The organism is Nonomuraea sp. NPDC049625 (assembly GCF_040675285.1).
Lineage (GTDB): Bacteria > Actinomycetota > Actinomycetes > Streptosporangiales > Streptosporangiaceae > Nonomuraea > Nonomuraea angiospora_A.
On record NZ_JBFAOQ010000003.1, the window covers coordinates 682,010 to 794,175 of the forward strand.

Consider the following 112,166-nt stretch of genomic DNA (forward strand, 5'->3'; position numbering starts at 1 on the left):
GGCGTGTCGTGCGGCGAGTTCAAGTGCGACGACCCCGACGCATCCACGTGGCGGATTCTCGCGCTCGTGGACGGGCTCGCGATCCAGACGCACGCGCATCCCAAGGTGCTGACCAGGCGCAAGGTGAACACGCTGATCCGTACGGCCGCCGCGGCCGAGCTCGGGCTCTCTGCGGAAACCCTGTGACCCTCCCCTCTTCCGACGCTATTGGATGCTCCGTACAATTAGCGGCGAGGAGAGGAGCACGTGATGGCATCCGCACCGAGCTCTGCCGCCGCCCGCGAACGCGACGAGCAGGTCGCCAGCAGGAGCGCCTACCGAGCGGTCATCGAACGGCTCTCGAAGGCGTCGGTCGACAAGCGCTGGGAGCCGTACCGGGACATCCCGTGGGATGACCTGGAGTTCGCCGTGGATCCGGCAGACCCCCGCTGGGAGCTGCCGGAGGTCGACAAACTGGGCGGACACCCGTGGTACCGCAGCCGCCCGCCCGAGGTGCGGGCGGCGATCGGGCTGTGGCGGGTGGCCACCGCGATGAAGGTCGGGCTGCAGTTCGAGAACCTGCTCAAGCGCGGGCTGCTCAACTACGCCTACCGGCTGCCGAACGGGTCACCGGAGTTCCGGTACGTCTACCACGAGACCATCGAAGAGGGACATCACGGGATGATGTTCCAGGAGTTCGTGAACCGCACCGGCTTACCGATCCGCGGGATGCCCGGGCCGCTGTCGCTGATCGCTCAGGTGGCGCCGTGGATCCCGCTGATCTCGACGGAGCTGTTCTTCGTGTTCGTGCTCGGCGGCGAGGACCCGATCGACCACGTGCAGCGCAAGGTGCTGAAGGACGAGCGGGCGCATCATCCGCTGGAAGAGACGATCATGCGGATCCACATCGCGGAGGAGGCCAGGCACATCTCCTTCGCCCGGCACTACCTGCGCAACCGGGTGCCCCGGATGCCCGCGTACCGGCGGCTCCTGCTGGGGGTCATCTCCCCCGTCATCCTGGGCGTGATGGCCCGGATCATGCTGGCGCCCCCGGGGCCGATGATCCGGCGCTTCCGCATCCCGGCCCACGTGGTCGCCGACATCTACCTGCGCAATCCCGCCGCCAAGCAGGAGATCCGCGACTCGGTGGGCAGGACGCGGGAGCTGTGCACGGAGATCGGCCTGATCAACCCGGTCACCCGGCGGATCTGGCGGGCGATGGGCATCTAGCCGGTCGGCCGCCGGGCGATCAGCACCTCGGTGACCTCGGTGTGCTCCCATGTCCCCGAGGGGTCGAGGTCGAGCAGCGCCTTCCTGGCCGCCTCCTTGAACGGCTCCAGCCGGTCGCCGAGGCGGGCCGGGGAGCTGTAGGAGTAGGACAGCTGCAGGCCGATCACGGCGTCCACGTCGTACGTCAGGCGGTGCTCGTACGTGGCGGACTCCAGGTCGCTGAACGGCGTGGTGACCAGCACGTCGTGGGGGTGCTCGCCGCTGACCTGGAAGGAGCCGGTGGCCGTGAACGTGTTCGCGTCGAACTCCTCGCGCACCCGGCGCATCGTCGCCTCCCAGGGCTCCTCCTGGGGCTCGCGGCCCGGGCCGAGGAGGGCCACGACCCCGCCGGGCGGCAGCAGCTCGTCCAGGTCGGCCAGCACCGCGCGGCGGTCCATCCAGTGGAACGACCTGCCCATGACGATGTGGTCGAACGCCGGGAGCTCGCGCAGCCTCGTCGAGTCGCCGCGCAGCCACCGGATGTTCCGCACCTCCGCCGCCAGCCCTCTGCCCGTCTCCAGCATCTCCTCGTCGGGATCGACGGCCAGGATCTCGCGCACGGCGGGCGCCAGCGGGATCGCCACCGTGCCGGGACCGCAGCCGAGGTCGAGCACGGTGCCGTCCGGGCCGAACGTCCTCGCCAGGTGCTCGATCGCCTGATCCCCGTGGTCGGGCCGGTACTTCGCGTAGTAGGGGGCCGTGCCGGCAAACAGGTCTGTCATGGATGGGACCATATACGGGTTCGTTTCGTCGTTGCTGGAAGGTTTTGATCTTTGAGGCGGCTACTCACGGTCCTGCTGCTCGCCTTCGCCGCCGCCGGGATCGCCCCTCCCGCGGCACAGGCGCACAACGTGCTTCTCAGCAGCGACCCCAAGGACGGTGCCACGTTGCCGGCCGCGCCCGCGCGGGTGACGCTGGTGTTCGACCAGGCGGTGCGGCAGGGCTACGCGCAGGTGGGCGTGACGGGCCCGGACGGGTCCTCGTGGGCGGACGGGTCCGCGGAGGTCGCCGCGGAGCGGGTGTCGGTACGCGTCAAGCCGCTGCCGTCCGGGGGCGCGTACACGGTGGGCTACCGGATCCTGTCGGCCGACGGCCACCCGGTCACCGGAAAGATCACCTTCACGCTCGCGGCCGGGACCGGGACCGGTGGCCCGGCCCAGAACGCGAGCCAGGGCGCCACCGGGCAGGCGCCGCAGGACGCGAGTGCGCAGGCCGCCGAGGCGGCCGCCAACGGCGGCGCGGGCATGGCCGTGGTGTGGATCGTGGGCGCGCTGCTGCTGCTCGCCGCCGGCACGGCGGTGGCGCTGCGCCGCCCCCGCCCGGCCGCGCCCGCCCCGGGCTCCGCCGGAGAGGCCCAGCCGGATGCCGGGCACGATGCCGCCGGCGAAGAGGCCCGGGCATGACCGTCACCGCGCCTCCCCTCCCCCGGCAGCGGGTCGGCGGCCGGCTGGTGGCCGGGGCGTTCGGCGTCTGCGCGGTCGTCGCCGCGGTGGCGGCGAGCACGTTCACCGCCCAGGAGGCCGTCCCCGGCATCCCCATGCCCGGCCCGCTGGTGTCCTTCGGGCTGCCCGTCGTGCGGGTGCTGCTCGACCTGGCCGCCGTGGCCGTGGTCGGGCTGAGCCTGCTGCCCAAGCTGCTCGGGTTCGATGCCCCCGAGCGGACCGAGCCCGTCATGCTCAGGGTGCGGCCGCTGGCCGTGCTGGCCGCCTGGGCGTGGGCGATCTGCGCGCTGCTCACCATCGTGTTCCAGACGGCCGAGCTCAATCCCGGCAGCGTGCCCACGTTCGGGATGATCGCCGGCTACGTCGAGACCGTCGGCACCGGTCAGGGGCTGCTGTTCAGCGCGGCGTGCGCGCTGGCGGCGGCCGGCATCGGGCTCATGGCGGTGCGGTTCGGCGAGAAGGTGCCGGCCGAGCTGCGGGTGATCGTGGCGCTGTTCGGGCTGCTGCCCATCCCCGTCACCGGGCACGCCGTCAACTCGGTCTGGCACGACCCCATCATGGTCTCGATGGAGATCCACGTGATGGGCGCTGCGGCGTGGGCGGGCGGGCTGGCGGCCACGGCCGTGTTCGTGGCGCCGCACCGGGAACTGCTGGCCGTGGTGCTGCCCAGGTTCTCCAGGATCGCCACGGTGTGCCTGCTCCTGGTCGGGCTGTCAGGGCTGGTCAACGGGCTCGGCACGATGGCCCTCACCCCCGGCGTGACGCTGCCCGGCGCCCTGCTGACCAGCCACTACGGCGTGCTGGTGGTGATCAAGACGGTCCTGGTGGCGGCGCTGGTGCCGCTGGCCGCCCACATCCGCTTCCGCCTGATGCCTGCCATCCGCGCAGGCCGGGCCACCGCCCTGGTGGGCTGGGCGGCGGCCGAGGTGGGCGTGATGGGGCTGGCCTACGGCGTGGCGGTGGCGATCACCCGGGCCTCGATCGGCTGAGACCCGCGCCGCCTGGCGGCCAGCCACTCGACCGCCAGCCAGACGACCAGCAGGCCGAGCCCCGCCCAGACGGCCGACGACGTGGCCAGTGGAGGCGCTCCGAGCAGCCCCTTCTGGCCCTTGATCGCGCTGTACGCGCCGCCCATGATCGCGCTCTGCGCCACCAGCGCGCCGTAGGCCGCGGCCGTGACGCCGACGCTCCCGAGCACGGCCCGTACGTACGGCATGCGCACCAGGAACGCGAGGTCCACCACCAGCCCCGCCACGACCAGGAAGAACGGCACCGCCGACGGCGGGAACCCGGTGAACGTCAGCAGCGGCCAGAGCAGCGTGCGGACCCCCACGTAGGCGCCCGCCACCAGCGTCGCGGCCCCGAACCTGCCGATCAGCAGCCTGGCCACGACCAGCACCGACAGGCCGACGACCACCGCGTAGACCGGATAGAGGAAGTCGGGGACGGGCAGCGAGAACGCGACCATCATCGGCCGGTCCACCGGCCGCCCCATCTGGTCGGCCGCGAACTGGAGCAGGATCTGCTCGGCGTAGGTCGCGTGGTTGTCCCAGGCGCCGATCGACAGGATGCCGTACTCCTGGTGCTGCTCGGGGAAGTGCACGTTCTCCAGGAAGAACGCGAAGAACGCGCCCAGCACGACGGTCCGCTCCCGCCCCGGCGGCCGAGCTCCGGCGCCCATGAACCAGCCGCGGAGCACGCCCGCGATCATGAAAAACGTTCCAAGATAGAGCATGATGTGCGACGGGCTCCACGAGGTGATGTCGAGCCCGTTGACCCGGTGGTTGATCAGGTCGAGCGGGACCGCGACCAGGAAGATCCCGGTGCCCCACTGGATCAGCCGCAGCGCCGCCTTGTCCACGCCGTAGCCGGTGTAACCATGGATGATGGTCAGCGCGACGGCGATGGCCGTGCCGGCGGAGTTGAGCAGGTGGGGCGGGGCGAGGTCGTCCCGCAGCCACTTGAAGTGCCATGAAACGTCCCACGCCGAGCCGAGCAGCTTGAGCGTGAACGCCACCAGCCAGCCGAAATAGAGCACCCTGAACAGATCCTGCGGCGTCTCACGCCCCGCCTGGCCCCTGGTCCAGTACGGCAGGGCCCACTCGGCGGCCCTCTTGAGAGATGCTGGAGACTTCACGGGAGTGAATCTTACGGTTCCCTGCGTTGAGCTGTTGCTGGGGTAATGCCAGGCAATGTCTTGGCAGGTCAGACTACCGCCGAGGCCCGCAGGGAGTACAGGAGCGGGATCCTGGGGGCACCCTCCGGGAGCCGGAAGCCCTCCTGGCAGTCGACCAGCGTGCCGAAGCGGCGGAAGTACGTGCGGTCGTGCTCGCGCAGGAACTCGACCCGCAGGCCCGCCGCCGCGATCGCGCTGACGACCTCGCCGAGGCCGTGCTGGAACTGCACGGAGGTCTGGTGCTCCAGGATTTCGCTGCCGGTGTAGGTGTGCGGGTACTCCCAGACGTGGGGGCCTCGGTCGAAGTAGTCGGTGGTGACGGTGGTGCCCGTCTCGTCGTCCATGGTGTTGGCGAACGGATGGAATTCGGCGAGATAGAGGAATCCGCCCGGCTCGAGCAGCGCGGCGACCGTCCGCGCCCAGTTCTCGAGGTCGGCCAGCCACACCAGCGCGCCGAGGCCGGTGTAGACGATGTCGTACGTGGCCCCGCCGAGCGCCTCGACCGCGTCGTAGACGTCGGCGGTGACGAACTCCGCCGGGATGCCGCATTCGGCGGCGATGGCCCGGGCCTGCTCGATGGCGGCCGCGGAGAAATCGAGGCCGGTCACCTCGGCGCCGAGCCTGGCCCAGGACAGGGTGTCCAGGCCGAAGTGGCACTGCAGGTGCAGCAGGCGGCGGCCGGTCACGTCGCCGACCTCGTCCCGTTCGAACGACCGCAGCGGGCTCCGGCCCGCCTTGAAGCCCTCGACGTCGTAGAAGTCGCTGGCGACGTGGATGGGGACCCGTCCGTCCCAGTTGGCCCTGTTGACGTCCACATAGTCCATGGGGGCAGCGTAGGCGAGCCCTTGATCGCGGCGCCGCTGGTTTTCGGTGGGCCGGGGCCGGTCAGGGGCGCCTTCTCGTCAGCCGTACCGGGAGGTGCTTGAGGCCGTTCTGGAAGTTGGACGTCAGCCGTCGCGGGCTGCCCGCCGGCTCGACGTCCCACTCGCGCAGCAGCTCCGTGAACACCGAGCGGAACTGCGCGCGGGCCAGGTGGGCGCCGAGGCAGACGTGGGGTCCGAACCCGAAGCTGACGTGGTCGTTCGGGGTGCGGGCGATGTCGAAGCGGTCGGGGTCGGCGCGGCGCTCCGGCGGGCATCATGAGCGCGTGACTCCAGCAGACGCAGAGGCGATCCTCCAGGAATACTTCGCCCCCTGGATCCAGCGGCTCGGGTTGCGCGTGGAGGAGGTGGGCGAGCGCCACGCCGTCGTACGGCTCCCGTGGTCCGACGACCTGGCCCGGGAGGGCGGCGGGCTGTGCGGCCAGGCGATGATGGCGGCAGCCGACACCGCCACCGTCATCGCCATCGCCTCGGCGCGCGGCGGGTTCGTGCCGATGACCACGGTGCAGCAGTCGACGACGTTCCAGCGGCCGGTGATGGGCAAGGACGTCCTGATCGACGTCCGCATCACGAAACTGGGCCGCACCCTGGCCTTCTCCGACGTCACCCTCATGGCCGCGGGCAGCGCCGAGACCGCCGCCCACGCGACGACCGTCTACGCCATCCTGGCCTGATCCCGCAGCTCAGGCCTTGATCTCAGGGATCTCTCAGGTGCGGAAAGTAGGCTCACCGTCATGAAGCGTGTGGCCGCGCTGGTAGCGGCGCTCGCCCTCATCGGGGTGACGACGTGGCTCGTGTGGCCGTCGGCTCCTGGGGTGCGGGGCCAGGACCAGACAATCAGCGTCGTCGACGGACCCGGCGACGACCAACGGGTGGAGCTCGATACGACCTTCTTCCCGCCGCCCGACGGCGGGAAGGCTCCAGCCGTACTGATCGGGCACGGCTTCGGCGGCAGCAAGCAGAGCGTGCGGGACCAGGCCGTCCGGATCGCCCAGCAGGGCTACGCCGTGCTGACCTGGTCGGCGCGCGGGTTCGGGCGCTCGACCGGCGAGATCGCGCTCAACTCGCCCGACTACGAGGTCAAGGACGTCAAGCAGCTGATCGACTGGCTGGCCAAGCGGCCGGAGGTCCAGCTCGACGCGGCGAACGACCCGCGCGTGGGCATCGCGGGCGGCTCGTACGGCGGCGCCATCTCCCTGATGACGGCCGCCTACGACCACCGTGTGGACGCCATCGTCCCCCAGATCACCTGGGCCGACCTGGCCGACGCGCTCTTCCCCAACGCCGCCGCGCAGGGCGCCGGTCCCGCCGCCATCGGCCAGGACGCCGCGCACGGGGTCTTCAAGCGCATGTGGGCCGGCATCTTCTTCGGCCAGGGCGTCTCGCTGGACAGCTTCGCGGGGCGGGGCGAGCGGCAGGCAGCGGCCGGCCCGCTGACGCCCGAGCAGGCGCGGTGCGGCAGGTTCCTGCCCGCGATCTGCGACGTCTACCAGCAGGTCGCCAAGGACGGCAAGGCCACGCCGGAGGCCGTCGCCCTGCTGCGCAAGTCGAGCCCGATCACCGTGGCCGGCCAGATCAAGGCGCCGACCCTGCTCATCCAGGGCCAGCGCGATTCGCTCTTCCCGCTCGGCCACGCCGACGCCAACGCCAAGGCGATCGCCGCCGCCGGCACGCCGGTGAGCCTGGCCTGGTTCGACGGCGGGCACGACGGCGGCAACGGCGAGGCGGACTGGGTGTTCGAGCAGTCCACGGCCTGGTTCGCCCGCTACCTGAAGGGTGACGAGTCCGCCCCGGCGGTGAGCGCGTTCACGGTGACGCGCGACGGCGGACGCGACCCCGGCACCCGCCAGCGCATCCGCCTGCACCCGGAGGCCGCCTCCTACCCCGGCCTGACCGGCACCGACACCACCACGGTCCAGCTGAACGGCCCCGCCCAGAACATCGTCAACCCGCCCGGCGGCGCGCCCGCCTCCATCTCGACGGTGCCCGGCATCGGCGGCCTGCTGGGCGGCAGCCAGGCCGGCACCGGCGTGTCCATCGACATGCCGGGCCAGAGCGCCGCGTTCGAGTCCCGTCCGCTCACCGCCCCGCTCCAGCTCACCGGCAGTTCCACGGTCAGGGTCAAGGTGTCGGGCAAGGGCGAGGCGACGCTGTTCGCCAAGCTGTACGACGTGGCCGACGGCACCCAGCCGCCCGCCCTGCCCGCCGGGCTGGTGGCGCCGGTCCGGGTGACGATCCCGGAGGGCGCGGGCAGCGCGGAGGTCACCGTCACCCTGCCCGCCGTGGATTACCGCTTCGCCGCGGGCCACCGGCTCCGGCTGGTCCTGACCACGACGGACATGGGCTTCGCCACCGCCGCCGAGCCCGCCTCGTACCAGGTGTCCCTGGCCTCCCCCGCGCTCGCCGTGCCGACGGTGCGCACGCTCGCCGCTCCGCCGACCGGGGTGGCGTGGTGGGTGTGGGCGATGCCGCTGGCCGCCGTGGTCGTCGCCGCCGTGCTGCTGGCGACGGGGCGCGTCCCGTCCCGCCGCCGGACCGCACCCGGCGCCCCGGACAGCGGTGAGCGGCAGGACGGGGCCGGCGACAAGGACGTGCCGCTGGAGATCAGCGGGCTGACCAAGGCGTACCGGAACGGCGAGCTGGCCGTGGACGGGCTGTCGTTCCGCGTCGAGCGGGGCCAGGTCCTGGGCCTGCTCGGGCCGAACGGCGCGGGCAAGACGACCACGATGCGCATGATGATGGGCCTCATCCAGCCGGACGGCGGCGAGATCCGGATCTTCGGTGACCGCGTCACGCCCGGGGCTCCCGTGCTGTCCAGGCTCGGGTCGTTCGTCGAGGGGCCGGGGTTCCTGCCGCACCTGTCCGGGCGGGACAACATCGAGCTGTACTGGGCCGCCACCGGGCGGCCCGCCGCCGACGCGCACTTCGACGAGGCGCTGGAGATCGCCGGCCTGGGCAAGGCCCTGGACCGGGCCGTCCGCACCTACTCGCAGGGCATGCGCCAGCGGCTCGCCATCGCCCAGGCCATGCTCGGGCTTCCTGACCTGCTGGTGCTCGACGAGCCCACGAACGGTCTCGACCCGCCCCAGATCCGGGAGATGCGCGAGGTGCTCAAGCGCTACGCGCAGGACGGCCGTACCGTGATCGTCTCCAGCCACATGCTGGCCGAGGTCGAGCAGACCTGCAGCCACGTCGTGGTCATGCACCGGGGCCGCCTGGTCTCGGCCGGGCCGGTGTCGCTGCTGCTCACCTCGGCCACCGTCCCCTCCAACGGGCACGGGCCGCGCCTGGAAGACGTGTTCCTCGACCTCATCGGAGACAAGTCATGACCGTCGCCGCGCCGGGCTACGCGCCCCGTCGCACGCTGCCGCTGCGCGTGGAGATCGTCAGGCAGTTCAAGCGGCGGCGCACGCTGGTCATGTTCGGGCTGCTGCTGGCGCTGCCGTGGATCCTGGTGATCGCGTTCCAGTTCGGGCCGCAGCCGAGCGGGCAGGGGCAGTCGTCGCTGCGCATCTCGGACCTGGCGACGGCGAGCGGCCTGAACTTCGCCGCCTTCGCCCTGTCGGTGTCGGCCAGCTTCCTGCTGGTGGTGGCGGTCGCGCTGTTCTGCGGCGACACTGTCGCCAGCGAGGCCAACTGGTCGTCGCTGCGCTACTTGCTGGCCGCGCCGGTCCCCCGCGACCGGCTGCTGCGCCAGAAGCTGATCGTGGCGCTGGGCTACTCGGCGGCGGCGGTGATCTGCCTGCCGCTGATGGCGCTGCTCGCGGGCACGCTGGCGTTCGGCTGGAACGACATCCAGGTGCCCGGCACGGGCGAGACGATCCCGGCCCTGGACGTGCTGCCGCGCTTCGGCATCGTGATCGGGTACGCGCTGGTCAGCCAGCTGGTGGTGGCCGCGCTCGCGTTCCTCGTCTCCACCATGACCGACTCCCCGCTCGGCGCGGTCGGCGGGGCGGTCGGGCTCTGGATCGTCTGCAACATCCTGCAGGCGGTGGAGGCGCTGGGCTCGCTGCGCGAGTTCCTGCCCACGTTCTGGAACAACGCCTGGCTCGACGCGCTGATGCCGGAGCTGGACTGGAGCGGCATGGCCAAGGGGGCGTCGGTGTCGGTCACGTACGCGGCCCTCCTGATCGCGCTCGCGTTCCGGCGCTTCCGGCGCAAGGACGTCGTGAGCTAGACCCAGTCGAACGACCTGGTCACGGCCTTCTTCCAGCCCGCGTACGCCTCCTCCCGCCGCTCCTCGCTCCACCGGGGCTCCCAGCGGCGGTCCTCCGCCCAGTGCGCCCGCAGCTCCGAGATGTCCTTCCAGTATCCGGAGGCGAGCCCGGCGGCGTACGCGGCCCCGAGCGCGGTGGTCTCCGACACGACCGGGCGGCTGACCGGGACGCCGAGGATGTCGGACTGGAGCTGCATGCACAGGTCGTTCATGGTGATGCCGCCGTCCACCTTGAGCACGTCCAGGACCACCCCGGAGTCCTGCTGCATCGCCTCCACGACGTCGCGGCTCTGGTAGCAGATCGCCTCCAGAGCGGCCCTGGCGAGGTGGGCGTCGGTGTTGAAGCGCGACAGGCCGACGATCACGCCGCGGGCGTCGGCGCGCCAGTAGGGGGCGAACAGCCCGGAGAACGCCGGCACGAAGTACATCCCCCCGGAGTCCTCCACCTGCCGGGCCAGGGCCTCGCTCTGCTCCGCGGAGGTGATGACGTGGAGCTGGTCGCGCAGCCACTGCACCGCCGAGCCGGTCACCGCGATGGACCCCTCCAGCGCGAACACGGCCGGCTGGTCCCCGAACTTGTAGGCCGGCGTGGTGAGCAGCCCGCTGCGCGAGCGCACGCGGTCGGTGCCGGTGTTGAGCAGCAGGAAGTTGCCGGTGCCGTAGGTGTTCTTGGCCTCGCCGGGCGCGAAGCAGACCTGGCCGACGGTGGCCGCCTGCTGGTCCCCCAGGATCGCGCTGATCGGCACCTCCCCGCCGAGCGGCCCGTACGGGAGCGTGGTCCCGTACATCGCGGGGTCGGCCGACGGCCGGATCTCGGGCAGCATCCGGCGCGGAATCCCGAAGAACGACAGCAGCTCGTCGTCCCAGTCGAGCGTCTCCAGGTCCATCAGCATCGTCCGGCTGGCGTTGGTCACGTCGGTGATGTGCACGCCGCCCTTGACGCCGCCGGTGAGGTTCCACAGGGTCCAGGTGTCGGTGTTGCCGAAGACGGCCTCGCCCCGCTCCGCGTCCGCGCGGACGCCCTCCACGTTCTCCAGGATCCACTGGATCTTGCCGCCGGAGAAGTACGCCTCCGGCCGCAGGCCCGTCCTGTCGCGGATGACCTCCCCGCGCCCGTCCCGCTCCAGCGCGGCGGCGATCCGGTCGGTACGGGTGTCCTGCCACACGATCGCGTTGTAGTACGGGCGGCCGGTCCGCCGGTTCCAGACGACCGTGGTCTCGCGCTGGTTCGTGACGCCCAAGGCCGCCAGATCCTTGGCGTGCAGCCCGGCACGCTGGATCGTCGTCTGGATCACGGCCGCCGTCACGGTCCAGATCTCTATCGGGTTGTGCTCGACCCAGCCCGCCTTCGGCAGGATCTGCTCGTGTTCGAGCTGGTATTTGGCGACCTCGGCGCCGTCATGATCGAAGAGCATGAATCGGGTGCTGGTGGTGCCCTGGTCGACGGCTCCCACGAACTCGGGCATGTCTTTCTCCTCTGCAAGATTCCGTCAGATCTCCACCGGCTGCACGATCCCGCGCTCCTCGCTCGGCGGCAGGAACCGGGCGATGCCCGCCTGGTAGAGGCCGGCGCCGATGAGACCGCCGATCAGCGGGGCGACGATCGGCACCCAGAAGTACAGATCGCCGTACTGATCTCGCCAGGCGGTGGCGTAGCCGGTGAGGTAGCTCGCCAGGCGCGGCCCGAAGTCGCGCGCGGGGTTGATCGCGTAGCCGGCGTCGGTGCCGAAGGACATGCCGATCCCCACGATGAGCAGGCCGACGACGACGGGCCCGAGGTTCGCGCTGGGGGCCATGTTGGCGACGTCGGACACGGCGAAGATGACGAAGAGCAGGATGGCGGTGCCGATGATCTGGTCGCGGAACCCGCCCCACATGTCCACCGGCAGCACCCCGTTGCCGGGCAGGGTCGAGAAGACGCCCTGGGTCTTGATCGTGTGCCCGGGGTCCACCATGGCCAGCACCTCGGTGTAGTTCCAGCGCACGATGAGCGCCGCGATGAAGGCCCCGGCCGTCTGCGCCAGCGCGTACGGCAGGACCTTGCCCCAGGCGAAGCCGCGGAAGACCGCGAACGCCAGCGTGACCGCCGGGTTGAGGTGCGCGCCCGTGGTCCGGCCTGCGACGTAGACGCCCAGCGTGACACCGATGCCCCACGCCCAGGCGATGCTGTCGTGGTCGCCGAGCTTGCCCGCGACCACCTGGGCGACCACGCCGACGCCGAACAGAATGAGCACCATCGTGCCGGCGAACTCGGCGATCAGCTCACCGGTCAGCCCTATCCGGTCGCGACGTCCGGCCACCGCTCCTCCTTGCGCATGAGATCGTCGTGTGCCATTCCCGATTTCGGGACATGCATACGGTACGCACGCTATGCGTCACGCAAAGTGACATCGGAGGCTGTTCGCGGTCACCGGTCCCGTGGAGCGCCTACTGATCAGAGATGCTTCGCCTGAAGGTCACCAGGGCGGTTCCCGGGCCGTTGTAGCCGGGGACGGGCTCGCTGACCTCGAACCCCATGCGCCGGTGGAACGCCATGGACGTCTGGTTGACGGGCGAGGTGATGGCCTTCACGACGCGGCGGTCGTGGCGGCGGGCCAGGTCGAAGAAGCGTTCGTACATGGCGCGGGCCACGCCGCCCGTCCTGGCCTCCGGGGAGACGCCGACGAAGTGGATGTACGCCTCGTCGGGCTCGGACGGGGAGATGAAGCCGATCAGGAACCCCGCCATGCCCGCGGGGCCCTCCGCGATCAGGCTCGTGCGGTGGAAGTGGTCGAGGAAGAGCCTGGGCAGGGAGGGCAGGACCGGCCGGCCCCACCACTCGTCGACGACGGCGGCTATGGGGTCGTAGTCGGCGGGGGTGGCGGGGCGCAGCTCGTACGCGGGGGACGTCATGGGCTCCGTCACCCGACCCGCGCGGCGATGGTCCGCGCGCACTCCAGGGATTCGGTACGCGTGGTGTCCACCTCCAGGTCATAGGTCACACCCTGGTGGACCACCTCCGCCTGCAACTCCGCCATCCCCCGGACCCGGTCCCCCCGGGCGATCTCCCGGCCCGCGGCGACCGCGCTCTCGCACTTGACGCCGACCCACAGCACGTCCAGCCCGGCAAGAGCCTTCTGCCACCGCTCCTGGGAGGCGGCTCCGCCGAGGAAGACGTCGTCGATGATGACCCGGGCGCCCGCACGGACCATCGCGGCGACCCCTTCCGCCCACGCCCGGTCGAGCATCATGAACTGCGGCCCGACACTGACCCCGCCGTCCGGAGCGAACTCGATGCCCGCGTCCGATCCCTGCATGGACGCCGGCATCGCCTCGACCAGCGTGTCGACCCCGAGGGCGAGCCACGGATCCGGCAGGACCGCCTGCAGACACCGGACGATCCCGGACTTGCCCGAGCTGGAGCCGCCGTTCAACACGATCACCTGAGTAGTCACCGGCCCACGATAGGGGTGCTCCCCACCAGGCCCAAAGGCATTTTCGGGCGGAGGGCCGTCCAGACCCGGGCCCCGATGCCTACCTGCTCATGCGGTCGCGGAGCTGGGCCAGGGAATCGACGTACTTGAGCATCAGCCGGGCGAACTCGAGCCGGTCGCCCTCGTTCCACTCGGCGGTGATGTACTCGAACGCCTCGCGCTGGTGGCGGCGGAAGCGCTCCATGAGCTCCACCCCCGCCGGACTCAGCTCCAGCACGGTGCGCCGGCCGTCCTGCTGGGAAGCGGTGCGGATCAGGTAGCCCGCCTTGATGTTGTCGCTCACCATGCGGCTGGCGACCGAGGGGTCCACCGCCAGCAGCTCCGCTATCGCGCCGACGGTCACCTCCTTGTCCTGACCGGTGGTGTGCTCCAGGACCAGGTTCAGCACGAGCGTCCTGCTCAGATCCTTGGCCGAGATGGCGTTCTCGACCTCCAGCAGCGAGGTGCGGCGCAACTTGGAGAAGGCCGGTCCCACGGCGTTGAGCAGGTCCTCGGCTGTCGCTGTCTCATCCATGCCCTCATCGTATCTCTGTGCAACCAGCAAGACATGTGTTGACACGAATTTATGTGCATGTCAGCATGCATGTGTCTTCACGCACCAACTATCTCCGGAGTCACCATGACCATCCTCATCACCGGCGCCCGCGGCAAGGTCGGCCAGGCCGTCATCCACCGCCTGGTCACCGCGGGCCTGCCCACCCGCGCCGGCAGCGCCGATCCCACCGGCCTGACCGCCCCGACCGGCGTCGAGATCGCCGAGCTCAAGCTCGACCAGCCCGGCACCTTCCCCGCCGCACTGGACGGCGTCCGCCAGGTCTTCCTCTACCCCGAGCCCGCCGGTGTCGACGCCTTCGTCAAGACCGCCCAGGCCGCCGGCGTCGAGCACGTCGTACTGCTGTCGTCCTCCTCCGTCACGGCCCCCGGCGCCGAGACCGACCCGCTGGCCTCCCACAGCCTCCAGGTCGAACGCGCCCTGACCGCCTCCGGCCTGACCTGCACCTTCCTGCGGCCGGACGCCTTCGCCAGCAACGCGCTCGGCTGGTCCTACCTCATCGGCCAGAACCAGCCGATCCAGCTCGCCTACCCCGACGCGCACATAGCGCCCATCCACTCCGACGACCTCGCCGACCTCGCCGTGGCCGCCCTGACCGGCGACGCGCTCACCGGCCGTCAGTTCACCCTCACCGGGTCGCAGTCGCTCACCTTCCGCGAGCAACTGGTCATCCTGTCCGGCGCGATCGGCCGCGACATCCCCCTCCTGCAGATCACCCGCGCCGAGGCCGAGCAGCAGATGACCCGCTGGATGTCCGCCCCCTACGCCGGCTCGCTGCTGGACCTGTGGGCCGCCGCCACCGCCGGTCCCGCCCCGATCGCCGAGACCACCCAGACGCTCCTCGGCACTCCCGCCCGCACCTTCGCCCAGTGGGCCGCGGAGAACGTCGCCGCCTTCGACGCCCGATGAGCGTCATCCACCCACGCCCCGCCCTGCTCGGGCCGGGGTTCATCCCCCTTCACCCTCATAGGAAGTCCTCATGCGCACCCCTGTGGCCCCCGCGCCTGCATCCACCTCCGCGCGCCGGCGCTGGGCCGTCCTCGCCGTCGTGCTGTTCGCCGCCATCCTCGACCTGCTGGATTCGACCATCACCAACATCGCCGCCCCCGCCATCGCCGCCGACCTGAACGGCGGACAGGCTCTCATCCAGTGGCTCGGCGCCGCCTACGCCCTGGCCATGGGAGTGCTGCTGGTGGTCGGCGGACGGCTCGGCGACAAGTACGGCCGGCGCCGCCTGTTCCTGATCGGCATCACCGGCTTCACCCTGGCCTCCATCGCCTGCGGCCTGGCCTTCGACCCGACCTCCATGGTGGCGTTCCGGCTGCTCCAAGGAGCGTTCGGAGCCCTGCTCATCCCGCAGGGCTTCGGCATCCTCGGCGCCGTCTTCCCTCGCGACCAGATCGGCACGGCCTTCAGCGTCTTCGCCCCCGCCCTGGGCCTGTCCGCCATCGGCGGCCCCATCCTCGCCGGCTTCCTCATAGACGCCGACCTGCTCGGCCTCGGCTGGCGTGCCATGTTCCTCATCAACATCGCCCTCGGCGGCCTGGCGATCGGCTGTGCCGTACGGCTGCTGCCCCCGGATCCCGGCGACCGTGCCGTCACCGTCGACGGACCCGGCTCAGCCCTGCTCGCCGTCACCATGCTCACCCTGCTGTACGGCCTGATCGACGGGTCCAGTCACGGCTGGGGCCTGCCACCGGTCATCTGCCTGGGCGCCGGGCTGGTGTCCTTCGCCCTGTTCTGCCGCCGCCAGCGCACCGCACCTCAGCCGCTCGTCAAACCCTCGCTGCTGACCAACCGCGGCTTCACCTCCGGGCTGATCCTCGGCCTGGCCTTCAACGCCGCCGTCGCCGGCCTGCTGCTGGTGCTCTCCCTTCACCTGCAGAACGACCTCGGCCGCACCCCCACCGGAGCCTCCCTCGGGCTGGCGCCCGTCGCCGCCGGCATCGTGGTCGCCTCGATCACCGCGCACCGGTTCATCGCCCGGCTGGGCCGCAGGCTCATCCTCATCGGCCTGCTGCTCACCCTGACCGGCGTCCTGATACTCCTCACCGGCATCGCGCTCATCCTGCCGGTGTTCGTGATCGGCCTGGGTCTGGGCACCTGCTTCGGCACCGTCTACCAGATCACTCTCGGCGACGTCGACGCGGCCGAGTCCGGCAGCGCCAGCGGCTCGCTGTCGGCCACCCAGCAACTGGCCAACAGCCTCGGCGCCGCCGCCCTCACCACCGTCTACTTCCACGCCGGACCGACGGTCAGCCTCGGCGTGGTGGCGGCCCTTCTGCTGGCCTCCTGCGTCCTGGTACGGCTGCTGCCACACCACGCCCAACCCCACCACTAGCTCTGCCGAGGACGGTGTGACCCGGTATGGGGCACACCGTCCTACCCATAGGTCATGCGCCGCGATGGCCCCTGCTCGTCCGCGCCCGAAGGGTTGCCCGTTGCCCCTGCGGCCCGGCTGTGGATCTCGTGTCGGTGCCACGGAAACCCTCGAGCCGTCGGCACCCGCACCTTCGCCCTGACCAGCGACACCTCACGCCGCCACTGCGGCGCGGCGTGCGCGGCCCGCGCCAAGAACACCGCTCATCGCAGTCGCGGCCACACCCGATCAAGCCTTGCAGTACCGGCGCAGACCGGTCGCCGGACCTGGCCGGTGAGCGCGAATTCGACCAGGTGCGGCCCTGCACGTCCGCTTCGTCGATCCGGTCGAACCGGCAGACGCCCGCCGAGGACGTGGGCGGCGGGACGGATGATCACCCGTTCCCGCCCATGGTGCAGAGCTGGGCGCGGAGGGTCTCGCCGACCCACTGTTCCCAGCGCTCGCGCGTCCAGCCGCGCTCGTGCACGAACAGCAGGTACAGCTCGGGGCTGAGCAGGCCGTACAGCAGGTCGGCGGCCTCCTCCACCGACACCTCGGCCCGCGCCCCGGGTTTGCCGGCAAGCGCCCTGGCCGCGCCCTGCTGGACGACGTGCCGGGGATCGACGTCGTGCGGCCACAGCGCGGCAACCTCGGGGTCGCTCGCGACCGCCGCCTCCAGGACCCGGCCGATCGGCGCGACGCGTTCCAGGACCGAGGTCGTGCCGGCGACGTAGGCGCGCAGCATGTCCTGGGCCGTGCCGGCGGCCAGCGCCGCCACGTACCACGGCCGGTCCATCGTGGCCACCGGCTCGTCATCGCCCGCGATCGTGACGTCGACCAGCTCCTTGAGCAGCGCCCGCTTGTTGCCGAAGACGAAGTAGATCGTCTGCACCGCGACCCCGGCCTTCTCGGCGACGTCCTGCAGGTTTGTCGCGCCATATCCGTCCTGCACGAACAACTCCGATGCTGCCGCGAGGATGCGCCGGCGCGTCTCCTTCGCCTTCTCAGCCCGCTTGTTCGTCCGCTTGACATCGCTCATGGCTAGAGTCTATCTCTAGATTCAGCAACTAGAAGTCAACTCTAGAGAGCAGGTACAGTCATGGCTGTCATCAGCGTCACCCGCTTCCAGGCCGATCCCGCGGACGCCGAGCAGGTTCAGGCCCGGCACGCCGCCCTGGTCACCGCCATCAGAGCCACTCAGCCCGGCCTCACCGAAGCGCGCCTCGGCCGGCTGAACGACGAGACGTGGGTCGGCGTCTGGCGCTGGGATTCGGCCGCCAGCCTGCAGGCCGCCCGGCAGGCCGCGCCCGGCACCCCCGCTGCCGTCGCGGCGTTCGCAGTCGCCCGCGACGTCATGGCGGAGGACATCGAGGTTCTGGCCGAGCTCTGACCACCTGCCCCGGCCCTCCGGCCCAGCAGCCCGGGGGGCCGGGGTTCCCCGAACCAAGGAGATGACATGATCGAAATCGACGCGTTGACCAAGGTCTACGGCTCGGCGCAGGTCAGGGCGGTCGACGAGGTGTCCCTGCGCATCCCCGCCGGGTCGGTCTTCGGCTTCCTGGGCCCCAACGGCGCCGGCAAGACCACCACCATCAAGATGCTGGCCGGCCTGCTGACCCCCACCTCCGGCCAGGTCCGGCTGGGCGGCTTCGACGTGACCCGGCAGCGCTCGGCCGCGATGGCACAGTTCGGCGCCGTGCTGGAAGGCTCGCGCAACGTCTACTGGAGCCTGTCGGCCTGGCAGAACCTCATGTACTTCGGCCGGCTCAAAGGCCTGCGCAAGGCCCAGGTCGCCGAGCGCGCCCGTGATCTGCTGACCGACCTGGAGCTGTGGGAGCGCCGCGACGACAAGGTCGGCGGCTTCTCGCGCGGCATGCAGCAGAAGGTCGCGATCGCCGCCGCTCTCATCGCCGACCCGCCGATCGTGCTGCTCGACGAGCCGACCCTCGGCCTCGACGTCGAGGCCACCCGCACCGTCAAGAGCTGGATCACCGAGCAGGCCCGCGAGCTCGGCACCACCATCCTGATCACCACGCACCAGCTCGACGTGGCCCAGGAGCTGTGCGACCGGGTGGCCGTCATGCGCAAAGGACGGCTCATCGCCGACCTGCCCACGTACCAGCTGCTGGCGAGCTTCCGCGAACGGGACAGGTACGAGATCCGCGTCGAGGGCGCGGCGCCACCCGGGTTCGACGCCGTCACCCGAGACGGCGTCACCACGATCAGCGTGCGGGTGAGCCACCCGCACGAGGTGTACGACGTGGTCGAGCGCCTGCGCGCCCAGGGTGCCGTCCTGGAGTCGCTGACCCAGGTCCAGCCCGACCTGGAGGATGTGTTCCTCGCCCTGGTGAACGAGGCGTCCCATGCTGCTTGACGTCCTGCGCGCGGAGATCGGCAAGGGCCTGCGCATACAGCTGGCCCACCCGATCGGCCACGTCATCACCCTGCTGATCAGCACCACCATGTACCTCGGCCTGCAGTTCGTGCTCGGCCAGGGCGAGCTGCGCCAAGAGCTCCTGCCACGGACCCTGGTCGCGATCGGCGCCTACTGGTTCCTGCAGTACGCCGCATTGGTGATGGTGGCCGACCTCATCGAGGAGAAACGCGCCGGCACCTTCGCCCAGGCGCAGATGACCCCGGCGCCGCCCTGGCTGCCGATGCTCGGCCGGCTGCTCACCGCCTCGGTGTTCGGCCTGGCCGTGGCCGCGGTCGCCGCGCTCGTCCCCATACTGGTGGCCGGCATCGCGATCCCGATGCGCTGGGCGGCGCTGGTGCCGGCCCTGCTGCTCGGAGCGAACGTGCTGGCCTTCACGTTCCTGCTGGCGGCCCTCGCACTGGTCTCCCCGATGATCGGGGCGCTGCAGTCGCTGTTCACCGCACTGGTGCTGCTTCTCAACGGGTCGTTCCTGCCGCTGGCCTTCTATCCGGACTGGCTGGCGGCCCTGGCCAGGGTCCTGCCCACCACGCTGGGCATCGAGGCGCTCACCCAGACGCTGTTCCAGGACCGGACCCTGGCCGAAGCGTGGAACGGAGGCGCCCTGCCCTGGCTGCTCGCCCATACGGTCGCGCTCACCGCCGCCGGCGGGCTGCTGTTCGTCCGCAACCACCGCCGTGCCCTCCAGGAGACGGCATGATCTTCGCTCGCGGATTCGCCGCGGAAGTACGCAAGGGCCTGCTCAACCTCGTCGCCGGATGGCGCGAAGTCCTCATCCAGATGGCCACGTTCCCGCTGTTCTACCTGCTCATCGTGCTGTTCATGGGACGTGGGCAACTGCGCGCGGATCTCCTGCTCCCGGTCCTGCTCGGCATGGTGGCGCTGACCTTCATCCACGAGCAGGTCAACCGCGTGTTCTGGAGCTATCTGGGCGACATCCAGTCCGGCGTGCTGGAACAGACCTACCTGACCCCGCTGCCCTCGGCCGCGCTCATCCTCGGCCGCCAGGTCGCCGCCGTGATCTCCGCCCTGCCCACCGCTCTGGCCGTCCTGGCCACCGGCGCGGTCACCATCACCCTCCAGGGCGGGCGACTGCCCTTCGACGCGCAGGTGATCGTGCCGCTGGCCGCCATCACGCTGGGCACCTGCGGCCTGGCCCTCATCCTGTGCGGGCTGACCCTGGTGCTCAAACGTATCGAGATCATCACCCAGCTGTCCGTGGCCGTCTACGCCATCGCCGGCGGCACCCTGGTCCCCCTGGCCGCCATGCCCGACCCGGTCGCCTTCCTCAGCCGGCTCGCGGTCCCCATCGCGCCCGGCATCGAGGCGATGCGGGACATCCTGCTCGGCGGGCATTCCCTGGCCGCCCTCCCGACCGGCTGGGGTCTTGGCTGGCTGCTGGTCCAGCCGCTGCTCATCACCGTCGCCGGGGTGATCCTGTTCAACCGGCTCGAGCACCTCGCCCGACGCCGCGGCACCCTCGGCCGCTACTAGGCCAAGAACCTGCGAAAGGAGCAACTGACGTGAACGTGTTCTTGTGGGTACCGCAGGCCGTCCTGGCCGCTGTCTTCGGACTGGCGGGGGTCATGCATTCCACCCTGCCCAAGGAGAGACTGCGCCCCATGCTGCCCTGGGTGGAGGACTTCACTCCCACCCGGATCCGCCTGATCGGCGTGGCCGAACTTCTCGGCGCCCTCGGCCTGATCCTGCCCGCCGCCACCGGCATCGCCCCGATCCTCACCCCGCTGGCTGCCGCCGGCCTGGCGATCACCATGCTCGGCGCCGCCGCCACCCACGTTCGCCGCAAAGAGCCTGCGGCCGTCGCCGTCAACGTCGTACTGCTCGCGCTGACCGCCTTGATCGCCTGGGGCCGCTTCTGACCGTCCATCCCACTCGAGGTCGTGAACGTCTTTCGCCGGGGCTGTTCGCCCACGATGGTCAAGATCGGCGAATGTGGTCAACCGGCTTCGCAGCGTCGCTCCGCTCCGTTCGCGACGGCCCCGCTGTCCAGGTCGGCAGTGCGATGGTGGTGAGTGCGTCAGGTCTCTTCGAGGACGTGCACCTGGGGGAGATCGCGGTGGCGGTGGTGGGCTTGGGCGATCGCGGCGAGGTTGTCGCGTCCCAGAGCGCGGTAGGCCATGGTGAGCAGCTCGTTCGCATGGTGTTCGAGTTCGGGGTCTCCCGCGCTGATCCAGTGCAGGTCACGGCCGAGGGTGAGAGCGTCGGCGGGGTGTCCGGCGGCGCAGCGGTGCCGTGCCTCGGTGAGGCGGGCTTCCCGGACGGCCGGGTCGTCGGTCAGCTCCTTCTGCAGGGTTGTGCAGAAGTCGTAGTCGTCCCATGGTCTCTGTCGGCCGCGCCTGATCGCGGTGTCACCGTCGACGAGCGCGCCGCCGCCGTCCAGGGTTTCGATCCGATCCGGGTCTCCGTGCTCGAGCAGTTCTGGGGAGTGTCCATAGGCGTTGTGGTAGTCCTCGCCCTGCTCGTCGCGGTCGCCGGTCTCGAAGGTCATCAGGATCTCGCGCAGGAGCCGTAGCCGGTGCCGTCGTGCGACCACCTCGGGGTCCATGGGATCGGCCGGCTCATCATCCTGGTCTCCGAGGTGGCGCCATCCCCATTCGAGCGTGTACCTGACCGCCTCGAGAGGGGTACGCGACGGGATGCCCACGCCGCCACCGTCGTTGTTGTAGTAGGAGGCGACTCCGGTGCAGGTGCGGCCGTCGTCGTACCAGAGCCCGAAATGCAGCCCGTCGGTGCCGCCGTGCATGAACGTGAGGAACTCGGGCGGGTCACGGTAGTAGCGGCCGTGTACTCGCACATCGATGCCGGGCCGGGAACCGCGTTCGGGATCATCGAACAGGTCCATGATCCCGTACGGGCACAGTTCCAGGTCGTCGAGGGCCTGCTTTTCGGCCGGGCCCAGGGACAGCAGGAATGCCCGAAACCGGAAGATCGAGTCGGGCAGCTGGAATCCCCAGTCGCGAGCAAGGCGCTCCTCGATCGCGGCGCGTTCCTGCTCCACCTGGGCCGCAGCAGCCGACCTCACCTGCTCCTGCGGTCGGTTCGCCGCCTTCCACACCGCGTAGTCCCGCAGTCCGGCGGCGGAACGCGATGCGGCCCGCCGACGGTCGGCCCGTTCCCACAGCGTCAGCGGCGGATCGGGCTCCCCGAATATCGCCGCCCGCAACCGTTCTTCGGTATGGGAGCGGTCGATGCCCGGGTATCGCGACCGGCGCTCCTCCCGGGCGGCCGCAGCCGGCAGCCAGCGGCTGGGGTCGGCCGCCACTCGCCTTCTCGCCTCACCGGCCGGCAGCGGAGCGATCTCCTGATCGAACGCGCGCAACGCCACCGCCTTGCGCCGTTGCACATCGGCGTCAAGCTCGGTGCACAACGCGGTGTAAGCGTCCCACTCCTGGGCCAGATCCTCCTCGGGAAGGTCGGCACGCTCGAGGAAGAACTCGAACCTTCTCCCATACCCGAGGTCGTCGTATTGCGCCGCTATCTGCTCCCGCAGCCCCGCGAGGACCTGCCCGTCGTCCTCCTCCTCGCCGTACCACAGCACGGGTATGTCCTCGGGGTGCTCTATCTGGTCCCGATGGAGTTCCACCGCTGTTTCCCGACCGAAGATCGTCACACGCGCGGTCAACCTTTGACCGTCCACAGAGACGATCTCCGCATCAAGGCCGGCGAACGGGCCGTCGACAATCCTCGCGAAGTGACGCTCCATGGTGGGACCCCAATCGGCACGGATGATCTCTGGGGCAGCATGATAAAGATCGCCACTGACATGCCGTCCCAACAAGGGCTTGCGCTCCCACCGCGCCTGCCAGAGGTGGGCCATCACTGAGCGCGGCATGACGATGAGCGCTTGTGCCGGCAGGTGGCTGGATGCCTGCTGATCGCTACCCCTCGGGCCTGACCGACGCGCAGTAGGAGCTGATCGAGCCGTTACTGGCGAACACCGCGCCATGCGCGATCGGCCGACCCGATCCGGAAGGCACCCGGTCCGGGGCGGGCATCAGATGGCCCACCGCTTCCCCGGTCAGCGGGTGGGCTCGATGGCGCCGCAACGGGCCGGACGGCTCACGAAGCTCATCGGGGGGCTGCCCTGCTGTGTCGGCCTGTGCGAGTCACGGCTGGTTGTCGAGTGCGACGTGGTGCAGTTGTCGGCGAATGTGGTCAACCGGCTCTGGAGAGCGGCTGGAGTTGGACGCTGAGCCGCAGTTCGAGTGCTTCGGCCAGGCGTTCCAGCATGGGGATGGTGGGCATGGTGCCGCCCGCCTCGAAGCGATCCACCGCCGGTTGCTCGAGTCCTGCTCGCTCAGCGAGTTCGGCCTGGGTGAGCCCAAGTTCCTCGCGGCGGCGCCGTACGGTCTCGCCGAGTTCGAATCGAATACGGGCGGCCTCGTAGGCGGCTCCGGCGCCAGGGCGGCTCATGATCTCAGCGCTCTTGTCGGACCAGGCCTTGCGCTCAGCCATGCCGCTCACCCCTCATCTGGTACGCAACCGGCCGCCAAGTGCACCACGCACGATCGGCCAACGAGGCCCGGAAGGCACCCGGTCCGGGCGGGCTCCAGCAGGCCAACCCGGTAACCGGGCAACGGGCGGGCGCTGGCGAGCGCAGCGAGCAGGGGTTGAGGGGATCGAAAGGGGGCGGAGCCCCCTTGGGAGGCGCAGCCTGGAACTCCGAGCGCGAAGCGCCCCGTTGTGGAAGGCCTTGCTTCTAGGCCCAGTGTGGAGGCTTGTTGTCCAGGTAGAAGGCGTCCGGGTCGGTCTCGGGCCAGTCGCCCCAGCCCTCGTCCGTGTCGTCCGCTGTCTGCTCCGGTAGAAAATCGTTCACGCCGGACATGCTACTCGGGCATACAAAGCACCCGACGTGTCCGCAGGTCCAGGGACAGGCGGGGGCGGCGGCGGTACGATGCGAGAGCAGGTGTCGCCTATCCCCCCGTGAGGCTGCTCATGGCAACCCCGACAGGCTGGCAGCGAGACGGCAATCTACCGGCGGAGCTCACCAGCTTCATCGGCAGGACACGGCTCCTCGCCAACCTCAAACGGCACCTCGGCGAGTCCCGCCTGGTGACCGTGACGGGCATCGGGGGCGTGGGCAAGTCCCGTACGGTGCTGAGGCTCGCGCATCTCGTCCGGTCGCAGTATCCGGACGGCGTGTGGTTCGCGGATCTAGGCCGGCTGCAGGACGCGGGCATGGTCAAGCACACCATCGCCTCCGCGCTGGGCATCGCCGACCAGTCCTCGCGGGCCGAGTCCGAGTCGCTGTCGGAGTGGGTGGGCGAGCGCGACATGCTGCTCATCATCGACACCTGCGAACACCTGGTGCACGGGTGCGCCGATCTGGTGCACGAGTTGCTGGAGGCGGCGCCCAATCTGAAGGTGCTGGCCACCAGCCGCCAGTCGCTGAACCTGCCGTACGAGCACGTGGTCCCCGTGCCGCCGCTGCAGGTGCCGTTCGAGGATCCGGGCGAGAGCCTGTTCACGAACGAGTCCGTGCAGCTCTTCGCCGAACGCGCCGGGGCGAGCGTGCCCGACTTCGTGCTCGACGAGGACAACATCGGCGCCGTGGCCGAGCTGTGCCGCAGGCTCGACGGGATCCCGCTCGCGATCGAGCTGGCGGCCGTGCGGCTGCGGGCGCTGTCGGTGGAGCAGATCCTCGGGCTGCTGGCCGACCGGTTCAGCCTGCTGGCGGGCGCGAGCCGGACGGCGCTGCCGCGGCACCAGACGCTGCGGGCGGCCATCGGGTGGAGTCACGAGCTGTGCGAGCCCGCGGAGCGGCTGCTGTGGGCGCGGCTGTCGGTGTTCGCGAAGGACTTCGAGCTGGACGCGGCCAGGTTCGTCTGCTCCGACGGGCGGCTGCCGTCCGAGGACATCACCGATCTGGTCACGGGGCTGGTCGAGAAGTCCATCCTGCTGATCAGGAGCAACCACGCCGGAGTCCGCTACAAGCTCATCGACACCCTCGCGGAGTACGGCGAGGAGTGGCTCGACAAGCTCGGCCAGAGGGAGCAGATGCAGCAGCGGCACCTGGAGTACTACCTGAGCCTGGCCCAGCGCAGCGAGGACGCCTGGTCCGGGCCGCGGCAGATCTACTGGTTCGTCCGCATGCGGCAGGAGCACGACAACGTACGGGTGGCGCTCGACCACGCGCTCAAGTCGCCGGGCAAGTCGGTGCTGGCGCTGACGCTGCTGTCGTCGTTGTGGTTCATGTGGATCTGCTGCGGATTCGTCCGCGAGGGGCGCCTCTACCTGGAGAAGGCGCTCCAGGCCAACCCCACCGTGAGCAAGGAGCGCTGCAAGGCGCTGTGGGTCCTCTCGTACGTGCGCAGCGCCCAGGGTGACAGCGCGGGCGCGCTGAAGGCGGCCGAGCAGTGCAGCACCGAGGCCGTCAGGGTCGGCGACTCCAGGGCCGTGATCCTGGCCTCCAAGATGCAGGGCACGGCCGCGCTGCTCCAGGGTGACCTGCAGAAGGCCAGCGCGCTGCTGGGCGTGGCGATCGAGTTCAACACCGACAACAAGGAGCTCAACCCCGGCCTGCTGCCCGCCATCGTCGAGCTGTCGCTGGTGCTGTCGTCGCAGGGCGAGTTCTACGAGGCGGAGTCGCTGCTGCTGGACTGCCTGCAGGTGTGCAGGGAGCGCGGCGAGCTCTGGGTCAGCTCGTACGCGCAGTGGGCGCTGGCCTTCACCAGGCTCGCGACCGGCAGGGCGGAGGAGGCGCTGCAGAGCGCCAGGGAGGGGCTGCGGATCAAGCGGCACTTCCACGACACGCTCGGCACCCTGCTGGCGCTGGAGACCTGCGCGCGCATCTTCGTCCTGCACGACGAGCTGGCGCTGGCCGCCAGGCTGCTCGGCGCGTTGCAGCAGAACTGGAAGTCGGCCGGCCTGCCGCAGATGGGCGCGCCGTTCCTGACCGACGACCACAACGTGTGCGTGCGCGAGTGTGTGCGGCGGATGGGCGAGCAGGCCTACAAGAACACGTTCGAGGACGGCGCCAGGCTCGACCTGGACGAGGCGTCCGAACTCGCGCTCGGTGGCGAGCCGGACGCCTCTGAATAGCGTCGGCCTCAGACCGCCTGGGGCCAGCGGGTGCCGTCGGGCCAGGCGTGCACGTAACGTGCGCTGCCGAGGGAGAACTCGATGTGCCCGCGCACCCAGTGTTCGAGCCCCCGTACGTACTTGCGGACCGGGAGCGACGCCCAGTGTTCCAGCGTCGCGCGCCGCTCGATGAACGCGGCGATCGCGTTGTTGTGCATCTCCGCGACCTCGCGCAACGCGTCCTGGAGGGAGAGGGACTTGTGCGTGGCCAGGACGGTGACGAGGTTGTGCCGAGCCTTGTCGTTCCCCCGTTCCTTGGCGTACGAGAGCAGGTCGTTGTCCCAGCCGATGAGGTCGCACGCCAGGTCGGAGAGCGCGCGAACATCGGGATGATGCCATTCCTCCGCCTCGAGCCGGTAACCGCCACCGGCGTCGATGAGCGCGAGGCAGGTGTACGTGGCCCCCGTGATGCGGCGCATCAGCACGTAGTCCTCAGGGTTGGGGATCAGGTCGACCTCGCGGTTGGCCGCCTCCCAGATCTGGGCGAACAGGTACTCCTTCACCGTGATCCGCCACCGGTCCACCTGGGCGGGGGTGGCGGCTTCGGAGATCCGGTGCAGGAGCTCGTAGAGGGCGAGGCCGAACGGGTCGTCGAAGTCCGGCTTCCTGCGTCCGTCGAGGATCTCGAGGAGCGGCGGCAGGGCGCGGGCCAACGCGGAGGCCCGGTGTCCCATCAGCTCGCCCTCGCAGAACGCGTCGTCGAACGCGAAGAGCCAGTTGTACCAGTCGTTGATCAACCGGAGGCTGTCACGCGGCACGGTCGGGTTGGTCCGGGCCGCGAGCAGGCCGATTTTGGAGCGCCGGAAGTGCTCGATCGCCTCGGCGCCGGTGAGCATGTTCGTGGCGGCCAGCCATGCGTGACTCTCCGCGTCGACCTCCGCGGCGTGCACGTGGATCTCGTTCGGGAACGGACATGGCAACGGAGGGATGTGGAGTGGTCGCCTACCAAATGTTTGCGCAGAAGTAGCCACGTCATCCAGCATGACGAGGCGGTGAACGAAAGGCCACAGGCGGCAACTTCGAGGCCTTTAGTGCTTATTTCATACTATGAATCGCTTTGCGTGAACCATTGGATAAACTGGTCATTTACCACAATCGCGTCGCACGCAACGCCGGCGGCGAGCCCGTGCGGCGATCGTCGCTCTCATTCGGTAACGCTCTGACCACGACAGACTCCTTTTGTGGTGAGCGGCGTCAGACCGAGGTCGCGGACCCGGCGGGAATCGGCGCCCCGCTGTTGCAAGCGGGCGAAACCGTCCTGGCGTGACCGTAATGAGCCGCGAGCACCAGCAAAGTGTCACCTTTGCCGTCGGTCGCCTCGACCGGTGCCCGACCTCGGCCTATGTCTTCGGCATCCCGGCGGCACCCGTCCTGGCCAGGGCGAACATCCCGGTTGCGAACCCCCGATCTTCGGGTCAGTGGAGATGTGTCCTATTGACCCTCGATAGGGTGCCGTGCGCGGAATCGTTCCGACTCGCCGTAGGTTCTGGTGAAGAGTACCTAGGGAAAGGCTGTCCAACCGTGTTCGACCCGAAGGATCTCTACGAGCTCGCAGACGACGCGCCCGAGCTGCCCGATCCGGTGTTGCTGTACCACTTCGACGGCTTTGTCGACGCGGGGGCCGCCGGACGCCTCGCACTGGGCCACCTGCTGGCCGAGCTGGAGCACCGGGTCGTGGCGACGTTCGACGTGGACCGGCTGCTCGACTACCGGTCTCGCCGGCCCATCATGACCTTCGACACTGACCGATGGGTGGAGTGCGAGAGCCCGGAATTGGCCGTTCATGTCGCCAAGGACGCGACGGGAACGCAGTTCCTGGTGATGAGCGGGCCCGAGCCCGACCGGGAGTGGGAGCTGTTCACCAAGGCCGTGTCGGACCTGGTGGAGCGCTTGAAGGTGAGCAAGATCGTGACGCTCCACGGCATCCCCATGGCGGTCCCCCACACCCGGCCCCTCGGCCTGACGATGCACGCCAGCCGGCCCGAGTTGATCAACTCCCAGACGAGCGCGTTCGGACGGGTCCAGGTGCCGGGGAGCGTGGCGGCGCTGCTGGAGTTCCGGCTGGGGGCGCAGGGGCACGACGCGCTGGGGTACGCGATCCACGTACCGCACTACCTCTCGCAGGCCGAGTACCCGACCGCCGCCGTCACCGGCCTGGAGGCGGTGACGCGGGGCACGGGGCTGGTGTTCCCGCTGGACGGGCTGCGCGACGCGGCCCGCCGTACGACGACGGAGATAGAGGAGCAGATCCAGGCCTCCACCGAGCTCTCCACCGCGATCACGGGGCTGGAGCAGCAGTACGACGCGTTCGCGGGCGGCGCCGAGCGCGAGAACCTGATGGCCGAGACGACCCCGATGCCCACGGGCGACGAACTGGCCGCCCAGTTCGAACGCTTCCTCGCCGAGCGCGACGACGAGTAAACACCCATATTTTACGGTGGCCCGAGCCGGCACCACCCGCCGCACGTGGCCGGGGCCTGTCCAGGGTGACGCTCACCAGGTGTGCGTGGCGGGCCGCCGTCACGCCGCCCCGTGGGCCGTCTGGGTGGTGCCTCCGTGACCCCGGAAACAGCGATGCCTTCGTGACCCCGGGACCAGGGCCGTGGCCGGGCACCGCCTGAGGGGTCTCGACGGGGCTGCCGGATAGCCTGAGGAAATGACTGACATCCGGGTCGGACTGGTCGGCTACGGCACCGCCGGAGCGTATTTCCACGCCCCTCTCATCCACGCCACCCCCGGCCTGTCCCTGACCGCCGTCGTGACCGGCAACCCCGCCCGCCAGGCCGAGGTGGCCGAGAAGTACGGCGCGGTCCCGGTGCCCGACGTGGAGGAGTTGTGGGGCCGGTGCGATCTCGTCGTGGTCGCCTCCCCCAACAGGACCCACGTGGCCACCGCCGCCTCCGCGCTCACCGCCGGCCTGCCCGTCGTCGTGGACAAACCCCTGGCCAGGACCGCTGCGGAGGGCCGGGAGCTGGTGCGGCTGGCCAAGGAGCGCGGGCTCATGCTGACCGTGTTCCAGAACCGGCGCTGGGACGGCGACTTCCGCACCGTCCGCAGGCTGGTCGAGGAGGGGCGGCTGGGTGACGTGCTGCGCTTCGAGTCGAGGTTCGAGCGGTGGCGGCCGGTGCCCAAGGGCGGCTGGCGGGAGACCGGGGGCGCGGAGGAGATCGGCGGGCTCCTCTACGACCTGGGCAGCCACCTGGTGGACCAGGCCCTGCAACTGCTCGGCCCGGCGCGCGAGGTCTACTGCGAGAGCGACGTGCGGCGCGAGGGGGTGGCCTCCGACGACGACACGTTCATCGCGCTGACGCACGCGGGCGGGGCCCGGTCGCATCTGTGGATGAGCTCGGTGGCGGCCTGGCGCGGGCCCAGGTTCCGGGTGCTGGGCTCGGCGGCCGGGTTCGTGAAGTACGGGATGGACGTGCAGGAGGAGCGGCTGCGGGCGGGGATGTCGCCCGGTTCGCCGGAGTTCGGGGAGGATGACGAGGGGAGCTGGGGGTTGCTCGGCACGGAGGAGGCCCATCGTGCCGAGCGGACGGAGCCGGGGGCGTACCTGGACTTCTATCGCGGGGTGGTGGCGACCCTGCGCGAGGGGGCGCCACCACCCGTGGACCCGGAGAGCGTGATCGACACGCTGACCGTCATCGAGGCCGCCCGCCTGTCGGCCACCCAGCGCATCGTCACCCACCTGGGCTGACCCACCCACCCGCCCGGACGCGAGCGGCGCGCCAGTCATCCAGGGCGGCGACTCATACAGGGCGGCAACCAGAGCCGTCCGACGGCAGCGCCGGCGGTCCAGCGGGGGCAGAGTCGTCCCGACCCTGGCGGCCTTCGCCGGTCCGTTCCGGGCGCCTCGCCGGGGGACCGTCACCGCCGGTCTGGGCCGCGCCTTCCTCGCCGCGAACGCGTGTGCCCTGCTCCTCCTCGCCGCCCTGGTCGCGGTGTTGATCTCCCCGCGCCAGCCCACCGCTCTCCTCGGCGGCCTGGCTCTCGCCTGGGCCGCCAGGAACCAGGGATCCCGGAAATGAGTAGGCCCTACTCATGAGGAATCCGCCGGTCACGCCCACTCTGGATCACATGACACGAATGATGATCATGTCCCTCGCAGCAGTCCGCCGTACCCTCATCGTCTCCTTGACCGCAGCCGCCGGCCTCGCCCTCACCGGGATCGGGGTCGCCCACGCCGAAGCCACCTACTACGAGGTCGTCGCCGAGCACAGCAGCAGATGCCTGGACGTTCAGGACGCCAGCCGCGCCAACAAGGCCAACGTTCTGCAGGCGTACTGCGTGAATGGACGCAACCAGCAGTGGGCTCTCAGGCGAACCGACAACGGCTACTTCAAGCTCGTTGCCCGGCACAGCGGCATGTGCCTGGACGTTCAGGACGCCAGCCGCTTCCACGGCGCCGACGTCCTGCAGGCGAACTGCTGGGACCCGGGCTACAACCAGCAGTGGAGGATGCGGACGGTGCCCGGACCGAAGTGGCGCGGCACCGGCCTCCCCTTCGAGCTGATCGCCCGGCACAGCGGCCTGTGCCTGGACGTTCAGGACGCCAGCCGGGCCCACGGGGCCAACGTCATCCAGGCGATCTGCAAGGACCGCCCCAACCAGATCTGGCGTCTCCGAACCCCATGAGCGCCAACCGGAGGTGTTGACCCTGGCCCCGCGTCGCTTCGGCGCGGGGCCGTCCGCCTGCTGCCACGCGGTAGGCGCCGGTGGTGGCGTCAGTCGCGGAGGCGGGTGTGGAGGGCGGTCGTGTCGGCGTCGGTCCAGCCGTGCCGGGTCAGCCAGCCCATCGCCCCGCCGAACCGCTCGTCCAGCACCTGGAAGAACTGCTCGATGTACCGGGCCCGCGGCATGTGGTCGTCCGCCGGCCGCGAGTCCAGATCGCCCCGGTACGTCGCGCTGCTCCGCAGCCGCTTGAGGATCAGCTCCAGCCGCTCCCCCGTCGCCACGTAGTCCTCGACGATCGCCTCTCGGGTCGCCCCCGCCACCTCCAGCGCCAGCGCCGCCAGCACTCCGGTGCGGTCCTTGCCCGCCGCGCAGTGCACCAGCGCCGCCCCGTCGTCCAGCGACATCGCGCGCAGCGCCGCCACCACCGCGTCCGGGCGGTCGCGCAGGTAGCCGAAGTAGAAGCCGGTCACCCGCAGTTCCTCGTCCAGCCCGCGCTCGGCCCAGGGCAGCACCCGGTCGCCGTCGATGGTGTCGGCCTCGACGTCGGTGTGCGTGCCGCCCTCCGCGAACAGCGTCAAGTGGTGGTGGCGCACCTCGGGCACCAGGGTCAGCGGCCCCGGGCCCTCCATCGCGACCTCGGCGTTCGAGCGCAGATCCACGACGTGCCGCAGTTTCAGCTCACCCACCAGCACCGCCACGTCACCCGGCGTGAGGCCCTGCAGGTTGTCGGCGCGGAAGATCCGCCCGCGCCGGATGCGGCCGCCGTCGCGAGTCGGCAATCCGCCCAGGTCACGCGCGTTGACCGCGCCTTCCAGGTCTATCCACCTCGTCATCTCATCCATTATTGCGACCCTATATGTCCGCCAAATATGAGCGAATTCGAGGTTCATAACGCAGCATGAACGTATGGATCCACGAGCTCTGCCGCCCCGGCTGGTGATCGATCCAACGCTGCACCCGGAGATCTCGGTCGAGCTGCGGTCCAGCCCGCACATCCTCCGCCTGGCTCGATCCGGTGTGCGCGTGGACACCACGAAGAACCCTGCCCTCCTCTTCGTGATCCCGGCCCTCCTGATGGTGGTCGCCGTAGCGACCGGCACGGCAGCCCTGCTGGTCCCCGGTGTGGGGCTCGGGCTGATCGTCCTGTTCAGGTGGATGGCGTTGGACGGCACCTATCGATCGACCCGGCGGCGGATCCGCGCCGCCCAGGTCCACGCCAACCGCTTCATCCTCCCCGAGGACCTGGACTACCCCTGCCAGAGGCTGCTGCGCAGGGCACAGAACGCGGTCGAGGCGATCATGGCCTCCCGCGTCCACCGGGACGGCCTGATCGACACCATCGACAACCGGGTCTCACTGCCCGAGGAGGTCTGGCAGATCGCCCAGCGGCTGCGGAAGCTGTCGTCCATGCACGCCGAGCACGGCAAGATCGTCCCCCGCGAGCTGCCGCCCGGCATGGAGGACGCGTTCAAGCCCTACACCACCGCGCTGGACGCCGCCTGGACGTCGCTGTCACACCGCGTCCGCCACCTGGAGAAGTACGCCAAGCAGGTGGTCAAGGCGGACAAGGTCTACCACGCGCACCGGCGGCTCGAGGCGCTGGCCGCCAAGACCCCCGAATACCAGCAGCTGATCGCCGACACCGTGCGGGACGAGCTGGCCCACGAGCGCATCAGGGAGCTGGCCGACCAGGCGGCGCACGTGCGCAAGCTGTTCGAGGAGAGCATCGCCCAGGCCAGGCTGGCGGCGGGCGAGCTGATCAGGACCCCCCTCACGTGATCCGGGCCGCTCAGGGGCCGGCGCGTCTGAGGAGCTCCAGGGTGCGGCGCATGCCGGCCTCGTTGCCGAGGCTGCGGTAGATGTCCCTGGCCTGCTCCAGCGGCTCCACCGCGGCCCCGCGGCCGCCCGCGTCGAGGTGCGCCTCCCCCAGGTAGCGCAGGCTCCTGGCCATCCACCACCGGTCCTCGAGCTCCTCGAACCCCCGCACCGCCCGCCGCAGCTCCCGCTCCGACTCCTCGATCCGGCCCAGCCGCGCCAGGGCCCGCCCGGCCGACACGGCGGTCCTGGCCACCCCCCACGAGTCGCCCAGCGCGGCCAGGATCTTCTCGGCCCGCCGGACGAAGTCCAGCTCGCGCAGCCCGTTGTCGGGGTCGCCGACCTCCCCCGCGGCCCGCAGGCAGCGGGCCTCCTCCCACAGCTCCCCGCGCTGCCTGAACATCTCGGAGGCCCGGTCGAGGCTGAACCCGGCCCTGGTGAACAGGTTGGCCGCCGGCCGGAGGTCGCCCGCGCGGTGCTCGACGCGCGCCTGCGCGGCCAGCACCTCGCCGTAGACGCGCAGGGTCTGGGCCTCGGAGTAGCGGTTGCCGTCCCGCTTGAAGATCTCCAGGGCGTCTTCCAGCAGCTCCCTGGCCTCGTCGGGACGGCGTTCCGACATGCGCATCTCGGCGAGGTTGCGCTGGGTGCGGGCCATCCACCACAGGTCGTCCTCGCCCTTGAACGCGGTGATGGCCCCGATGAGATAGTCCTGCGCCCGGTCCAGGTGGCCGTCGCTGAACAGCGTCATGCCGATCGTGCGCATGGCCCTGGCCGCCCACCAGGTCTCCCCCAGCTCCTCGAACGTCTCCAGCGCCCGCCTGGCCTCCTCCAGCGCCCGCTCCCGCAGGCCCAGGCCGCCGTGCACGGAGGCGCTGTCGAGCAGCGCGATGGCCAGCGCGCGCCGGTCGCCGATCTGCGCGGCGGCCTCGCAGCCGAGCTCGGCGACGGCCACCCAGTCGGCCCAGTACGCGCGCAGCGAGTGGCACAGGGAGCAGAACGCCCTGGCCAGCCCCCAGGTCAGCTCCCACAGCCGGAGCTGGCGGGCCAGGTGGATCATGGCGAGCAGCGTCAGCCGCTCGGCGTTGAGCCAGTCGCCGGCCCGGACCTGCCCGTCGGCGTCGGAGCGGCGCCCGCCCTTGCTCCAGTCCTGCGGCCAGCGGTTCTGCGCGGCCTCCTCGGCGCGGCGGCGGTAGCCGTAGAGCACGCGCTCGATGGCGGCCCTGCGCCGCTCGGCCTCGTCCTGCTCCGCCAGCTCCGCGGCGAACACCCTGACCAGGTCGTGCAGCCGGTAACGCATCGTGCCGGTCTGGTCGGTGCCCGAGCACTCGGCGAGCTGGGCGTCGATGAGGGCTTCGAGCTGGTCGGCGCCGTCGAGCCCGGAGCTGTCGAGCAGCTCGCCGGCCACCCAGCCGGGCACGTCGGGCGCGGTGAGCGCGCTGAGCAGGCGCAGCAGGCGGCGCTGCATGCCCGTGCAGTCGTCGTAGCTGAGCTGCACGGAGGCGCGCACGCTCTTGTCCACCGTCGGGGCCACTTCGAGCTGGTCGAGGCGGCGGCGGGTGTCGGCCAGCCGGGCGGACATCTCGCGCATGCTCCACTGCTCGCGGGTGGCCAGCCGGGCGCCGCAGATGTTGATCGCCAGCGGCAGGTAGTCGCACAGCCGTACGACCTCCTTGGCGGCCTCCAGGTCGTCGACGACCCGGTCGCCGCCGGCCAGCCTGGCCAGCAGCTCCACTCCGTGCGCCTCGCTGAACACGCCCAGCCGCGTGTCATGGGTGCCGTTCAGGAACAGCGGCGCGCGCGAGGTGACCAGCACCGCGCAGCCGGGCTCGGCCGGGATCAGCGCCTTGACCTGTTCGGCGTCGTGGGCGTTGTCGAGGCCGATGAGGATCCTGCGGCTTTTGGTCCAGGTCAGCCAGAGCTTGCGTAACTCGTCCAGGCCGCCGGGGTCGGTGGTCAGGCGCACGTCCAGCGCGCGCAGGAACCCGATCAGCACCTCGTCGGGGCGCACCGGTGCGTCCACGCCGCCGCGCAGGTCGGCGTAGAGCCTGCCGTCGGGGAACCAGCCGGCCGTCTCGTGCGCGAACCTGGTCATCAGCGCCGACTTGCCGACGCCGCCCCGGCCGTACAGGGAGACCACGAGGGGTGGCGAGAGGCCGGGGGTCTTCCTGCGCTCGGCGAAGACCTCGTGCAGCTCGGCCAGCGCCTCGGCGCGGCCGGTGAAGTGCTCGGGGACCGGCGGCCACTGGTCGGGCGGGTGCGGGCCGGGGGCGGGGAGCGCCTGCTGCCGGGGCTCGCGCGGCTCGGTGGTGGCCCAGGTGGTCAGCCCGACGAGTACGGCCGCCGCGCCGGTCACGGCGATCTTGGCCAGCGGCGGGATCTCCCAGTCCACGGAGGCGGTCAGCACGCTCGCGGCGGCGGCCGCGAGGCCCGCGGAGATGGGCGCGGCCCATGGCACCTTTCTACGTCTTTTGCGCGGTTTGTCAGGTAAGTCCCCTGTCAACGAACACCCCCTATGGGGTAATTCAAGCCAATGGGGTACGGCTTGCGCCAGCCGTACCCCATCGTTCATCTGTTAGCCGATCACATGACAGGTGGCCGTCGCCGTCTTGCTCGGGTCGCTCTCCGAGGTGGCGGTGAGCTTGACCCTGGCCAGGCGGTCGCCGCCGGTCCCGCGCACGGCGTTCACGGTGACGAGGTCCTGCTTGCCGAACGCGACGGAGTCCAGCGCGTTCGGGAGCTGGGCGGTCCAGCCCTTGCCCTGGATCTCGGCCTTGAGCCGGTAGACGTCGGAGTTCAGGTAGGCGCTGACGTCCTCCGGGTGCTGCCCCTGCGCCGGGGCCGCCTTGCCGGTGTTGAACAGCGGGAACTTGCAGGTGGAGATGTTCTTGGCGGTGGGCAGGCCGGCCGAGGGGAGCAGCTTGACGCCGCGCTTCTGCGGGCCCGCGCCGTCGAGCGAGCGGATGGCGACCGTGTAGGACAGCTCGCCGTCGCGGTCGCGCTTGACGTCGGTGACGTAGAAGTGAAGGCGGTTGGCCTGGTCGACGTACTCGTACTCGCTGCCGGAGTCCGTGCCGGCGTGGAAGAGGGCGTCGGCGAGCTGGCGGTAGTCGCCGACCGTGATCGGCACCTTCGTCCCGTCGGGCAGCACGTAGTCGGTCATGCCGATGTCCTGCGGGTTCGCGTCGATCACCCACTCGAACGGGGACCGGTCCTGGTTCTTGGTCTTGGCCAGCAGGACGCCGGAGTCGGGCGTGAAGGAGTCGGTGCCCACGCGGTCCACGACCTCGACCGTGTAGTTCTCGTAGCCGCCGCCGTCACACAGCGGGTTGGTCGTGACGTCGCAGGCGGGGCTCCTGTCGCCGGTGTCGAAGGAGATGTTGACGCCGGACAGCTCGTTCTTGCCCGGCTGGACGGCGCGGGCCACGACCCGGGCGGTGACCAGGCCCGACTCGTCGAGCGCCTCACGCGAGAGGCGTAAGACGTTCTGCTCGTCCACCATCTCCAGCTTGATCTTGTTGCGCAGCATGTGCTGGGCGCCCATGGACGCGCCGGCGGTCGGCGGGATCAGCCAGCGGGAGTGCGGGCCGCCGGGGCCGTTGAAGCTGCCGCGGCTGAGCATCTCCCAGACGCCCGTGTACGCCCTGCGCGCCGGCACGCCGTACGGGTTGTTGTAGTTGTCGGCGATGCCCATGATGTGGCTCAGCTCGTGGGCGTAGACGGCCATGCCCGAGCTCTCGGCCTGGACCGAGTCGATGCCGAAGCGGGCGTTCGGCCAGAAGTTGGAGCCGGCCTGCCACGAGGTCCAGTCGACGTAGCGGGTGGCCACCCAGTTGGGCAGCGCGGGGTCCGGCGGGCCCCACTCGTCCGGCACGTCCTCCTTGGTCGGGAACTTCATCATCCCGAACTCCTGCCAGGTGGACGACTCGTCCTGGCCGGCGCTCAGGTAGAAGACGAAGTCGAACTGCTTGGCCACCTCCTCGCCGACAGAGGCGATCCAGGCGGCGTTGCCCTCGGTACGCAGGTTCTTGTTGCAGGTGTCGCCCGCCGGGCAGCCGGTGCCGCCCTGGAACTCCATCGCGTACTCGTGGTCCTTGCCCGACAGCGTGTAGGGCCCGAACCCGGTCAGCTCCACCCCGTACCTGCCGCCCGAGTCCTCCATCCAGTACTCGTGGATGGTGTGACCCTTGTTGAGGTCGTTCGGGGTGTTGAGGAAGTCCTGGTAGAACTTGGCCACCTGGTCGCGCGGGACGTCGTGGGCCTCGGCGCTCGGGTTCGCGTAGATCGTCGAGCCCTTGGGCTGCGTCACCACGAACGACTGGTTCGGGTAGTCGAGCAGCACGAGCGCGCCCTTGAACGTGCGCTTCGACCCCTTGACGGCGGGGTCGTTCCACTTGGTGCCGGGCGGCCGTTTGTAGTCCGCCCACGTCATGTTGTCGGGATTCTCCCAGTTCTGCGGATCGATCGGCTTGATGCCGCCGGCTGGGTCGGAGCGCAGGGCCTGGGCGTCGGCGGGTTCGTCGAGCTGCCAGGGCTGCGTTTGCGGCCAGTGGTTCTGCCGCCACGGATACTCGGGATCGGTGGGGGGTGCTGCGGAAGCAGGGGTCGCCATCAGGCTCACCGGGATCAGCACGATGGCCGCCAGCAAACCCTTCAGCAGCTTCTTCGGGGCAATCACGGATTGACGGTATAGACGATATTGACGGAGATCACCGATCAGTTGTAGGGAAGAACCGTAGTCGTCTTTCCGACAATTGTTGAAATATCCACGTAAAGGTGTTGGTGTGGCGGATCTCCAGCGGACCGTGGACGAGCTCGCCGCGCGTCTCGGCCGCCCCTTGCTGCTCGAGGACCGCGTGCAACGCGTCGTGGCCTACAGCGAGCAGAACGGCGCCATGGACGACATCCGCCGCGACTCGATCCTGCGCCGCAGCACCACTCCCGAGGTGCGGCAGTGGTTCCGGGCGGCCGGCGTGCACGAGGCGACCGGGCCCGTGCGCACCCCGGGCGCGCCGCACTTCGGCCTGCTGCCGCGGGTGTGCGTCCCGGTACGGCACGCGGACGCGCTGCTCGGCTTCCTGTGGTTCGTCGACGCGGAGCCGGCCATGTCCGACACCGAGATCGCCGAGGCCGGGGCCGCCGCCCCGGCACTCGCGCTGGCCCTGTTCCACGAGAGCCTGGCCAGCGGGCTGGCCTCCCACCGGGAGCTGGAGGCGGTCACCGGGCTGCTGGCGGGCGAGCGGGACGCGGCCAGGCAGCTCATCGAGGCGGGCGCGTTCCCGCAGGCGCAGCCGGTGACCGTACTGGTGGCCAAGCCGCGCGGGGCCGAGCCGGACGAGGCGCTCAGGCTGGGGCTGGAGCAGGGGCTGCTGGCGCTGCGGCGGCGGCTGAACGGTCACCATCCGCTGCACCTGGTCCGCTACGACCACGCCGTGCTGCTGACCGCCGGGCCGCCGGTCTCCCCCGACGAGCTGCACGCGGCCATGCCGGTGCCGGTGGTGGTCGGGGTGGGGCGGACGAGGCCGGCGCTGGCGGAGGCGGCGGAGTCGTACCGGGAGGCCAGGCACGCGGCCGAGGTGACCTCGCGGGTGCCCGGGCTCGGGCGCACGGCCGAGTGGGCGCGGCTCGGCGTCTACCGGATGCTCACCCAGCTGCCCGACCAGGAGCTGCATCCGGGGCTGGAGGGACTGCTGGCCGACGCCCAGTACCTGCCGCTGCTGGAGACCCTGGAGACCTACCTGGACCTGGCCGGGAGCGCGGTCGCCACCTCTCGGGCGCTGCGGCTGCACCGGACGTCCCTGTACTACCGGCTGCAGCGGGTGGAGGAGCTGGCCCGTACCGACCTGAAGGACGGGGGCGAGCGGCTCGCGCTGCACCTGAGCCTGAAACTCGCCCGCCTCTCCGGTCGATATTTACCGAGAGAATCGCATAATTTGTCCTAATTGCGAACCTGACAGGGCTCACGTTTAATGCCCTGACAGGGATGATCCGACGGGAGTGCCGATGCCGTCTGCGAAACGTGCCGGTCCGGTCCTGAACAGGCGCGCGCCCATGCCCGTCGTGGTCCATTCCGGCCCGCTCGTCCTGCCGGTATGCGCCGATCCCATTCGTGACGGGGCCGTGGCACTCAAGGGCGACCGGGTGGTCGAGGTGGGCACGCGAGCCTCGGTGACCACGTCCTTCCCCGCCGCCGAGGAGCGGCGGTGGACCGGCATGATCGTGGCCGGGCTGGTCGACGCCCGCGCCGCCGGGTCCGCCTCCGGGCCGACCGCCGGACCCGGGGTGACGGCGCGGGCCAGGGTGGTCTCCGACCTGGCCGAGCCCGCCGGGGTGCCCGGGATCTCGTACGTCGAGGTGACCAGCGCGAGCGAGGAGGAGTGGGAGACCCGCGGGCGGGACGCGGTGATCACGGCGATCCGCGAGGTCGACCGGCCCTGCCCGGTGGGGATCGCGGCGCACACACCGGACCCGCAGGTGCTGGAGGACGTGGCGGTGCTGGCCAGGACGTTCGGGCTGCGCCTGCTGGTCGATCTGGACCGGCTCTCCCCCGCCGTGCTGGACGAGGCGGGGGTGCTGGGACCGCTGTGCCACGTGGCGGTCTCCCGGCCGCTGGACCCCGGGGAGCGCAAGCTGCTGCGGCTGCGCAAGACCGTGGTGGCCGTCTGCGCGTCGCCCGCCCCCGACGTGCTGGCCCTGCTCGACGAGGGCAACACCGTAGCCCTCGGCACCGGGGGCGACGGCGGTCCGACCGGCGGTACCGGCGGGGTACTCGGGGTGGCGCGGGGCATCCGGCAGCACGCCCGCGAGCTCGGGCTGCGGACCCGAGGGCTGGACGGCAGGCTGGTGGCGGCCGCGACCATGGGCGGGGCCCGGGCGCTGGGGATGCACCGGGGCAAGGGGCGCATCGGGTCGCTGGCCCCGGGGACCCGCGCCGACTTCGCCGTCTTCGACGCCCGCGGACGCTACCCGTACGCCGCGCTCCTGGCCCAGCCACCCTGCCTCGGCACCGTCCTCGGCGGCACCGTCCTCCCCGCGGCCTGATCGCTAGCGGAACTGGGACTCCACCAGGCCCAGCAGGTCACGGAGCTGGTCGCGCTGCTCCTCCGTCAGGACCGTGAACAGGTCCTGACCCGCGTCCCGGCGGGCCTCGCGGGCGCGCTCGGCCATCCGGCGCCCCTCGGGAGTGATCACCACCAACGTGGAGCGGCGATTGGCGGGATCCACCTCGCGGCGCGCCAGCCCGGCCTCCTCCAGCGCGTCCACCACCGGCGTGAGCGAGCGCGGCACGATCCGCAGCTCGTCGGCCAGCCGCACCATCCGCAGCGCTTCCGGGGCCTCGGCGAGCGCCCGGAGGGCCCGCGCCTGCCCCGGGTTGAGCCCCAGCGGGACCAGCCGGTCCACGTACCCGCGCCGCAACCGCCGGCTGACCAGGTGCAAGAGCTCGGCGAGCTCCTTTTCTCCCATGTCGATAAGTTTAGCCGGAACAAATATGAGTTAACCTCTGTTTGAGTGGACATCTGAAAGGAGGCGCCACTTGGCGGAGGAACCACGCGCGCCCCTCGGGCGCATCATCAAGCTGTTCCGCCCCTACCGCGGCCGCCTGGCCCTGGTGGGCTCCCTCATCCTGCTGTCGTCACTGGTGTCGCTGGCCTCGCCCTTCCTGCTGCGCGAGGTGCTGGACGTGGCGATCCCGGCCAGGGACGCCGGCCTGCTCGCGCTGCTGGCCCTGGGCATGATCGCGGTGGCGGTCATCACCAGCGTGTTCGACGTCGTACAGACGCTGATGTCCACCACCGTGGGCCAGCGGGTGATGCACGACCTGCGCATCGCCGTCTACGGCCACCTGCAGCGCATGTCGCTGGCGTTCTTCACCCGCACGAGGACCGGCGAGGTCCAGTCGCGCATCGCCAACGACATCGGCGGCATGCAGTCGGTCGTCACCTCGACCGCCTCATCCCTCGTCTCCAACCTCACCACCGTGATCGCCACGATCGTCGCCATGGTCGCGCTCGACTGGCGGCTGACGGTCGTCTCGCTGCTGCTCATGCCGGTGTTCGTGTGGATCAGCCGCAAGGTCGGCAGCGAGCGCAAGCGCATCACCAACGAGCGGCAGCGCAAGCTGGCGAGCATCGCCTCCATGGTCCAGGAGTCGCTGTCGATCAGCGGCATCCTGCTCGGCCGCACCATGGGCCGCTCCGACGGTCTGACCGAGCGCTTCGGCCGGGCCTCCGACGAGCTGGCCGACCTCGGCGTGCGGACGAGCATGGCGGGACGCTGGCGGCAGTCGTCCATCCAGATCGTCATGGCGGCCATGCCCGCGATGATCTACTGGGCGGTCGGCCACACGGGCGCGATCTCGGTCGGCACGCTGGTGGCCTTCACGACCCTGCAGACGAGCCTGTTCAGGCCGATGGTCTCGCTGCTGCGGCTGGGCGTCGAGGTGCAGACCTCGCTGGCGCTGTTCGGGCGGATCTTCGAGTATCTGGACCTGCCGGTGGACATCCGCCCCGGCACGCGGGAGCTGCGGGACGTGCGCGGCGAGGTCCGCTTCGAGGACGTCGACTTCTCGTACGGCGAGACCCCCACCCTCACCGGCGTGGACCTCAAGGTCCCGGCGGGCGCCAGCCTGGCCGTCGTGGGCGAGACCGGCTCGGGCAAGACCACGCTCAGCTACCTGCTGCCCAGGCTCTACGACGTCACCGGCGGGCGGGTCACGATCGACGGGGTGGACGTGCGGGAGCTGACGTTCGACACGCTGAGCGAGGCGGTCGGCGTGGTGTCGCAGGAGACGTACCTGTTCCACGCCTCGATCGCCGACAACCTGCGCTTCGCCAAGCCGTCGGCCACCGACGAGGAGCTGGAGGAGGCCGCGCGGGCCGCGCGCATCCACGACCACATCGCCTCGCTGCCCGACGGCTACGACACGCTGGTGGGCGAGCGCGGCTACCGGTTCTCCGGCGGCGAGAAGCAGCGCCTGGCCATCGCGCGCACGCTGCTGCGCAACCCGCCGGTGCTGGTCCTCGACGAGGCCACCAGCGCGCTGGACACGCAGACCGAGCGGGCCGTGCAGGAGGCGCTCGACGCGCTGGCGCGGGGCCGTACGACCATCACGATCGCGCACCGGCTGTCCACGGTCCGCGACGCGGACCAGATCGTCGTGCTGGACGGCGGGAAGATCGTCGAGCGCGGCACCCACGACGAGCTGATGGCCCGCGCCGGCCACTACGCGGCGCTGGTGAGCAGGGATCATCCGCTCGAGCTCGTCTAAACTTCAAACGGGCGTGTCCTGCCTCACACTTTGGTCAGACCGGAATCTCCCCCTGCGAGCACCGCGTTTGACCCCCCGGTGTATCTCGAAGGCTAGGACCCCGTTTTGTCTCCCTCTTCCTCCACGTTCAGAGCGCTGTGGCACCACAACTACCGGCTCTGGGCAGGAGCTGACCTCATCTCCGTGACCGGCACCTGGATGCAGGTGCTGGGCGTCAACTGGCTCATCCTGACGCTGACCGGCTCGGCGACCAGCGTCGGGCTGAGCCTCGTCATGCAGGCACTGCCGACGCTGCTGCTGGGCATGTGGGGCGGCGCGCTGGCCGACCGGCTGCCGAGCCGCCCGGTCGTGATCGCCGCGCAGCTCGCGCAGGCCGCGCTCGCGGCCGTGCTGGCGATGATCGCGGCCACCGGGGCCCAGTCCGTCCTGCCGATCTACGGGGTGGCGCTGGCCGGCGGGGTGGTCAACGCGCTGGGCGGGCCGGCGCTCGGGCGGTTCGGCGCCGAGGTGGTGCCGCCCGCCGACCTGCCGAACGCGATGGCGCTCGGCTCGGTCCTCAACTCCGCGGGCCGCATCCTGGGCATGAGCCTGGCGGGCGTGCTGCTGCCGTTCACGGGGAACGAGGGCCTGTTCCTGATCAACGCCGCCAGCTTCTTCGTGGTGGTCGCGGCGGTGCTGGCCATGCGCCGGGAGGAGTTCCACCTGCTCACACCCTCCGAGCGGCGGGGCGGCTCGGTGCGCGAGGGCCTGCGGTACGTGCTGCGCACCCCGTGGCTGCTCGTCGTGCTGGCCCTGTGGTTCGTGCTGGGCAGCGTGGGGCGCAACTACCAGGTCACCATGGCCGCCATGAGCGCCGGCCCCCTGGACGCGGGCGCCCCCGGCTACGGCCTGCTGTCCACGGTCTTCGCCGTCGGCACCGTGCTCGGCGGCTTCCTGGCGGCCGCCCGGCCCCGGCTCACGCTCCGGCTGCTGCTGATCACGGCGTTCGTGACCGGGGTGGCGCAGGCGCTGAGCGGGCTGATGCCGCAGCTGTGGACGTTCGCGGCCGTGCTGCTGCCGATCGCGGCCGGCGCGGTGACGCTCGACACGACCGTCTCGGCCCGCGCGCAGCTCGACACCCCCGAGCCGATGCGCGGCCGGGTCATCGCGGTGCTGTCCATCGTGAGCGCGGGGTCGGGCGCGCTCGGCGGACCGCTGCTCGGCTGGCTCAGCGACACGCTCGGACCGCGGGCCGCGCTGGAGATCGGCGGGGTGTCGTGCGTGGCGGCCGCGCTGCTCGCGACCGCCGGGCTGGCCCGGCTGTCCGGCCGGACGCTCAGGCAGGCGGTACGGCCGCGCCCCGCCCTGGAGAACGCCTGAGACTGAACACCGGTCCCTCGGGTAGCGGTGGCCCCATGGCAACCGACGTCATCACCTTGATCACCAAAGACCACCGGACCGTGGAATCGCTCTTCGAACGGCTCAAGAGGGGTCAGGGCAACCAGAAGGCCATCGTGACGGAGCTGCACGCCCTCCTGATCGCGCACTCGCGGGCCGAGGAGGACCGGGTATATCCGCGCATCGACGCCCACCACAGCGTCGAGGAGCACAAGGAGGCCGAGATCCTGCTCGACGCCCTTGTACGGGCCGAGCCCGGCACCCCCGAGTTCCGCATGACGCTGGAGAAACTGGTCGAATCCGTCACTCACCACGTCGAGGAAGAAGAGAGCAAGATCCTTCCCGCGCTGGCGAAGTCGGTCGGCGACAAGGGGCTGCGGGAGCTCGGCAAGGCGTTCAAGGAGCGCAGGGCGGAGGAACTGAAGGCGCTCAGCGTCCCCAAGCAGGCAGCGCCGGCCGGCTCCCGGGAGGGCGCCAGCAAGTCCGAGCTGTACGAACGGGCCAAGAAGGCCGACATTCCCGGACGGTCACACATGGACAAGGAAGAGTTGGCCCAAGCCCTAAGCAAGGCCAAGTCATAGGATTTCGGGCCGCGTCCTGGGTAGGGGGCGCGTATGACCGAAAAACCTCCTGACCGGTTCGGCTTCAGTGACGAACAGGCGATCGAGTTCGAGGAGTGGACCGAGGATCTCGGTTTCTACCACGAGGTCAAGGAAGACGACCCCCAGCGCCGGGACACTCTCGACGAACGCCTTCGCCGCGAGGCCAGGGACCGGCTCCACGAGCCCCGCCCCAAGCACCGGCTGACCCAGCCGGACGAAGGGCTGGCACCCGACACGGAAGGCGAGGAGATCGCCCTCGATTGGGGCGACGACGACGGGAACGACCTGTCGGCGGAGGAGCGTGCCATCCGCATCGACTCCGACGAGAACCTCACGTGATCCGTCCCCGCGCCGCCGTCACCGCTCGCGCGGCGTTCCGGCGCGGGCGTCCATCCAACGCGTCCCGACACTCGCGCTCAGCCGAGGCGTTCCAGCACGGGCAGCACGGCGTGGAGGTCGTCGATGATCGCGTCGGCGGCCGCCGCCTGCGGGCGTTCGGCGTGCAGGTACCCCCACGGGCCGCGGCGCAGCAGCGCCGTGCGCATGCCCGCCGCGGCGGCCGGGAGCACGTCGTTGTCGAGCCGGTCGCCGACGTAGAGGATCTCGCCGGGCTCCCGCCCCGCGACCGCCGCGACCTTGGCGAAGAACCCGGCGTCCGGCTTGGACACGCCCCATCCCTCGGAGGTGTGCACGGAGTCGGCGGGCAGGTCCATGGCGACCAGTGCCCCGTAGGCCCGCGCCGGCTGGTTGCCCGCGATGATCACCTGGTACCCGGCCGCCCTGATGGCGGCCAGAGCGTCGCGCACGTCGGGGTAGAGGTCGTCGGCGTCGAAGTGGTTGCGCAGGCCGTCGGGCTCGTCGCGCTCCCAGGCGGCATCCTCCGCGTCCGCGTCGAAGCCGGGGCGGATGAGCTCGAAGGCGTCGATGTGGGGGCGATCCAGCGCCGCCATCCCGCCGAGCGCGCCCATCAGCACGAACTCGCTCACGCCCAGCCGCCCGGCCCAGCGCGTCCAGATGCGCGCCTCGCTGATCAGCGTCTCCCCGACGTCGAACACCACGGCCTTGATCATCAATCCCCCCGTTTCAACCCGTTCGGCCGGGCACCTAGGTAAAAGCGCCCGACAAATCCTATAAGGGGGATTTCTTCATGAAGCCAGAGCGCGATGCGAAGCACCGCCAGCTCGACGCCGATCGCGTCCCACTCGACGACCTCACCATGACCACGGATCAGGGCGTCCCGGTCGATCACACGGACGACTCGCTGCGGGCGGGCACCCGCGGGCCGACGCTCATGGAAGACTTCCACTTCCGCGAGAAGATCACCCGTTTCGACCACGAACGCATCCCCGAGCGCGTGGTCCACGCCAGGGGCGCGGGCGCGTACGGGGTCTTCCAGCTCTACGAGCCGCTCGGCGACCTGACCTCGGCGGCCTTCCTGAACGACACCTCGACGCCGACGCCGACGTTCGTGCGCTTCTCGACCGTCGCGGGCTCGCGCGGCTCGGCCGACACCGTGCGGGACGTACGCGGGTTCGCCACGAAGTTCTACACCTCTCAGGGCAACTTCGACCTCGTGGGCAACAACTTCCCGGTCTTCTTCATCCAGGACGGCATCAAGTTCCCCGACTTCGTGCACGCGGTCAAGCCGGAGCCGCACAACGAGATCCCGCAGGCGCAGTCGGCGCACGACACGTTCTGGGACTTCGTGCAGCTCCAGCCGGAGTCGCTGCACATGGTCATGTGGCTGATGTCCGACCGGGCGATCCCGCGCAGCTTCCGGATGATGCAGGGGTTCGGGGTGCACACGTTCCGGCTGGTGAACGCCTCCGGGCAGGGGACGTTCGTCAAGTGGCACTGGCGGCCGGTGCTGGGGACGTACTCGCTGGTGTGGGACGAGGTGCTGCGCATCCAGGGCAACGACCCCGACTACAACCGCCGGGACCTGTGGGAGGCCATCGAGCGCGGCGTCTACCCCGAGTACGAGCTGTGCGTGCAGCTCGTGCCCGAGTCGCGGGAGCACGACTTCGACTTCGACCTGCTCGACCCCACGAAGATCATCCCTGAGGAGCAGGTGCCGCTGCGACCCATAGGCAAGATGACGCTCAACCGCAACCCGCAGAACTTCTTCGCCGAGACCGAGCAGGTCGCCTTCCACACCGCCAACGTCGTGCCCGGCATCGACTTCTCCAACGACCCGCTGCTGCAGGCCCGCAACTTCTCCTACCTCGACACCCAGCTCCTGCGCCTGGGCGGGCCCAACTTCCCGCAGATCCCGGTCAACCGGCCGGTGAACGAGGTGCGCAACGACCAGCGCGACGGCTTCCACCAGCACCTGATCCACGAGTCGCGCACCAGCTACGCGCCCAACTCCATCAGCGGCAACCGCCCCGAGGCCACCGACGGCTACCGGCATTACCAGGAGCGGGTGGACGGCGTGAAGATCCGCGAGCGCAGCCCCAGCTTCGAGGACCACTACAGCCAGGCCACCCTGTTCTGGAACAGCATGGCGGACTGGGAGAAGCGGCACATCGTGGCCGCGTTCCTGTTCGAACTCGGGCACGTGGAGCGGCCTCCCATCAAGGAGGGCGTGGTCCGGCACCTGGGCCAGATCCACCCCGACCTGGCCGCCCAGGTGGCCCAGGGGCTCGGCCTGCCCGAGCCGCCCAGGACCGAGGTCCACTCCAACGCCTCACCCGCGCTCAGCATGACCGGCCAGCCGCAGAGCATCGCCACCCGCAAGGTCGCCATCCTCATGGCAGACGGGACGGACGCCGGCGAGGTGACCGCCCTGCGCGAGGTCCTGGAGGGCAGGGGCGCCATCTGCGAGGTGCTGGCCCCGGCGGAGGGCACCGTGGCCGGCATCCCGGTGGACCGGCAGCTCGGCGCGGCGAGCTCGGTCCTCTACGACGCGGTGGTGGCCGCCGACGGCGCGGCCCTGGCCTCGCTGGGGCGGGCGCGCTTCTTCGTCATGGAGGCGTTCAAGCACGGCAAGGCCATCGGGGCCGTGGGGTCCGGCCGCGAGCTTCTGGAGGCCGCGCGACTGCCCAGCGACGTGGGGGTGGTGATGGGGGACGGGATCGCCGAGAAGTTCGCCACGGCGGTCGCCGGGCACCGCTTCTACGAACGCGACGTGGACGCCGTCCCGGCGTGACACCCGTCGAATCGGCCGCCCTACGGGGCGGCCGATTTTCGTGGCATCGGGACGCCGGGGATGGAATACTTAGCGTGCCCGTTCGAATACGAAGGGAGAGAATCCATGGTCGCCATGGTGGAAGAAGAGCTCCACACGGACGCAGTGGAAGTGGAGGAGGAGGACTACACCGACACGGTGGAGGAGGAGCAGCACTCCGGCTCCGCCGAAGAGGAACGTCACACGGACGAGGCAGAGCACGAAGACGACCCGGAGTCGACCTGGGTGCGTCTCCCCCGACGGCCAAGCACCGCCCGCGAATTGTTCGATGCCCTACCCCCCTTCCCCGGCTTCCGGGTCGAGGTCATCGAAGGGAAGCTGATTGTGAGTCCTATGGGCACCCCAGAACACACCTGGATGGCCGTGGACCTGAACGACGCCCTCTCTCCGTCGTGCAAGGAGCGCGGATGGCGAGGAGCGCCCGGCGGCCTGAGCGTCTGCGTCGAAGGCCCCCGAGACTCGCTCATACCCGACTACGTCCTGACGCACCCCCTCTGCCCTCGCTGGGGCCCGGGAGAGCTGTTGTCGTCCGGGGTGCTGATGGTCGCCGAGGTCGTCTCGCCCAGCAGCGTCCACACCGACCGTGAGGAGAAGAGACGTCTCTACGCACTGGGCCGGGTGCCGGTCTACCTGCTGATCGATCCGATCGCCGATGAGCCGAGCGTGACCGTGTTCAGCGATATCAAGGATGGCGTCTATCAGGCGATGACCAGAGTGATCACTGGCACCCCGATCAAGCTGCCCTCCCCCGTCGACTTCAAGCTCGACACCTCGATCTTCATGGCGTGAGCTTCTCCATCGCCTTGGTGATGCGCTTCTCCGACACCGGCGTAGGCGTGCCCAACGTCTGAGCGAAGAAGCTCACCCGCAGCTCCTCGATCATCCACCGGATCTCCACCACATCCGGATCCCCTCTCCGCGCCCGAGGGAGCTTCTCCAGCACGTCGTGGTAGTCGTCCTCGACCTTGTGCACCTTGTCCATCCACTCCTGGTCCCGCCAGGGCTCCTCGGGGAGCTTGGTGAGGCGGCGGTCGATCGCCCGGATATAGCGCAAGATGTCGGACAAACGCCGGTAACCGGTCGCCGTGACGAAGCCCGCGTAGACGAGTTTGCCTAGCTGCTCGCGGATGTCGTCCGTCGACGCGCTCTCCCGCAGGCCGCTCAGCCGGCCGCCCGCCGCGTGCCAGACGCTCAGGATCTGCTCCACCTTCGACAGCACGTCGGCCGCCGTGTCGTGGAGGTGAGCCCGTACGTGCTGGTAGAGGCGGTCGAAGGCCACCGGGTCCCACGCCGCGCCCCCGGCGTCGAGCATCAGCTTGTCGACCGCCGCGTTGACCACGTCCTCGAACAGCGCCACCGCCCCGCCGTGCGGGCTGCGTGACAGCGCCAGCTTGGCCTGGTTGGACAGGCCGCCCAGCAGGGATTTGGCCGGGTTGGTGACGTTGAGGAGGAGCAGGCGGCGCACGCCGGGCCAGTGGGAGCGGCGCTGCTCGGCCGCCGTGTCGAAGATCTTGATCGAGACGGAGTCGCCCGCGTCCACCAGCGCCGGATAGCCCTTCATCCGGCCCTGCTCGAACACCTTCGGCAGCGTCCCGAAGCTCCACGTGTGCAGGCCGGTCTGCTCCAGGTCGTCGCCGGCCTGCGAGAGCGTCTCCCGCAGGCGCGGGGCGAGGCGGCGCTTCAGCGCGTCGAGGTCCTTGTCCTCGGCCACCGTGCGCCGGCGCTCGTCGATCACCCGGTACGTGATGCGCAGATGCTCGGGCACCTGGTCGAGCTGCCAGGCCTCGCGCGGCACGCGTACGCCGGTCAGGCGCAGCAGCTCGCGCTCCACGGCCGCCAGCAGCGGCTCGCCGCCCTGCTTGACCCCCTCCAGCACCTGCTTGGCGTAGTTGGGGGCGGGCACGAAGTTGCGGCGCAGGGCCTTCGGCAGGGAGCGGATCAGCGCGGTGATCAGCTCCTCGCGCAGGCCGGGGATCTGCCAGTCGAAGCCGTCGGAGCTGACCTGGTTGAGCACCTGGAGCGGCACGTGGACGGTCACGCCGTCGGCGTCCGCGCCCGGCTCGAACTGGTAGGTCAGCTTCATCCGCTGCCCGAGCTGTTTCCAGGTGTCGGGGTAGTCGCGGGCGCTGACGTCGGCGCCCTCGTTGACCAGCATGTCCGGCGAGAACGTGAGCAGGTCGGGCGTCTGCTGCCTGGCCTGCTTCCACCAGGAGTCGAAGTGGCGGGCCGAGACCACGTCGGCCGGCACCCGCTGCTCGTAGAAGTCGAACAGCGCCTCGTCGTCCACCATGATGTCGCGGCGGCGCGCCCGGTTCTCCAGCTCCTCGACCTCGCCGAGCAGCCTGCGGTTGTCCTTGAGGAAGCGGTGGTGGGTGTCCCAGTCGCCCTCGACCAGGGCATGTCTGATGAACAGCTCACGCGACAGCTCGGGGTCGATGCGGCCGTAGTTGACCTTGCGGCCCACCACGAGCGGCACCCCGTACAGGGTGACCTTCTCCAGGGCGATCACCGCACCCTGGTTCTTCTCCCAGTGCGGCTCGGAGTAGGTGCGTTTGACCAGGTGTTGGGCGAGCGGCTCGACCCAGTCGGGCTCGATCTTGGCATTGACGCGCGCCCAGAGCCGGGAGGTCTCGACCAGCTCGGCCGACATGACCCACTGCGGCTGCTTCTTGGCCAGCGCCGAGCCGGGGAAGATCGCGAAGCGGGCGTTGCGGGCGCCGAGGTATTCCTGGATCGGCCGGCGGCCGTCCTGCCCCCGCTGCTTGTCCATGACGTCCTTGACGCCGATGTGCGACAGCAGCCCGACCAGCAGCGACGCGTGCACGTGGTACGGCTGCGCGGGCTGGCTGTTGGGCTGGGCGCCGAGCGACTGGCGCACCTGGCTGTAGATGTCCTGCCACTCGCGTACGCGCAGGTAGTTGAGGAACTCGGCCTTGCACAGCCGCCGGAAGGCGCTGGAGGACAGCTCCTTCTGCTTGTCGCGCAGGTAGTTCCACAGGTTGAGGTAGGCCAGGAAGTCGGACTCGGGGTCGGCGAAGCGCCGGTGCTTCTCGTCGGCCTGCTGCTGCTTGTCGGACGGGCGCTCGCGCGGGTCCTGGATGGACAGTGCCGCGGCGATCACCATGACCTCGCGCAGGCAGCCGTTCTTCTCGGCCTCCAGCACCATGCGGCCGAGGCGCGGGTCGACGGGGAGGCCGGCCAGCTTGCGGCCGACGCCGGTGAGCTTGCCGTGGACGTCGAACGCGCCCAGCTCGTGCAGCAGGTTGACGCCGTCCTTGACCTGGCGGCGGTCCGGCGGCTCCACGAACGGGAACGCCTCGATGTCGCCCAGCCCGATCGAGGTCATCTGGAGGATGACGGAGGCCAGGTTGGTACGCAGGATCTCGGGGTCGGTGAACTCGGGCCGGCTGAGGAAGTCTTCCTCCTCGTACAGCCGGATGCAGATGCCGTCGGAGGTGCGGCCCGAGCGGCCCTTGCGCTGGTTGGCGCTGGCCTGCGAGACGGCCTCGATCGGCAGCCGCTGCACCTTGGTGCGGTGGCTGTAGCGGGAGATGCGGGCGAACCCCGGGTCGACGACGTACTTGATGCCGGGGACCGTGAGCGACGTCTCGGCGACGTTGGTGGCCAGCACGACGCGGCGGCCCGTGTGGCGCTGGAAGACGCGGTGCTGCTCGGCGGCGCTCAGGCGGGCGTAGAGCGGGAGGATCTCGGTGTTGCGGAACTCGGCCTTGCCCAGAGCGTCGGCGGCGTCGCGGATCTCCCGCTCGCCCGACAGGAACACCAGGATGTCGCCGGGGCCCTCCGAGATCAGCTCCCGGCAGGCGTCCACGATGCCCTGGGTCTGGTCGTCGTCCTCGCTGAGCGGCCGGTAACGCACCTCCACCGGATAGGTGCGACCGGAGACCTCGACGATCGGCGCGTCGTCGAAGTGGCGGGAGAACCGCTCGGGGTCGATCGTGGCGCTGGTGATGATGACCTTGAGGTCAGGGCGCTGGGGCAGGAGCTGCTTGAGGTAGCCGAGGATGAAGTCGATGTTGAGGCTGCGTTCGTGGGCCTCGTCGATGATCAACGTGTCGTACTGGTCGAGCATGCGGTCGTTCTGCAGCTCGGCCAGCAGGATGCCGTCGGTCATCAGCTTGACGAGCGTGCGGTCGCTCGCCTGGTCGGTGAAGCGGACCTTGTAGCCGACGACCTCGCCCAGGCCCGTGTCGAGCTCCTCGGCGATGCGCTCGGCGACCGTGCGGGCGGCGATGCGGCGGGGCTGGGTGTGGCCGATCAGCCCGCGTACGCCGCGGCCCAGCTCCAGGCAGATCTTGGGGATCTGGGTGGTCTTGCCGGAGCCCGTCTCGCCCGCGATGATCACCACCTGGTGGTCGCGGATGGCCTCCAGGATGTCGTCTTTCCGCTGGGAGACCGGCAGGTTTTCCGGATATTTCACCACCGGTACGGCTTCGCGCCGCCGGACCAGCCGCTGCTCGGCGCGTTCGACGTCGGCGAGGATCTCCGCGACGATCTTGTCCCGGGCGTCACGTGACCGGACCCGGCGCATGCCGTCGAGCCTGCGCCGCAGTCGCCGCTGGTCGCGCGGCATGAGCTCGGGCAGGCGGGAGTGGAGCTCGGCGAGTGAAGAGGACAAGGAAGGCGTTCCCATACTGCTTTCAGGATATTTGAGCCCCGCGTCCCCGGAGCCAACCGACCATGCTGCCCGACACCGGCGGGACGCGCATCCCAATATCTCGCCCGGCCCGGGGCGCCTGCCGGTTATGCCGGCTCGGCGGCGAGACGTTCGATCGTGTCGCGCCCCTCCAGGGGGCGCAGCCAGGCGGCGGGCAGGACGCCGGTGCCGTGGAGGGCGCCGAGCAGGTTGCCGCACACCGAGCCGGTGGAGTCGCTGTCGCCCGAATGGTTGACCGACAGCAGCAGGGCCCGCTCCACGGAGGGCTCGACCAGGGCGCAGTACACGCCGATGGCCAGCGCCTCCTCGGCCACCCACGCGCCGCCCAGCGACTCGACCCGCTCCGGCGAGTGCGAGCCGCCGCCGGCGGCGAGCGCCACGGCGGCGCGCAGGGCCGCGCTGGTCTCGTCGTGCGCCGGGTAGGCCGCCAGCAGGTCCAGGGCGCGGTGGACGGCGGGCTCCAGGGCCTCGCCCGCCACGAGGTACGCCGTGATCGCGGCGAACGCCCCCGCGGCCAGGTAGCCGGTCGGGTGCCCGTGGGTGATCTGCGCGCACGCCGCCGCCACCTCGAACGCCTCCCGAGGGTCGGGCCCCGCGGCGCCGGAGAGCGCGACCAGGCCGAAGGGGGCCGAGCGCATCACGGTGCCGCAGCCCTTGGAGTCGGGGTTCACCGGGCCCGGCACGCCCAGCGGGGACGGCCCGGGGAACCGCTGGCGCAGGCCCGACAGGCAGGCGTTGCCCGGGGCCCTGCGCGAGTACAGCCAGGTCTCCTCGCGCAGCCGGCCCGTGCGGTGCGGGCGGTCCGCGGGCGGCGGGGCCTGGTGGTTCTGGGTGTCGAGCCAGCGCAGGTACGCCTGCCGCACCGGCTCCACCACCTCGGGGTACGGGTACGCCGCCCGCCCCGGGGCCGGGGGTCCACCAGCGTGGGCGGCGCGGGCCCGGAGCAGCCCTTCCACGGTGAAGAGCGTCATCTGGGTGTCGTCGGTGATGAGGCCGGACCTTCCTCGCCACGTCGTGACATATCCGGTAATGCCCTCCGCCCCGTGCTCTCTGCGGATCTCCCGCAACGACTGGAACTCGATCGGCGACCCGAGCGCGTCGCCGATCGCGCCACCGAGGAGGCAGCCTCGTACTCGATCCCGTACGTCCATGGGGAAATCTTGTCAGGCTCCGGGCGTTCTGAGAGATTGCGGGTGATTCGCCCCACGTCCCGGAGGTCACGCGTGCCACAATTACGCCCGGCCCTCTTCGCCGTCACCCTCACCCTCGCGATCGCGACACCCGCCCAGGCGGCGGCAGCAGCAGCACCCGCCATCACCGTCCAGAACGGCCGTACACAGCCGGTCTTCTCCTACGCGGACGCCGTCCGCGAGCACGTGTACGTCGAGTCGACCGTCGACAGCGACCTCGACGGCAAACTCGACAGAGTACGCGTGGACGTCATCAGGCCCAAGGAGTCCGGCCCGGGGCTCAAGGTGCCGGTGATCATCGACGAGAGCCCGTACTACGACAACTCCGGCCGCGGCAACGAGGCAGAGCGCAAAATTTACGACGCCGCCGGAAATGTCACGAAATTTCCGCTCTTCTACGACAACTACTTCGTCCCCCGCGGCTACGCCGTCCTCAACGTCGACATGCTCGGCACCACCCGATCGGACGGCTGCCCGGACATCGGCGGCAAGGCGGACGTCCTGGGCGGCAAGGCCGTCATCGACTGGCTGAACGGCCGCGCCAAGGCGTTCAGGGCGGACGGCACCCCGGCCGTGGCCGACTGGACGACGGGCAAGGCCGCCATGATCGGCAAGTCGTACGACGGCACCCTGGCCAACGCCGTCGCCGCCACCGGCGTCGAGGGCCTGAAGACGATCGTGCCCATCTCGGCCATCAGCTCCTGGTACAAGTACCAGCGCTCCAACGGCGTCATCTACAACCACGACTACGCCTCCTGGCTGGCCAACTACGTCGACACCGACCCCGAGGCCAAGTGCCAGGCCGTGCGCGACAGGATGGACGCCGAGGACGGCGACGACACGGGCGACTTCAATCCGTTCTGGGCCGAGCGCGACTACATCAAGGGCCTGCTCGGCGACGCCTCCAAGGTCAAGGCCAGCGTGTTCGTCGTCCACACGGTCAACGACCTCAACGTCAAGCCCGACAACTTCTCGACCTGGTGGAAGGCCCTGGCCGACCGCAACGTGCCGCGCAAGATCTGGGTCGGCCAGACCCAGCACGTGGACCCGTTCGACTTCGAGGGCCGGCGCGCGCTCTGGGTGGACACCCTGCACCGGTGGTTCGACCACTGGCTGCACGGCGTACGCAACGGGATCATGAACGAGCCCCGCGCCGACGTCGAGATCGGCCCGGCCCGCTGGACCACCCAGCACGACTGGCCGGCGCCGTTCGCGCTCAAGGCGTCCCTGCGTCCCGCGCCCGACGGCTCGCTCGGCCTGAAGCCCGCCGCCAGGAACACCACCGCCTCCTTCACCGACGTCGCCATGACCGAGAGCGACATGGTGGCCGACATCGGGACGGCGAACCCGGGACGGGTCGCGTTCACCACGGGCGCGCTCCCGCTCGACCTGCGCCTGTCCGGCACGCCCACCGCGGACCTGCGGGTCAAGCTGGACAAGCCCACCTCCAACCTGACCGCCCTGCTCGTCGACTTCGGCGACGGCACCCGCGTCGACTGGCGCCGCGGCCAGGGCATCACCACGCTCACCGAAGAGGACTGCTACGGCGAGAGCACCGCGGCCGACGACGCCTGCTACAAGAAGGTCATCACGAACGTGGCCACCCGCCCGCTCGAGATCGTCGCCCGCGGCTGGATCGACGTCCAGAACCGCGACTCGCTCAGCCAGGCCGCGCCGCTGCCGCCCGGCACGTACGGGACGGTCAAGTGGCTGACGCTGCCGCAGGACTACACCTTCAGGAAGGGCCACCGGGTCGGCCTCGTGGTGGCCGGCACCGACTCGACCTACAGCGACGAGACCGGCACCGGCGCGACCGTGACGCTGGACCTGGCCAGGTCCAGCGTCGTCGTCCCGTTCGTCCTGGGCACGCCGCTGGCGGACGTGCCGCAGGACACGACCACGTTCCGCGGTCCCGACCGGGTGGAGCTGCCCGAGCCCGATCGCGAGTTCTCGTTCTTCTAGCGGTATGAGGGGGCTTCTAGCGGTTTGAGGGGGCCTCGGGCGCGCTGCCCGGGGCCCTACCCGCAGGAGAGGACGCCGCGCCGGTAGTCGAGCGTCGTCCGCGTGCCCTTCTGCCGGACCGTCCAGGCGACGCTCATGGTCAGGGTGCCGCCCCCGGCGCTGGTGCCGCCGGTCGTCTTGCCGTCACCGGTCGCCCGGCCCGCCCACTGGACGGTGATCTTCCCCCGCTCCACGCTCGACCGCCCGGAGCAGCCGGGCCGCGAGAGCGGCGCGGTCACCTTGAAGGTGTTTCCGGACACGGTGATGCCGTCGGCGCCCTTGGCGGAGACGATCTCGCAGCGTCCGTCGCACGACAGCGCGAACGTTCCGGTACGCCCCGAGCCCAGCCACGCCGTCGCCGGCGACAGCCTGGCCACCGGAGGCGCGGGCTTGGGCAGCTCGGCCTTCCTGGCCATGCTCGTCAGGCCGGCTCCGGCGGCCATCGGGGCCACCCCGGCCACCCAGCGCGACGGCTCGTCCAGCAGGCCGCCCGTCTGCGCCGAGGCCTTGGTGAGCGTCGGGGGATGCTTCTGGGCGTTCACGACGGCCCAGACCAGCCCCGCCACCAGCAGGCCCACGCCCACGATCAGGCCGAGCCTGGCCACGGCCCTGATCGGCGGCCCCGCCTCGGGGTCGTCGTCGTCCAGCCGGTCCCGCCAGAACTCCTGAACCTGCCCGTCCCGCAGCTCGGCCAGATCGCCGCCCAGGGAGATCCCCCCGTACCGGATGATGGCGCCCTCGCTGTGGGAGCCGTTGCCCGAGCCTTTGATGGCGGCGCTGAAGACGAGCTTGTCCCCGTACGCGCCGCCGCGGAAGGCCCGCGTACGGCTCGGCGGCGTGAACGGGTGCCGCCCGCGCACGGCGGGTGCCGCCGGGGGCTCCTGGTCGGCGGCGGCCGCGCCCGCCGCCGACCAGGGCTTTCCCGAGGTCGCCGTCGTGGGGTCGGCGACCGGGATCTGCGGCGTGGCGTCGGCGACCGGAGGAGCCGGGGAAGGACCGGTCTCCACCAGTGTGCGTGCCTGCACGGGGAAGCCGTCCGCCCGCCAGAGAGGCCCCTCGCCGGGCAACGGCTGCGCCAACGCCAGCCGGTTGGGAAGTGTGCCGGGCAGTGTGGTGATCGGCAGGCGGCGCAGCAGCGCCGCCGCCGACATGGTCCTGGGCGCGGCCCGGCAGGTCGCGCAGGACTGGATGTGACGGCCGATCCTGGCCCTGGCCCGCCGGCCGGGCGCCGCGACCCACGCCGACACGCGTGCCGTCAGGTCGGGGCATCCGTCGCGCCCCCGCGCGGCGATGATCGCGGCGAACCACTCCTCCAGGGACTCGGCAGCCCGGGTGACGATGGTCCGCACCTCGTCCTGGCGCAGCTCGAAGATCACGGAGATCTCCGCGTCGGCCAGGCCGTGGCGCATGGACAGGTCGAGCAGCTCCCGCTGCGGGCGCTCCAGGGAGAGCAGCGCCTCGGGCAGCAACTCCGACATCCGGCCGGGCCGCGACCACGAGCCGATGCTCGCGGGCTTGGCGACGAACGCCCGGTGCGCGCGGGCCACCGCGTACAACCAGGGCCGCCGCAGGGCCGGATCGACCACGCGATCCGCGTACAGGTGCGCCGTCAGCATCGCACCGGCCACCGCCTGCTCGGCGTCGCCCGCGGCGAGCTCCGTGCGGCAGTAGTCGTAGAGGCGGGCTCCGTGCTTGTCGCACAGGTCGCGAATGGCCTGGCGAGCGTCGTCAGACAGGGTTCGCCACATCCGGCGTCACACCTCCTCCAGTCAGTACGCGGAACGGGGGGTCGTCACCTCTTCCCTGGCACGGTGTCCAGTAATGAGGCCTGTGCCAGGTAGGCACGTGTCGCGTCAGGGTCTCCGGCGATGGCGCGCAGCCCGGCCATGGCGGCCGCCAGCCTGGCGCTGTCGCGTTCCCGCACTCCCGCGAGCCGGGTCTCGCGAGGTGGGATCACCCGCTGCAGCAGCACCGAGCGCCGCCGCCAGGCCCATGCCTCCAGCGCCGCCGGCGGGGCGAAGCCGCCGATCACGGCCGCGATCACCTGGCCCACCTCGGCCGCGTCGTGGATGCCGGCGTTCATGTTGAGCCCGCCGACCGTGGAGGTCAGGTGCGCGGCGTCGCCGACGAACAGCACCCGGCCGCACCGGTACGAGGTCAGCACACCCCTGGACAGCCCGAACCGGTCGGCTCCCGTCACGTGGATCGGCCCGCTCGCCCCCGGCAGGGCCCGGCGGACCAGCAGGGACAGGTTCGGCGGCGACAGCGGCTCGTGCGTGTCGCAGGGGATCTTGAAGATGATCCGCCAGTGGTCCGGCAGCCCGAGCAGCGTGCACGACTGCTGCACGTCCCGCACGTACGTCAGCGGCGCCAGGCTCGGCAGCAGCCGGTCCAGCGGCGAGTCGGTGAACACCCGCAACGCCTGCGTCGGGTAGGCGGACCTGGGGAACGGCAGGCCCAGGGAGCCCCTGACCGTGCTGTGCGCGCCGTCAGCGGCGATCATGTACCGGGCCCGCGTCCAGGTGTGGCCGACGCGGACCCGGATCCCTGTGCCACCTTCGGCCACGCCGTCCACGTGGGTGCCGAACCGCACGTCCACGTCCGGGTAGACGCTGAGGGCCGCCAGCAGCAGCGGGGTGAGCTCGGCCTGGTCGGCGTGGATCCTGAACGGATGCCTGGTCAGGCCGTTGAGCCGGTTCATGCCCATCTCGGCCAGCACGATGCCGGACCGGTCGCGCCACTGCACCCGGTCGACGACGCGGCCCTTGGCGACGAGCTGGGACGCCACGCCCAGGTCGTCGAGGAGGTCGAGCGTGGCCGGGTGGAACGTGCAGGCCCTGGTCTGCTTGCTGAGCTCGCTCTCGCGCTCCAGCACGGTGACCGGGATCCCGGCCTTGGCCAGCGAGAGCGCCGCGGTCAGCCCCGCGGGCCCCGCTCCCACCACGATGACGCCGTTCATGCAGCGCCTCCCATGTACCGCCGGTGCGGCACGCGGCCGAGCGTCACCTGCTGCCCGATGGTCCTGGACAGCGCCCACCAGGCCGTGCAGAGGTTGGAGGTCAGCAGGATCCGGTCGTTGCCGGCGCTGAGGGGGCCGAGCACGGGCAGCGTGGCCATGCCGGTGCCGGTGAACAGCAGCACCGCGTCCGCCGGCAGCTCGGCCAGTTCGACCTGGCTGATCAGCTCGGAGGGGGTGACCGCGTACGAGGAGTAGCCGTTCTTCGCGCGTACCTGGATGACCTGGGTGACGTTCAGCCCGGCCGTCTTCCAGAACCGCTCGGCCAGCTCGGTCAGCCACGGCTGGTACGGGGAGACCAGCACGATGTCGCTCACCTCGGCGTGTTCCATCGCCTCGCGTGTGGCCTGCGTTGCCGAGGCGAAGGGCACCCCGGTCGCGGCCGACAGCTCGGCGCACTGGTCGCGGTCCTCATCGGGACCGAGGAGGTAGCGGGGCTCGCTGCAGGCCATGACCATCGCGCTCAGCGGCAGGGCGTCGAACGCGTAGACCATGGAGGGCAGGGCCTCGTTGTAGCTTTCCAGCCGTTCGGCCAGAGACTGCCCGGGCCGTACCGGGAAGCGCGTGACGTGCATGTCGGCGCGCGACCCGAGCAGGCGGGTGAGCTCGGGCTCCGCCGAGGGGTTGGCGGGCGCCACGATCACTCCCACCCTCCCGCGGCTCACTGAAGGCTCCGGGCGAGGACGGTGCGCATATGGGTTCTCCTCCTGTGCGGGAAGGGTGTGGTGTCAGATGACCGGGTGGCGTAACGCGTGGTCGATCTCGGTGATCGCCCGCGCGGGCACCGGACGGATGCGGCGCAGCCTGTGCACGTTGCGCGGCGGTTCTTCCACCGGCGGCGCGTCGCCCTGGTCCTCGCCCCAGGACGGCGGCGGCGCGTGGCGCGCTCCGCGTGCGTGGACCTCGTGCGGCTGTGACCGGCGCAGTTCATCCGTGAGCATGATCGCTCCTGTTCATAGCGGGTTGACGACCTTGCGGTCGTATGTGGCGAAGCGGGCCAGAACCTCGCTCCGTACGTGGTTGACGTGGCCGCGCGGCTCGGCGAGGAGCCGGCGGAAGATCGCCGGCCCCTCTTCCGCCGCGCGTTGAGATCGAGGTTCGGTCTCATGGCCCGACGCCCCGGCGACCCGCACCAGCGCCGTGGCGGCGAGCAGGACGGCGGCCGGGAGAACGGCCACCAGGACGGAGGCGGGCCCGGAAGCGGGCCCCTCCGAGAACGGCCGGCCGATCAGCACTGTGGCGCCCATCGCGCCGATCACCCCACCCAGCATCGCCCACGTGCCGATGGTGCCGATCGCGGAGGCGTGCTGACCGGGTTCGGCGCTCGCGGTGGCCCCCGCCAGAAGACCGACCGCGAGCGCGCCGAATCCGGCGCCCATCAGCACCGCGCCGAGCAGGCTCCACCCGTCGGAAGACGAGTGGGCCGGCAGTGGCGCACAACCTCCGCCCAGAGCAAAGCCTCCGCCGTAGACGGCTCCGCCGGTCCCGACGCGGCGGACGGCCAGGATGGCCGCCGGAGTCACCGCGATCATGGCCGACAGGAGCCCGGCCTTCTCCACAAAAGGCGGCCCCATGGCGAGCACGGCGAACGACGCCGCACCGGACGGGCAGAACGCGCCCGCCGCCATCGGGAGTCCGCTACGTCGCCGGAGCCGCGGGTCGGCCGCGCGCGCACGATGCCGCCACGAGGTCGCGTACGATCCCGCGTACGACCTCGCGGTCGGCTCCGTGGCCGCGGCCGCACGGCCCGGCGGACGCCGATGAAGCCGGCCCCAGGCGCTCCCCCTCGTGTCGGCCAGCACGCCAGCCGCTAACGCGCTGGTCGACAGCACCGCGCCGACTAAGTCGGGCACGTGCCGCGCGATGCCGGAGGGATGGGGAAGCGCCGGGGCCAGCGGCACAAGCGCCACCGTCAGTCCCAGGCGGGGAAGTCGGCCGTGATCGGCCGGCGGCCACCCGCCGTCTGACAGCAGCGCCAGCATTCCCGCTCCTGCGCACGCGCACCAGAACGCGACGCCCCAGGGCCGTTGGCCGGTGGGCGGCGCGCCGGGCGGCAGCGCGTACGCGGCGGGGAACCTCATGGCGACGCCGAGGTGGTGACCCGGCCGCCTCCTGACCCGGTGCCGTGGCCACGCCACGGCTGCCGGGACCGGTGCGGCCCGGTGCGCGGGGATGGGCGTCGGCGTCATCGCGCCGTCCCCGCTCTGGTGGTTGCCACGTTGGGCACGCTGACGCAGACCATGCGCTCGGTCAGCCCAACCCCCGGGGAGGAATCCGGCGTGGCGGAGCACGATGCCGACGAACGTGCGCGCGACCTGGCCGGCACCGCACCACCGGCCACCGTGCGCGCGACCTTCGAGGCGAGCGCGAGATGTTCGCAGCAGCGGCAGCCGACCTTGGCCTCGAGCCCCGCCACCTGGGCGAGCCTGAGCCGCAGCGGCTCCAGCGACGACCGGCGTTCCAGGCCGTCGAGGTCCTCCAACCGGGCGGGCCAGCGCAGCGCGTCGCGGCAGCGAGCCTCCACCTCGGCCGGGAGCTCCTCCACCGGGAACCCCTCGTGGCGCAGCCGGGTGGCGATCATGACGGCCATGAAGGCCGTCTTGTCGAAGTCGGCCAGCCGTCCCGCCAGGGCCGCGCTCAGCATCCTGGCGCGGTGGCTCAGGCAGACCGCACTCCACCCGAGCAACAGCAGCCGATCAGGTCCCGTCTCCGTGTGCCAGCCGGCCAGCCGCAGCTCGCGGGCCATCCGGTGGTAGAAGCGCCAACGGTGACGAGGGCTGTCCAGCCAGACCTGGAGGCCGCCGAGAGGCAGGCTCGCGACCTGAACGCCGGCTCCCACTGCCGGCCCGGCCACGCGCGCGCAGATCCGCTGCACCACTCGCTCCTGCCCCGTGGAGGGCAGATCTTCGAGGTGCGAGGATTCCATGGTCACGTCCGGCCACCTCCTCCCCGACTGTTAAGCCACAGTTACCATGCCCTCCGATAGTCTGCTTACGAGCGAGGCTATGTCAACTGACAGTTTGCGCATAAGTTGATACCTACTCGCGGGGCAGAGCTGCCCCGCATGGCAGGGGACAGTGCGGCTCGCGTCCCTTACGCTGGAAAAGTTCACGGGCGGTGGATGGAGGTGTGCCGTGGCGAACTTCGCCGAACGGCTCGATCTTGCGCTGACCAAGCGCGGCTTCACCGGCGCGCAGGTCGCCTCCGCCCTGACGGAGGCGGGCATCCCCATCACCCGCGCCTACGTCAGCCAGCTGCGCACCGGCAAGCAGACCAACCCGACGCTCCAGGTGCTCAGGGCGCTGGCCTCGTGCCTCCAGGTGAGCGTCGGCTGGCTGGTCGGTGACGACTACCTCGAGTCCGGCGCGGTCGAGGACCTCCAGCTGCGCGCGGCCGCCATCGGCCTGGGCACCTCAGAGCTGTCCGAGAGCTCCCTGACCCTGCTGCGCGGCGTGGTCGAGCTGGCCCGCAGGGCCGAAGGGCTGCCCGACGAGCCCGAGCCCCCCTCCTCCCCCGACATCCCCGAGGCGGCCGCGCCGCTGAGCGGGCCGCAGCGCCGGGCGCTCGGCAGGCGGCTGCACGGCCTGCGCCTGGCCGCCGACCTGTCGGTCGCGCAGGTGGAGACGGCGATCGGCAAGGGAGCCGCCGCGATCCCGGCCATCGAGGAGGGCCGGATCGCGCCCGCCCCCATCACCGCCGAGCGCCTGCTCGCCCTCTACGGCGTCACCGCCCCGCCCATCCGCGAATACGTGCTGTCGCTGGCCAGGGGCGAGCGCGAGGCCGCCTGGTACGACGCCCAGTCGGTGCCGGTCTGGCTGGCCACCACGTACGCGCTGGAGCAGCGGGCCACGGTGATCCGCACCTACCATCCCCAGTTCGTCCCGCCGCTGCTGCAGACCGAGGAATACGCCAGGGCGGCCGTCACCGTGACCGGGCCGGCGACGCTCGGGCAGCAGACGGTCGACGAGGCGCTCGCCCTCGTGCTGGCCCGCCAGGAGGCCGTGGCCCGCGACAGCGGCATCGTGGTGTGGGCGGTCATCGACGAGAGCGTGCTGACCCGCTCGATCGTCGGGCCGCACGTCCAGCTCCGCCAGATCGACCAGCTCATCGAGCACGCCAAGCGGCCCAACGTCTCGCTCCACGTGCTGCCGACGGACGATCCCGTCTACGTGCCGCGCACCGGCCCGTTCACGCTCTGGCGCTTCGCCGAGGCGTTCGAGGCGGACATCGCGTGCGCCCACGGCATCGAGTCCGACGAGCTGATCACCGACACCGCCGCGGTGGAGGCGTACCACCAGGCGTTCACCAAGCTGTCGGTGACGACGACGACCCGCGAAGAGACTTTCGAGGTGTTGAATTTCCATCGCGAACGGCTTTCGCGTTCCCTCGGAAAGTGATCTCCTTCCCTAATGGATGATCGTTATTCACGGTAGAGGGTTAGGCAGATATACCGAAAACTAATGGCTTTTCCGGTTGTCATCCGCCGCGCAGCGAGGATCATAAGTTCTGGGTCATCGAGTGGGGTCCGAAAGGATCATTCTTTTCCCGAGAAAGTGGGCGAGGGGAAAGGGGCAACACTCAATGCGTCAGCGTGCCATCCGAAACCTGGCGAAGCTGGAGATGACCCAAGCCAGGATCACCCGGGTTCTCGACGCGGCCACGGGTGGGAAGAACAACTTCGTGGCGGACAGAGACGCAGTGCGCCGCTACGACCAGGCCGCTCCCGTCGTGACGACGGCCGCACGGGCCGTGCTCCACTATTTGTGCCGTGTGGTGCGTCATCTGGCCGGCGAAGGTGTGGACCAGTTCGTCATTGTCGGGAGTGGAGTGCCCAGCGGCCTGCCGGCGGGCAGACAGTTGCACGACGTGGCCCGTGACGCCCTGTGCGGCGCGGTCCCCCGTGTGGTCTACGTGGAGAACGACCCGATGGTGCTGGCCGGAGCCCGGGCGACCATCGAGCCCGTCACCGACCTCGTACGCGTCGTAGAGGGCGACGTGCGCGAGATCGACGACATCCTCGATGACCGGGTCCTGCAGACGTTCCTCGACTGGGACCGGCCCATGGCCGTGCTGCTGCTGTCGACCCACAGCCTGAACGACGACGAGTACTTCCACTACGTGATCAAGCGGATCCGGCAGGTGGTGCCCGAAGGCAGCTACCTGTCGCTGCTGCAGACCACGTTCGACGCGGTCCCGCCGGAGCTGCTGGGAGCGATTCACGACCTGCTGGCGATGACGCTGCCGGGTCACGCGATTCGCAACAGAGAGGAGGTCGCGGCGTTGCTCGAAGGTCTGGTGCTGGTCGATCCGGGGTTGGTGTGGATCCCGGAATGGCGGCCGGACGGCCTCGACACCGCCTGCGCCGAACAGCCGAGTTCTTCGGGGAGTTACGGGGCCGTGGCCCACCTCCCCTGACACCGGACGGTCCGGCCGAGCCACCCTGTCGTGCGCGCGGCCGGACTCAGTCCCACCAGAACGACCAGGCGTGCTCGCCGATGATCTGCTCGGCATAGCCCTGCAGGTCACCGGGGCCCTGGACGATGTTGTCCGGGCAGAACGTCCAATGCTCGGCGGCCACGTGCAACGCGTGCTCCGGATCGACCGGCGGCGCGGCCACGCTCAGGTCCAGGGTGTTGAACCCGACGCTCACCACCCGCGCGCCGAACCGGTCCTCCCAGCTGCGCACCACGGCGGCCAGCGGGACCATCCACTCGTTGTGGTGCAGCGCGCCCTGCCAGCCCATCACGGCCAGCGCGTCGGCGCCCCTGGGGGCGGCGACCAGGCCGAGCGGCATCCCCTTGACGGCCAGCTCGCCCGCGAGCCAGTCGGCGACCGCCTCGGGGGCCGCCTTGAGCATCCCGGGCGGGGCCGGGCCGGGACAGATCGCCCCGAACGGGTCCAGCTCCTCCAGCGCGGCCTGCGGCATCTGGGTCACCCACTCCTGCCACACCTCGGCCATGAACCCCTCGGCGGTGAAGTGGTCGATCTGGCGGGGGTCGTCCGGAACGATCTGCCCGACCCCCCAGGGCTGCGCCGACTCGTCCAGCAACACCGGCCACAGGCCGCTGTGCGGGTGCCACTCCCGCATGCGCCTCCAGTCCTCGCCGGACGCGGCCTCCTCGCTCATCCAGAACGCCGGCCTGAGCGCCTGGCCCTGCCGGGTGTAGCCGGGATCGGGCCAGACCACCTCGCCCGGCGGCAGCCCCGCGGGCAGCCTGTGCCCCCTGCCGCCGTCGGCGAACAGCCGCCCCAGCTCGCGTGCGCTCATGCCCTACCGTTCCGATACCGAATCCTGTCTCGGAGATGGTAGTCCGGCCGGTCGCCCTTGGACCTTTGACGACGCGGGAAATGCTGACGACTGTCACAATGAGGGGCTGTGATCCCCTTTGACGCGGTTCTGTCTGACCTTGATGGAGTGCTCCGGCTCTTCGACCACGCCGCCCAGGCCGACATCGAGGCCCGGTACGGCCTGCCGCTCATGCGGACGGCCCTCGACCCCGCGCTGATCATGCCCGCCACGCTCGGCCAAACCACCGAGGCGGAGTGGCTGGAGTCGGTCGCCGTCGCGCTCGGCGGCGACGAGCGGGCCCGCCAGGCCGTGGCCGAGTTCGGGCAGGTGCGGTTCTGGGTGGACGAGGAGGTCAGGGCGCTCTTGGCCAAGGCGCAGCAGCACGTGCCCGTGGTGATCGTGACCAACGCCACGGACTCGCTGGAGCAGCACCTCGACCTGCTGGGGCTCACGTACTTCGCGGACGACGTGGTCAGCAGCGCCAGGGTGGGCGTGGCCAAGCCCGACCCCCGGATCTACGAGATCGCCGCGGAGCGGGCCGGGGTCGCGCCGGAGCGCTGCCTGTTCGTGGACGACCGGCTGCAGAACGTGGAGGCGGCCAGGGCGCTCGGCATGACCGGCGTCCACTACCGCTCGTTCCAGGATCTGGCGGTCGTACTGGGCTGATGGTCGGTGGCCTGGTCGAAGAAGGCTCGTTCCAGCTCGACCGCCAGGCGGAAGACGTCCAGCACCGCCGTCCGGCGCTCCTCGTCCAGGTCCGCGCCGAGGCGGTCGAGCTCGCCCCGCAGGAAGGCCACCCAGGCCCGGAACTCCGGGCCCTCGTGCAGCTCGATCCACTCGCGGTGCACGAAGCTCTCCGGCAGCGGCCGCTCGGCCCGCGACGCCCAGCCCAGGTAGCACCATTCGGCCACGCAGAGCACGGCGACGATCAGCAGGTAGTCCTGTGACGTCCGCGCCTCGTCCATGAGCTGCCTGAACGCGGCCGTCACCGGCTCGGTCGGCGCGTCGGTCCGCCCGTTCAGCGCGGCCAGCGCCCGGTGGAAGTACGTCTTCTCCTCGGTGGTCGCCACCTGGCCGAGGAACTTCCCGTAGGGCACCCGCGCCTCGAACGTGTCCGCGCTCGCCACGGCCGCCCCGAGCAGGGCCGTGAACGAGTCCACGAACTGGAAGTCCTGCTCCAAGTAGCGCCGCATGCCGTCGTCGGGCGCCGAGCCCGTCGTGATCGCCATCGCGAACGGGTGCGTCACCACCGCCGTCCACTCGGGCTCGCACTGCTCTCTGAGCCATTCACTGAAGGATCGCTCGCTCACGATCCGACCGTACCCAAAACGAGCGTCAACCCCTTCCTCCCGGAGGACACCAGGTCCTCCGGGAGGAGCCAGCCCTTCCCCTATTCCCTCAAAGACATCCCAGGGACCTCAGCCGGACTGCGGCGAGGAGTAAGGGTGCGGCGGAAGCACCAACAAGGGGGTTGTTTCCGGCGCGGCTCGCGCCAACCGCGCCGGAAACGTCCGCGTGACCGCCGCCCCCGGCCTTGCTCGGCGAGCTGCGCTTCTCGCCAGGCCGGGGGCGACGGCGAGAGAGCGCCGCTCAGTACCCGCCGTACGGATTCTGGGAGGACGACTGGCTACTGGGGGCGCTCGTCTGGTGGCCCGACGGGTGGTTCGTCGGGGAGCTCGACGGCGAGGACGTGGGCGTCGCGGTGGACGTCGGCTTGGTGCCCTGCGGGGCGATGATGCCGATCAGGCCGTGCTTGGTGCCGTCGATGCCCGCGGAGAACCACATGGAGTTCTCGCCGCCGTTGGTGGCGGTGCCGGGCTCCAGGTCCCACAGGCCGGGCAGCACGATCGGGTTGCCGTCGGCCGTGGCCAGCGCGCCCAGGTGGCGGCTGTTCTTGTACGCGTGCACGGTGCCGTCGCCGAAGTTGCCGATGAGCAGCGCGCCCCTGTACTGTCCCCAGCCCTTCGGCGCGGCGGTGATCCCCCAGGGGGCGTTGAGCCCGACCCTGGAGATGCGGCCGGTGAGGCGCCCGCCGGCGTTGAAGCGGCTCACGAAGCCCTTGCCCTCGCCGAATTCGGGCTTGCCGGTGGACGGGTCACGCAGGGCCCAGGACACCCAGATGCTGCCGTTGGCGATCGCCACGTTGTAGGCCTTGTACGTCCTGGGGACGCCCGGGTCGCGGAACTGCCAGCTCTTCAGGCTGATGCGCCGGAAGTCCTCGTCGAAGGCGTGGATGCGCCCGCTCGCGAAGTCGGCGGCCAGCAGGAAGTCTCCGTCGTCGGTCTCGACGAGCTCCAGCCCCTTGTAGTCGGCGCCACGGGTGAAGGCCCCGATGATCGCGTTCTTCGGGTCCACGTCCTTGTTCCAGCCCGTGATGGCTCCGCTCGGGCTGGAGAAGATGAACGTGGCGGGCTTGCCCTTGACGGTGAAGCCCTCGCCCGGGTTGAACACCTGGCCGGTGGGTGCTCCGCCGGGGATCCACACCTCGGTCTGCTCCTTCTTGCCCGTGCCGGAGTAGACGGTGGCGGTGCCGGTGCCGGTGTTCGAGACCCACAGAGTCTTGCCCATGGCCAGGCCCCACGGGTTGACGACCTTGGCGTCGGTGACCGGGGCTTTGCCCTGAACGTCCGACACAAGGTTGATCACGTCGAATCGGTTCCTGGTTGTGGTGGCGTGCGCGGGAGTGGTGAGAGTTGCTCCCCACACAACCGCAACAGCGCAGAGTGTGATGATGCGTGGCCGCATCCGTTGCCTCCTAGTTAGCGCTTGTGACGCGAGATACGTGGAGGGCTGTGGGCCGGTTCAGCCGGTTCCGGAAATATCGGGACAGGAGTTTTTTCGTGTCCTGAAGGGGAGAGGGATTGACATGAACGTGTTGGGCATTGACATCGGTGGTTCGGGAATCAAGGGTGCTCCTGTCGACATCGAGGCCGGCGAGCTGGTGAAGGAGCGCTTGCGCATTCCCACGCCCCAGCCGTCCAAGCCCGATGAGGTGGCGGAAGCCGTGGCGGAGATCGTCAAGCATTTCGGCTGGAGCGGTCCCATCGGGGTGACGTTCCCCGGCGTGGTCAAGGACGGGGTCGTGCTGACGGCCGCCAACGTGGACCACTCGTGGATCGGCGTGGACGCGGCCGGGTTGTTCGGCGGGGCGACCGTGCTGAACGACGCCGACGCGGCCGGCGTGGCGGAGGTGACCTACGGGCGCGGGCGCGGGGAGCGCGGGACCGTGCTCGTGCTGACGTTCGGCACGGGGATCGGCAGCGCGCTGTTCACCGACGGGACGCTCGTGCCCAACACCGAGCTCGGGCACCTGGAGCTGCGGGGCAAGGAGGCCGAGCACCGGGCGTCGGCGCGGGCGCGGGAGGAGCACGAGCTGAGCTGGGAGAAGTGGGCCGAGCGGGTGGAGGAGTACCTCCGGCACGTGGAGATGCTGCTGTCGCCCACGCTGATCGTCATCGGCGGAGGTGCGAGCAGGAAGGCCGACAAGTTCCTGCCGCACGTCCACATCGACACGCGCGTGGTCCCCGCCACCCTCCAGAACGAGGCCGGCATCATCGGCGCCGCCCTGGCCGCCTCCCGTCACTCATGAGCCGCTCCGGGCCGGGCTCACTTCGTACCGGGCCGGCTCGGGGCCACCCACTTGAAGTCCTTCGTGTCGTCCGGCAGGGCCTGCTTCCCCTCGGGGTACTGGAAGGTGGGGAACGCCGACTTGTCGATCTTCACGGTGGCGAAGTCGACCTCGCGCAGCCTCGCCCCCGGCCAGCCGTCCTGCTCGTACGGCTCGGCCATGTCGGCCAGCGCCTGCCCCTGCGTGATCAGGTAGGCGACGATGGCCGCCTGGCCCATGCAGTACGTGATGAGCGCGCCGATCATCACGGTCAGCACCTTGTCCGCGGCGTTGAGCAGCCATCTCAGGTACAGGCGGCCCTGGACGGCCCCCACGGGTGACAGCACCATCATCGACAGCCCGTACACGCTGGAGGCGGCGACCATCGTGGAGAAGGTCGCCATCGCCCCCTTGAAGAGCCGGAAGGCGTTGGCCACGCCGTCGAGGATGTCGCCGATCTGGTCGAGGGAGTCGCGCAGGACCTCGGTGCCCGCGTGCATCTTGCCGGTCACTCGGGAGAACTCCCGCTGGTCGTCGGCGATCCAGCCGCGGCGGGACTCGGCGGGAATGCCGTCCAGCACCTCCACGGGGTTGTCGAGGTCCCTGGCCATCTGTTTCCAGACCTTGGCGACCTCCGAGACCCGGTCGACGTCCATCTGGAGGGACTCCAGGAGGGCCAGCGACACCAGCGGGACGCCCGCGTACAGCTGGAGCCCCTTGAGCGTCCGGATGATCGGCCACGGCGCGGGCGGCATCACACGTACTCCACGATGCTTGCCTGCTCGGCCCTGCGCCAGTTTCCCGCGCAGGTGGCCAGGCTGTCGGTGATGCCGCGGGAGGCGATGGCGCCGCCCCGCAGGGCCTCCGTGCAGCCTCGCTGCGCCGTCTCGTAGGCCGGGCCGAGGATTCTCGCCAAGATCGTCCCCAGCGTGCCGTCGCCGAGGTCGGTGTCGTAGACGCGGTCTCCGGTCTTCATGAGGCCGGCCCAGACGTCGTCGTAGCGCTCGCCCATGGCGGCGATGACACTGGACGTGATGACCCTTGTCTCCTGCGGGGTGGACATGTCGCTCCTTCAGGTGTTCTGCGTCGAAGGTCATCTTTGTCGCCATGGAGGCGTTGATCATCTGGGTTCACCGGATGTTCGACGGGGCGCAACCAGCCGCTGTCAACGGGTTCAGGAAATCTTGATCAACTCCATTGGTCGCGCCGACGAACAGGAAGGTCACGGCATGTTCGACTTCGACCCGGCCGCCGTCACGCCCGAGGAGCTGGACAGGATCGGGCGGCGCGCGGACGAGGCCATGTCGAAGCTCGCCACGGCCATGGACGGGCTCGGCGAGGTCACCGGGGCGGGCACCGCGGCCGGGGGCCGGATCCAGGCGACCGTGGAGGCCGACGGCCTCGTCCGGGACATCCGCCTGGACGCGCGGGTGCTGCGCACGATGGGCAGTGACGAGCTGGCCGAGGCGATCGTGACGGCGCTGCGCGCGGCCCAGCTGTCGGCCCGGGGCCAGCTGGAGGAGCGCCTCGCCGAGGCCCAGGGCGGCGAGCGCCTGCCGTTCGACCTCGGGGACGTCGGCCGCCGCTTCGAGGCCGTCCAGTCCGCCTTCCTCTCCGCCCTGCCCCGGCGCTGACCGGCGGCGCGCCCCCGATCACCGGCCGGACTACCCCGCCTTCGGCGATAGCTCTTAGGGTGGGTGTTCTCCAGCCGATGAGGAGAGGGTGCATGCGAAACGTCGCTCGGACCTCGCTCGTGGACGCCGCGATCGACGAGCTCCGCCGAGAGATCGCGCGTGGTGTGTGGCCGGTCGGCACCAAGATCCCGTCCGAGAGCCAGCTCGCGCAGAGCCTCGGCATGAGCAGGCTGTCCGTGCGCGAGGCGGTGCGGGTCCTGGCCCACGCCGGGCTCCTGCACACCCGCCAGGGCGACGGCACGTACGTGACCGCCACCGACGAGTCCAAGGTCGCCCTGCGCCGGCGGCTCGACACGGCGGCCGCCATGGACATCATCGACGTGCGCCGCGGCCTCGACCTCGTGGCCGCCCGGCTCGCGGCGGGCAGGCGCACCGAGGAGGACCTGACCGCGATGCGCCGGACGCTGGCCCGCCGGGACGCGGCCGCCCGCGCCGGCGACCTCGACGGCTTCGCGGACGCGGACGTGGACTTCCACCTGCTGGTCGCGGACGCCGCGCACAACGCCCTGCTCGGCGACCTCTACCGCAGCATGAGCGACGCCCTGCGCGACAGCGTCAGGGACCAGGAGCAGGCGGCCCTGACGCCGGACAGCTCCCACGACGACCTGCTGGGCGCGATCGAGGACGGCGACGCGGCCCGCGCGGTCGCCGTCTCCGTCGCCATCCTCGACCAGCAGGAACGCGACCTCTGAACCGGGGTGGGCCTGCGACGCGGTGCCGCTCGGGAAAGCGGCGCCGCAGGCACACCCCGGGGCTCTCCCCGCCAGGACCGCCGATCACTTACCCGAGATGACGATCGTCTCCCCTGGCGAGCCCGTCTCCCCTGGCGAGCCCGTCGGCCCGGGCGGGTCCGATGGGTCCGGCGTGCCCGTGGGCGGGTCCGGCTCGGCTTCCGACCGGCGCGACCGGTGGACCAGCCGCGCCACGCGGGCCGGCCACCTCGGCGACGCCCCGTCCGGCGAGGGCGGCCGAGGCGGCAGGCCCGGCAGGCGGGACTGCGGCAGCAGCCACAGGGCCACCACCGCGACCAGCGCACCACCGACGGCGGCGATCACCAGCGCGTAGACAGGCACCCCGCCGGATCCCTGCCCCGCACCACCGGAGCTTTCCGGCCCCGCACCGGCGCCACCGGAGCTTCCCCGCCGGCCACCCGTGTCACCGGAGCCTTCCCGCCCCACGTCGGTAGCACCGGCGCTCGCCTGCCCCTTCGGCGACCGGGTAATCACCGCCGGACTCCCGTCCGGGAACCCGGGCGGCCGCACGGCCCCCCAGAACGACTTCCCCGCCGACATCGGCGCCACCATCTCGGCGGGCACCGGATCGACCTTCAGCCCACCGGGAACGGTCAGCGTCCCCACCACGTACGGCTGGAACAGCCCCTGGACGCCCTCCACCTTCCACACCCCCTCAGGCACCACCACCGACGTGGCGTAATGCCCGGCCTCCGGCAGCGCCGTGCCGCCGAAGAGCAGGCTCTTCCCGTCCGCCCCGGTGAACCGCAGCCCGACCGCTCCGAGATCCCCCTCGAACGGATGGGAGCCGTGCTGGAGCACCCAGAACCCCAGCGCGTACGACGTCCCGCCCTCGAACCGGGACGGCGCCGGATCCAGATAGGTCACCGCCCACCCGCCGGCAGCGGCGGCGGGCAGGCCGCCCAGGGCCAGCGCCACCGTGCTGGCCACCGTGGCGGCCAGCACGGCCAGAATCCTCTTCATGGGACCACCTCCGGTACAGATACACCGGAGGCGCGCCCCAGGTTCTGACGGGCCTGCGACATTTCCCGTTACGGCGCGCACAATGGAGGGAAGGCGAGAATTCGGCGGGGAGCGAGGAGGCTTGCGCCGTGTCCGCCACCGGACGCGCATATGTGACCGCAATGCTCGACGTCCTCGTTTTCGAGAACGTATTGGTGGCGTGGCGACGGAGCGCGCCCTGGGGCGGATACATGATCGTCTCGCACGAGGGCGAGGAGATCAGGTTGACCGCGCGACAGGCGGAAACGTGGGCGCGGGGCGCCTTCGCCGTCTACCTGGCGATGATCGACCAGGGACGCATCACCCCGCGCATCCCGCGCGGCACCGCGCAGTCGTAGCCCGCCCCGTGGCTGACCGCCCATAACCGGCCCGGTAAATCCGTCCCGGAATTCCCGCCATTCCCGGCGGGCGTCACGCAAAGGACGTGTGGCCCATTCCCGGGCCGCCGGCGGTCAGGACGACTGGTTGTTCATGAACTCCGAGATCTTCCACTTCCCGCCCTCCTTGCCGAGCAGGAACAGCTCGCGGAAGCGCGCGTCCCCCTGCTTGCTCCCCGAGCGGACGACGGCGTTCTCGGCGCCGACCGTACGCACGTCCACGATGGTGTGCATGGCCGACACCACGTCGGTCGCGCCCTGCAACTGCTGCTGGTAGAGGCTGCGGATCGCCTTGGTGCCCTCGGCCGTGGCCTCGCCGTCTATCTCGACCACCGCGTTGCCCGTGAACAGGCTGACGATCTGGTCCACGTTCCCCGCCTTGAGCGCGTTGAAGTAGGACTCGACGGCGCCGCGCGGCTGCCCGGCCGCCGTCGCCGTCGCGGTCGGGGACGGGGACGGGGACGGGCTCCTGGTGTAGGGACCGGTCGGGGTCACGGCCGCTTTCATCGCTTGCGTACGGTCACCGCCCACGTCGCAACCGGCGACCAGGAGGACGGGGACGATCGCCGCCGGTAGAAGTGCCCGGCGCTGAAAAACCTTGCTCATGGCCGCTTTGATGCCCGCGCCCGCCATGCGCGAATGCGGCGTTTGGCCACTCCGCACGACCCCTTTAGCTCGTTGGGGTGTTACTCACAGTAACGGTTCACTGGATCTGGCTGAGACCGGTCAGAGTTGCGATCGTTGCCGCCCCGAGACCAGCGCACAGGGCGCCGCCGATAGCGTCCGTCCAGTGCCGCGAATCCAGGCGAACCCCGAACCCCTCCCCCAGCGCGAGGACGCCGAACGTTGCGACAGCATCGATTCAGGACGGCGTTGCGTGTTGCCACTGACCCATCGAAGCCCGCACGTCTACCCCCCGGTGGAGACTGGAGCATAGCCCTCGGCCTGGCATCGGCGCAGCCGATATGCCAGAACGGCATGACCCCGCTCTGAGCAGGCGGAAGACGAGCCACTTCCCCCGTACGAGGGAGGCGGTCCCCGGGCCGGTCGGCTAGCTTCTGGAGCCGTGGCGGTTCCCTGGAAACCTTGGAAGCCCTGGAAGGCGGTGCTCTACCAGCTACTGGGCGCGGCGTTGCTGACGCCGGTGGCGGCGGTCCTGGCGGTGGCGCTCGTGACGGAGGTGTCCCTGGCGCGGGTGCTGCTGCTGTGGGCGGCGTGCCTGCCCGCGTCGGCGCTCGTGGCGTGCCTGCCCCTGGTGCCGCGACTTGAGGTCATCGCGCTGTCAGAGCTGCTCGGGGTGGCCGTGCCGGATCGCGCGGACCCGGTCTATCTGCGGGTGCTGACGGCGCTGCACCTGTTCGTGGGGGCGACGCTGAGTGCCGGGGTGCTGGCGCTGGCGCCCGCGTTCACCCGCCGGCAGGCCGCTCAGGATGATCTGGCGCAGGTGTCCGTCATGGCCGTGGCCGTGCTGGCGGTGATGGTGCTGGCGGGGGCCGGGCAGCAGCGGGTGGCGCGCAGGCTGCTGCGCTCCGACCCGTCGCTGGTGATCGAGGAGCTCGGCCGCCGCCAGAGCCTGGCGCTGGAGCTGCACGACTCGGTGGGGCACGCGCTCAGCGTCGTCCTGGTGCAGGCCATGGCGGCCCAGGCGGCCCTGGGGCGGCCGGAGACGGTGCCGGTGGCCCAGCGGTCGCTGGACCACCTGGTGGGCACCGCACGTGGCGCTCAGCAGGAGCTGGACGTGCTCCTTCGGGTGCTCGACGAGGGCAGTACGGCGCAGGCCCCACGCTGGCCGCCCTCGGCGCGCTCGTTCAGGGGCTGGACGTGGAGTGCCGTGCCGACCCGGTGGACCGGGTGCCGGAGGCGGCGTCGCGGGCGGCGTACGCGATCGCCAGGGAGGCGGTCACGAACGCGCTCAGGCACGGGCGGGGGCGGGTCCGGGTGGACCTGGCCGTCCGGCAGCACGCCGACCCCGAGGTGACCGCGGTCAGGGGCCGGGGTCCTTCGGGGGCGAAGGGGGGCGTGACCGCAGTCGGTGGCGGAGGTCCGGGCGGAGCTGGAAGGGGTGGGAAGGAGGTCGTGCTGGTCGTGGAGAACGAGGTGGCCGGGAGCGCGCCGCCCGGGGAGGGGCGCGGTCTGGTGGGGATGCGGATGCGGGCGCGTCTGGCCGGCGGGGTGTTCGAGCGGGAGGAGGTGGGCGGCACATGGCGGGTGACGGCGACACTGCCCGCGTGAGCAGGGGGATCCGGGTGGTGCTCGCCGACGACGAGCCGCTCATCCGCTCCGGCTGGGCCACCATGCTCTCCCCGTACGACGACATCGAGGTGATCGGGGAGGCGGCCGACGGCCACGCCGCCGTCGAGCTGGGCCGCGCGGCAGACGTCGTGCTCATGGACATCCGCATGCCCGGCCCCGCCGGCAGCATGGACGGCCTGCACGCCACCCGGGAGCTGGCCCGCCTCTCGCCGCGCACCCGGGTCGTCGTGGTCACGACGTTCGAGAACGACCAGCTCGTCTGGGGCGCGCTACGCGCGGGCGCGGCCGGCTACGTGCTCAAGCGCTCCCCCGCCGCCGACCTGGTCACCGCGATCAGGCTGCGGGACGGCGTGCTCTTCCCCGACGCGCTGCGCCGCATCGCCGCCCCGCGCCCGCGCGCCACCGCCGCCCACGACCTCACCCCCAGGGAGCTGGACGTCCTGCGTCACCTGGCCCGCGGGCTGAGCAACGCCGAGATCGCCGCCGCCCTGTACGTCACCAGGGAGACGGTCAAGACGCACGTCGGCAACGTCCTGGACAAGCTGGGCGCGAGAGACCGCACCCAGGCCGTCGTGCGAGCCTACGACCTGGGCCTGGTCCTGGCGGGCGATCAGGCGCCGACCTCCACGCCGCCGTCCGCCACCCGTACCCGGTAGATCGGCACGGACACCGCGTCCTCGTCCAGGCAGCGCCCCGACACCAGCGAGAACACCTGCTTGTGCAGCGGCGAGGCCACGGTCGGCTCGCCCTTCCTGGTGCCGACGATGCCGCGCGAGAGCACGTACGCGCCGCTGAACGGGTCGAGGTTGCCCAGCGCGTGCAGCGTGCCGTCGTGGGTGCGGAAGATGGCCACCTGCTCGCCGCCCACCAGGGCGCAGACGCCGCGTTCCGGCACCATGGCCTCGTAGTCGCAGATCCGCGTCCAGCTCATCGGGCCATCACCGGCTTGATCTGGCCGCGCTCGCTGGCGAAGACGATCGACGGGTCCGGCACGCCGGGGGCGTTGACGAAGGTGACGAACCTGTTCAGCTTCTCGGGGTCGTCCAGCGTGGCCGCCCACTCGTCGGCGTACGTGGCGATGTGGTTCTCCATCTGCGCGTCCAGATCGGCGCAGATGCCGAGCGAATCTTCCATGATCACCTCGCGGAGATAGTCGAGCCCGCCGTCCAGCGACTCCAGCCAGGTGGAGGTGCGCTGCAGCCGGTCGGCCGTGCGGATGTAGAACATGAGGAACCGGTCGATCGTCCTGATGAGCTCCTCCGAGCTCAGGTCCGTGGCCAGCAGGTCGGCGTGGCGGGGCTTGAAGCCGCCGTTGCCGCCGACGTACAGGTTCCAGCCCTGCTCGGTGGCGATGATCCCGAAGTCCTTGGACCTGGCCTCGGCGCACTCGCGGGCGCAGCCGGAGACGGCCGACTTGAGCTTGTGCGGCGAGCGCAGGCCGCGGTAGCGCAGCTCCAGCGCGATGGCCATGCCCACCGAGTCCTGCACGCCGTAGCGGCACCAGGTCGAGCCGACGCACGACTTCACCGTGCGCAGCGCCTTGCCGTACGCGTGGCCGGACTCGAACCCGGCGTCCACCAGCCGCCGCCAGATCTCCGGCAGCTGCTCGACCCGGGCTCCGAACAGGTCGATGCGCTGACCGCCGGTGATCTTCGTGTAGAGGCCGAAGTCACGGGCCACCTCGCCGATCACGATGAGCTTGTCGGGGGTGATCTCGCCGCCGGGGATGCGCGGGACGACCGAGTACGTGCCGTTCTTCTGCATGTTGGCGAGGAAGTGGTCGTTGGTGTCCTGCAGCGTGACCCGCTCGCCGTCGAGCACGTGGCCGTTGTAGAGCGAGGCCAGGATCGAGGCCACGGCCGGCTTGCAGATGTCGCAGCCCCTGCCGTGCCCGTGTTCGGTGATGAGCTGGGAGAACGTGGTGATCTTGCGGACCCGTACGATGTCGAACAGCTCGGCCCGCGAGTACGTGAAGTGCTCGCACAGCGCCTTGCTGACCTCGACGCCCGACTTCTCCAGCAGTTGCTTGAGCATCGGCACGCAGCTGCCGCAGGTCGTGCCGGCGCGGGTGCAGGCCTTGATGCCGGGCACGTCGGTGACGCCCTTGTCGGCGATGGCCGTGCGGACGTCGCCCGCGCACACGTTGTTGCAGGAGCACACCTGCGCCTCGTCGGGCAGGTCGAGGCTGGCCCCGGCCCCGCTGAAGAGCAGGTCGGACGGCGAGGCGGGCAGCGCCTTGCCGACGAAGGGCCGCAGGGACGTGTACGGGGAGGCGTCGCCCACGCAGATGCCGCCGAGCAGCGTCTTGGCGTCGTCGCTGATGAACAGCTTCTTGTAGACACCGCCCACCGGGTCCATGTAGGTGACGTCGAGCGCCCCCGACATGGCCCCGAACTGCGCCACCTCGACACCCAGCAGCTTGAGCTTGGTGGACATGTCGGCGCGCTCGAAGGCCGAGGACCCGCCCATGATCCGGTCGGCCGCCACCTCGGCCATCGTGTTGCACGGCCCGACGAGGCCGTAGACCATGCCGCCGACCAGCGCGCACTCGCCGACCGCGTAGATCGAGGGGTCGGAGGTGAGCATCGAGGAGTCGACCACGATGCCGCCCCGCTCGCCGACCGCCAGCCCGGACGACCTGGCCAGCTCGTCACGCGGCCTGATGCCCGCCGAGAAGACCACGACCTGCGCGTCCAGCACCGTGCCGTCCGGCTTGCGCAGCCCGGTGACCTGGCCGTCCGCGGTGACGATCTCCTGGACGCCCGCCCCGGCGTGCACGCCGAGCCCGAGGCCCTCGATGTGGGACTTCAGCACCGCGCCGCCGCCCTCGTCCACCTGCCGCGGCATCAGCCAGGGGCTCATCTCGACGATGTGCGCCTTCAGCCCGAGCGCGCGCAGCGCGTCGGCGGCCTCCAGGCCGAGCAGCCCGCCGCCGACCACGACGCCCTCGACCGCGTCCTTGGCGGCCACCCGGATCGCGTCCAGGTCGTCGATGGTGCGGTAGACGAAGGCGTGCTCGGCGCCCGGCACCGGCGGCACGAACGGCGCCGACCCGGTGGCCAGCACGAGCACGTCATAGGGCTCGGTGGCGCCGTCTGCCAGGGTGACCTCGCGGGCCTCCCGGTCGATCCCGGTGACCCGGCTGCTCAGCCTCGTCACGACCCCCGCGGGCACCTCGTAGGTGAGGTCCTCCACGGTGACGCCGGAGAGGTAGGAGGTCAGTGCCACCCGGTCGTACGCCGGGCGCGGCTCCTCCCCGATCACGGTGATCCGGCCGTCGAAGCCCTTGTCCACCAGGGTTTCGACGAGCCGGTGGGCCGTCGGCCCGTACCCAACGACGACGATCCTGCTCATACTGAAATCCCTTCCTGCTCGCACAGCCAGCCGACGATGCCCTCCACGGCGTCGCGGCAGGTTCCGCATCCGGTCGTCGCCCTGGTCGCGGCCGCCACTCCGGCCACGTCGCGGGCCCCGGCCTCCCAGCACGCCCTGATCTGACCCTTGGTCACGTTGTTGCACTGACAGACCTTGGCCGCGTCCGGCATCAGCGTCGGGCTGTCGGCCACCGGCGCCGACGACAGCCCGGGGAACAGCAGCCCGGCGCGGTCCCCCGGCACCGGCGCGCCTCGGTCGAAGAGCTGGGTGAGCGTGCCCACGGCGTCGCTCTCGCCCAGCAGGATCGCGCCCACCAGCCGCCCGTCGCGGATGACGAGCTTGCGGTAGGTGCCGCGGGCCCGGTGGCTGAAGCGCACCACCTCGGCGTGCTCCTCGGTGAGCTGGGTCTCGCCCATGGCGGCCAGCTCGACGCTCCTGGCCTTGAGCCTGGTGACCAGCCGGGAGCCCCGGTAGAGGGCCTTGCCGCCGGTGATCACGTCGGCGGCCACGGAGGCCTGCTCCCAGGCGGGGGCGACCAGGCCGTACACGGTGCCCTCGTGCTCGGCGCACTCGCCGATGGCGAAGATCGACGGGTCGTCGGTGCGCAGCTCGTCGTCCACGACGACGCCGCGCCGCACCTCCAGCCCCGCCGCGGCGGCCGGCCCGGTGACGGGGCGGACGCCGCAGGCCAGCACGACGAGGTCGGCCTCGATCAGCTCGCCGCCCGCCAGCCGGACGCCGTCCTCCCGCACCGACTCGGCGCTGACGCCGGTGCGGATCTCGACGCCGAGCCCGGCGAGCGTCTCGCCGAGCACCTCGCCCGCCTCGACGTCGAGCTGGCGCTCCATGAGATGCCCGGCCAGGTGCAGCAGCGTCACGGGCAGGCCGCGCCCGGCCAGCCCGCGGGCGGCCTCGATGCCGAGCAGGCCGCCGCCGACGACCACGGCCCTGCGGGCCTGGTCGGCGGCCTCCATGATGCGCTCGCAGTCGTCGAGCGTGCGGAACGGGATGGCCCGCTCCACGCCCGGGATCGGCGGCACGATCGCCTCACTGCCCGTGGCCAGGACCAGCAGGTCGTACGGCTCGCGCCGCCCGCCCTCGGTCACCACGTGCCTGGTCTCCCTGTCGATGTGGGCGACCGCGTCGCCGAAGGCGGCCTCGACGTTGTGGGCGTCGTACCAGGAGGATTCGAGCAGCCTCACCTGCTCGGGACGCGAGCTGCCGGCCAGCACGTTGGACAGCAGCACCCTGTTGTACGGCTGGCGCGACTCCGCGCCGAAGATCGTGATCCTGATGTGCGGGTCCCTGGTCCGTACCTCGCTGACCAGCCGCGACCCGGCCATCCCGTTGCCGACGACGACGAGCCTCATGAGTCCCTCTCCACCCTGACCGCGCAGACCTTGAACTCCGGCATCCTCGAGGTCGGGTCCAGCGCCGGGTTGGTGAGCCGGTTGGCGCCCTCCCAGTGGAAGGGCATGAAAACGGTGTCGCGCCTGATGGCGTCGCTGATCCTGGCCACGGCCTTCCCCTCGCCTCTCCTGCTGCTGACCCGTACGACGTCCCCGGGCGAGATGTCGAGCTGCTCGGCGAGGTCCGGGTGCAGCTCGACGAACGGCTCGGGAGACGCCTGGACGAGCGGCGCGATCCTGCGGGTCTGGGCGCCGCTCTGGTAGTGGGCGAGCACCCGTCCGGTGCTCAGGTAGATCGGGTAGTCCGCGTCGGTCTCCTCGGCCGCCGGCCGGTGCTGGACGGGCACGAACCTGGCGCGGCCGTCCGGGTGGGCGAAGGAGTCGAGGAACGGGCGCGGCGTGCCGGGGTGCTCCGGCTCGGGGCAGGGCCAGAAGACGCCCTTCTCTTCGGTGATGCGCTCGTAGGTGATGCCCGAGTAGTCGGCCGCCCCGCCCTTGCTCGCCCGGCGCAGCTCGTCGAAGATCTTGACCGGCTCGGTCTCCAGGCGGTGCCCGAGCCGCTCGGCGAGCCCGGCGAGCACGTCGAGGTCGCTCCTGACGCCCTCGGGCGGCGCCACGGCCCGGTTGCGGAGCAGGACGCGGCCTTCGAGGTTGGTCATGGTGCCGGTCTCCTCGGCCCACTGCGTGACCGGGAAGACCACGTCGGCCAGCGCCGCGGTCTCGGACATGACGAAGTCGCAGGTCACCAGCAGGTCGAGGGAGGCGATGCGCTCGGCCACGTGCTCGGAGGCGGGCGCGGAGATCACGGGGTTGGAGCCGAACAGCAGCAGCGCCCGCGGCCCGCCGGGGGTGCCGAGGGCGTCGAGCAGCTCGTACGCCGACCGCCCCGGTCCCGGGAGGCTGTCCGCCGGGACGCCCCACACGCCCGCGACGTGCTCGCGGGCCGCCGGGTCGTCGATCTTGCGGTAGCCGGGGAGCTGGTCGGCCTTCTGCCCGTGCTCCCTGCCGCCCTGGCCGTTGCCCTGCCCGGTCACGCACCCGTACCCGGAGCCGTGCCGGCCGGGCAGGCCCAGCGCCAGCGCCAGGTTGATGAACGCGCTGACCGTGTCGGTGCCCTTGGCGTGCTGCTCGGCGCCGCGCCCGGTCAGGATGTACGCGTTGCCCGCCGCGGCCAGCGCCCGGACCGCCTGCCGCATCCGGTAGACCGGCACCCCGGTGATCCGCTCGACCCGCTCCGGCCACCAGGCGGCCAGCGAGGTGCGGACCTCCTCGAACCCGGTGGTCCTGGCCGCCACGTACGCCTCGTCCACGAGCTCGTCGGCGATGGCCAGGTGCAGCATCCCGAGCGCCAGGGCCAGGTCGGTGCCGGGCGTGGGCTGCAGGTGCAGCCAGGCCTGCCTGGCCGTCTGGGAACGCCGCGGGTCGATGACGATCACCCGGGGGCCCGACAGGTGGCGCACGAACGGGGGCATGGTCTCGGCGACGTTCGCGCCGGCCAGCAGCACGACGTCGGCCTCGGCCAGGTCGGTGATGGGGAACGGCATGCCGCGGTCCATGCCGAACGCCTTGATCGAGGCGGCGGCGGCCGACGACATGCAGAAGCGGCCGTTGTAGTCGATCTGGCTGGTGCCCAGCGCGACCCTGGCGAACTTGCCGAGCGTGTAGGCCTTCTCGTTGGTGAGCCCGCCGCCGCCGAACACGGCCACGCCGTCGGGACCGTGTTCGGCGCGGATCGCGGACAGCCGCTCCGCCACGTGGTCGAGCGCGACCTCCCACTCCACCGGCTCGCCGTGCAGGAGCGGGGTGGTCAGGCGCTCGCCGTTGGTGAGCAGCTCGCCCGCCGTCCAGCCCTTCTGGCACAGCGCGCCGGAGGCGTTGGCAGGGATGTCGGTCCTGGGGCTGATGGCCAGCTCCGGGCCGATCTCCATGCCGCACTGGAGCGCGCAGTACGGGCAGTGTGTCTTCACGGGCTCACTCATCGGGTCAGACCCGGGCATAGGCGAGGCTGGCCACGACCGAGGCGCCGACCTTGCGGGTGTAGCACCACCAGGTCAGGGCGAAGCAGGACACGTAGAAGACTCCGAAGGCGAGGAAGGCGGGCGCGGGGGTCCCGGCCGCGGCGAACGACATCCCGAACGCCCGGTTGATGAGGAACCCGCCCAGCGCTCCCACCGCCGAGATGATGCCGATGGCGGCCGAGGCCTGGCGCTTGCCGTACAGCAGGGACTCCTCGCCCTCGCCGCGCTCGGCGACGGCCTTGGCCTGGAAGATGGCCGGGATCATGCGGTACGTGGAGCCGTTCCCGATACCGGCGGTGACGAAGAGGAGCTGGAAGGACAGGAAGAACATCCAGAAGTTGCCGGAGGTGCTGGCCATCCAGACCAGCAGCACGCCGCCGCCCATCCCGGCGAAGTTCCACAGCGTGACGGGGGCGCCGCCGAGCCTGTCGGCCAGCCAGCCGCCCACCGGCCTGATCAGCGAGCCCAGCAGCGGCCCGACGAACGCCACGGCGGCGAACGGGGCCTCGGGGAAGAGGCTCTTGCTGAGCAGCGGGAAGGCCGTGGAGTAGCCGATGAACGAGCCGAAGGTCCCGATGTACAGGAACGACATGATCCAGGTCTGGGCCTTGCCCGCCACCGCGAGCTGCTCGCGCGGGTTGGCCCTGGCGCTGGTGAGGTTGTCCATGAAGAAGAAGGCGCAGGCGCCGGCCACGACGATGAACGGGATCCAGAACCACCCGGCCGCGGCCAGCCCGAGCGAGCCGATCACCAGCGGCATGACGAGCTGGACCGAGCTGACGCCGATGTTGCCGCCCGCGGCGTTCAGCCCGAGGGCGACCCCCTGCTTGTGGCGGGGGTAGAAGTAGGTGATGTTGGCCATGCTGGAGGCGAAGTTCCCCCCGCCGACCCCGGCCAGCGCCGCGATCACCAGGAACAGCCAGTACGGCGTCTCCGGGTTCCCGACCGCCACGCCCAGCAACACGGCCGGGATGAGCAGCAGCGCCGCGCTCACCACGGTGAAGTTGCGCCCGCCGAACTTGGCCGGGCCGAACGTGTAGGGAACGCGCAGCACCGAGCCGACCAGGTTGGGCAGCGCGACCAGCCAGAAGAGCTGGTCCGTGGAGAACTTGTAGACCCCCATCTTGGTGGCCACGATGCTCCACAGCGTCCACACGGTGAAGCCGAGGTGCTCGGCGGCGATCGAGAAGATCAGGTTGCGCCGTGCGACGCGCTTGCCTGAGCTCTCCCAGAAAGCTGGGTCATCGGGGTGCCACTCGGCGATCCAGCGCGCCATCGACTTTCTCCTACGTTCGGCGTCCGGGGGGAACTCCAAAGTAGGAAGCGCGCGTTACGCACTTTGACGATCCGTGGCTGTGCGTTCGTTACGTGTGATTCACCGGCGTAACAAGCCACGCACATGCGTCACGGAGGAAACCTGCTCGTAATACTGGCTGATGATCAGCCGTAATCTTCTGCGTGGCTTGTCACGATACGTGAGCGGTCAGCCCTGGCTGTCGGCCAGGCGCCGCAGCGGCTCGCCGGTCAGCCGGTACTTCAGCCACTCGTCCTGGCGCACCGCGCCGAGCTTGTCGTAGAAGGCGACGCTGGGCTCGTTCCAGTCGAGCACCACCCATTCGAAGCGCTGGTAGCCGCGCTCGGCGCAGATCCCGGCCAGCTCCTTCATGAGCGAGACCCCGTGGCCGCCGCCCCGGTGCTGGGGGCGTACGTACAGGTCCTCCATGTAGATGCCGTGCACGCCGCGCCACGTCGAGAACGTCAGGAACCAGAGCGTGAAGCCGGCCACCTCGCCGTCGTGCTCGGCGATGTGGACGAACGCGGCCGGGTTGTCGGCGAAGAGCGCGGTGTGCAGCTGCTCCTCGGTGACCGTCGCCTCGTGCGCGGCCTTCTCGTACTCGGCGAGCTCACGGATCATGTTGGCGATTTCGGGCACGTCGGCGGGTGTCGCGGGGCGAATCATGGCACCCAGGGTATGACCCCTCCCCGATTGAACCCGCCCAGTGTGTCAAACGTCGTAGTTGTCAGAACGGTATTCGGGGACCGTGGCAGACGCTCAGGCAAGGTATCGGACAGGGGAGCGGAACCGATGGGCGTTGCACAGCAACCGGGGGTACTCCTGCCCTCGTGCCCCGATCTCAAGCTGGCGCTCGTGCTGGGCGAGCGGGCGCTGTTCGTGAACGGCGACCTGCAGACCGCACGGCGCTGGTTCGACTCGGCGTACCGGCTGGCCGAGCTGTGCGGCGACCCGTCGTCGCTGGCGAGGGCGGCCCTGGGGCTGGGCGGGATCTGGGTGCACGAGCACAGGACATGTGCGGAGTCGGAGATGGTACGCGCCCGCCAGCGGCACGCGCTGTCCTTGATCGACCCTCGCTCCTCGCCGGCCCTGCGGCTGCGCGTGCGGTTGCGGGGCGAGGAGGACTACCGCGCGGGCCGGCACGCCACGATCATGGAGCTGCTGGCCGAGACCAGGGGCTCCGGCGACGGGGCGGCGCTGGCCGAGGCGCTGAGCCTGGCGCACCACTGCCTGCTCGGCCCCGAGCACGCGGCGCTCAGGCTGGAGCTGGCGAGCGAGCTGATCGGCCAGGCCGCCGTCACCGAGCGCAGGGGCGACCTGCTGATGGGCCTGCTGTGGCGGACGGTCGACCTCTACCTGGCCGCGGACCCGCACGCCGAGCGCGGCCTGGCGGAGCTGCGCGGCCTGCTGACCGGCCACGACCACCTCGCGGTCGGGTACGTGGTCGAGGCCATCGAGGTCATGCTGACCATCCGCGCTGGCCGCTTCGCCGAGGCCGAGAAGCGGGCCGGCGAGTGCTTCGAGCGCGGCGTGACCGCCGGCGACATGGACGCGACCGGCTGGTACGGCGGCCAGCTCGGCGCCATCCGCTGGTTCCAGGGCCGGGCCGCCGAGCTGCTGCCCATCCTGTCGGACCTGGTCAGCTCGCCCACGCTGAGCCCGATCGACAACTCGTACCTGGCGGGCCTGGCGCTGGCCGCGGCCGTCGCGGGCGACCGGCGCGCGGCGGCCGGGCACCTGGCCAGGCTGCGCGTGGAGGAGATGCCGGGGTCGAGCACCTGGCTGCTCTCGATGTACTGCGTCGTGGAGACCGCCCACCTGCTGCAGGACCCGGACACGGCCGCGCGCGCGTACGCGCTGCTGCGCCCGTTCGCGGACCTGCCGGTGGTGGCCAGCCTGGGCGTGGCCTGCTTCGGCTCCGTGCACCACTCGCTGGGCATGGCCGCGCTCACCACCGGGGACCTGTCCACGGCGGTGGAGCACCTGCGGGCGGCCGTGCGGGCGAACTTCGCGTTGGGGCACTGGCCGGCCGCCGCGCTGTCGAGGTGGCGGCTGGGCCAGGCGCTGGCGCTGCGCGACGGGACGCAGGACAAGGCGGCCAACCGGGAGCAGGCAGCCGCCGCGCGGGAGGCCAGGGAGCTGGGCATGGTGCTGCCGTCCGTGGCCGGGCGCTCGTCCTCGGGGCAGGACGGTTGCCGCTTCCGCAGGCACGGGCGGCACTGGCAGGTGGAGCTGGGCGGGCGGCTCGCGCTCGTCGACCACAGCGTCGGGATGGGGCACCTGGCCACGCTGGTCGCCAATCCGGGCCGGGAGATCCTCGCCGCCGACCTGGCCGCGGGGTCGTGGACGCGCGAGCCCGAGGGCGGGTCGGCCCAGCCGGTGCTGGACGACCAGGCCAGGGACATGTACCGGCAGCGGCTGGGCCAGCTTGAGGCGGAGATCGACGAGCTGGAGTCGATGAACGACCTGGAGCGGGCGGCGGGGCTGCGGCTGGAGCGCGAGTGGCTGGTGGCGGAGCTGACGGCGGCGACGGGCATCGGCGGTCGGGCGCGGCCGTTCACGGGGAGCGAGGAGCGGGCCAGGATCGCCGTGGGCAAGGCGATCAGGCGGGCGCTGGCGCGGATCTCGGCGGTGGACCAGGCGATCGGGGAGGAACTGCGCGCCACGGTGCAGACGGGGCTGCGCTGCTGCTACCAGCCCCGGTAGCGGACCTGCGGCGGGCCCGGCCCTTGGGCCGGGGTGCGGTTTCCATCCGGGAGACTGTTCCCATGGAACAACGTATGTTGGGACGAACAGGACGCCAGGTGGGCACAGTCGGCCTCGGCGCATGGCAGCTCGGCGCCGACTGGGGCCAGGTGACGGAGGACGAGGCGTTCGCCACCCTGGGGGCCGCCGTGGACGCCGGGGTCACCTTCATCGACACGGCCGACGTCTACGGCGACGGCCGGAGCGAGCAGATCGTCGGCAGCTTCGCCAAGGGGCGGCCGGAGCTGACCGTGGCCACCAAGATGGGCCGCCGGCTGGAGCAGGTCCCCGCCAACTACGTGATGTCCAACTTCCGGGTCTGGAACGAGCGCTCCCGCCAGAACCTCGGCGTGGACACCCTCGACCTGGTCCAGCTCCACTGCCCGCCGACCCCGGTGTACTCGACGGACGCCGTGTTCGACGCCCTGGACACGCTGGTGGCCGAGCAGAAGATCGCCGCGTACGGGGTCAGCGTGGAGACGTGCGAGGAGGCGCTGACGGCGATCGCGCGGCCGGGGGTGGCGTCCGTGCAGATCATCCTCAACGCGTTCCGGCTCAAGCCGCTGGAGCGGGTCCTGCCCGCCGCCCGGGCCGCCGGGGTGGGCATCATCGCCCGCGTCCCGCTGGCCAGCGGCCTGCTGTCCGGCCGGTACGACGAGCACACGACCTTCGGCGCGGACGACCACCGCACCTACAACCGGCAGGGAGAGGCGTTCGACGTCGGCGAGACCTTCTCGGGCGTGGACTTCCGCACCGGCCTGGAGGCGGTCCGCCGCCTGGTTCCCCTGGTGCCGGAGGGCCTGACGATGGCCCAGTTCGCGCTGCGCTGGATCCTCGACCAGCCCGGCGTGTCGGTGGTGATCCCCGGCGCCCGCAACGCGTCCCAGGCCACCGCGAACGCGGCCGCCGCGACGTCCCCGCCCCTCCCGCCGGCCACGCTCGAAGCGGTCGAGGCCGTCTACGACGACCTGATCCGGCCGCAGGTCCACGACCGCTGGTAGGCGCATTGACGGGGCGCCGTCCCCGCCGCCCCCTCCGGTTGCACGGCCGAGCTCAACACCCAGGAGCGCTGGGCCACGACCGCGCCGGATCCCGGGCCGCGCCTTCACGGCCGCACGGCACTCGCCGGGCGCGGCCTCCCGCCAGGTCGTCCTCCACCCGATCCGCACGGGGAGCAGCACGGGGATCCGCGCGGGGAGCGGCACGTGGAGCGGCACGGCCTGGTCGGTGCGGTGAGATCCCCGTGGCGGCGGGGTGAGGCACGGGTGGCCGCGACGGCGCGCGGACCATGATTGTCGGTGGCGGCGCGTAGCGTCGCGGCTGTGAATCGCACCGACCGGCTCTACGCACTCGTCGAAGACCTGCGCGCCATCGCGCCCCGCTGCCGCTCCGCCCGCGAGCTGGCCAAGCGGTTCGAGGTGAGCGTGCGCACGATCGAGCGCGACATCACCGCCCTGCAGGAGTCAGGGGTGCCGATCTACGCCGAGGCGGGCCGCAAGGGCGGTTACGCGATCGACAAGAAGATGTCCCTGCCCCCGCTCAACTTCACCCCGGCCGAGGCGGTGGCCATCGCGGTGGCGCTCAGCCAGGCCGGCGACCAGCCGTTCGGCCGGCAGGCCCGCAGCGCGTTACGCAAGGTCGTGGCCGCGATGCCGGGCTCCGAGGGCGACCTGGCCAGGGAGCTGGCGCGGCGCGTGCAGCTCGTCCACCACCCGCCGGAGCCCGGCTCCCCCGAGGTCCGGCCGCTCGGGGGCGAGGGCATCTCCCGGGCCATCGAGGAGGCGCTGCTGCGGCGGCGCGTGCTCAGGCTCGAATACGCCGACGCCAAGGGCGCGCTGACCTCGCGGGACGTCGAACCGGGGGTGTTCCTGGGCGGGCGGGGCGGGTTCTGGTATCTCGTGGCCTGGTGCCGGTTACGCGATGACGTGCGGGTCTTCCGGCTCGATCGCATCGCCGCCGCGACCGTGACCGCCGAGCGCAGCCCCGACCGGCCGCTCGAAGGCTTCGCCGCCGACGTGCCCAACATGATCGTGGACACCGCCATGCTCGATTAGTCAATCGAAAACACCGACATAGGGTTGTCGCCACAGCGTTAGATCGTTGCTTTGTTCGAGAAAGGTTCAGTGACGAGGAGACGACGATGGACAGCACCGTGACCTGGTTCGAGATCGCGACCGACGATCCCGAAGGCGCCCAGGCGTTCTACGGTGGGTTGTTCGGCTGGACGTTCAGCACCGGCGAGGGGCCGATCGACTACCGGATGATCGGCTATCCGGGCGGCGAGCAGCCCGGCGGCGGGCTGTTCAACACCAAGGGCGAGTTCCCGGCGCACGCGATCTTCCACGTGCAGGTGGCCGACGTCGAGGCGGCCTGCGCGAAGAGCGAGTCGCTGGGCGGCAAGGTGATCACGAAGGTGATCGACGACGGCGCCGGCACCGACTTCGCCTACCTGCGTGACACGTCCGGGAGCGTCTTCGGGGTCTTCCACCGCAGGTGAGCTTCCCCCCACAGGTGAATCACCCGTTCGAGGGCCGGGGAGAACGCCTTCCCCGCAGACCCCCGGCGTACGGACGGGCCGCTTCCTAGGAGCGGTTCACCCCTTGCCCTGGGCACGCCGCCGATCGCCGAGCGGCGGCGCGTCCAGGGCCCATCCCCCGTGTCAGAAGGCGGCCTTGGACAGCCAGCGCTTGAGGAGGTCGGAGTCGCCGTACACGGTCAGCGCCTCGGGCGAGCGCCGGCCGTAGAGCATGAGCAGCAGGTCCTGGGCCGTCCCCTGGACTGCGCAGTCGCCCTTGGTGTGCCCGCGCGCCCAGTCGACCGTCCCGGCCGGGCCCTGGGTGATGGTCCACTCGCCGTCGGCGTCGTTCGCGTGGAGGTGGATCGTGGCCCCCTCCGCCTCGAGCTCCGCCAGCGACCGGGTCACCCAGGTCGCGTACGGCAGGTTGTGCAGGAATTCCTCGATGCCGTCGATCGCGACCTCGGCCGGGACGACCGGGTCGATGCCGAGCGCGAGCTCCGCGTCGACCCGGTGGATCACCAGCTCGAAGAGCATCCGGCGGGGCCACCACGACGCCTGCCGGTCCGGGCCCCACGTCCACACCGCCAGCGTGGGGTCGGTGTCGCCGAGCGTGCCGAGCAGCTCGGCCGCCCCGGCGGTCAGCCAGGCCGCGTCGCCGCTCTGCCCCTCGGCCAGCCCGCTGGGCACCTGGCGCGACCAGATCCGCTCCTGGACCTGGTTGCGCAGCACGTGCACCGCCCAGCGGTGCGTCTGGCCGACGTGCGTGATCAGCTCGGCGAGTGTCCATCCCGGGCACGTGGGCACCGGGACGGACAGGTCCGTGGCCAGGGCCGCCAGGCGGGCGGTCTCGGCGTCGATGAGCGAGTCGTATGTCACAGGCCCCACCCTAGGCCGCCGGGCAGGTCGCGCCCTTCTGCGGGAGCTTGCCCTCGATCAGGAACGAGTCCACGAGCTCCAGCACGCACTTGCTGCCCGACAGGTAGGCGCCGTGCCCCTCGCCCTCGTACGTCACCAGCCTGGCGGTCTTGAGCTGGGCCGTCAGCTTGGGCGCCCACTCGTACGGCGTGGCCGGGTCGCCCTTGCCGCCGATCACGACGATCGGCGCCGAGCCGGTGGCGTTCACGTGCCGCGCCTGATCGCTGCCCTTGGCCGGCCAGACCCGGCACAGCCCGCCGGACCCCTCGCTGCCGAACAGCGGCGAGATCTTCATGGCGGCCGCCTCGGTGCGGCGCAGCTCGGCCTCGCTGGGCCGCTCGGAGGTGTCCACGCAGGTGATGGCGGGGAAGCTGGTCATCTGCGTGGAGTATTTGCCGTCCTGGGAGCGGCCCGTGTAGGAGTCGGCCAGGTAGAGCAGCGCCTCGCCGCGCCCCTTGATCGCCTCCGAGAGCGCCTGCTCCAGGAAGGGCCAGGTCAGCTCCGAGTACAGCGCCGCCGCCACGCCCGTGGCGGCCAGGCCCTGGGTGAGCTCGCGGGTGCCGACCTTCAGCGGCTGGGTGGTGAGCTGGTTCAGCAGCTTGTCCACGTTCGCGTTGGCGGTCTCCTGGTCCTTGCCGAAGTCGCACTTGTTCTTGACGCACGAGCGCAGGAAGCTCTCGTACGCCTTCTGGAACCCGCGCGTCTGCACCAGCGTGCGCTGCTCGAACGTCACCGTCGGGTCGAGCGGCGCGTCGAGCACCATGCGGCCGACCTTCTTCGGGAACTCGGTGGCGTACACGGCGCCGAGCTGCGTGCCGTATGACATGCCGACGTAGTTGAGCTTGGGGTCGCCGACCGCCTCGCGGATCCGGTCCATGTCGCGGGCGGCGTTCACGGTGCCGATGTACGGGAGGATCTTGCCGGAGTGCTGCTGGCAGAGGGCGGCGAACTGCTTGTTGGCCGCCGCGGTCTCCTGGTGGGTCTGGCTGTCGGACGGCAGCGTGTCCAGCGCGGTGAACCTGTCCATCTCCACGGTGTCGCCGCAGCGCACGCCGGAGCTGCGCTCCACGCCGCGCGGGTCGAAGCTGATCAGGTCGTATCGGGCGCGCAGCCCCGTGAGCGCCTTGGCGGCCTGGTCGAGCGTGTCGACGCCGGAGGCGCCGGGGCCGCCGAAGTTGAAGACCATCGAGCCCAGCCGGTCCTTGCCGGTGGTGGGCAGTTTGATGAGCGCCAGGTCCAGCTTCTCGCCGTCGGGCTTGTTGTAGTCCAGGGGAACGGCCAGCTTCCCGCACCGTACCGAACTGTCCTGGCTGGCCGGTTGCTCACCGCCGGGACGCTTGATGTCGGTGCACGGCCCCCAGCTGATCGTGCCGGTGTCCGCCGTCGACTGCGTGGCGGGCTCGGCCGGCACGGTGGAACAACCGGCGACGACCGGGATGAGCAGGGCGGCTAGGACGCGTCGCATAAACAGACTTCTCCCTCGTCTCTCAGGGGGAAGTAGTGCCCACAATACGTGACGCCGCACCATACCTGGGTGAGGCGGCACGTACCCCTCCTGAACGTGCCGCCTCACAGGCCGAACGCCGCGGGCGGCGAAAATGACGGCGCCCCCGCGAGAAGTACTTCGCGGGAGCGCCGCTCCTGGATGACTCAGACGCCCATCGATTGGGTGTCGTTGCTCTCCGCGCCGCCCGCCTCGGTGACGCCGTTCTTGAGGTGGTAGCGGGCGATCGCCTCGCGCAACACCTCGCCGTCGAGCTCGCCCCGCTTGACCAGGCTGGTCAGCACGGCCAGCGTGATCGAGGCGGCGTCGACGTGGAAGTGTCGGCGCAGCGCCGAGCGGGTGTCGGACAGGCCGAACCCGTCGGTGCCCAGCGAGGACCAGTCACCCGGCACCCACTGCGCGATCTGGTCCTGCACGGCCTTCATGTAGTCGCTGACGCCCACGAAGGGGCCCTGCGCCTGGGAGAGCGCCTGGGTCACGTACGGGACGCGCTGCTCGGTGTCGGGGTTGAGCAGGTTGTGCTCCTCGCAGGCCAGCGCGTCGCGGCGCAGCTCGGACCACGACGTCGCCGACCACACGGCGGCCGAGACGCCCCAGTCCTCGGCCAGCAGCCGCTGCGCCTCCATCGCCCACGGGCCCGCCACGCCGGAGGACAGGATGTTGGCCTTCGGGCCCTGGGTCTGCGGCCCGTCGGCGAACTTGTACAGGCCCTTGAGCAGGCCCTGCACGTCGAGGTCGGCCGGCTGGGCGGGCTGCAGGTAGGGCTCGTTGTAGACGGTCAGGTAGTAGAAGACGTCCTCCGGCTGGTCGCCGTACATCCTCCGCAGGCCGTCCTTGACGATGTGGGCCACCTCGAACGCCCACGACGGGTCGTAGGAGATCGCGGCCGGGTTGGTGGAGGCGATGAGCGGCGTGTGGCCGTCCTCGTGCTGCAGGCCCTCACCGTTGAGCGTGGTGCGGCCCGCGGTGGCGCCGAGCAGGAAGCCGCGGCCCATCTGGTCGCCCATCTGCCACATCTGGTCGCCGGTGCGCTGCCACCCGAACATCGAGTAGAAGATGTAGATCGGGATCATGTGCTCGCCGTGCGTGGCGTAGGCGCTGCCCGCCGCGATGGCCGAGGCCATCGAGCCCGACTCGCTGATGCCCTCGTGCAGGATCTGGCCCTGCGTGGCCTCCTTGTACGACAGCAGCAGCTCCCTGTCGACGGCCTCGTACGTCTGGCCGTGCGGGGAGTAGATCTTGGCCGTCGGGAACATGGCGTCGAGACCGAACGTGCGCGCCTCGTCCGGGATGATCGGCACGAACCGGTGGCCGATCTCCTTGTCGCGCATGAGGTCCTTGAGCAGCCGTACGAACGCCATCGTGGTGGCGACCTGCTGCTTGCCCGAGCCCTTGGCGAAGCCGCCGTAGACCTCGTCGGCGGGCAGCTTGACCGGCTTGGCGCGCATGACGCGCTTGGGCAGCACGCCGCCGAGCGCCGCGCGGCGCTCCTTCATGTACTGGATCTCGGGGTCGTTCTCGCCCGGGTGGAAGTACGGGGGCAGCTCGCCCTCCAGCGCGGAGTCCGGGATCGGCAGGTAGAGCCGGTCGCGGAACTCCTTCAGCTCGGCCTTGGTGAGCTTCTTCATCTGGTGGGTGGCGTTGCGCGCCTCGAAGTCCTTGCCCAGCGTCCAGCCCTTGATGGTCTGGGCGAGGATCACGGTCGGCTGGCCGACGTGCTCGCGGGCCGCCTTGAACGCCGCGTAGACCTTGCGGTAGTCGTGGCCGCCGCGCGACAGCTTGCGGATGTCGTCGTCGGTCAGGTGCTCGACCATCTTGCGCAGGCGCGGGTCACCGGCGAAGAAGTGCTCGCGGATGTACTCACCGGACTCGACCGAGTAGGTCTGGAACTGGCCGTCGGGCGTGGTGTTCATCTGGTTGACCAGCACGCCGTCGACGTCGGCCGCCAGCAGCGGGTCCCAGTCGCGGCCCCACACGACCTTGATGACGTTCCAGCCGGCGCCGCGGAAGTACGACTCCAGCTCCTGGATGATCTTGCCGTTGCCGCGTACGGGACCGTCGAGCCGCTGCAGGTTGCAGTTGATCACGAACGTGAGGTTGTCGAGCTCCTCGCGGGCCGCCAGGCCGATCGCGCCGAGCGACTCGGGCTCGTCCATCTCGCCGTCGCCCAGGAACGCCCACACGTGGCTGCGGCTGGTGTCCTTGATCTGCCGGTTGAGCAGATAGCGGTTGAACCGCGCCTGGTAGATCGCGCCGATCGGGCCGAGACCCATGGAGACCGTCGGGAACTCCCAGAAGTCCGGCATGAGGCGCGGGTGGGGGTAGGAGGGCAGGCCGTGGAAGCCGTGCGACAGCTCCTGGCGGAACGCGTCGAGCTGGGCCTCGTTGAGGCGGCCCTCGAGGAAGGCGCGGGCGTAGATGCCCGGCGCGGCATGCCCCTGGAAGAAGACCTGGTCGCCCGACTCGCCGTGATCCTTGCCGCGGAAGAAGTGGTTGAAGCCCACTTCGTAGAGGGAGGCCGCGGAGGCGTAGGTGGCGATGTGGCCGCCGACGTTGGTGCGGGCGTTGGCCCTGGACACCATGATGGCCGCGTTCCAGCGGATGTAGGCGCGGATGCGGCGCTCGACGTGCTCGTCACCGGGGAACCAGGGCTCGCGCTCCGGCGGGATCGTGTTGATGTAGTCGGTGCTCCGCAAACCCGGCACCCCGACCTGGTGCTCGCGGGCCCGCTCCAGCATGCGCAGCATGAGGTAGCGGGCTCTGGTGCGGCCTTCGGTCTTGACGACGTTGTCGAGAGACTCGAGCCACTCGTTGGTCTCGCTGGGGTCGACATCAGGCAGCTGGCTGGGTAGGCCGTCGCTGATGATCGAGAATCGCTGGCGTCCGGAAGCCACTGGGTCTCGCCTTCCGAGGATGACTGATGTCTGGTCTGGGTCGCCTTCCATCCTGGTCGCTAGCCGTAGAAAACGCATCTCTACTGACCGGTAACCAGTGGTGTCCCTGCTGGCAGAGACAGATCAGATGGCCTAGACCACCGATGGTAGGACGAATCGCCACCAAAGGTTACATCCCGGGAGCAATTTAACAAGACAGGAAAACGAACGAAATTTCGCTCGAATGTCTCTGGACTCCTGGTCCCCGCACCCTCCACTCTCCCCCGAAGGAAGGGGGTTCTCACCCCACGAGGCGCGGCGTGACGGGCGAGTCTAGCGGCCATCCTCCCGGCCCGGCTCCGACGGGGGCCGTCCGGCGGAGGGTCGGCCGGGGGCGCATCGCCGCTGATCATGCCCCTTGTCGCCACTTGCGACCCGCATCGCCTCTCGCGACTTGTGACGCCCCTCACCGCCCATGGGGTCATGCCACCTCTTCTTCTCCATGACGCCCCCCAGACCCGCATGCCCTAAAGATCCCTCGCCTCCCTCTCATCCCGGCACCCCTGCCACCCCCAAGGCCCACCACCATCTCGAGGCCCCCTCCGCCTCCCCACGGCCTCCGAACTCCCTCCACGCCTTGCCCGTTCGCCACCCGGCCTGGGCACCGCCGCCTCATCGCAGCGTAACGTTTCGGTCATTTTTCTCCGCCCCTCTGGAGGGGGAGCAAAACTTGCGAATCACCCTTTTCGGACGGTCTCCCGCGTACCAATGTGGGATATATGAATGCTGCAGTAGGAGACCGGCTCCTGGTGCACGGACATGCCGTTGGCGAAGGGGACCGGAGTGGTGTGATTGTGGAGGTCCAGGGCCTCGAAGGCGGACCTCCCTACATGGTGCGCTTCGACGACGGGCACACCGGTCTGGTGTTTCCCGGCCCGGACGCCGTCGTGGTGCATAAGTAAGATTTCCCTGTGAGATCTGAAATCATCTCCGTGGCCACAGGGTCACGAGAGACAGTGCACGACATCACCGCTGAATGCGCTGATTTCGTGCGCAGGCAGGGCGAAGACGGGCTGTTGCATATCTTTGTGCCCCATGCGACCGCCGGTGTAGCCCTGCTCGAGTTGGGCTCGCGCAGCGACGACGACTTGCTCGCCGCGCTGCGCGACCTGTTGCCGCCCGACGACCGCTGGCGTCACGCCCACGGCTCGCCCGGTCACGGACGGTCACATGTCATGCCCGCGCTGATCCCGCCATATGCCACGGTCCCCGTGCTGGGCGGGCGTCTGGCACTCGGTACGTGGCAGTCGATCGCACTCGTCGACCTGAACGTCGACAACCGGCAACGCCAGGTTCGCCTGTCGTTTTTGTCGGATTGATTCTGGCCGACTACGGCCGTACCCGTGGCGACCGTTGACGACTGAGGGTCACAGCGTGTGGACTGTGCCGAAGCGATAAACCGCATAAGCGGGGCCACTCAAGCAGGAGGGATAAACGTGAGCGCGACCGCGGGTCAGGCGCAGGGCGAGCGCGGCCTGGCCGAACGGCTCGGCCTCAAGCCGGGTCAGGTGGTGCAGGAGATCGGTTGGGACGAGGACGTCGACGACGAGCTTCGCGACTCCATCGAGAACCTGACCGGCAACGAGCTGCTGGACGAAGAGAGCGACGACGTCGTAGACGTGGTGCTGATGTGGTGGCGCGACGGCGACGGAGACCTCTTCGACGCCCTCAGCGACGCCATGCGAGCACTCGCCGACGGCGGCCGGATCTGGCTGCTGACTCCCAAGGCCGGACGCGACGGCCACGTGGAGCCGAGCGACATCGGGGAGGATGCCGCTACCGCGGGTCTCTCACAGACCAGCAGCATCTCCGCCGCACCGGACTGGTCCGGGACCAGGCTCGTCACGCCCAAGGGCAAACGGTAGGGAGTCCGAGCGCCTTCCGTACGGCAGGATGAAGCCGTGAACGCACATCCTGCCGAGGTCGGCGCCCTGGCTCCGGATTTCGAGCTGCAGGACCAGCACGGCACCCCGGTGAGCCTGTCTCAGTTCCGGGGCACGAAGGTCGTGCTGGTCTTCTACCCGCTTGCCTTCAGCGGGATCTGTCACGGTGAGCTGTCCGCGCTGCGCGACCAGCCGCTCGACGGGGCACAACTGCTGACCGTGTCCGTCGACTCCCTGTTCACGCACCGTGCGTGGGCCGATCGCGAGGGTTACACGTTTCCGCTGCTCTCCGATTTCTGGCCACACGGACAGGTCGCGCGGGCGTACGGTGTGTTCGATGAGGCGAAGGGGTTCGCTCTTCGGGGGACCTTCATCATCGACGGCAAGGGTGTGATCCGGTGGTCGGTGGTCAATCCGACCTCCGCCGCACGCGACATCGCCGACTACATCAAGGCACTCGCCGACATTTCTTGACCTCGGAGGGAACGATGCCCTGCTACCGATGCGGGGCCCGGCAGACCGACCCGGTGCGCGGCGCCAGCCCGTGGCAGCGCGGGGTGCGCCGCGAAACGCAGGTGTTGATCTGCCCGGACTGTCAGCGGCTGCACGACCTCGACCTCGACTCGTGCGCGGCCTGCGGGTCGGTCGCGCTGATATGCCGGCTGGGCGAGGTGGAGTGCCGGTCCTGCGGCGACGTACGGCTGGCGCGCTCGGACGCGCTCGCGGGCTCTCCCGTCTCCCCACCGTCCTCACCTCCCGGCCTCTCGGCGGAGGTGGAAGCGGCCCTCAACCGCGTCCTGGGCCGCACCTGAGCCCCAGGACCGGACCCGAACGCACGGAGCCCTGAGCCGGACGCAGAGGCACGCACGGGGGCCTGGACGGGGACACGGGAGCCTTCACAGCGCCGTGAGCCGCTCTGAGCCCTCGGCAGGCTGCCCTGAGACCTGGGACCCGAATCCTGGATCCCTCGGCACAGGGCAGGACTCGGGCAGGGCTTGGCCGGGCGGAGGTCCAAGCTACGCCCGGCCAAGCCGGGTCCAAGCCCCGCTCCGCCCCGCCAAGCCGGATCCGAGCCGCGGGAATCCCTGCAGCGAATCCCTGCAGCGAACCCCGCGGGCGAAGAGACTCTTTCCAGACATTTGCTGAGCTGCGCTATCGTCTCCTCCGTGTCCGAGATGACTCCGAGCGTGAGCGAGAGCCCGAACCCGAGTGTGAGCGTGAGCCCGAACCCGGCTCCGAGCTCGTTCGTCGTCGCGCTCGACGTTGGCGGCACGTCCATGAAGGGCGGCCTGGTCAGCGACTCCGGTGTGGTGCTGCTGAGCGAGCGGCGCCCGACCCCCCGGGCGGAGGGCCCGGAGGCGGTCGTGTCCGCCATCTCCGACTTCATCAGTCACCTGGCCTCCTCGGGTGACGGCACCCCGGCCGGCGTAGGCCTGGCGGTCCCCGGCCTGGTCTCCGACAACGCCGCCGTCTACGCCGCGAACCTGGGCTGGCGCGACGTCCCCGCCACCAGCTTCACCACCCTGGACATCCCCGTCCTGCTCGGACACGACGTACGCACCGGCGGCCTCGCGGAGAGCATCCTCGGCGCGGGCCGGGGCCTGTCCGACTTCCTCTTCCTCCCCATCGGCACGGGGATCGCGGGCGCCTCGATCATCCGCGGCGAACCGTACGGCGGCTCCTCCGGCTGGGCCGGCGAGATCGGCCACACCCCGGTCTTCCCGGACGGGGAAGAGTGCGCGTGCGGCCAGTTCGGCTGCCTGGAGACGTACGCCTCGGCCGCCTCGGTGGGCCGCCGCTACAGCCAGCGCGCCGGCCTGGAGGGCGTCAAGGCGGAGCAGGTGGTCTCCTCCGACGACCCGATCGCCGTAGAGGTCTGGGACGAGGCCGTGGAGGCCCTGTCGCTGGCCCTGGCCACGTACACGCTCCTGCTGGACCCCACGGTGATCGTCCTCGGCGGCGGCCTCGCCGAAGCGGGCCCGGCCCTCTTCGACCCGGTACGCACTCGCCTCGTCAAACGCCTGGCCTTCCGCGAGGCACCCCCACTGGTGCCGGCCGCACTCGGGGTCGACGCGGGCATGCTCGGAGCCGCCCTCCTGGGCTGGCGCGCCGCAGGCCGCCCCGAACTGGGCCCGGGCTGGACAGTGGATGTGCGATCGGGCCCCGTGGTGTCGTAAGGTGTAGTGCCGATCAGGGGCGGTTAGCTCAGCGGTAGAGCACTCGCCTTACAAGCGAGGGGTCACTGGTTCGAACCCAGTACCGCCCACCTGCGACAAGAGCCCCGTCTCCGACCATGGAAACGGGGCTTCGTCCCATTAACCGGTGCGACAGAGCCCATTCGAAGATCCATTGGAGTTGTTCGCGATCTTCGCGTCGGCGATCCTGCGGTCAGCCTTGGCCGTGATGCGCTGATAGATCAGCGCTGCCCGAACCAAGTCATGCCTATGCGCAGTATGAGATCTTTGGGACTCGCGCCGGCGCTCGCCGCGATCGCGTTGCCGGCGAGCGCCATGCCGCCGCCAGGTTGCTTCACGAAAAGCCGCATACTGGCGCCATGTCGACCATGACAGCAAGACTCGACCGACTGCGAGCCATCGAAACCGGCCGACCCGTACACCTGCATAAGTTCTACCGACGCAACAAGCGGTTCCTCGTCTTCGGCGCCGAACGACACCAGTACCGCAACACCCCGCTCGACCCGACCTCGGTCCTGGCCCTAGAAGACGATCTCGGTGTCCAATTACCACCCGCGTACCGGGAGTTCCTGCTCCGGATCGGCCCCGGCGCGGGCCCCTACTACGGCGTCTGGGGACCGCAGGAGATCGTAAAAGAGACCGAGGGTGATCCTGCCAAACCCTTCCCGCTCACCCGTCGCGACGCCGAGGAGACCTACAACGCCTGGTACGCATGGGTCCAGGAACCAGAGCCCGACTCCGGTGGCGGCCCCAGCATCGAAGCCCCCTACCCCACACCTGGCTGCATCTTCATCGGCACCCAGGGCTGCTCCAGTGTCACCGCGTTGGTGACCGCAGGAGAGCTGACGGGCACGGTTTGGGATGTCTGGCTCGACGAAAGTGCCTGGCGACCGGCCACGGCCGCCCCCGCCAGCTTGGAGAGCGAGCTCTATGACCTGGCCGCACCGACGTATCTCGGTCCAACGCCCACCTTCGACGCTTGGTACGAGGCATGGCTCACACGCGCCGATGTCGAACTGTCACCTCCAGGAGAAACCTCCTGAGCGGTGCCGCATCATCACGCAAGCCCCGTTACGCGCGAGCGCTCCCGTTGGTTGCTGACGCCGAGGCATGCCACCACACGTGATGCGTCGGGAGACAGGAAGAGCTGAAAGTTGTAGGCGGACTCGGTGCTCTTGACGATGCCGAGGAGGAGGTGCTGAAGTCCGCAGGTGCCAAGCCGCGCGATCGCCTCGTCAAAGCCAAGGGACGGGTTCCCCATCCGGCGGGCAAGACGAGCGCGACGCCGGTAAGTCCTAGTCAGGGACAGCGCCTCGACCGGGTCCTGCCACACCTCGAAGGACGCTCCAGCCGTGAGCGCCCGTCGGCAAGCACGGCCTGCTTCCCCTGCATTGTCGAGGAGTTGAACGAGCGTCTCTCTGTCCACGAAGGCAGCGTACGCACAGCGGGGTCTCCCGGTGCCATGCGATATACGTGCAATGATCATGAAGACATCGGCATGCAGGTACCGCTCCGTCCCAGGTAAATAGCCATGCCCCCGCGGTAACGGTCACGAGCTATAGAACCGCCGGCAGTTCGCCCCGTGCGGGTGGATCGCCCGTAGGGGCGCCGGGTTCGCTTCCGTGCCGTCTGCATGCCGCAAGGCCGTGCCATACCGTGCCAAATCCCACAAGCGGCTCCTTACGAGCGAGGGGTCACCGGTTCGAACCCAGCACCCGCCACCTGCATGAGCACCCTGTCATCGATCTTGAGAACGGCGTCTGGGTGACTAAGAGGTCGCGCCGCAAGGTGATGGCGTGGTTCGGGGCGCTTGGTCCAGCGGCGGGTGATCCAGGCTCGGCGGATCAGCTACGGATCGCGATGACGGCGTCGGCGAAGTCGAAGAACGCATCGACGATGGCCGTTGGGCGTTCATGGCAGCGGGCGAGTCCTTCGCCGACGCCGACCTGCCACGCGTAGCGCCCGTCACTTCCCCACGAGGCCAGTCGCAGCGGCGATCCGACCCAGGGTCCGGCGCAGGGCCGCCACCTCGGCGGGGTCGATGGCGCTCAGCAGTTCCTCGTCGTTCTGCCGCGCCAGCAAGAGCGTCTGGTGCCGCAGATCCTGGCCGGTCGGTGTCAGCTCGATGAGCTGCCGTCGACGGTCTGCGGTGTCCCGTACTCGTCGTACGGCATCGAGCTTCTCAAGTTCGTCGAGCATGTCGACGACCACACTCGCGGTCACCCCGACGGCCTTGGCCAGCTCCAGCTGCGCCCGGGGCCCGTCGGCCAGGAGCTCAAGGACCGCACAATGCCGCGGCCGCAGGCCGAGCGGGGCCAAGCGATCCGCGAACTGCCCGTTCGCCTCCTGGCCCAGCTTGCCCAACAGGAAACCCACCGTGTTGATCAACGACTCTTCCGCCATCACACCACCAATGCTAGCCTAGCCATATGATTCGGCATCCGAAAGATATGGCTCCCTCATTAAATGTCCGTCGATTCGGCGCACTTGTCGTGCTCCTCACCGTGGTCACATCCGGCTACTTCGCAGTGTCCAGCCTGGCGGACCCGGGCGGGCTGGTGCCTGGAGGCGATCAGGCCGCCCCCAGGACCTATGCCGCCTACATGGCGGCCCGCAGCGTGGTGCTGCTCGGCGGAATGGTCTGGTTGCTGGCCCGACACGCGTGGCGTTCCCTCGGGTTGCTCCTCGCATTGAACGGCGCGGTCCAGATCGGCGATGCGGCGATCGGCGCTGCGCACCATCAGGTCCCTCAGACGATCGGGCCCCTGGTGTTCGCCGTCGCCCTGCTGACAGCCGCTCGGCTGCTCACCGGCCGCAATCCGACCCGGGGACGGATCCGACCGACCTCACGGTGAGACCGGCCACCGAAGCGATGCCATCCGCTTGAAGGCCTCGTCCGCCCAAGGAAGATCGACCAGAGAGCCGGCAGGCCGCCCACCCGTATGAAAACCCTGGCTTCGGCCTTGGAAAACCACGGAAGGTCCGGGTCACCGGGGCCGGGAGCCCTTCCCTTTGCGGCGGGCCGGTACGGCGCGACGGCCGGAGCCGGTCTTCGCGGGTTTCTGGGCCTGGCGCTGTGCCGGTTTCTCCGCAGGGGCGGCAGGGGTACGGCCCCGCGAGCTGTTCACTGTCCGGCCGCGGACGATACCGATGAAGTCTTCCACCAGGTCGGTGGTCGCGTCCGTGGGCCAGGCCAGCGCGACCTGGGACTGCGGCGCTTCCAGCACCGGCCGGTAAGTGAGGTCCCTGCGGTGATAGAGGCGTGCCAGCGACTGCGGAACCAGGAGCAGCCCGGCGCCGGCCGCTACCAGCTCGATCGCTTCCGCGGTCGTGGCCGGGCGGGTGAACGCGGGCCGCCCGGGGCGGACCGTCCACTCGATGGTGTCGTCCAGGGGATGGAGCACCTCGTCGTCGGCCAGGTCGGCGATGGTCACCTCGTCGGCGGCGGCCACCGCGTGGTCCTTGGGCACCACGACCACCGTGGTCTCCACGTAGAGCGGAATCACGCTGAGCCCGTCCCGGTCGACCGGCAGCCTGACGAATCCGGCGTCGGCGCCGCCGTCCCGAAGGAGACCCACCACCTCGGCCGCGGGAACAGTGGCCAGGGTGATCGGCACGTCGGGCAGCCTCTCGGACCAGATGTTGACCCATTTCGCGGGTGTCACCCCGGGCACGTACGCCAGCCGGAACGCCTTGGTCTCCCCATCAGTCACGTCCTCAGGGTATCGATGTCATGGAAACCCGTTCCGACTGACTACTCTTGACGTCATGACCTCGCCCAAATCGAAGAGCATCCAGACGATGAAGCCCGAGACCGCGGCCAAGAAGCTGGGTGTCCTCCTCTCGGCCACTCCCGCCGAGTTCCAGGCGGGCGTCGTCTCCAGGGACGAGCTGAACGAGTTGCAGGCGACGCCACCCGCCTGGCTCACGGATCTGCGCCGCAACGGCCCGCACCCCAGGCAGGTCGTCGCCGCGAAGCTCGGGATCTCCAATTCGGGCCTGATCAGGGCCGGGATCACCGAACCGCTCACCACCGCTGAGATCGATGCGCTGAAGGCGGAGAACCCGGCGTGGCTGGAGCACGAGCGGTCCGTCCAGGCCGAGACCCGCAAAGAAGCACTCCGGCTCAAGCAGCGGCAAGACGGCTGAGGTCTTGAGGCTGGGGTGATGCGGTTCGCGCCGGGCCAGGCGCGGCCCACTGGCGACGACCCCTGCCACATGGGGTCAACAGCGACGCGGGGGTACGCAGCCGATCAAGGTTGAGCACCCGATCAGGACGCCGTGCCGATCCGTACCTTGGACTCAACGACGGACGTCTTCCGGTGGAATGCGGCAAGTGTCAGAGTATTGCTGTGGCTGAGCAACCCGATGACACGCGAAGACTTCGCCCGACATGGCCGATCTGGGTCAACCTGCTCTTCATCGTCTTCGGCCTGTTCGTCCTCGTGACCCAGACCTTGGGGCTGCTCGCGGGCGGGCCCTGGGACCTGTTCGGCTGGAACCTGGGGTCATGGTCGTGGCTGGGGCGGCTCGTGGTGATCTTCGGCTGGGTCCTGCTCGTTCACCTGCATGTTCGAGATCTGCTGCGGAAGCACAAGAAGAGCGGGTTGGACGTCACGGGCGGATCCTCACCTCGCCGGTGAAGGTACGACCGTCGGTCAGGTGACCGGCGACGGAACCGGTGCAGCCGGCCACCGCCTTCGCGATGGCGGCGCCGTCCACCCGGAGTTCGCCGTACGGGAGCGCCGTCGCGGCGAGCCTTCCGTCGGCGACCGCGCGGACCGTACTCAGGAGGATCCCGTGGGGCCCGCTCCCGGAACGACCGGATGAGTCGCGCCGGGGCAGGTCCACGTCGAGGCGGGCCGTCGCGGCGGGGGCTGCCCGGAAAGCGCCTGCCAAATCACGCCGAGCGGCCGATCGTGTCGGCGCGGACGGCATGCGCGAACGGCAGGCCCCGCGTGTACCGTTCCAGCTCGTCGAGTGCCGAGTGGGCCAGGCGGCGCAGCTCGCCGCCCACCGAGCCGGCGACGTGCGGGGTGAGCAGGACGTTCGGCAGGTCGTAGAGCGGCGAGTCCGCCGGGAGGATCTCGGGCTCGGTGACGTCGAGCACGGCGTCGATCCGGCCCGAGGCCAGTTCCTTGGTGAGCGCCTCCATGTCCACCAGCGAGCCGCGCGCGGTGTTGATGAGCGTGGCGCCGTCGGAGAGCAGTCCCAGGCGCCGCGCGTCCAGCAGGTGCCGGGTCTCCAGCAGCGCCGGGGCGTGCACGGAGACGACGTCGGAGGCGGCCAGCAGCTCGTCGAGTCCGACCGGCCGGGCGCCGAGCGCGGCCGCCGCGGTCTCGTCGAGGTACGGGTCGTTGATCAGGAGCTCGAGGTCGAACGGGCGGAGCAGGTCGAGCACCCGGCGGCCGATGTGAGAGGCCCCGATGATCCCGACGGTCCTGCGGTAGTTGCCCAGCGAGGGGAAGTGCGCCGCCCAGTCGAGGGCCCGGCGCTGCGTGCGGTAGAGGTCGCGGATGCCGAGGACGCGTTTGCCGGCGAACAGGATCGCGGCGACGGTGTACTCGGCCACGGGGAGCGCGTTGGTGGCGGCGCCCGACGAGACGGCTATGCCGCGTTCCCAGCAGGCGTCGGTGATCAGGCTCTTGACCGTGCCCGCCACGTGGACGACGGCCCGCAGCCCGGGTGCCCGCCGCAGCACGGAGGCGTCGACGGGCGGGCAGCCCCAGCAGGTGACGAGGACCTCGGCCGCGGCCAGCTCCGGCACGTCCGCGAAGTCGCTGACGACCAGGCCGGGGTCGACGTCCACCAGCCGGGTGAGCCGGTCGAGCTCGTCCGGCCCGAACAGGTCGTCCTTGAATCGCGGCTCCATGGCGAGCAGCGCGCGGGGAAGGGTCACTTGACGGCTCCAGCGGTCATGCCCGCTCTCCAGTACCGCTGCAGCACCACGAAGGCGATGACCAGCGGCACGACCGCCACCAGCGAACCGGTGATGGCGAGCAGGTAGTCCTCCGGATGGCCCTGGTTCAGCGACGTGGTCTGCCAGGTGTACAGACCCAGGTTGAGCGGGTAAAGGTGTTGGTCGGTCAGCATCACGAGCGGCAGGAAGAAGCTGTTCCAGATGCCGGTGAACTGGAAGAGGAAGATGGTGACGAAGGCCGTGCGGAGCATCGGGAAGCCGATGCTGAGGAAGGTGCGCAGGTCACCGGCGCCGTCGACGCGGGTCGCCTCGATCACCTCGTCGGGCACGTACGCGGCGCTGAACACCCGGGCGAGGTAGACCCCGAAGGGGAAGACCAGGCTCGGGAGGAAGACACCCCAGAAGGTGTTCACGATGCCGGTCTTGGACGCCAGCAGGTAGATCGGCAGGGCCATCGCGCTGGCCGGTACGAGCACGCCGAGGAGGATCAGCCCGAAGATCTTCTCCTTGAACGGGAACGAGAGCTTGTCGAAGGCGTACCCCGCCGCCACGCACAGGGTCGTGGCGATGAGGGCGCCGCCCACGGCGTAGAGGGCGGTGTTGCCGAGCCACCGCAGGTAGATGCCGTCACCCGCGCTGAACAGGTGCGCCAGGTTGGCACCGAGGTCGAAGGTCCGCCCGAAGGCGAAGCCGCCGGTGCCGAACAGGTCACGCATGTTCTTCGTGGCCGCCATGAGCAGCCACAGCAGCGGCATCACCGTGTAGAGCACGGCGATGACGAGGACGCCGTTGACGGCGGCACGCGAGAGCAGGCGCGGCATCGGGCGGGAGCCGCGCTTCCTGCGCCGCCTTGAGGCGGGAACCGGCGGTGCGGGCGTCGCGGTCAACGTCATGGCTGCACCCTCCGCGCCGAGAACCGGGTCACGATGAAGGACAGGACCCCGCCGAGCAGGGCGATCAGGATCGAGGCGGACGCGGCCAGGCCGTAGTCGTGGTTGTCGAAGGCCGCGCGCATCGCGTACATGTTCGGGCTCCAGGCGCTGCCGATCTCGGTCGACGCCCGGTAGATCACCTTCGGCTCGGTGAAGAGCTGCAGGGCGCCGATGACGGTGAAGAGCACGTTGAGCGCGATCGCCGGGCGGATGAGCGGGACCTTGATCCGCAGCGCGATCCGCAGCCCGCTCGCCCCGTCGACCGTCCCCGCCTCCAGGACGTCCCTCGGGACGGCCTGCAGGGCGGCGTAGAGGATGACCATGTTGTACCCGACCCACTCCCAGGTGGAGATGTTGACCACCGAGAGCAGGGCGTGGTCGGCCGACAGGAAGCTCCACTTCACGCCGGCCGACTCGAGCACGTCGATCACCGGGCTGAGCCCGGGCGTGTACAGGTACACCCAGATGATCGCGGCGATGAGCCCCGGTACGGCGTGCGGCAGGAAGAGACCGAGCTGGAAGAAGCGTTTCGCCCGGACCATGGCCGAGTCGAGGAGCAGGGCGAGCAGGAGCGCGCCCCCGATCATCACCGGGATGTAGAGCAGGACGTAGGTCGCGATGACCAGGAAACTGTCCCGGAACGCCGCGTCGCCGAGCGCCCGGGCGTAGTTGCCGAGGCCGACGAAGAAGGTCTCGACGCCGCCGAAGCCGAGGCCGGAGCTGCGCTCGGTGAACAGGCTGAGCCACGCCGCGTACACCAGCGGCGCGATGGAGAAGGCGAGGAACAGCAGGAGGAACGGGCCGACGAGCAGGGCGGCGGTGCGCCCCTGCCCGCGGGCCGGACGGGTCGCCACGGCATCTCCTTGAAGGGGGGAAGTGGGCACTACTGGGCGACGCTCAGGCCGCGGTTCTTGAAGTCCGCCACGGTGGCCTGCTGGGCGCTCGTGAGCACGTCGGCCAGCTTCACCTCGCCGCCGGCGACCTTGCCGAGCGAGTCGGAGATCGCCGTCCCGGTCACGCCGGCGCTCGGCCCCCACGTCCAGCCGGCCGGGATCGACTCGTACGCCTTGGAGACGACGGAGAAGATGTCCTGGCCCCCGTAGAAGTCGGTCTTGAAGGCGCTGGTGGCCGGCAGCAGGGCCGGCGCGGCCGGGAGCATGCTGCTGGTGCCGCTGGACAGCCAGGCCTTCATGCCCTCGGGATCGGTGGTGATCCACTTGATGAACTCGAGAGCCTGCTCAAGGTGCTTGGCGCCCTTGGGGACGGTGAAGGCCGAGCCGCCCAGCATCGCGGAGGCCGGCCGGCCGTCCCAGCTCGGCACCGCCGCGATGGCCCACTTGCCCTTCTGGTCGGGAACGGTGGACTGGAGGGCCCCCGCGCACCAGTTCGCGCAGATGTAGGAGACGACCTGGCCCTTCTGCACGGCCTGGAAGAAGGCGTCGTCGCTCGTCGAGTTGTACGTGCCGACCAGCCCCTTAAGGACCAGGTCGTTCCAGTACGCGGCCATCTTCTTGGACGGCTCGTCGTCGATGGAGACCTTCCACGACTGGCCCTCGGTTCCGTACCACCGGCCACCGGCCTGCCAGGAGAGCGCGGCCAGCACGCCGGCGTCGGCGGTCGCGAAGATCCCGCCGCGCGCCTTCGCGTCGGCCTTCTTCACGTCCGCGAGCAGCTTCGCGTAGTCGTCCCAGGTCTTCGGCAGCTCCAGCTTGTGCTTGTCGTAGAAGTCCTTGCGGTAGAAGAACATCAGCGGGGCGACGTCGCGAGGGATGCCCCAGGTCTTGCCTCCGAGGTTCACCAGTTGCTGGACCTGGGCGGGGAAGGTCTTGGCGACCACCGGGCCCGCGGTCTCGGTGAGGTCCTCCAGCTCGCCCTGGCTGACCACGTCGGGCAGCTGGTTGTACTCGACGATGGCCACGTCCGGGACGTTGCCGGCCTTCACCGAGCTGGCGAGCTTGGTGTAGTAGTCGCCGCCGCTCGGCACGTTCTCCCACTTGACCTGGAAGTCCTTGTGGGTCTTGTTGAAGGCGGCGGTGACGACGTCGGATGCCTTGACGAAGGAGCGGAAGGTGATGACGTCCGCCCCCGGCTTCGCGTCGGAGGCACCCGGATCCGTGCCTCCGCAGGCGGCCAGTGCCGACAGCGAGACGACAGCGCCCGCGAGCAGGGCCGTGATCCGCAGGCATCGAGGCTTCATATGCACCGTCCAGGGAGGGAAGTGAAGATTGGTGCAATCATTTTGTTTCGTATGAAGCCTGTCAATGCATCCCGAAGCAGCGATACGTTACGATCGCGTCACAAGCAGGAAAAACGAAAGAAAACGAAAGTGCCTATGCCTGCGTCGCGCCGCACGACGCCCGGATCCGCAGGCTCGGCCGCAGCAGCAGGCCGCACAGTGGCCTGCCCGGATCGTCCAGCCGATCGACGAGCATCCGCACGGCCGCGGCCCCCACCTCCTCCTTGGGCGGCGACACGGCGGTCAGGGGGATGTCGGCGAGGGAGGCGACCTCGTCGTCGTAGGTCACGATCGCCAGATCCTCGGGTATCGAGACGCCGCGGCCGCGAAGCTGCCTGACCAGGGAAAGGGCGTCCATGTCGTTGTGCACGAGCGCGGCGCGCACGCCCTCCTCCCTGAAGGCGTCCAGGAAGTCGTCGACGTGCTCGTCCATCCCCGCCGGAGCGCCCACGGCGGCCCGCGGGAACATGCGCACGGGCCCCTCCCGCAGGCCGAGAGTGCGCTGGGCGAGCTCGTGTCCCTCGCGGATCCACGGGGTGGTCCTGCTCTCGCAGGCGAGCAGCGCCACCCGCTCGTGTCCCAGCCGGGCGAGATGGCACGTGGCCAGATAGGCGCCGTACGCGTGATCGGTCGCCACCTGCTCCACCGCCGGCATCGACCAGCCCGCCTTCCGCTCGACCAGCACCGCCGGTATGTCGAGCTCGTTGACCCACTGCTCCGTGGCGAGCGAGAGCGTGGGGTTCTCGCTCGGTGTCAGCAGCAGGCCGTCCACGCCGGACGACAGCAGCTGCGCCACCTGGCGGCGGTCCTCCTTCAGGTCGTAGCGGGAGACCGCGAGGCTGATCCGCACGCCGAGCTCGCGCGCGGCCGCCTGCGCGCCCCTGATCACCGCCGGGAAGTAGTACGCGGTCTGCGGCACGAGCATGCCGAGCACGTACGGCTCGCGCTCCCTTTTCCGCTCGCCCGCGGCCGGCTCCTCGCTCTCCCGCGCCGGCGCGTCCGGAATCGACACGGCCCCGCCGTGCACCCGGACGAGCAGCCCGCGCCCGGCCAGCTCCCGCACGTCGTGCCGGATGGTGACGGCCGAGACGCCGAGCCTGGCGGCCAGATCGGCGACCTTGACCGAGCCCTTGCGGCTCAGCTCCTGCAAGATCGCCCCGTGTCGCTCCTCGGCCAGCACGTGGGGGCTCCTTCCGGTTCCGCGCGATTTCCTGCGCCATCGTACCGCTGACATTCGCTTTCGAAATCGATCGATTGCGTTTCCAGCGTGGAACGATCATTCCGGGGGTGAGGCCACCGAGGCGCGTTGGATGAGCTCGGAGCGGAGGGTGTGCATGGTGCGGGCCGGCTCGGCGCCGCCCAGGATGTCGAGGAGGACCTCGGCCGCCTTGGCGCCGAGCTGGTGCACCGGCTGGGCGATCATCGTCAGGGGCGGGTCCATGACCGCCGCCCACGCGCTGTCGTCGAACCCGATCAGCGCCACGTCGTCCGGGTAGGACAGCCCCGCCTGGCGCAGGGCGCGCAGGGAGCCGGTCATGCCGTCCGTCTCCGTGCAGAACACGGCGGTGACCCGGTCGGGGAGGGCGAGCATGCGGCCGACCTCCCCCACCACCCGCGCCTCCGTCTTGGGCCCGACCATCACCAGCTCGGGATCGAACGGGATGTGCGCGTCGTCGAGCGCGTCGAGGTAGCCCCGCAACCGCTCGCCGTCGGTCCACAGGTTGCGCGAGGCCGCCGCCAGCAGCTCGCGCCTGGTCGACGGCGGCCGCGCCACCGGCGGCCCCCACACGAACCCGACGCGACGGTGACCGGCCGCGATCAGCACCTCGACCGCCTCACGGGCCGCGTCGCGGTTGTCGATGACCACCGCGTCGAGGTCGAGGGCGGCCACCGCGCGGTCGACGAGCACGACGGGGATGCCCCGGTCCATGGCCGCCCTGATGTGGGCGACCTGGTCGCGGTCGAGCGCGGCCGAGGCGACGATGACGCCGTCGACCCGCTTGTCGATGAGCACGTTGGTGGCCGCGATCTCCTCCTGCAGGTCCTCGTACGTGCTCAGCACGATCACGTCGAACCCGCGCGCCCGCGCGCTGTCGGAGATCCCCCGCAGCAACCCCGCGAAGAACGGGTTGCCGATGTCGGCCACGATCACGCCAAGGGTGTGGCTCACGCCCGTCGACATGCTGCGCGCGAGCGCGTTGGCGCGGTAGCCGAGCTTCTCGGCCGCCGCGAGCACCCGCGCGCGCAGCTCCGGGCTGACGTATCCGTAGCCACCGAGCGTACGGGCCGCCGTGGCGCGGCCGACGCCGGCCTCGGCCGCGACCTCGGAGATCGTCGGCCCCTGGCCACGGTCAGCTGGCATGGATCCCGTCCCCCGTTCCTGATCGGCCCATCACATCGTAGTCAGCCGGCCGCGGCCGAAGGCGCCCTCGACGAAGCACTGGTCGCGGGCCGATTCCGCCCCCAGGGCCAGCGCCCGGGCGATCGGGCCGAGCCCCGGCCGGGCCTCGGAGGTCCAGCCGTCCCGCAGCAGCGAGACGGCGAACCCGGCGAGGAAGGCGTCGCCGCAGCCCATCGTGTCGACGATGCCGTCGGCGCGCCGGGCGGGAGCGCTCACCAGGGCGTGGCCGTCGTGGGCGATGGCGCCGTCCACGCCGCGGGTGCCGACCGCGAGCCGGGCGCCCCGCCGTACCGCCTCGGCCAGGAGGTCGCCGGTGGCGGCCGCGTCGAGGTCGGAGCAGGACAGCAGCACGAGATCGGCGTGCGGGCAGACGCGGTCGAGGTAGGCGGGGCGCCGGTACTCCTCCTCGCTGGACAGGTCGAAGCTGACCAGCGTGCGGAGCTCGGCCAGCTTCGGCAGCTCGGGCTCGCTGCGGGAGTAGACGCTCGAATGCACGAGGTCGAAGCCGCCTGCGTAGCCGAGCAGGCCGTCGTCGAGCACGAGTGGCTCGCGTACGGTGACGCCGCCGCCGTTCCAGCCGAGGAAGACGCGGTCGCCGTCGTCGACCCGCAGGTGCGAGACGCCGCTCTCGCCCTCCCGAACGACGCAGGCGTCGATCGAGACCCCCTCCGCGGCGATCGACTCCCGCAGGAAGCCGCCGAGCGAGTCGTCGCCGAAGACGCCCAGGTAGGCCGACTCGAGGCCGAGGCGGCGGGCGTAGACGGCGACGTTGACGCTGTTGCCGCCGGGGTAGTCGACGCCGCGGTCGATGAACCGGTCGACGATGTTGTCGCCGAAGCCGAGCACTCGCATGCGGGCCTCAGTAGTCCATGACCCGGTAGTAGCGGCGCAGGTCGAGGGAGTGGTCCCGGACCCGTTCCAGGTGCTTGCTGACGCGGCTCAGCACGGTGTCGAGCACGAGCGGCGCGAGCAGGCCGCGGAACTCGGGACTGATCCCGGTGAGCGGGTAGTCGCGGGTGTCGAAGACGGTGACGTCCTTGGAGACGCGCCGGGCGAACGCCTCGGCGCGGTCGGTGAGCGGCCGCGTCTCGTCCTCGCCCTGGAAGATGATCACGCTGGTGTCCTCTTCGAGCAGCTCGAGCGAGCCGTGGAAGAACTCCGCGCTGTGCACCCTGGTCGTGCGCAGCCACTGCATCTCCTCGAGGATGCACATGGAGTAGAGGTACGTGAACCCCCAGAGGTTCCCGCCGCCGACGAGGAAGTGGTAGCCGCTGTCCTTGTGGGCCTCGGCGAACGCGGCGGCCACCGGCTCGGCCTGCCTGGCGACCTCGACGAGGATCCCCGGGACGCCCTCGAACTCGGCGGCGAACCTCTCGTACCCGTCGAACTCGCCCCGGCGCGCGAGCAGCCGGGTCATGAACAGCAGCAGCTGCATGTCGAAGGGCCAGGTCTTGGGCTGCGAGACGAGCGCCGCGTCCACCTTCGTGGCCACGGGCGAGTCGGGGTGGCCGGTGAAGGAGACCGTGAAGGCTCCCCTGGACCTGCAGTACTCGATCGCGCGGACGGTGTCGTCGGTGGTGCCGGAGACCGAGGTGAAGATCGCCACGGTGTCCTCGCCCAGGCGGGCGTCACCGGAGACGATCAGCTCGGCGGCGATCGCGGCGCGCACGTCGAGCGTCGAGCTGCGCCGGGCCAGGTGCTCGTACGGCCACATCTGGGCGTAGGTGCCGCCGGCGCCGACGAGGAGCACGTGCTTGAACCCCTCGTCCACGAGCCGGTCGACCAGCTCCTCGATCCGTGGGCGCAGGCCCACCGCGCTCGCCACCTGGGAGAGAAATTCCGGCTCGTTGAACCCGAGCATCTTCGCATCCTTTCCGGGGAAATGTCGTGCGACCGATCTGATACCGGTATCACGCGGCAGTCACGTTGACATAGAAGCGCTTGATTCGTCAAACAACCAGCCACTTCAGGGTGATCAGAAAAGATCTTGGCGACTAGGTCTGGTACCGGTATCAGACGCGCTGTAAGGTCGGCCAACACCAAAGGCGTTCCTGAAAGAGAAAGGATGCCCATGCGCCCTCGCGCACTGCCGACGTTCGCGGCACTCCTCGGGACACTCACGCTGGCCGCCTGCTCAGGCGGCCAGCCCGAGCAGGCCCCGGCGGCCGACGCCGCCGCCACGCCGGAGTTCTCCGGCACGCTGAGCATCCTCACCAAGTTCGCCGGCGACCCGACAGGCCCCTACCTCGAGAACCTCGCGGCCGAGTACCGGAAGAAGCACCCGCAGGTGAAGATCGAGCTGATCCAGGAGACCGACCAGAGCGTCAAGGACAAGCTCAAGACGCTCACGGCCTCGGACGCGCTGCCCGACGTCTACTTCACCTGGACCGGCAACTGGGCGGACAACTACATCCGCGGCGGACGCGCCGCCGACCTCACCAAGGTGATCGGCCCGGACACGGAGTGGGGCAGGACGTTCAGCCCCGGCTCGCTGGCCGCCTTCGCCCGCGACGGCAAGAACTACGGGATCCCGCTGTACGGCAACGGCAAGTTCATGGGCTACAGCAAGAGCGCCTTCGCCAAGGCCGGGGTCGAGGTGCCGAAGACGTTCGAGGACCTCGTCGCCGCCTGCGGCCCGCTGCGCAAGGCCGGGTACGAGCCCGTCGCCTTCGGCAACAAGGACGGCTGGCCCGCCCTGCACTACCTGCAGCAGCTGTTCGCCTACAACGTGCCGGACGCCGTGCTCCAGGCCGACTTCGTCCCGGCCACCGCCAAGCTGGACAATCCGGGCTACGTCACCGCGCTCAACCAGTTCAAGACGCTGGTCGACCAGTGCACCGACACGAAGAGCGGCACGAACGGCGTGCTCTACTCCTCGGCGCAGGAGGCCTTCGCCAACGGCAAGGCCGCCATGTACTACCAGGAGATCCTGGAGTTCGACAACGCGACGTCGGGCGAGCTCAAGCCCGCGGACTTCGGCATCTTCCAGCTCCCGGTCCCGGGCGACCACCCCGGCGACCCGGCGGTGCTGGAGGGCTCGCCCGAGGGCTACCTGGTCAACGCCAGGTCCCCCAGGGTGGCGCTGGCCGTCGACTTCATGAAGTTCGCCACGAGCGCGCAGAACGCCAGGACGCTGTCCGCGCCGCCGTACGGGCAGCCCAGCACGGTCGTCGGCGCGGTCACGCCGGAGACCTCCAGCAAGGCCGTCTACGAGGGCGTCCAGCTGGTCAACAAGGCGCCGAAGCTGGCCATCTGGCTCGACATGGTCACCGTGCCCGAGGTGGCGGACGCGTGGCTGGCCGGCGGCGAGGCGATCGTCAGCGGTGGCAAGACCGCCGAGCAGGTGCTCGAAAGCGTGCGCCGGGCCTCGGCCGAAGCCAAGTAGGGAGTCCGCACGTGCGCGCCACGCTCAGGCTCGTATGGGTCCTGCCCGCCCTCGTGCTGGTCGGAGTGTTCGTCTACCTGCCGCTCGTGCAGAACCTGCAGTTCAGCACGCTCAAGTGGGACATCTACAGCGGCAGCCAGGAATACGTCGGGCTCGACAACTACGCCAAGCTCGTCGACGACCCGGTGTTCTGGTCGTCGCTGGGCAACAACGCGCTGTACGCGGTGGTCTCCATCGTGTTCCAGGTGTTCGGCGCGCTCCTGCTCGCCGCGCTCATCGAGAGCATCGGCAGCGAGCGCTGGCGGCGCGGCCTGCGCGCGGTCTACTTCATCCCCTCGGCGATCTCGCTGACCGTCGCGGGGCTGCTGTTCTACTTCGTGTACGAGCCGAACCTGGGCCCGCTCAACCACGCGCTCAAGGCCGTCGGCCTGGGCCGGTTCGCCCAGGCATGGCTGGGCCAGGAGAGCACGGCCATGTCGGCGATCATCGCGATGAGCCAGTGGCAGGGCTTCGGCTACTCCACGCTGCTGTTCGCGGTCGCGATCCAGCGCATCCCCTCGGAGATCTACGGCGCCGCCGCCATCGACGGCGTCGGCCCGATCCGCCGGTTCGTCCACGTGACGGTGCCGCTCGTGCGCGAGATGACCGGGCTCATGGCGATCGTCACCATCTCGGGCGCGTTCCAGGTGTTCAACGAGGTCATGGTGATGACCGCCGGCGGGCCGAACAACTCGACGCAGGTGCTGGGCACCTGGCTGTACCGCAGCGGGTTCGTCCGCAACAACTTCGGCTACGCCGCCGCGGTCGCGACCGTCCTGTTCGTGATCACGCTCGGCATCGC

General features: G+C 70.5%; 108 protein-coding genes, 1 tRNA gene and 1 pseudogene (2 of these 110 running past the window's edge). 55 read left to right on the forward strand and 55 right to left on the reverse strand.

Features of this window, described 5'->3' with window-relative positions:
• Positions 1-186, forward strand: partial view of a TetR family transcriptional regulator C-terminal domain-containing protein gene (locus AB0J87_RS16655; protein WP_363966028.1) — the 3' end only. 414 nt of this gene lie to the left of the window's left edge; the window shows 186 of its 600 coding nt (coding positions 415-600); its start codon lies off the left edge, out of view; its stop codon occupies positions 184-186.
• A gap of 63 nt (positions 187-249) precedes the next feature.
• Entirely contained in the window at positions 250-1,209 is a 960-nt protein-coding gene (locus AB0J87_RS16660) for a diiron oxygenase (RefSeq protein WP_363966030.1), read from the forward strand.
• Here the strand turns inward: AB0J87_RS16660 and AB0J87_RS16665 are convergent.
• Positions 1,206-1,970, reverse strand: coding sequence for a methyltransferase domain-containing protein (locus AB0J87_RS16665; protein WP_363966032.1), 765 nt, complete (start codon positions 1,968-1,970; stop codon positions 1,206-1,208). The genes AB0J87_RS16660 and AB0J87_RS16665 overlap by 4 nt on opposite strands.
• Positions 1,971-2,021: 51 nt before the next feature.
• Here AB0J87_RS16665 and AB0J87_RS16670 point away from each other — a divergent pair, with 51 nt between their 5' ends.
• Together AB0J87_RS16670 and AB0J87_RS16675 are read left to right on the forward strand one after the other, a co-directional pair.
• The gene (locus AB0J87_RS16670) at positions 2,022-2,651 is read left to right on the forward strand and encodes a copper resistance CopC family protein (protein ID WP_363966034.1); all 630 of its coding nucleotides are present in this window, start codon (positions 2,022-2,024) and stop codon (positions 2,649-2,651) included.
• Positions 2,648-3,679: a CopD family protein gene (locus AB0J87_RS16675; protein WP_363966036.1), complete on the forward strand. Its 1,032-nt coding sequence runs from the start codon at positions 2,648-2,650 to the stop codon at positions 3,677-3,679. Before AB0J87_RS16670 ends, AB0J87_RS16675 begins: the two co-directional genes overlap by 4 nt.
• Here the strand turns inward: AB0J87_RS16675 and AB0J87_RS16680 are convergent.
• The 3 genes and pseudogenes from AB0J87_RS16680 to AB0J87_RS16690 form a co-directional block, all read right to left on the reverse strand.
• On the reverse strand, positions 3,637-4,827 hold the full coding sequence (locus AB0J87_RS16680; RefSeq protein ID WP_363966038.1) for a hypothetical protein: 1,191 nt from the start codon (positions 4,825-4,827) through the stop codon (positions 3,637-3,639). The two genes, AB0J87_RS16675 and AB0J87_RS16680, sit on opposite strands and share 43 nt — an antisense overlap.
• 68 nt (positions 4,828-4,895) lie before the next feature.
• Positions 4,896-5,690 carry a class I SAM-dependent methyltransferase gene (locus tag AB0J87_RS16685; protein ID WP_363966040.1) on the reverse strand — a complete coding sequence of 265 codons (795 nt, stop codon included), beginning with the start codon at positions 5,688-5,690 and terminating at the stop codon, positions 4,896-4,898.
• A 61-nt stretch (positions 5,691-5,751) separates the two neighbouring features.
• Positions 5,752-5,970 (reverse strand): annotated as a pseudogene (locus AB0J87_RS16690) (cytochrome P450); the annotation flags it as partial.
• A gap of 43 nt (positions 5,971-6,013) precedes the next feature.
• On the opposite strand from AB0J87_RS16690, the gene AB0J87_RS16695 reads away from it, so the two are divergent.
• The 3 genes from AB0J87_RS16695 to AB0J87_RS16705 are packed head-to-tail and all read left to right on the forward strand — an operon-like array spanning position 6,014 to position 9,924.
• Positions 6,014-6,421, forward strand: a complete 408-nt coding sequence (locus AB0J87_RS16695) for a PaaI family thioesterase (RefSeq protein ID WP_363966041.1) — start codon at positions 6,014-6,016, stop codon at positions 6,419-6,421.
• A 60-nt stretch (positions 6,422-6,481) separates the two neighbouring features.
• On the forward strand, positions 6,482-9,076 hold the full coding sequence (locus AB0J87_RS16700; RefSeq protein WP_363966043.1) for a CocE/NonD family hydrolase: 2,595 nt from the start codon (positions 6,482-6,484) through the stop codon (positions 9,074-9,076).
• Positions 9,073-9,924, forward strand: a complete 852-nt coding sequence (locus tag AB0J87_RS16705; RefSeq protein WP_192786611.1) for an ABC transporter permease subunit — start codon at positions 9,073-9,075, stop codon at positions 9,922-9,924. The genes AB0J87_RS16700 and AB0J87_RS16705 overlap by 4 nt, the downstream gene beginning before the upstream one ends.
• On the opposite strand, the gene glpK is transcribed toward AB0J87_RS16705, so the two are convergent.
• From glpK to AB0J87_RS16730, 5 genes are all read right to left on the reverse strand, one after another.
• Positions 9,921-11,429 carry a glycerol kinase GlpK gene (gene glpK, locus AB0J87_RS16710; RefSeq protein WP_363966046.1) on the reverse strand — a complete coding sequence of 503 codons (1,509 nt, stop codon included), beginning with the start codon at positions 11,427-11,429 and terminating at the stop codon, positions 9,921-9,923. The two genes, AB0J87_RS16705 and glpK, sit on opposite strands and share 4 nt — an antisense overlap.
• 24 nt (positions 11,430-11,453) lie before the next feature.
• Positions 11,454-12,263, reverse strand: a complete 810-nt coding sequence (locus AB0J87_RS16715; protein WP_363966048.1) for an MIP/aquaporin family protein — start codon at positions 12,261-12,263, stop codon at positions 11,454-11,456.
• Between the two features lie 127 nt (positions 12,264-12,390).
• Positions 12,391-12,855, reverse strand: coding sequence for a GNAT family N-acetyltransferase (locus AB0J87_RS16720; protein WP_363966050.1), 465 nt, complete (start codon positions 12,853-12,855; stop codon positions 12,391-12,393).
• Positions 12,856-12,863: 8 nt separating this feature from the next.
• A complete protein-coding gene (gene cpt / locus AB0J87_RS16725; protein WP_363966052.1) occupies positions 12,864-13,397 on the reverse strand; it encodes a chloramphenicol phosphotransferase CPT in 534 nt (177 codons plus the stop codon).
• A 79-nt stretch (positions 13,398-13,476) separates the two neighbouring features.
• The gene (locus AB0J87_RS16730; protein WP_363966054.1) at positions 13,477-13,950 is read right to left on the reverse strand and encodes a MarR family winged helix-turn-helix transcriptional regulator; all 474 of its coding nucleotides are present in this window, start codon (positions 13,948-13,950) and stop codon (positions 13,477-13,479) included.
• 105 nt (positions 13,951-14,055) lie between these two features.
• On the opposite strand from AB0J87_RS16730, the gene AB0J87_RS16735 reads away from it, so the two are divergent.
• Both AB0J87_RS16735 and AB0J87_RS16740 read left to right on the forward strand, forming a co-directional pair.
• The gene (locus tag AB0J87_RS16735) at positions 14,056-14,898 is read left to right on the forward strand and encodes an NAD(P)H-binding protein (RefSeq protein WP_363966056.1); all 843 of its coding nucleotides are present in this window, start codon (positions 14,056-14,058) and stop codon (positions 14,896-14,898) included.
• Positions 14,899-14,968: 70 nt separating this feature from the next.
• On the forward strand, positions 14,969-16,330 hold the full coding sequence (locus tag AB0J87_RS16740) for an MFS transporter (RefSeq protein WP_363966058.1): 1,362 nt from the start codon (positions 14,969-14,971) through the stop codon (positions 16,328-16,330).
• 412 nt (positions 16,331-16,742) lie between these two features.
• Here the strand turns inward: AB0J87_RS16740 and AB0J87_RS16745 are convergent, their stop codons facing one another.
• Positions 16,743-17,387: a TetR/AcrR family transcriptional regulator gene (locus tag AB0J87_RS16745; protein WP_363966060.1), complete on the reverse strand. Its 645-nt coding sequence runs from the start codon at positions 17,385-17,387 to the stop codon at positions 16,743-16,745.
• A 60-nt stretch (positions 17,388-17,447) separates the two neighbouring features.
• Between AB0J87_RS16745 and AB0J87_RS16750 the strand changes: the two genes are divergently transcribed.
• From AB0J87_RS16750 to AB0J87_RS16770, 5 genes are all read left to right on the forward strand, one after another.
• Positions 17,448-17,738 (forward strand): antibiotic biosynthesis monooxygenase, encoded by a 291-nt coding sequence (locus AB0J87_RS16750; protein ID WP_363966062.1) that lies wholly within the window; start codon positions 17,448-17,450, stop codon positions 17,736-17,738.
• 66 nt (positions 17,739-17,804) lie between these two features.
• On the forward strand, positions 17,805-18,722 hold the full coding sequence (locus AB0J87_RS16755) for an ABC transporter ATP-binding protein (protein ID WP_363966063.1): 918 nt from the start codon (positions 17,805-17,807) through the stop codon (positions 18,720-18,722).
• Positions 18,712-19,482: an ABC transporter permease gene (locus AB0J87_RS16760; protein ID WP_363966064.1), complete on the forward strand. Its 771-nt coding sequence runs from the start codon at positions 18,712-18,714 to the stop codon at positions 19,480-19,482. The genes AB0J87_RS16755 and AB0J87_RS16760 overlap by 11 nt, the downstream gene beginning before the upstream one ends.
• Positions 19,479-20,276 carry an ABC transporter permease gene (locus AB0J87_RS16765; protein ID WP_363966065.1) on the forward strand — a complete coding sequence of 266 codons (798 nt, stop codon included), beginning with the start codon at positions 19,479-19,481 and terminating at the stop codon, positions 20,274-20,276. Before AB0J87_RS16760 ends, AB0J87_RS16765 begins: the two co-directional genes overlap by 4 nt.
• 29 nt (positions 20,277-20,305) lie before the next feature.
• Positions 20,306-20,662: a DoxX family protein gene (locus AB0J87_RS16770; RefSeq protein ID WP_363966067.1), complete on the forward strand. Its 357-nt coding sequence runs from the start codon at positions 20,306-20,308 to the stop codon at positions 20,660-20,662.
• A gap of 158 nt (positions 20,663-20,820) precedes the next feature.
• On the opposite strand, the gene AB0J87_RS16775 is transcribed toward AB0J87_RS16770, so the two are convergent.
• Together AB0J87_RS16775 and AB0J87_RS16780 are read right to left on the reverse strand one after the other, a co-directional pair.
• On the reverse strand, positions 20,821-22,623 hold the full coding sequence (locus AB0J87_RS16775) for a hypothetical protein (RefSeq protein ID WP_363966069.1): 1,803 nt from the start codon (positions 22,621-22,623) through the stop codon (positions 20,821-20,823).
• A 335-nt stretch (positions 22,624-22,958) separates the two neighbouring features.
• A complete protein-coding gene (locus AB0J87_RS16780) occupies positions 22,959-23,258 on the reverse strand; it encodes a helix-turn-helix transcriptional regulator (protein ID WP_363966071.1) in 300 nt (99 codons plus the stop codon).
• Positions 23,259-23,738: 480 nt separating this feature from the next.
• Here AB0J87_RS16780 and AB0J87_RS16785 point away from each other — a divergent pair, with 480 nt between their 5' ends.
• On the forward strand, positions 23,739-25,844 hold the full coding sequence (locus AB0J87_RS16785) for an ATPase (RefSeq protein ID WP_363966073.1): 2,106 nt from the start codon (positions 23,739-23,741) through the stop codon (positions 25,842-25,844).
• Positions 25,845-25,852: 8 nt separating this feature from the next.
• Here AB0J87_RS16785 and AB0J87_RS16790 read toward each other — a convergent pair whose 3' ends face one another.
• A complete protein-coding gene (locus AB0J87_RS16790) occupies positions 25,853-26,773 on the reverse strand; it encodes a hypothetical protein (protein ID WP_363966075.1) in 921 nt (306 codons plus the stop codon).
• A 631-nt stretch (positions 26,774-27,404) separates the two neighbouring features.
• On the opposite strand from AB0J87_RS16790, the gene AB0J87_RS16795 reads away from it, so the two are divergent.
• From AB0J87_RS16795 to AB0J87_RS16805, 3 genes are all read left to right on the forward strand, one after another.
• A complete protein-coding gene (locus AB0J87_RS16795; protein WP_350723021.1) occupies positions 27,405-28,304 on the forward strand; it encodes a PAC2 family protein in 900 nt (299 codons plus the stop codon).
• 235 nt (positions 28,305-28,539) lie between these two features.
• Positions 28,540-29,580: a Gfo/Idh/MocA family oxidoreductase gene (locus tag AB0J87_RS16800; RefSeq protein WP_363966077.1), complete on the forward strand. Its 1,041-nt coding sequence runs from the start codon at positions 28,540-28,542 to the stop codon at positions 29,578-29,580.
• A gap of 380 nt (positions 29,581-29,960) precedes the next feature.
• Positions 29,961-30,518, forward strand: coding sequence for an RICIN domain-containing protein (locus AB0J87_RS16805; protein ID WP_363966079.1), 558 nt, complete (start codon positions 29,961-29,963; stop codon positions 30,516-30,518).
• Positions 30,519-30,607: 89 nt separating this feature from the next.
• On the opposite strand, the gene AB0J87_RS16810 is transcribed toward AB0J87_RS16805, so the two are convergent.
• Positions 30,608-31,390: a tyrosine-protein phosphatase gene (locus tag AB0J87_RS16810; RefSeq protein WP_363966081.1), complete on the reverse strand. Its 783-nt coding sequence runs from the start codon at positions 31,388-31,390 to the stop codon at positions 30,608-30,610.
• A gap of 73 nt (positions 31,391-31,463) precedes the next feature.
• Here AB0J87_RS16810 and AB0J87_RS16815 point away from each other — a divergent pair, with 73 nt between their 5' ends.
• Positions 31,464-32,336, forward strand: a complete 873-nt coding sequence (locus AB0J87_RS16815) for a hypothetical protein (protein WP_363966083.1) — start codon at positions 31,464-31,466, stop codon at positions 32,334-32,336.
• Between the two features lie 10 nt (positions 32,337-32,346).
• Here AB0J87_RS16815 and AB0J87_RS16820 read toward each other — a convergent pair whose 3' ends face one another.
• Positions 32,347-34,827, reverse strand: coding sequence for a tetratricopeptide repeat protein (locus tag AB0J87_RS16820; protein ID WP_363966085.1), 2,481 nt, complete (start codon positions 34,825-34,827; stop codon positions 32,347-32,349).
• 117 nt (positions 34,828-34,944) lie between these two features.
• Positions 34,945-37,047, reverse strand: a complete 2,103-nt coding sequence (locus AB0J87_RS16825; RefSeq protein WP_363966087.1) for a M6 family metalloprotease domain-containing protein — start codon at positions 37,045-37,047, stop codon at positions 34,945-34,947.
• Positions 37,048-37,153: 106 nt separating this feature from the next.
• On the opposite strand from AB0J87_RS16825, the gene AB0J87_RS16830 reads away from it, so the two are divergent.
• Both AB0J87_RS16830 and AB0J87_RS16835 read left to right on the forward strand, forming a co-directional pair.
• Positions 37,154-38,311 (forward strand): helix-turn-helix domain-containing protein, encoded by a 1,158-nt coding sequence (locus tag AB0J87_RS16830; protein ID WP_363966089.1) that lies wholly within the window; start codon positions 37,154-37,156, stop codon positions 38,309-38,311.
• A gap of 109 nt (positions 38,312-38,420) precedes the next feature.
• On the forward strand, positions 38,421-39,410 hold the full coding sequence (locus AB0J87_RS16835; RefSeq protein ID WP_363966091.1) for an amidohydrolase family protein: 990 nt from the start codon (positions 38,421-38,423) through the stop codon (positions 39,408-39,410).
• Between the two features lie 3 nt (positions 39,411-39,413).
• Here AB0J87_RS16835 and AB0J87_RS16840 read toward each other — a convergent pair whose 3' ends face one another.
• On the reverse strand, positions 39,414-39,833 hold the full coding sequence (locus AB0J87_RS16840) for a MarR family transcriptional regulator (protein ID WP_350723039.1): 420 nt from the start codon (positions 39,831-39,833) through the stop codon (positions 39,414-39,416).
• A gap of 70 nt (positions 39,834-39,903) precedes the next feature.
• On the opposite strand from AB0J87_RS16840, the gene AB0J87_RS16845 reads away from it, so the two are divergent.
• From AB0J87_RS16845 to AB0J87_RS16860, 4 genes are all read left to right on the forward strand, one after another.
• Positions 39,904-41,637: an ABC transporter ATP-binding protein gene (locus AB0J87_RS16845; protein WP_363966093.1), complete on the forward strand. Its 1,734-nt coding sequence runs from the start codon at positions 39,904-39,906 to the stop codon at positions 41,635-41,637.
• A 105-nt stretch (positions 41,638-41,742) separates the two neighbouring features.
• Positions 41,743-42,996 (forward strand): MFS transporter, encoded by a 1,254-nt coding sequence (locus AB0J87_RS16850; protein ID WP_363966094.1) that lies wholly within the window; start codon positions 41,743-41,745, stop codon positions 42,994-42,996.
• Between the two features lie 35 nt (positions 42,997-43,031).
• A complete protein-coding gene (locus AB0J87_RS16855) occupies positions 43,032-43,595 on the forward strand; it encodes a hemerythrin domain-containing protein (protein ID WP_363966096.1) in 564 nt (187 codons plus the stop codon).
• Between the two features lie 33 nt (positions 43,596-43,628).
• Entirely contained in the window at positions 43,629-43,955 is a 327-nt protein-coding gene (locus AB0J87_RS16860) for a DUF5709 domain-containing protein (protein WP_350723043.1), read from the forward strand.
• A gap of 77 nt (positions 43,956-44,032) precedes the next feature.
• Here the strand turns inward: AB0J87_RS16860 and AB0J87_RS16865 are convergent, their stop codons facing one another.
• Entirely contained in the window at positions 44,033-44,686 is a 654-nt protein-coding gene (locus AB0J87_RS16865) for an HAD family hydrolase (protein ID WP_363966098.1), read from the reverse strand.
• Positions 44,687-44,763: 77 nt separating this feature from the next.
• Between AB0J87_RS16865 and AB0J87_RS16870 the strand changes: the two genes are divergently transcribed.
• Together AB0J87_RS16870 and AB0J87_RS16875 are read left to right on the forward strand one after the other, a co-directional pair.
• Complete coding sequence (locus AB0J87_RS16870; protein WP_363966100.1) at positions 44,764-46,767, forward strand: catalase; 2,004 nt, start codon at positions 44,764-44,766, stop codon at positions 46,765-46,767.
• A 105-nt stretch (positions 46,768-46,872) separates the two neighbouring features.
• Positions 46,873-47,595: a Uma2 family endonuclease gene (locus AB0J87_RS16875; RefSeq protein WP_363966102.1), complete on the forward strand. Its 723-nt coding sequence runs from the start codon at positions 46,873-46,875 to the stop codon at positions 47,593-47,595.
• On the opposite strand, the gene hrpA is transcribed toward AB0J87_RS16875, so the two are convergent.
• Entirely contained in the window at positions 47,585-51,457 is a 3,873-nt protein-coding gene (hrpA, locus tag AB0J87_RS16880) for an ATP-dependent RNA helicase HrpA (protein WP_363966104.1), read from the reverse strand. The genes AB0J87_RS16875 and hrpA overlap by 11 nt on opposite strands.
• Before the next feature lie 110 nt (positions 51,458-51,567).
• Positions 51,568-52,632: an ADP-ribosylglycohydrolase family protein gene (locus AB0J87_RS16885; protein ID WP_363966106.1), complete on the reverse strand. Its 1,065-nt coding sequence runs from the start codon at positions 52,630-52,632 to the stop codon at positions 51,568-51,570.
• A gap of 72 nt (positions 52,633-52,704) precedes the next feature.
• Between AB0J87_RS16885 and AB0J87_RS16890 the strand changes: the two genes are divergently transcribed.
• Complete coding sequence (locus AB0J87_RS16890; RefSeq protein WP_363966108.1) at positions 52,705-54,633, forward strand: Xaa-Pro dipeptidyl-peptidase; 1,929 nt, start codon at positions 52,705-52,707, stop codon at positions 54,631-54,633.
• Positions 54,634-54,689: 56 nt separating this feature from the next.
• Here the strand turns inward: AB0J87_RS16890 and AB0J87_RS16895 are convergent, their stop codons facing one another.
• From AB0J87_RS16895 to AB0J87_RS16920, 6 genes are all read right to left on the reverse strand, one after another.
• Positions 54,690-56,420, reverse strand: coding sequence for a hypothetical protein (locus tag AB0J87_RS16895; protein WP_363966109.1), 1,731 nt, complete (start codon positions 56,418-56,420; stop codon positions 54,690-54,692).
• Positions 56,421-56,464: 44 nt separating this feature from the next.
• Positions 56,465-57,631: an FAD-dependent oxidoreductase gene (locus AB0J87_RS16900; RefSeq protein ID WP_363966111.1), complete on the reverse strand. Its 1,167-nt coding sequence runs from the start codon at positions 57,629-57,631 to the stop codon at positions 56,465-56,467.
• Complete coding sequence (locus AB0J87_RS16905) at positions 57,628-58,353, reverse strand: hypothetical protein (protein ID WP_363966112.1); 726 nt, start codon at positions 58,351-58,353, stop codon at positions 57,628-57,630. The genes AB0J87_RS16900 and AB0J87_RS16905 overlap by 4 nt, the downstream gene beginning before the upstream one ends.
• A gap of 63 nt (positions 58,354-58,416) precedes the next feature.
• Positions 58,417-58,629 (reverse strand): hypothetical protein, encoded by a 213-nt coding sequence (locus tag AB0J87_RS16910; protein WP_363966114.1) that lies wholly within the window; start codon positions 58,627-58,629, stop codon positions 58,417-58,419.
• A gap of 12 nt (positions 58,630-58,641) precedes the next feature.
• A complete protein-coding gene (locus AB0J87_RS16915) occupies positions 58,642-59,877 on the reverse strand; it encodes a hypothetical protein (RefSeq protein WP_363966116.1) in 1,236 nt (411 codons plus the stop codon).
• Entirely contained in the window at positions 59,874-60,620 is a 747-nt protein-coding gene (locus tag AB0J87_RS16920; RefSeq protein WP_363966118.1) for a hypothetical protein, read from the reverse strand. Before AB0J87_RS16920 ends, AB0J87_RS16915 begins: the two co-directional genes overlap by 4 nt.
• A 202-nt stretch (positions 60,621-60,822) precedes the next feature.
• Here AB0J87_RS16920 and AB0J87_RS16925 point away from each other — a divergent pair, with 202 nt between their 5' ends.
• Positions 60,823-62,085, forward strand: a complete 1,263-nt coding sequence (locus AB0J87_RS16925) for a Scr1 family TA system antitoxin-like transcriptional regulator (RefSeq protein WP_350723067.1) — start codon at positions 60,823-60,825, stop codon at positions 62,083-62,085.
• 184 nt (positions 62,086-62,269) lie between these two features.
• The gene (locus AB0J87_RS16930) at positions 62,270-63,103 is read left to right on the forward strand and encodes an SAM-dependent methyltransferase (RefSeq protein ID WP_350723069.1); all 834 of its coding nucleotides are present in this window, start codon (positions 62,270-62,272) and stop codon (positions 63,101-63,103) included.
• Positions 63,104-63,149: 46 nt separating this feature from the next.
• Here AB0J87_RS16930 and AB0J87_RS16935 read toward each other — a convergent pair whose 3' ends face one another.
• Positions 63,150-63,956 carry a DUF4253 domain-containing protein gene (locus tag AB0J87_RS16935; protein WP_363966121.1) on the reverse strand — a complete coding sequence of 269 codons (807 nt, stop codon included), beginning with the start codon at positions 63,954-63,956 and terminating at the stop codon, positions 63,150-63,152.
• 108 nt (positions 63,957-64,064) lie between these two features.
• Between AB0J87_RS16935 and AB0J87_RS16940 the strand changes: the two genes are divergently transcribed.
• Complete coding sequence (locus tag AB0J87_RS16940; RefSeq protein ID WP_363966123.1) at positions 64,065-64,643, forward strand: HAD-IA family hydrolase; 579 nt, start codon at positions 64,065-64,067, stop codon at positions 64,641-64,643.
• Here the strand turns inward: AB0J87_RS16940 and AB0J87_RS16945 are convergent.
• On the reverse strand, positions 64,604-65,287 hold the full coding sequence (locus tag AB0J87_RS16945; protein WP_363966125.1) for a TenA family protein: 684 nt from the start codon (positions 65,285-65,287) through the stop codon (positions 64,604-64,606). The two genes, AB0J87_RS16940 and AB0J87_RS16945, sit on opposite strands and share 40 nt — an antisense overlap.
• A gap of 280 nt (positions 65,288-65,567) precedes the next feature.
• Positions 65,568-66,623 (reverse strand): TIGR03118 family protein, encoded by a 1,056-nt coding sequence (locus AB0J87_RS16950; RefSeq protein ID WP_350723076.1) that lies wholly within the window; start codon positions 66,621-66,623, stop codon positions 65,568-65,570.
• Between the two features lie 220 nt (positions 66,624-66,843).
• On the opposite strand from AB0J87_RS16950, the gene ppgK reads away from it, so the two are divergent.
• Positions 66,844-67,566, forward strand: a complete 723-nt coding sequence (gene ppgK, locus AB0J87_RS16955; protein ID WP_363966127.1) for a polyphosphate--glucose phosphotransferase — start codon at positions 66,844-66,846, stop codon at positions 67,564-67,566.
• Positions 67,567-67,583: 17 nt separating this feature from the next.
• On the opposite strand, the gene AB0J87_RS16960 is transcribed toward ppgK, so the two are convergent.
• Positions 67,584-68,339: a hypothetical protein gene (locus AB0J87_RS16960; protein WP_363966129.1), complete on the reverse strand. Its 756-nt coding sequence runs from the start codon at positions 68,337-68,339 to the stop codon at positions 67,584-67,586.
• Positions 68,339-68,647 carry a hypothetical protein gene (locus AB0J87_RS16965; RefSeq protein WP_350723082.1) on the reverse strand — a complete coding sequence of 103 codons (309 nt, stop codon included), beginning with the start codon at positions 68,645-68,647 and terminating at the stop codon, positions 68,339-68,341. The genes AB0J87_RS16960 and AB0J87_RS16965 overlap by 1 nt, the downstream gene beginning before the upstream one ends.
• Positions 68,648-68,813: 166 nt before the next feature.
• On the opposite strand from AB0J87_RS16965, the gene AB0J87_RS16970 reads away from it, so the two are divergent.
• Together AB0J87_RS16970 and AB0J87_RS16975 are read left to right on the forward strand one after the other, a co-directional pair.
• Positions 68,814-69,218, forward strand: coding sequence for a YbaB/EbfC family nucleoid-associated protein (locus tag AB0J87_RS16970; RefSeq protein WP_363966131.1), 405 nt, complete (start codon positions 68,814-68,816; stop codon positions 69,216-69,218).
• A 92-nt stretch (positions 69,219-69,310) separates the two neighbouring features.
• Positions 69,311-69,970, forward strand: coding sequence for an FCD domain-containing protein (locus AB0J87_RS16975; RefSeq protein ID WP_357730370.1), 660 nt, complete (start codon positions 69,311-69,313; stop codon positions 69,968-69,970).
• Between the two features lie 84 nt (positions 69,971-70,054).
• Here AB0J87_RS16975 and AB0J87_RS16980 read toward each other — a convergent pair whose 3' ends face one another.
• The gene (locus AB0J87_RS16980) at positions 70,055-70,993 is read right to left on the reverse strand and encodes a hypothetical protein (protein WP_363966134.1); all 939 of its coding nucleotides are present in this window, start codon (positions 70,991-70,993) and stop codon (positions 70,055-70,057) included.
• Between the two features lie 161 nt (positions 70,994-71,154).
• Here AB0J87_RS16980 and AB0J87_RS16985 point away from each other — a divergent pair, with 161 nt between their 5' ends.
• Positions 71,155-71,370, forward strand: a complete 216-nt coding sequence (locus AB0J87_RS16985; RefSeq protein WP_363966136.1) for a hypothetical protein — start codon at positions 71,155-71,157, stop codon at positions 71,368-71,370.
• Positions 71,371-71,484: 114 nt separating this feature from the next.
• On the opposite strand, the gene AB0J87_RS16990 is transcribed toward AB0J87_RS16985, so the two are convergent.
• A complete protein-coding gene (locus AB0J87_RS16990) occupies positions 71,485-72,015 on the reverse strand; it encodes a nuclear transport factor 2 family protein (protein ID WP_363966138.1) in 531 nt (176 codons plus the stop codon).
• Between the two features lie 460 nt (positions 72,016-72,475).
• Between AB0J87_RS16990 and AB0J87_RS16995 the strand changes: the two genes are divergently transcribed.
• The 3 genes from AB0J87_RS16995 to AB0J87_RS17005 all read left to right on the forward strand — a co-directional run bounded on the left by AB0J87_RS16995 (position 72,476) and on the right by AB0J87_RS17005 (position 74,318).
• Positions 72,476-73,387 (forward strand): histidine kinase dimerization/phosphoacceptor domain-containing protein, encoded by a 912-nt coding sequence (locus AB0J87_RS16995; protein WP_363966139.1) that lies wholly within the window; start codon positions 72,476-72,478, stop codon positions 73,385-73,387.
• A 98-nt stretch (positions 73,388-73,485) separates the two neighbouring features.
• The gene (locus AB0J87_RS17000) at positions 73,486-73,641 is read left to right on the forward strand and encodes a hypothetical protein (RefSeq protein ID WP_363966141.1); all 156 of its coding nucleotides are present in this window, start codon (positions 73,486-73,488) and stop codon (positions 73,639-73,641) included.
• A complete protein-coding gene (locus AB0J87_RS17005) occupies positions 73,638-74,318 on the forward strand; it encodes a response regulator transcription factor (protein WP_363966143.1) in 681 nt (226 codons plus the stop codon). Before AB0J87_RS17000 ends, AB0J87_RS17005 begins: the two co-directional genes overlap by 4 nt.
• Here the strand turns inward: AB0J87_RS17005 and nirD are convergent.
• From nirD to AB0J87_RS17035, 6 genes are all read right to left on the reverse strand, one after another.
• Complete coding sequence (gene nirD, locus AB0J87_RS17010) at positions 74,273-74,593, reverse strand: nitrite reductase small subunit NirD (RefSeq protein WP_350723096.1); 321 nt, start codon at positions 74,591-74,593, stop codon at positions 74,273-74,275. The two genes, AB0J87_RS17005 and nirD, sit on opposite strands and share 46 nt — an antisense overlap.
• Positions 74,590-77,016, reverse strand: coding sequence for a nitrite reductase large subunit NirB (gene nirB / locus AB0J87_RS17015; protein WP_363966146.1), 2,427 nt, complete (start codon positions 77,014-77,016; stop codon positions 74,590-74,592). The genes nirD and nirB overlap by 4 nt, the downstream gene beginning before the upstream one ends.
• Positions 77,013-78,407 carry an FAD-dependent oxidoreductase gene (locus tag AB0J87_RS17020; RefSeq protein ID WP_363966148.1) on the reverse strand — a complete coding sequence of 465 codons (1,395 nt, stop codon included), beginning with the start codon at positions 78,405-78,407 and terminating at the stop codon, positions 77,013-77,015. Before AB0J87_RS17020 ends, nirB begins: the two co-directional genes overlap by 4 nt.
• On the reverse strand, positions 78,404-80,425 hold the full coding sequence (locus AB0J87_RS17025) for a molybdopterin oxidoreductase family protein (protein WP_363966150.1): 2,022 nt from the start codon (positions 80,423-80,425) through the stop codon (positions 78,404-78,406). Before AB0J87_RS17025 ends, AB0J87_RS17020 begins: the two co-directional genes overlap by 4 nt.
• Positions 80,426-80,429: 4 nt before the next feature.
• A complete protein-coding gene (locus AB0J87_RS17030) occupies positions 80,430-81,740 on the reverse strand; it encodes an MFS transporter (RefSeq protein ID WP_363966152.1) in 1,311 nt (436 codons plus the stop codon).
• Positions 81,741-81,947: 207 nt separating this feature from the next.
• On the reverse strand, positions 81,948-82,424 hold the full coding sequence (locus AB0J87_RS17035; RefSeq protein WP_355194161.1) for a GNAT family N-acetyltransferase: 477 nt from the start codon (positions 82,422-82,424) through the stop codon (positions 81,948-81,950).
• Positions 82,425-82,550: 126 nt separating this feature from the next.
• Here AB0J87_RS17035 and AB0J87_RS17040 point away from each other — a divergent pair, with 126 nt between their 5' ends.
• The 4 genes from AB0J87_RS17040 (at position 82,551) to AB0J87_RS17055 (ending at position 87,000) form a co-directional block, all read left to right on the forward strand.
• Positions 82,551-84,464 (forward strand): hypothetical protein, encoded by a 1,914-nt coding sequence (locus tag AB0J87_RS17040; RefSeq protein WP_363966154.1) that lies wholly within the window; start codon positions 82,551-82,553, stop codon positions 84,462-84,464.
• A 62-nt stretch (positions 84,465-84,526) separates the two neighbouring features.
• A complete protein-coding gene (locus AB0J87_RS17045) occupies positions 84,527-85,504 on the forward strand; it encodes an aldo/keto reductase (protein ID WP_363966156.1) in 978 nt (325 codons plus the stop codon).
• A 321-nt stretch (positions 85,505-85,825) separates the two neighbouring features.
• Entirely contained in the window at positions 85,826-86,557 is a 732-nt protein-coding gene (locus AB0J87_RS17050; RefSeq protein ID WP_350723111.1) for a YafY family protein, read from the forward strand.
• Between the two features lie 86 nt (positions 86,558-86,643).
• Complete coding sequence (locus AB0J87_RS17055) at positions 86,644-87,000, forward strand: VOC family protein (RefSeq protein ID WP_363966159.1); 357 nt, start codon at positions 86,644-86,646, stop codon at positions 86,998-87,000.
• Positions 87,001-87,162: 162 nt separating this feature from the next.
• Here the strand turns inward: AB0J87_RS17055 and AB0J87_RS17060 are convergent, their stop codons facing one another.
• From AB0J87_RS17060 to aceE, 3 genes are all read right to left on the reverse strand, one after another.
• On the reverse strand, positions 87,163-87,897 hold the full coding sequence (locus tag AB0J87_RS17060; RefSeq protein ID WP_363966161.1) for a maleylpyruvate isomerase family mycothiol-dependent enzyme: 735 nt from the start codon (positions 87,895-87,897) through the stop codon (positions 87,163-87,165).
• A 10-nt stretch (positions 87,898-87,907) separates the two neighbouring features.
• Positions 87,908-89,401 carry an alpha/beta hydrolase gene (locus tag AB0J87_RS17065; RefSeq protein ID WP_363966163.1) on the reverse strand — a complete coding sequence of 498 codons (1,494 nt, stop codon included), beginning with the start codon at positions 89,399-89,401 and terminating at the stop codon, positions 87,908-87,910.
• 185 nt (positions 89,402-89,586) lie between these two features.
• Positions 89,587-92,334 carry a pyruvate dehydrogenase (acetyl-transferring), homodimeric type gene (aceE, locus tag AB0J87_RS17070; protein ID WP_357730319.1) on the reverse strand — a complete coding sequence of 916 codons (2,748 nt, stop codon included), beginning with the start codon at positions 92,332-92,334 and terminating at the stop codon, positions 89,587-89,589.
• A 758-nt stretch (positions 92,335-93,092) separates the two neighbouring features.
• On the opposite strand from aceE, the gene AB0J87_RS17075 reads away from it, so the two are divergent.
• The 7 genes from AB0J87_RS17075 (at position 93,093) to AB0J87_RS17105 (ending at position 96,522) form a co-directional block, all read left to right on the forward strand.
• Positions 93,093-93,275, forward strand: coding sequence for a DUF1918 domain-containing protein (locus AB0J87_RS17075; protein WP_350723120.1), 183 nt, complete (start codon positions 93,093-93,095; stop codon positions 93,273-93,275).
• A 9-nt stretch (positions 93,276-93,284) separates the two neighbouring features.
• Complete coding sequence (locus tag AB0J87_RS17080) at positions 93,285-93,692, forward strand: secondary thiamine-phosphate synthase enzyme YjbQ (RefSeq protein ID WP_355194151.1); 408 nt, start codon at positions 93,285-93,287, stop codon at positions 93,690-93,692.
• 117 nt (positions 93,693-93,809) lie between these two features.
• Positions 93,810-94,238 carry a DUF3052 domain-containing protein gene (locus AB0J87_RS17085; RefSeq protein ID WP_355194150.1) on the forward strand — a complete coding sequence of 143 codons (429 nt, stop codon included), beginning with the start codon at positions 93,810-93,812 and terminating at the stop codon, positions 94,236-94,238.
• 36 nt (positions 94,239-94,274) lie between these two features.
• Positions 94,275-94,730, forward strand: a complete 456-nt coding sequence (locus AB0J87_RS17090) for a peroxiredoxin (protein WP_363966166.1) — start codon at positions 94,275-94,277, stop codon at positions 94,728-94,730.
• 14 nt (positions 94,731-94,744) lie between these two features.
• Entirely contained in the window at positions 94,745-95,068 is a 324-nt protein-coding gene (locus AB0J87_RS17095; protein ID WP_350723127.1) for a hypothetical protein, read from the forward strand.
• Positions 95,069-95,431: 363 nt separating this feature from the next.
• Positions 95,432-96,433 (forward strand): ROK family protein, encoded by a 1,002-nt coding sequence (locus tag AB0J87_RS17100; protein ID WP_350723248.1) that lies wholly within the window; start codon positions 95,432-95,434, stop codon positions 96,431-96,433.
• Between the two features lie 17 nt (positions 96,434-96,450).
• Positions 96,451-96,522: transfer RNA gene (locus AB0J87_RS17105), tRNA-Val, on the forward strand.
• A gap of 150 nt (positions 96,523-96,672) precedes the next feature.
• On the opposite strand, the gene AB0J87_RS17110 is transcribed toward AB0J87_RS17105, so the two are convergent.
• Positions 96,673-96,801 (reverse strand): hypothetical protein, encoded by a 129-nt coding sequence (locus AB0J87_RS17110; protein WP_363966169.1) that lies wholly within the window; start codon positions 96,799-96,801, stop codon positions 96,673-96,675.
• A 9-nt stretch (positions 96,802-96,810) separates the two neighbouring features.
• On the opposite strand from AB0J87_RS17110, the gene AB0J87_RS17115 reads away from it, so the two are divergent.
• Positions 96,811-97,494 carry an SMI1/KNR4 family protein gene (locus AB0J87_RS17115; protein ID WP_363966171.1) on the forward strand — a complete coding sequence of 228 codons (684 nt, stop codon included), beginning with the start codon at positions 96,811-96,813 and terminating at the stop codon, positions 97,492-97,494.
• A gap of 14 nt (positions 97,495-97,508) precedes the next feature.
• Here AB0J87_RS17115 and AB0J87_RS17120 read toward each other — a convergent pair whose 3' ends face one another.
• Entirely contained in the window at positions 97,509-97,877 is a 369-nt protein-coding gene (locus tag AB0J87_RS17120) for a hypothetical protein (RefSeq protein ID WP_363966173.1), read from the reverse strand.
• 539 nt (positions 97,878-98,416) lie between these two features.
• Positions 98,417-98,854 (reverse strand): MarR family transcriptional regulator, encoded by a 438-nt coding sequence (locus AB0J87_RS17125; RefSeq protein WP_363966618.1) that lies wholly within the window; start codon positions 98,852-98,854, stop codon positions 98,417-98,419.
• A 26-nt stretch (positions 98,855-98,880) separates the two neighbouring features.
• Here AB0J87_RS17125 and AB0J87_RS17130 point away from each other — a divergent pair, with 26 nt between their 5' ends.
• A complete protein-coding gene (locus AB0J87_RS17130) occupies positions 98,881-99,306 on the forward strand; it encodes a hypothetical protein (RefSeq protein ID WP_363966174.1) in 426 nt (141 codons plus the stop codon).
• A gap of 132 nt (positions 99,307-99,438) precedes the next feature.
• Here AB0J87_RS17130 and AB0J87_RS17135 read toward each other — a convergent pair whose 3' ends face one another.
• Positions 99,439-100,164: a LysR family substrate-binding domain-containing protein gene (locus AB0J87_RS17135; RefSeq protein WP_363966176.1), complete on the reverse strand. Its 726-nt coding sequence runs from the start codon at positions 100,162-100,164 to the stop codon at positions 99,439-99,441.
• A gap of 55 nt (positions 100,165-100,219) precedes the next feature.
• Between AB0J87_RS17135 and AB0J87_RS17140 the strand changes: the two genes are divergently transcribed.
• Together AB0J87_RS17140 and AB0J87_RS17145 are read left to right on the forward strand one after the other, a co-directional pair.
• Positions 100,220-100,600: a DUF5997 family protein gene (locus AB0J87_RS17140; protein WP_363966178.1), complete on the forward strand. Its 381-nt coding sequence runs from the start codon at positions 100,220-100,222 to the stop codon at positions 100,598-100,600.
• A 203-nt stretch (positions 100,601-100,803) separates the two neighbouring features.
• Positions 100,804-101,094 carry a hypothetical protein gene (locus AB0J87_RS17145; RefSeq protein ID WP_363966180.1) on the forward strand — a complete coding sequence of 97 codons (291 nt, stop codon included), beginning with the start codon at positions 100,804-100,806 and terminating at the stop codon, positions 101,092-101,094.
• Here AB0J87_RS17145 and AB0J87_RS17150 read toward each other — a convergent pair.
• From AB0J87_RS17150 to AB0J87_RS17190, 9 genes are all read right to left on the reverse strand, one after another.
• Positions 101,066-101,350, reverse strand: coding sequence for a hypothetical protein (locus tag AB0J87_RS17150; RefSeq protein WP_363966182.1), 285 nt, complete (start codon positions 101,348-101,350; stop codon positions 101,066-101,068). The genes AB0J87_RS17145 and AB0J87_RS17150 overlap by 29 nt on opposite strands.
• A 1-nt stretch (position 101,351) precedes the next feature.
• Positions 101,352-102,350: a hydroxyacid dehydrogenase gene (locus AB0J87_RS17155; protein ID WP_363966184.1), complete on the reverse strand. Its 999-nt coding sequence runs from the start codon at positions 102,348-102,350 to the stop codon at positions 101,352-101,354.
• Complete coding sequence (locus AB0J87_RS17160; protein WP_363966186.1) at positions 102,347-103,264, reverse strand: carbohydrate ABC transporter permease; 918 nt, start codon at positions 103,262-103,264, stop codon at positions 102,347-102,349. The genes AB0J87_RS17155 and AB0J87_RS17160 overlap by 4 nt, the downstream gene beginning before the upstream one ends.
• Positions 103,261-104,157 (reverse strand): sugar ABC transporter permease, encoded by an 897-nt coding sequence (locus AB0J87_RS17165; RefSeq protein WP_363966188.1) that lies wholly within the window; start codon positions 104,155-104,157, stop codon positions 103,261-103,263. The genes AB0J87_RS17160 and AB0J87_RS17165 overlap by 4 nt, the downstream gene beginning before the upstream one ends.
• Positions 104,158-104,186: 29 nt before the next feature.
• The gene (locus AB0J87_RS17170) at positions 104,187-105,500 is read right to left on the reverse strand and encodes an extracellular solute-binding protein (protein WP_363966190.1); all 1,314 of its coding nucleotides are present in this window, start codon (positions 105,498-105,500) and stop codon (positions 104,187-104,189) included.
• A gap of 133 nt (positions 105,501-105,633) precedes the next feature.
• The gene (locus AB0J87_RS17175; protein ID WP_363966192.1) at positions 105,634-106,719 is read right to left on the reverse strand and encodes a substrate-binding domain-containing protein; all 1,086 of its coding nucleotides are present in this window, start codon (positions 106,717-106,719) and stop codon (positions 105,634-105,636) included.
• Between the two features lie 96 nt (positions 106,720-106,815).
• Positions 106,816-107,901, reverse strand: coding sequence for a LacI family DNA-binding transcriptional regulator (locus tag AB0J87_RS17180; RefSeq protein WP_363966194.1), 1,086 nt, complete (start codon positions 107,899-107,901; stop codon positions 106,816-106,818).
• Positions 107,902-107,931: 30 nt separating this feature from the next.
• A complete protein-coding gene (locus tag AB0J87_RS17185; protein WP_355194117.1) occupies positions 107,932-108,792 on the reverse strand; it encodes a PfkB family carbohydrate kinase in 861 nt (286 codons plus the stop codon).
• Positions 108,793-108,799: 7 nt separating this feature from the next.
• On the reverse strand, positions 108,800-109,801 hold the full coding sequence (locus AB0J87_RS17190; RefSeq protein ID WP_363966196.1) for an SIS domain-containing protein: 1,002 nt from the start codon (positions 109,799-109,801) through the stop codon (positions 108,800-108,802).
• A gap of 210 nt (positions 109,802-110,011) precedes the next feature.
• On the opposite strand from AB0J87_RS17190, the gene AB0J87_RS17195 reads away from it, so the two are divergent.
• Together AB0J87_RS17195 and AB0J87_RS17200 are read left to right on the forward strand one after the other, a co-directional pair.
• Positions 110,012-111,325 carry an ABC transporter substrate-binding protein gene (locus AB0J87_RS17195; RefSeq protein WP_363966198.1) on the forward strand — a complete coding sequence of 438 codons (1,314 nt, stop codon included), beginning with the start codon at positions 110,012-110,014 and terminating at the stop codon, positions 111,323-111,325.
• Positions 111,326-111,336: 11 nt separating this feature from the next.
• Positions 111,337-112,166, forward strand: partial view of a sugar ABC transporter permease gene (locus AB0J87_RS17200; protein ID WP_363966200.1) — the 5' portion only. It continues 46 nt past the right edge of the window; 830 of the gene's 876 nt are visible here — the first part of the coding sequence; the start codon lies at positions 111,337-111,339; its stop codon lies beyond the right edge, outside the window.

Excerpts from the sequence above, each read along its gene's own strand:
- AB0J87_RS16875 (WP_363966102.1), top strand. The coding sequence starts at position 46,873 with ATGGTCGCCATGGTGGAAGAAGAGCTCCACACGGACGCAGTGGAAGTG.
- AB0J87_RS17110 (WP_363966169.1), bottom strand. The coding sequence starts at position 96,801 with ATGCGGCTTTTCGTGAAGCAACCTGGCGGCGGCATGGCGCTCGCCGGC.
- AB0J87_RS16930 (WP_350723069.1), top strand. The coding sequence starts at position 62,270 with ATGCGTCAGCGTGCCATCCGAAACCTGGCGAAGCTGGAGATGACCCAA.
- AB0J87_RS16700 (WP_363966043.1), top strand. The coding sequence starts at position 6,482 with ATGAAGCGTGTGGCCGCGCTGGTAGCGGCGCTCGCCCTCATCGGGGTG.
- AB0J87_RS16765 (WP_363966065.1), top strand. The coding sequence starts at position 19,479 with ATGATCTTCGCTCGCGGATTCGCCGCGGAAGTACGCAAGGGCCTGCTC.
- AB0J87_RS17040 (WP_363966154.1), top strand. The coding sequence starts at position 82,551 with ATGGGCGTTGCACAGCAACCGGGGGTACTCCTGCCCTCGTGCCCCGAT.
- AB0J87_RS17075 (WP_350723120.1), top strand. The coding sequence starts at position 93,093 with ATGAATGCTGCAGTAGGAGACCGGCTCCTGGTGCACGGACATGCCGTT.
- AB0J87_RS17025 (WP_363966150.1), bottom strand. The coding sequence starts at position 80,425 with ATGAGTGAGCCCGTGAAGACACACTGCCCGTACTGCGCGCTCCAGTGC.
- AB0J87_RS16980 (WP_363966134.1), bottom strand. The coding sequence starts at position 70,993 with ATGAAGAGGATTCTGGCCGTGCTGGCCGCCACGGTGGCCAGCACGGTG.
- AB0J87_RS16760 (WP_363966064.1), top strand. The coding sequence starts at position 18,712 with ATGCTGCTTGACGTCCTGCGCGCGGAGATCGGCAAGGGCCTGCGCATA.
- AB0J87_RS16675 (WP_363966036.1), top strand. The coding sequence starts at position 2,648 with ATGACCGTCACCGCGCCTCCCCTCCCCCGGCAGCGGGTCGGCGGCCGG.
- hrpA (WP_363966104.1), bottom strand. The coding sequence starts at position 51,457 with ATGGGAACGCCTTCCTTGTCCTCTTCACTCGCCGAGCTCCACTCCCGC.
- AB0J87_RS16970 (WP_363966131.1), top strand. The coding sequence starts at position 68,814 with ATGTTCGACTTCGACCCGGCCGCCGTCACGCCCGAGGAGCTGGACAGG.
- AB0J87_RS17185 (WP_355194117.1), bottom strand. The coding sequence starts at position 108,792 with ATGCGAGTGCTCGGCTTCGGCGACAACATCGTCGACCGGTTCATCGAC.
- AB0J87_RS16810 (WP_363966081.1), bottom strand. The coding sequence starts at position 31,390 with ATGACGAGGTGGATAGACCTGGAAGGCGCGGTCAACGCGCGTGACCTG.
- AB0J87_RS16745 (WP_363966060.1), bottom strand. The coding sequence starts at position 17,387 with ATGAGCGATGTCAAGCGGACGAACAAGCGGGCTGAGAAGGCGAAGGAG.
- AB0J87_RS17140 (WP_363966178.1), top strand. The coding sequence starts at position 100,220 with ATGACCTCGCCCAAATCGAAGAGCATCCAGACGATGAAGCCCGAGACC.
- AB0J87_RS16985 (WP_363966136.1), top strand. The coding sequence starts at position 71,155 with ATGCTCGACGTCCTCGTTTTCGAGAACGTATTGGTGGCGTGGCGACGG.
- AB0J87_RS16855 (WP_363966096.1), top strand. The coding sequence starts at position 43,032 with ATGGCAACCGACGTCATCACCTTGATCACCAAAGACCACCGGACCGTG.
- AB0J87_RS16785 (WP_363966073.1), top strand. The coding sequence starts at position 23,739 with ATGGCAACCCCGACAGGCTGGCAGCGAGACGGCAATCTACCGGCGGAG.
- AB0J87_RS16870 (WP_363966100.1), top strand. The coding sequence starts at position 44,764 with ATGAAGCCAGAGCGCGATGCGAAGCACCGCCAGCTCGACGCCGATCGC.
- AB0J87_RS16910 (WP_363966114.1), bottom strand. The coding sequence starts at position 58,629 with ATGCTCACGGATGAACTGCGCCGGTCACAGCCGCACGAGGTCCACGCA.
- AB0J87_RS17100 (WP_350723248.1), top strand. The coding sequence starts at position 95,432 with ATGACTCCGAGCGTGAGCGAGAGCCCGAACCCGAGTGTGAGCGTGAGC.
- AB0J87_RS16975 (WP_357730370.1), top strand. The coding sequence starts at position 69,311 with ATGCGAAACGTCGCTCGGACCTCGCTCGTGGACGCCGCGATCGACGAG.
- nirD (WP_350723096.1), bottom strand. The coding sequence starts at position 74,593 with ATGAGCTGGACGCGGATCTGCGACTACGAGGCCATGGTGCCGGAACGC.
- ppgK (WP_363966127.1), top strand. The coding sequence starts at position 66,844 with ATGAACGTGTTGGGCATTGACATCGGTGGTTCGGGAATCAAGGGTGCT.
- AB0J87_RS16685 (WP_363966040.1), bottom strand. The coding sequence starts at position 5,690 with ATGGACTATGTGGACGTCAACAGGGCCAACTGGGACGGACGGGTCCCC.
- AB0J87_RS17195 (WP_363966198.1), top strand. The coding sequence starts at position 110,012 with ATGCGCCCTCGCGCACTGCCGACGTTCGCGGCACTCCTCGGGACACTC.
- AB0J87_RS16895 (WP_363966109.1), bottom strand. The coding sequence starts at position 56,420 with ATGTGGCGAACCCTGTCTGACGACGCTCGCCAGGCCATTCGCGACCTG.
- AB0J87_RS17190 (WP_363966196.1), bottom strand. The coding sequence starts at position 109,801 with ATGCTCGGGTTCAACGAGCCGGAATTTCTCTCCCAGGTGGCGAGCGCG.
- AB0J87_RS16840 (WP_350723039.1), bottom strand. The coding sequence starts at position 39,833 with ATGGGAGAAAAGGAGCTCGCCGAGCTCTTGCACCTGGTCAGCCGGCGG.
- AB0J87_RS16805 (WP_363966079.1), top strand. The coding sequence starts at position 29,961 with ATGACACGAATGATGATCATGTCCCTCGCAGCAGTCCGCCGTACCCTC.
- AB0J87_RS16900 (WP_363966111.1), bottom strand. The coding sequence starts at position 57,631 with ATGAACGGCGTCATCGTGGTGGGAGCGGGGCCCGCGGGGCTGACCGCG.
- AB0J87_RS16740 (WP_363966058.1), top strand. The coding sequence starts at position 14,969 with ATGCGCACCCCTGTGGCCCCCGCGCCTGCATCCACCTCCGCGCGCCGG.
- AB0J87_RS17115 (WP_363966171.1), top strand. The coding sequence starts at position 96,811 with ATGTCGACCATGACAGCAAGACTCGACCGACTGCGAGCCATCGAAACC.
- AB0J87_RS17045 (WP_363966156.1), top strand. The coding sequence starts at position 84,527 with ATGGAACAACGTATGTTGGGACGAACAGGACGCCAGGTGGGCACAGTC.
- AB0J87_RS17055 (WP_363966159.1), top strand. The coding sequence starts at position 86,644 with ATGGACAGCACCGTGACCTGGTTCGAGATCGCGACCGACGATCCCGAA.
- AB0J87_RS17095 (WP_350723127.1), top strand. The coding sequence starts at position 94,745 with ATGCCCTGCTACCGATGCGGGGCCCGGCAGACCGACCCGGTGCGCGGC.
- AB0J87_RS16815 (WP_363966083.1), top strand. The coding sequence starts at position 31,464 with ATGGATCCACGAGCTCTGCCGCCCCGGCTGGTGATCGATCCAACGCTG.
- AB0J87_RS16720 (WP_363966050.1), bottom strand. The coding sequence starts at position 12,855 with ATGACGTCCCCCGCGTACGAGCTGCGCCCCGCCACCCCCGCCGACTAC.
- AB0J87_RS16800 (WP_363966077.1), top strand. The coding sequence starts at position 28,540 with ATGACTGACATCCGGGTCGGACTGGTCGGCTACGGCACCGCCGGAGCG.
- AB0J87_RS16780 (WP_363966071.1), bottom strand. The coding sequence starts at position 23,258 with ATGGCTGAGCGCAAGGCCTGGTCCGACAAGAGCGCTGAGATCATGAGC.
- AB0J87_RS16665 (WP_363966032.1), bottom strand. The coding sequence starts at position 1,970 with ATGACAGACCTGTTTGCCGGCACGGCCCCCTACTACGCGAAGTACCGG.
- AB0J87_RS17125 (WP_363966618.1), bottom strand. The coding sequence starts at position 98,854 with ATGGCGGAAGAGTCGTTGATCAACACGGTGGGTTTCCTGTTGGGCAAG.
- AB0J87_RS16865 (WP_363966098.1), bottom strand. The coding sequence starts at position 44,686 with ATGATCAAGGCCGTGGTGTTCGACGTCGGGGAGACGCTGATCAGCGAG.
- AB0J87_RS16935 (WP_363966121.1), bottom strand. The coding sequence starts at position 63,956 with ATGAGCGCACGCGAGCTGGGGCGGCTGTTCGCCGACGGCGGCAGGGGG.
- AB0J87_RS17180 (WP_363966194.1), bottom strand. The coding sequence starts at position 107,901 with ATGCCAGCTGACCGTGGCCAGGGGCCGACGATCTCCGAGGTCGCGGCC.
- AB0J87_RS16965 (WP_350723082.1), bottom strand. The coding sequence starts at position 68,647 with ATGTCCACCCCGCAGGAGACAAGGGTCATCACGTCCAGTGTCATCGCC.
- AB0J87_RS16960 (WP_363966129.1), bottom strand. The coding sequence starts at position 68,339 with ATGCCGCCCGCGCCGTGGCCGATCATCCGGACGCTCAAGGGGCTCCAG.
- AB0J87_RS17160 (WP_363966186.1), bottom strand. The coding sequence starts at position 103,264 with ATGACGTTGACCGCGACGCCCGCACCGCCGGTTCCCGCCTCAAGGCGG.
- AB0J87_RS16730 (WP_363966054.1), bottom strand. The coding sequence starts at position 13,950 with ATGGATGAGACAGCGACAGCCGAGGACCTGCTCAACGCCGTGGGACCG.
- AB0J87_RS16835 (WP_363966091.1), top strand. The coding sequence starts at position 38,421 with ATGCCCGTCGTGGTCCATTCCGGCCCGCTCGTCCTGCCGGTATGCGCC.
- AB0J87_RS16885 (WP_363966106.1), bottom strand. The coding sequence starts at position 52,632 with ATGGACGTACGGGATCGAGTACGAGGCTGCCTCCTCGGTGGCGCGATC.
- AB0J87_RS17170 (WP_363966190.1), bottom strand. The coding sequence starts at position 105,500 with ATGAAGCCTCGATGCCTGCGGATCACGGCCCTGCTCGCGGGCGCTGTC.
- AB0J87_RS16990 (WP_363966138.1), bottom strand. The coding sequence starts at position 72,015 with ATGAGCAAGGTTTTTCAGCGCCGGGCACTTCTACCGGCGGCGATCGTC.
- AB0J87_RS16660 (WP_363966030.1), top strand. The coding sequence starts at position 250 with ATGGCATCCGCACCGAGCTCTGCCGCCGCCCGCGAACGCGACGAGCAG.
- AB0J87_RS17020 (WP_363966148.1), bottom strand. The coding sequence starts at position 78,407 with ATGAGGCTCGTCGTCGTCGGCAACGGGATGGCCGGGTCGCGGCTGGTC.
- glpK (WP_363966046.1), bottom strand. The coding sequence starts at position 11,429 with ATGCCCGAGTTCGTGGGAGCCGTCGACCAGGGCACCACCAGCACCCGA.
- AB0J87_RS17030 (WP_363966152.1), bottom strand. The coding sequence starts at position 81,740 with ATGGCGCGCTGGATCGCCGAGTGGCACCCCGATGACCCAGCTTTCTGG.
- AB0J87_RS16860 (WP_350723043.1), top strand. The coding sequence starts at position 43,629 with ATGACCGAAAAACCTCCTGACCGGTTCGGCTTCAGTGACGAACAGGCG.
- AB0J87_RS17065 (WP_363966163.1), bottom strand. The coding sequence starts at position 89,401 with ATGCGACGCGTCCTAGCCGCCCTGCTCATCCCGGTCGTCGCCGGTTGT.
- AB0J87_RS16915 (WP_363966116.1), bottom strand. The coding sequence starts at position 59,877 with ATGACGCCGACGCCCATCCCCGCGCACCGGGCCGCACCGGTCCCGGCA.
- AB0J87_RS17035 (WP_355194161.1), bottom strand. The coding sequence starts at position 82,424 with ATGATTCGCCCCGCGACACCCGCCGACGTGCCCGAAATCGCCAACATG.
- AB0J87_RS16735 (WP_363966056.1), top strand. The coding sequence starts at position 14,056 with ATGACCATCCTCATCACCGGCGCCCGCGGCAAGGTCGGCCAGGCCGTC.
- AB0J87_RS16705 (WP_192786611.1), top strand. The coding sequence starts at position 9,073 with ATGACCGTCGCCGCGCCGGGCTACGCGCCCCGTCGCACGCTGCCGCTG.
- AB0J87_RS17130 (WP_363966174.1), top strand. The coding sequence starts at position 98,881 with ATGATTCGGCATCCGAAAGATATGGCTCCCTCATTAAATGTCCGTCGA.
- AB0J87_RS16750 (WP_363966062.1), top strand. The coding sequence starts at position 17,448 with ATGGCTGTCATCAGCGTCACCCGCTTCCAGGCCGATCCCGCGGACGCC.
- AB0J87_RS16755 (WP_363966063.1), top strand. The coding sequence starts at position 17,805 with ATGATCGAAATCGACGCGTTGACCAAGGTCTACGGCTCGGCGCAGGTC.
- nirB (WP_363966146.1), bottom strand. The coding sequence starts at position 77,016 with ATGAGCAGGATCGTCGTCGTTGGGTACGGGCCGACGGCCCACCGGCTC.